This window comes from Planococcus sp. 1R117A (assembly GCF_051417975.1).
Classification (GTDB): Bacteria; Bacillota; Bacilli; order Bacillales_A; family Planococcaceae; genus Planococcus; species Planococcus shenhongbingii.
Genome location: NZ_JBPRLO010000003.1, coordinates 1 through 115,343 on the forward strand (window position 1 = coordinate 1; position 115,343 = coordinate 115,343).

The following is a 115,343-nucleotide window of genomic DNA, read 5'->3' on the forward strand; positions in this document are numbered from 1 at the left end:
AACCATGAACGCATCAAACAAAAATTGGCCGGCATGAGCCCGGTGAACTACCGGATTCATGCCAGCCAATCAGCTGCATAATTGAAACTCTAACTTTAAGGGGTCACTACCATTTGGGGGACTCTTTTTTTAAAGAAAGAATAGTTATGTTCTGCATCGTTAATCATATCAAATTTTGTGCTTGATATTTTCTCTCTTAGAATTTCATAAATGGAGTTATTTGAAGCTACAAATTCTTTGCTAATTAACTCTTCCCCTGAAGCTTCTCTCGTCCCACAATCCAAGTAGAACCCTTCAATCGCTGATAAATCGGATCTTACTATTAACTTCTCTAGTTCCTCCTGGTTACGGTAAAAAGCAGAAGAAATAGCGGCTACTCTCGTGAAAATGTGCGGATAATGGCACGCAGCAAATACGGAAATTAGCCCGCCTAATGAAATTCCTACCATCGCTGTTTGGTCATTTAATGTAAGGTATTTATTGTCTATGTATGGCTTTAGTTCATTCACGATAAAATCTATGTACTCAGTTCCTTTTCCACCTTCAGAGCTTGAATAACCTAATATTTTTTCACTGTATTCTCCTCTCACCCAAGGACAGTATTCGTTTTTTCGTTCTTCGCTATTTTGGTCTATACCGACGACAATAACTTTCATTTCGGTTTTGTCTAAGTAATCCTCGAGTCTTAAAGATTTGCCTCCAATGGCATCTTTATCACGAAACACATTCTGTCCATCGTGCATATACAGTACGGGGTATCTTTTGTTTTCCATGTTGTAATTTTTAAGCAAGTAGACTCGAATCAGTCTTTCTTGTTTAAACGGAGTTATATAGATAGGAAATATTTCTAACAAGATAATTCCACCTTCCACTACTGTTATAAAATTTAATATTCATCAATCTTCATTAGTGAATAGAAAAGCTCTTAATCTATCAAAAAGAATTCTAAAAAATCTCAATACATTCATATTACCAATAATCCCCTTTCATGGGCGGGGCGAGTTGAAACTAAGTTAAATCGATTACATAAAAGCGTTCGTAAAAGTACACGTTTACGAACAAAAAAGAAAAGAAGCTAATTTTCTCCCTTCTTTCCTTCTTGTAAGCCGTCATATGTCATATGTAAACCTAGTTTTATATAGAAGATTCCTTTATGACTTTTCTGTTATCGAACTTACAATTCTAGCTACCGGTAGGGATCCGTCTACAACGAAGTCAGCACTTGGTTTAATCGTATGTAGCATCTCCAGGTAAGCCTGTCTCCCATGCGAGTTATAGTGTTGCATAGCCTCAATGATAGCTTCTGCAGAGCCGTCTTGAAAGTCTCTCGTTATTCGACGCGCCAATGCCATATCCAATGGCGTATCAATAAAGACGGAAAAACTGATGAAAGAATGAGTTTGAGCATGTTGGTAGGAAAACGGAAAATCCAACACGATGTAATCGAGAGATTCGGTCAATAATTCTTCCAAGTCCTTCACAAAAGGAGTAAGATTCCATTCATTATAATCAGCTCCGCGATTCATCCAATCCATTACATCCTCCGGGCCTTCCAAATCGTACTCATCAAAGAAAAGTGCTTTGGAATTCGGGAGTTCTTCATTTAACTTTTCAACAACGGTTGTTTTCCCGCCGCCTGAAATACTGGCAATTGCAATGACAATCGTTTTTTTTATTTCTTCCATCCTCTCAACCTCTGTTTCAAGTTACTTCTGATAATTCGAGATATGTAAACTGTTTGCTCGATTTACATTCGTTGCTCGCTATCTTTCTCAGTTTCCGCCTTGAACCTCTTCCATAGTTCTGCCATCTATGGAATAGACATTGCCAGCTAATGCCTTGTAGGGGTCTTTCGGAAAGGACCAACCGCCAATTACTTCACCTTTATTGAGGTAGACTGTCACTATTGTTGTCTTTTTATCACTGACCTCTTCCAAGGGATGGTTATCGACCTCAAATTCCACAACAGCTATTTCTTTGTCTAGATACGATACAGGGACGAAAGGCTGCACTTTCCAAATCTGTTCATACCCCGGATCCGTCAGATACTGTTTCTGAAGAATAATGGCATCTTCTCTTATCAATGAAACGATATCATATCCCATATTTCCCAGGTAAACATTGGCTGTGGAAGCATTTTTGCTCAATTGTTCGTCCTCTTTACAACCTGTCAAAATAAATAGTAAGCACACAAGCGAAATTAGCATCGTCCTCAAATAATCTCCTCCTTAGAACTTATGAAGATTCTAATTTTTTTAATGATCCTATTAAAAGAAATAGATAACTCCCTATATACCTTATGACACATTTCGTTTTCGATTAGACGGGATAAAACTTTTAATGTTTCATTTCTTAATTATACTTGAACGAACCAGTTTATTTTTTAATTCAGGAAGTTAGTTCGAACTTAAAACCGTTCGTAAAAGTACACTTAAATGAACAAAAAAGGATAGAAGCTGCTTTTATCAGCTTCTATCCTTACCATAATCCCTCATATGTAAACTAACTTTGTTTTAAATTACATATTCAATTCAACTGAAATGCCCAGCTGTTGAAGTAATTCAAAGTAAGTGGGACAGGTCTTTGAAACGCAGCCTGGATCTTGAATGACAATCCCTGGTACTGCTGTCCCAATCAACGCCAAGGACATGGCCACCCGGTGATCGTCATACGAATTCAAGGTTGTGGCTCGCGGAGTTCCCGGATAAACCGTCAGCCCGTCTTGGAATTCTTCGACTTCAATGTCCAACTTTCGAAGCTCCGTGCAAATCGCGCTGATGCGATCGGACTCGTGATGGCGGATATGCTCCACGTCCCGCATCGTAATCGGTCCCGAAGCAAATGCAGCCAACGCAGCCAATGTGAGGGTTTGGTCAGACATCTCTTTCATACTGATATCAAAGCCCCCAATCAAACGATCGGTGCCGGTCAGCTCGATGTAGTCCTCGCCTTTCACGACACAGCAGCCCATCTGCTCGTAGACCTCCAACATATGGATATCGGGTTGATTGGTGTCTGCCGTGAGGTTGGTGATCCGGATGCGCCCATTGGTCAGCGCTGCTAACGCAAAAAAATAGCTGGCTGTTGAGGCATCGGCTTCCAGGGACAGGGCTTGTCCCTGGTATGCCCCTTGCGGCACCACCAGTTGATTCAGGTCTTCTGAAGCTTTAACAGTCACGCCGAACTGCTCCATCAACCCCAACGTAATGCGGACATATTCATGCTGGACGATGGTATCTGGGATGGTAATCGTCACTTCATTCTCCGCGTAAGGGCTGGCTAAAAGCAAGCCGCTGATGAACTGGCTGGATAGTTTGCCGGAGATGCTGACAGCACCCCCCTTAAGCCCCTCGCCTGTTATCCGGATAGGAAAAAACCCTTCCTGTTCCAGATAGTCGATATTCGCCCCCAAATCCGTCAATGCCTGGATCAGCGGTTCGACCGGGCGCTCGCTCATTCGCTTGCTTGCTTCCACCACCCAGTTTCCGTTCTTCGCAACGGCCAACGCCCCGGGAAGGAAACGGGCCGTGGTGCCGGCAGCCCCTATGTATAAATCAGCCTGTGCGTTCGGCCAGTCGGCATCGCAGCCCTGGACGGTGACCACGTCGCCTTCAATTTCCGTTTCGATTCCCAGCTTATTGAGCGAGTCGATGCACCAATAGGAGTCGTCGCTTCGAAGGATACCGGACAGCGTGGAAGTTCCTTTCGCCAACGCTGCCAGGATCAACGCCCGGTTGGTGAAACTCTTACTTCCAGGTATCCGGATGTCTCCATCAATCGGCTGATGCGGTTTGGGGGAAATTTTTACGGACTGGAGTTCGTTTAATTGGGACCACGGGGACCGTGCCTTTAAATCGGGTGTACTCATCGACCATCTTCCTTCCGTTATAAAAAGAATATTTTGAATTGCATTCCTATAAGTTTAGCATGAAAAAACTTCAAAAGACAAAAGCAATTAAATTAGTGCTTTTCATAGAAAAAAGCCTAGATGGTTTTGCTTTAAACCATCTAGGCTTCTCTTCAAATTTACTTCTGTTAACCTCATGATATGTAAATTCGTGTCTGACCAGCATTCGCTTTGTCATTCAGTATTCTTTGACTAGAATTTTTTTACTTCTTCTTTCTATCGTTAAAGAAATAATAAGCGCAGCATCAGGAAAATGCGGATTTGCAACGATAAGGAAATTCCAAATTAAAAAGCCCAGCTTCTCTGCAAATCAACATAGAGAAATGGAGCTTTTCAGTTACTTCATTTAGTTAGTGAATTCATTAACTGGAAGAAGTATTCAGGTTGATGCGTCTTATTTAGGTTATACCATGCATGCAATGCATCGGGTGTAAATATATCTATTTTTTTCAGTACCTCCATTGCAAATTCCAGAGGAGCGATTCCTGATGCCGTAACTAAATTCGCATCAGATACCGCAGGTTCCACCTCATAAAACTCTTCTCCTTTATAGTTAGGACAGACCATTTTAGTATATTCTAAGTTATTGCTTGTATGCTTTCTAGTATCCAAATATCCCCTATTCGCGAGGCCCTCAACTGCACCACAAATTGCGGCAACAACAGTGCCAAGCTTTAAAGCTTGGCCAGTTCTTTCCAAGATCGGTCGTTGAATTTCTTCATTCCAAGTAGTCCCGCCTGGTAAAATTAAAAGATTTTTACTTTCAAAAGTACATTCATCAAGGGAAACATCCGGTTTTATGCTCAGTCCTCCCATCGTCGTAATCATTTCTTCATTCGCTCCTACTGTAATTACTTTTAAAGGGGCTACATCTTTTTTGAAATATCTTCCTGAGTTTAGTTCAGCAATTAAATAGCCATATTCCCAGTCCGACATTGTATTAAATACATAGAGATAAACTTTTTTTGTTTGCATCCCATAACACTCCATTCGCAATTTATATAGTTAGTATAAAATAACTTCCCTGACAGTTAACGTCAGGGAAGTCGTCATACTTCATGAAATTTTATCAAATCCGACAGAACTACAATAAGTCTTTTCTTAAGACTGATTGGCTCAATCACTTTAATGGATTTATTGTATGGTAAAAGTAAATAAGGAACATATGTATGTATTACATCTTTTTCAAGAAGAAAAATTGCTTGATCTGAAGTCTGTTCTTGTAAATAATGTCCTAAAAACCAATGTTGGCAAATATCAGTCAATACATTTTTATCCCCAGTAAGAACCAAAGGAATAATCCCTTCCTTATCTTTTAGAGTGGGAAGAAGATTTTTTATAAAATAGTCACGTGCTGAAAAATTTTCTGGTCGGTTAAACTTACTTTCGGTTAGCTCTAAACTTTCAATTCGATCTACTCTAAAACTGCGGATATCATTCCTAAGTTGACATAGTCCAATCACATACCACTTATTATTCCAATAGATGATTCTGTACGGATCGACCAATCTATCATTTAAATGCTTTTCGCCACTTTTTTGGTAAAGAATTTTTACTGATTTCCCATCAGTTACGGCCTGTTCCAGCTTCTTCAACAAAGGTTCCATAGAGAGTGAACTTAACGGACTTATCACTTCAAGGCTCGTCAAACGTTGGTTTATCTTTGTTTCCTGCTCTTGATTTGAATAGTTACTTAGTTTTGAAATGGCCCTATTTAGTGCTTTACCTCCATAATACCCGGCTTCTTCCGCAAAAACAGCAGCGTGCACTAGGGAAGTTTGCTCTTCAATATCAAAAAAAAGAGGAGCCTCAATAAAATTATTCAATAAAGTGTATCCACCGTTATGTCCAGGTTCTGAAATGATAGGTACACCACTAGTTGAAATTGTATCGATATAACGATACACAGTCCTGATATTCATCTCTAACTTTTCCGAAATTTGTTGTGCAGTAATTTTTTCGCCTGAACGGAGCATCCATAGAATTGCTAACATATTGTCAATTTTCGGCATATCATTTCACCTCTATATGAATTTAGTTACGGGTTTTAAAATTATATAATTTAGTAGAAATTACTGATTATCTAATAATAGGACTATGAAAAACCATGAAAGACTAACATAATTAAATGGGACAATATAAAACACCTCCGAAATGGTACACTTACCACAAAGTACTGAAATCGGAGGTGTTTTTGCATGGGCAGAAACGTATATTCAAGTGAGACGAAATGGGCCGTCGTAAAAGACAAAATGAACGGTCAGCTAACAAATGAAGAGATCATGGAGAAGCACGTAATCAAAAATAAGTCACAGTTCAAGACGTGGATGAAATGGTATCGGTACAATGAAGTTTACCGGTTCGACCAATCGATTGGCAAGCAATATTCATTTGGACATGGGCCGGAATTCGCGAGTGAAGAGGAGAAAAAAGAGCGGCAGAATGCGCATTTGAAAATGGAGAAGGAGATCTTAAAAAAATATTTGGAAATGAAAGAGGAGTTGAAAAATACCGAAAAAAGTACACGGTGACGGCGATTTTGTCTGCGTTGAGTGTGCCGCGTTCCACTTATTACCGGTGGCTCGCCGATGGCGCTAGAAGTGGATTGACGAAAGTGGAAGAAGCAATTATTGCATTGTGCAAGCAGACGAAGTACCGTTTCGGCCACCGGAAAATCAAGAAGCTATTGATGAAGGAGTTCAAGCTGGACCGGCACTGCAATACGGTTCAAGCCATCATGCAAAAGCATCACCTGCAATGCCGGATCAAACCGAAGCGGAAGTGGAAATCACAAGGCAAATCGGTCATCATCGCACTGAATCTTTGAGCGCGCAATTTCACCGCTTCTGCGCCGAACCAGAAATGGGTGACGGATATCTCACCTATATCCAATACGGGAGCTCGACGATGTACCTGTCGACGATCATGGACTTGTTCAACAACGAAATTGTCGCGTACAAGATGTACAATCACCAGCAGACACCGCTGGTCACCGATACGTTGAAGGAAGCGCTGGCGTTGCGGGAGAACCCTGAAGGGGTCATCGTCCATTCTGACCAAGGGGTGTATATACCGCGTACCAGGAATTGGTCAAGAAGAGCCACCTGGTCAGCAGCATGTCGCGGCGCGGCAACTGCTGGGACAATGCGGTCATCGAATCGTTCCATTCCACTATCAAATCGGAGGAATTCCAGTACGTCAAATTCAATTCGATGCACAATATCCAAGTCGTGGAGAAAGTGAATGTATACATGCGTTACTACAACGAAGACCGGATCCTAGAAAAATTAGGCTACCTGACGCCCCAAGAATTTGGGGCGCAAGCAGCCTAAAGAGGTGTTTTATATGTGTCTCAAATCGCTATGTCAGTCTATATGCCAAGCTTTCTTTTTTTAAAACTTTAACTTTAAACACCTTACTGGTTTTCACTTTGAATGTCTAGCCCTGTCGCTTGTCGTGATTCTTCATAGTTGCCTTCCACCCGCTTAATATCCTTGCGGATCAATAAGGAAATCACGAAAGCGATGGTGATTAACACGGTGAACACATAGAAAACCGGAATGTAGCTGTCGGTCCGTTCGCGAATTTGGGACACAATGGCAGGTCCGATAATGCCGCCCATTGACCATGTTGTCAGTAGCAGGCCATGGATGGCACCGAGCTGTTTCGTGCCGAATAAGTCTCCGACAAAAGCCGGCAAATTCGAAAATCCGCCGCCGTAACAGCTGACAATGATTAAAATAAAGGCCTGAAACACCAAGACGTTGGTGATATTCGGCAGCAAGATGAACGCGATCAGTTGCAGGACGAAAAACGTCGTGAATACAGCAGGACGGCCGATGTAATCGGAAATAGCTGCCCAACCGAGGCGGCCTCCGCCATTGAAAATCCCCATGATGCCCACTAAAGTTGCAGCACCTGCCGCTGTTAAGCCGGCCAGTTCTTGGGACATCGGAGAAGCGACTGAAATGATCATGATGCCGGCACTGACATTGATCAGCATCATCGACCAAACCATCCAGAAACGGCGTGTCTTAACGGCTTCTTTTGCCGTCAATTGCGCCAAATCTTTTTTCATGACTTTTTTGCCGGAATCGATAGCTTGCTGCATCCCTTTTGGCATCCAGCCTTCAGGCGGCGGTGCAATATAGGCGGCGCCGAGAATAATCAGGATAAAGTAACTGCCTCCTAAAATATAGAACGTGTTGCTGACGCCGACTGAATTCATCAAGCTGGCTGCCACAGGTGCAGTAATTAATGCGCCTGCGCCAAAGCCCATGACGGCCATGCCTGTTGCCATTCCTCGGCGGTCAGGGAACCACTTGATCAGCGTAGAAATGGGTGCGATGTAACCGACACCCAGACCCATGCCGCTCAACAAACCATATGTTAGAAGAAAAAGGACAAGCGAGTCGATTTGAACTGCGAATCCAGCTCCCGCCTGTCCGAAGCCAAACAGAAGCGCCGCCAGAATCGCGGATTTTCTTGGGCCTTTCTTTTCGACAAATCCACCAAAAAATGCAGCTGACAGACCGCCAAGCGCCATCATGATAGTAAATGCATATGTAATTTCTTTTGGAGACCAGCCCATTTCTTCGCTGATTGGCGTTGTATAAACGCTATAAGCATAAGCAGCTCCGATTGATAATTGAATGGCAATAGCTGCCAGCGCGATCAGCCACCTGTTTTTCGAACCTTTCATATATAGACCTCCTTCTTATATAGTGAATCTGCCTCGCTAAATTTGAAGCGATTCTAAGATAATACACATAATTTAAAGAAAATACAATCTATTATTCCGGATTAATAGTATTACACAATAACTTTAACTTCTCAATCCCTTGCCGCTCTAAGGCTAGTAAGTTAACAAACAAAATTTTACAATTTCATTTTATTTAGTGTCCGAAACAGTTATTTTCGCTTTCATCCTCTTATATTCTGCTTCGCATGTCGAAAATACGGACTCAGTCATTTAATTGATTGTTGACTGGAATTATTATTTCGAAATAAGACCTTAAAGATTTGTCTGAGTAATTTATACAGTTGACTCCTGGAGTCAAAAAATCTTTTTTTATGGTTGCATGGCGTTATGAGGCCGTTATTTAAATTTCGAATCTTTCCTTTACTTCCCTCTTGGCTTCTTTTACAAGGATAAAAGCCTGGGAGAAACTGTTTTTACAGTTCTCCCGGGCTTTTTTTATTTTGCAAATAAATAGAAGGAGGAAAATGAATTGAATTTAACGTGGTTAAGCGTCATTGTTGCGGCAGTTTTTGAAGTTGTTTTGGTCATCGGTTTAAAGCATGCGGACAGCTTGTTGGAATGGACAATCACCGCTGTGGCGATTGTCATCAGTTTTTCCGTCATGATTAGGACGGGACGAAAATTACCGGTCGGAACCGTCTATGCGGTTTTTGTGGGGCTCGGATCTGCTGGGACTGTCCTTTCCGAAATCATCCTGTTCAACGAGCCGTTCAGCATCGAAAAGATTCTATTGGTCGGTGTGCTGTTAGCCGGTGTCATGGGTTTGAAATTAGTCACAAAAGAAACTCCTGCTGAAGGAGGCGAAGTATAATGGCATGGACAGCGTTGGTTTTTGCAGGGATATTTGAAATGTTCGGTGTGGCGATGATCAATAAATTGCACCTAGACCGCAATTGGCAGTCTCTTTTTTTATTGGTAATGGGATTCGGGGCAAGCTTTGTCTTTTTGGCCTACGCCATGAAAACATTGCCCATGGGAACAGCTTATGCGATTTTGACCGGCATCGGTTCTTCTGGCAGCGCCATATTAGGTATATTGTTTTACAATGAATCAAAAGACTGGAAACGGATTATTTTATCGCGATGGTATTAGGGGCGGCCGTCGGGTTAAGCTGGTTTCCTAGTGTTATGAAGAAATTGAAACATTTAAAAAAAGGAAGGACAAAAGTGTCAATATACTTTTGTCCTTCCTTTTGAAATTGTAAAAATCGCTTATTGTTGGAACTGGCTTTCTTGCTGCCATTTGATGTGTCACTTTAAGAGATAACTTGCATCAATTATGAGTTTCATTTTGCTTATAACTTCAAAGAACCCAGCAACCTTTTATCCTAGGATTTCTGGGTTCTTAATATTATATATAAGATTTTATTCTAGCTACCGATAATACGGTCATATGTAAACGGGTTATTGTTTATTTTTGAAGACACGTTTCTTCCCAGCAGCTTCAGTTTGTCAAGTGGATCAACGTACTTTCCAACCGCCTCTTAGAGCTTAGCGTCAGTTTCTTTAAACATCAATTCATTGGAATCAATCCATCGCCTTTTTCCCGCCCTCTAGCATCTCATGAGGAACATCAGTCATTTCATTTCCCCTGTGTCTTCTTAATACAAGGGAAGATATGCGGAATTAATAAGACTTATAATTCCAAAAATAACATGCTATACTGGGAATATGAGGGAACAAAAAGACTGATTTGAAAATAATATTTTTCATCCGACAAAAGCTGTCCGCTCAATCCGGATGGCTTTTACCTTGAAGACAGTATGATTCTGAATGTCAAAACTGAAACATTTCCTAACATCTGCGAAGAAACAACATACGTAACCTGCTTGACTTGAAAGGTTATGTTACTTACCGAGAGGAGACAAGCGATGATGAAACACTTTCCAGAAAAAATCGGGCCAGCTATTTTAGCGTCCACGGCTCTTTTGGATCTGTTACAAGATTTGGTGTTCTTGATGGAAGAAGATCAGGGGACGTTCCGCTATGTCTATGCCAATCCCGCCGCTTTCGCCAACCTGCATCTTCAAGAAACCGTAATCGGAAGCCGAATCGAGGACGTGATGTCTTCAGCACAGGCGCAATTCATCATCGAGAATTACCGCAAAGCCCAAACTAGACGGAAACCGGTGGAATTCATGCAAAGGATTGAAGCGGAAACCGGGGGGCGCACCGGCGAAACCATCCTGACCCCGATAGTGGATGATGACGGCCAATGCCGCTACATATTAGCGGTCGTCCGGGACGTTACCGATCGAGAGCGCAAAAAACGGGACCTGCAGAAGACACAAAAAGAAATAGAAATGGAAATCGAACGGAAACGGCTGAATTCCCTGATCGCAAACAATGGGAATGCGGTATTTGAGTTTGACCAGCACAAAAAATTCCTCAGCCTCAATCCCATGGTCACAACAGTCACCGGGTTCAGCGAACAAGAGCTGCTTGGCCAATCGGTGGTTTCCCTAGTGGCTGACAGCTATGTGGAAGAGACGATAGCGAATTTTGAAAAGGCATTGAAAGGAAAGCCGATTGAATTTGAGACCGCCATCTATACGAAGAAGCATGAGCTCGTCCTTTTTCATGTGAACACGATTCCCATTGCCCTCGAAGAGAAACTCATCGGCATCTACGCCGTTGCACGGGAGATCACCGAACAGAAAAAAACGGAGCGCCTGCTGCGGGAAAGCGAACAGCGGTACAAGTCCTTGTTTGCCAATCATCCCCACGGGATATTCACGTTTGATCAATACGGCAATTTGGAAAGCGGAAATGCCGGAGCCGAAGACATTACGGGTTATTCTATGGAAGAATTGCAAGAGAAATCGTTTATGGCAATAATTGTTCCCCATGACATTGTAAAAGTGAAATCTCACTTTTTCAAAGCTATAAAAAAGAAGCAGCCGGAGCGTTTAGAAATGTCCATCCGCCATAAAAAGGGGCACTTCATTGACCTTCAGGCGATGAATATCCCCATCCTCGTACAGGGACAAGTGGTTGGCATTTACGGAATCGTGATTAATGTCACTGAGATCAACCGGGCACAAAAGGCATTGACCGAAACGAAAAAAGAGCTTGAAGTCTTTTGGGAAAACTCGACGGATCCTATCTTTTACATTGATACAAAAGGCGACATCTTGAAAGCGAATCCGGCTTTTGAGGAAACCTTTGGCTACTCGGAAGAAGAAATGGTCACTGGGAAAGGCACCATCATCCCGCAGCACCTGATAACGGCTCAATTTGATATCATCGACCGAATTTTGAAGGGCGAAGTGGTGAATTCCCATGACACCATCCGCATGACCAAATCAGGAAAGCCGCTGAATATCATCTCCTCCTATTCGCCGGTGCGGAATGCAGGAAAAGAGATCATTGGAGCCACCATCCTCTATAAAAACGTGACGGAGCTCAAGAAAGCCGAACAGGAACTGCAGAAAAGCCAGGAAAAATACAAACGAATTACAGAAAGCTCGTTTGATATCATTACGCTGATCAACCTGTCGGGACAGATTGAATATGTCTCTCCTGCAAACGAAAAGATTTTAGGCTATCCGGACCAAGCATACATTGGAAGCCCTTTCACCATAAATGTGCACCCGGAAGATGCTTTTGAATTAATGGAAAGTGTGACTTCCCTTATTGACGGAGGAAAACCTTCCACTATAGAAGTTCGCTTTTTGCATCAGAAAGGCCATTATATTTGGATGGAAGTTTCCCCTACTCCCGTTTTAGCAAATGGAGAAGTGAAACAATTGTTTACGATTGCCCGGGATATCACGGAGCGCAGACGGCTTCAAGATAAAATCGCAAAAATGGCTTTTTATGACCATTTATCCGGTATACCCAACCGGCGGACGTTTGATGATAAGCTGCAAAAAGCCATCCAGCTAGCCAACCGTTCCGGCAAAAAAGTGGGGGTTCTGATGCTCGACGGCCGAAAGTTCAAGCAGATCAACGATCAGTATGGCCACGATGCCGGAGACGCTGTCATCCAGGAAATGGCCAAGCGGCTCCAGGCTAGCATCCGCCCGGTTGATACGGCAGCGCGTTTGGGCGGGGATGAAATGGGGGTGGTGTTGCCGGAAATCGATTCAATCGAAATGGCTGAAGATACCGCCAAACGAATTCTGCAGTCGTATGAAACGCCGCTTCTCTTCAACGGCTATGAAATCCGGATGGGCGCAGGGATCGGCATTTCCCTTTACCCCGATGACACTCCCAATGTCAAACAGCTGATCAAGTACGCCGATCTGGCGCTGTATGAAGCCAAAAAATCAGATGTGGACGAGTACAGGATTTATAGTAGATTGGAAAGCCTCTAAGCTTTGGACTTCCGTGCTGGCTACTTGGCATGGAGTTGAATAAGAATAAAGAAACAAAATCCTGAGAAAAAACCGTTAACCGTTTTTTCTCAGGATTTTGTATGAAAACTTTAAATAGGATGGAAATTAAAAGGTATACGAACGGGTCCAACCTTATATATGGCAACATTCTTTAAGAATTTCGTACTTCCTGCTTCAGATATTCAACTGTCTTTTATCCGATTAGCTTCTGATAACCTCATGATATGTAAACCTGTCATTTCCCACTCTTGCATTCATGAGAATGATAATGCTTTATCTTTTTAAAAATATACTCCTATGAAAGCTTTTAAGCAGGGCGCTCTGTGATTTTTTTGAACTTTTCTTGTGTAGCTTGTTTAAGGCATAACAGTGCTCCTAATCCAACCGGAATTAACAATGAAATGTAAACGCTATTAGCACCATATGTTGCAATCCAGCCTAAAATCGGTCCGCTAATTACAACCGATCCTTGATTGCATAGCATTCTATAACTTGCCATACGGCCATGATAGGCTTTGTCTGTGGCCATCTGCTGTATCGATTGTATTAAGACCCTAATCCACGTAGTACCTAAACCGATTAAGAAAACACCGATAAAGGCGATGTACGCATTAGCACTGAAACCAACTAAACACAATCCGGCAAATACAACGATCAAGGAATTTGTAGACAAATAATTAAAACTTTTATTCCACCACCACGTTCCTAATATCCCGGCAATTACGCCGCCTAATGAAAGTGTCGCGTCTAAAAATCCATAGACGGTTACCGTTTGACCAAGGTAGTCTTTCGTATAAACGGACAAAAAAGTTATACTTGAATGAAAAACTAGTTGTCCGAGAAACATGGTGCCAAACAAACTAAACAAAAAGGAATTTCTTTTTAAGTAAGTGAAGCCTTCTAGTAGATCCTCTACAACAGATTTTCGTTCACTGTTTTTCTCTTCTTTCTGAAAGAGCTCAGCCTTTGGGATCGAATAAAGAATAACGGTAGCCAATATAAAGGAAACGACTACGATACTCATCGTGAAAAATTCAGAAAATATCCCTATAGCTATACCGCCTAGTGATGCTCCCAGTAACCCTCCCATAATAGCTGCGGATCCGGATTGTGAATAAACTTTCGGCAAGTCATTTGCAGGAAAAATCTCTGCGATAAAAGCTTGTATGGCTGGCCTAAACAATGAACCCATCAATTGGATAATCATTTGGGCTAGAATAATAACCCATGGAGTGAGCACATCAAACCCGATGGCGAATAAAACCAACAGAATGGTCAGGGTACTTATTAGATTTGCAACCACTGATAATGCCTTTCTATCTAACCTGTCTACTATCACTCCGAACCATAAATTCATTAGGAGCTTAGGCAAAAAACCGAGACTCACTAGTAATCCTGTGTAAAATGCATTTTCTGTAAGGCTATATAATATCCAAGTGATTGAAATGAAGTACATGGCTCTTCCAAGCTCTGCTAAAAAGAAGGCACCCCAAATATAATTAAGTTTTCTATTCATCTAATCCTCCCTTTAAACATATTAATGAGAAATAGTAATCCCCTTGTTTCGATCTATATAAGCTAAAAAATCCTCTTTACAAAAAACATTTAAAACACAAGATTGCTTTTCCTTCTTCTCCAATGCCTCGTGTTCTTCCGGAAATACAGATTCTACATGCAAGCGAATGAACGGCAGCTTTTCTTGCGCTTTTTGTGAACGGATGTTTACTACCCTTGCACCAGCAAAGACATAATCCAATCCCAGTTCTTCAAATGCAATCTGTAAAAAAGCAATTTTGGAAGCTTCATTAAATCCTTGTCCCCAATATTCATAGCCAATCCATGTACCTATGTGACAAGATTTCTTTTGATAGTCGATGAACATTAAGTCAGTAAGACCGATCAATTTATCTTCTTCATTTAGAATCACGCGAGGAACCGTTGTTCCTGCCTCCTCTTCTTTCATGACTCTTTGGATAAAGCGTTTTGTATCTTCAACCGTTCCATCTGGTAAACCAAGCGCTTCTTTCACTGGAAGTGCAGAAGAAAGCCTAAAGATTTCTTCACAATATTCTTCTTGATGCTTCACCAACTTAATTCTTTCCATATTAATCCTCCATTCTATTAATTAGTAGTATCCAAATACAAAAAAGCCCTGCTTTAAACAAAGGGACCCTTGGAGGTGGTACCACCCTTATTTAAAGCAAAGCTTTACTCTCTGAATCGATAACGTGATAAACCGCCGTATTTTTCAATACAGTTTATGAAAGGCAGGTTCAATAAACATTCTTTGGATATCTCGCAGCTTTCAATATCCTCTCTGAGAAAGTTGATTCATTTACTAGTCCTTAAAATTTTGAATTTCTTGATATTTACATTTTATACAGATTAAATGAAATTGAAAATTAAGTCAATAATAATCAGTGTGATTGGTCAGTACCTTTGCATTAATACAACTTCTGATAAGTGCTGATATGTAAACTTCGTTCTTCTACTGAGAAGATTTGGTTTAGAAAATAATTAAAAACTTCAAGTTAATTTTTTTAGGAGTTTCACATATTCCCCATATTCATCTTTGCCAAGATATAAAACAGTTGTAAAACCTTTCTTTTCATATAGATGCCTTGCGTTTAAGTTATCTGTATCTACACCGAGTGCTATTTCCTCATATCCCAGTTTTTTGGCATAATCAATTAGATAATCAACCATAATGCCACCTATTCCACGGTTTTGACATTCTTCTTTAACAACCATACGAGACAGATAAATCCGCTTATCTGGGATGGTGTAATCTGGATCGTTGTTTTGAAAAACTAATGAACCTTCTCCTATAAACTTGTTATTCTCTAAATAGATAAAAGTAATTCGGTTTCCATTTACTAATTCGTTATAAAAACCTTCAGTCATCTTCGGATTCTTTTCCATCTCCCAAATATTCCTGCATTTATAGTAATCTTCGATTCGTAGTTTCTTTATTTGATAGGAAGTCATTATTCACCCCGCCCTTGTGATTATTGTTAACCTATTACTTAGAAAATCGGTTGCCCTATTATTGAGTTTTTCAAACAGATTATAAGAGAATATTGTCTATTCTACTGGTACTAAAAAAGATATTATTTTGGGGACTCTTTTTTTAAAGAAAGAATAATTATGTTCCGCATCGTTAATCATATCAAATTTTGTATTTGATATTTTCTCTCTTAGAATTTCATAAATGGAGTTATTTGAAGCCATAAATTCTTTGCTAATTAACTCTTCCCCTAAAGCTTCTCTCGTCCCACAATCTAAGTAGAAACCTTCAATCGCTGATAAATCGGATCTTACTATTAACTTCTCTAGCTCCTCCTGGTTACGGTAAAAAGCAGAAGAAATAGCGGCTACTCTCGTGAAAACGTGCGGATAACGGCACGCAGCAAAAGCAGAAATTAGCCCTCCTAATGAAATTCCCGCCATCGCAGTCCGGTCATTTAATGTAAGGTATTTATTGTCTATGTATGGCTTTAGTTCATTCACGATAAAATCTATGTACTCAGTCCCTTTCCCACCTTCAGAGCTTGAATAACCTAATATTTTTTCACTGTATTCTCCGCTCACCCAAGGACAGTATTCGTTTTTTCGTTCTTCGCTATTTTGGTCTATACCGACGACAATAACTTTCATTTCGGTTTTGTCTAAGTAATCCTCGAGTCTTAAAGATTTGCCCCCAATGGCATCTTTATCACGAAACACATTCTGTCCATCGTGCATATACAATACGGGGTATCTTTTGTTTTCCATGTTGTAATTTTTAGGCAGGTATACTCGAACCAGTCTTTCTTGTTTAAACGGAGTTATATAGACAGGAAATATTTCTAACAAGATAATTCCACCTTCCATTACTGTTATAAAATTTAATATTCATCAATCATCATTAGTGAACAGAGAAGCTCTTACTCTATTAAAAAGAACTAGAAATTACATTACATTAACATTACCAATAATCCCCTTTGTTGGACAGGCCGAGTTGAAACTACGATGAATCATGTACAAAAAAGGGTTCGTAAAAGCACACTTTTTCGCGAACAAAAAGCGTGAAAAGAGATTCTATGGTTAGCCTCTTCTCTCGCTTGTATTCAAGCAGCTTCTGATAAGCCGTCATATGTAACCTGTTTTTTCTTTATGCTTGTTTGCTTTTATAGATGATAAAAAATACCGCCCATAAAAAAAGAGAAGCCACCCTATGAATTCAGCAGCTTCTTCATAAAAAATATTTTATAGGTTTCTTATTTTAACTGATTTTTTAGTCTCCGCTGTTGTTTGTATCATATTGTTCTTTTTCAATCGCGTAAGGTGTAAGACTGCCCAAGCCTACGCTGTTATTTGAGTCATTTTGTTCTTTTTCAATCGCATCTGATGTAAGACTGCCATAATCTTTTGCCATCCATTTTAACCACCCAATAACCATGATAAGCATGATAAATATAATCGGAACACCCGTGATGATGGCGCTGGTTTTGATGGTATTAAGATCTGCCTTAATAAAAATCATTGTTAGTGGAACAACAGCCAGCATAACGCACCAAAATAGTCTATGCATTGGATGCGGGTCTTCGTCTTCTTTTAAGCCGCGAGTTGCGGTTGATGCCATTGTAAATGCTGCCCCATCCAGTGTAGATGCTAGGAAGAGCACTGAAATGAGACAGAACAGCATCATAAAAATCCCACTTAACGGCAGTGTTCGCAGGATTTCCACAATTGCAGGATTATCACTGCCTGCAGCTAGCAACCCCACCATATCTACCAAGCCGTTTACTTGTCTGTCAACTGAGAGACTGGATATGACACCAAAGAAGAAAAAGCAACCAGCACTGCCACTTACTAACGTATTAACAATAACCGATCGAATGGTTCTGCCTTTTGACACTTTCGCAATAAAGATGCCTGTAAATGGAGCATAGGTGATCCAGTATAGCCAATAGAAAATTGTCCATGATTCTGGGAAGCCTGACTTTCCAATAGGATCTGTAAAAAGGCTCATTTGAACAAAATTCTGCAACATTAATCCTAAGGCATTTGTGCTGTTTGATATAATAAAAATAGTAGGACCTAATATGAGTATGCCAATACAAAATATTATGGCAAGTTTTATCGTCCAGTTTGAAAGCGTGGCCATTCCTTTTTTTAATCCGATATAAGAACTAAGGGAATAGATGATGGAAATGAAGAGAATCAAGAATATATTCATCGAGAATGAAGGTGTTATCCCTATAACTTCACTAAGGACATGTGATACCAGAGGAACAGATACACCGAGAGTAATACTTAATCCACCGAAACAGATGAAGATAAACATAACATCGATGATTCTTCCAATTATCCCGTTCTGTTTTAAGCCTGTAATAGAACTAATGACCGCACTTAAACTTAATCCTTTATTTTTTCTAACGTACAGGTGATAGCATACAGGCAAACCAACTAATGCATATAACGTCCACGCGCTAAAGCCCCAGTGGAACATGGTGTATGGCACAGCCATTTCAAATGCGCGCTGTGAATTTGCTTCGATTCCAAGACCGGGAGTGCCAATGTAATACGCCCATTCAATAAATGCCCAATAGACAGTAGCTGAACCTAATCCACATGCGATCATCATGGATACCCATTTGAAGGTCGTGTATTCCGGTGCTGCATTTCCAAGTCTTATCTTACCGAACTTACTAAATGCAACAAATATCAGTAACAAAAAACCTAAGAATGTAAATAATAATGTTCCAGACCCAAACCAATTTGTCATTGTTGAGAATATGTTGTTTGCTATCTCTTGTGATGCTTCCGGTTTAAAATATAGAAAACCAACAACGGTTAGCACGACCGCTAGACTTATAGAAATAAGCAATTTGTCAATCCCTCTATCCATATACCCTACCCCCTAATAGATTCACTCGATCCTGTATTTTTTAATCATTTCTTCGTCTAATTCAATTCCCAGCCCGATACTTTCCGGTACTCGTACATAACCGTTTTCAAAAGGAAGAAGATTTTTCACAAGACCTTTGAACAATGGGCTATTGCTTTGTGAATATTCCATTAGATCTCCGTCTGTCGTTGCGGCTAAGAACTGAACAGTCGCAGCCAGCAAAATGCCTGTACTAAAACCATGAGGCACGAGTTTCGTTCCATTCAATACAGCCAGGTCATATATCTTTCGCATTTCACTAATGCCTCCACACCGAGTAATGTCAGGCTGGATAATATCAGGGGTAGCGTATTGAAGGAAATCATTGAATTCATAATGCGTAGTCAATGACTCCCCTCCCGCAACTTTTGCATTCGTGATTCCGGTTAATTTTTGATAACTCTTCATATTGTCAGCGAGAACAGGCTCTTCAATCCAGTTCAGGTTAAACTCCTGCAACCTATGAAACATATTTGCCGCTCGACCAAAAGTACCCCATTTGGTTGCCAAGTCTATCTGTAATTCAAAGTCATCCCCCAGTTCTTCGCGTACAGCTTTTACAATTTCGTAATCGGTGTCATCATCATCCCCCAAAATTCCACCGCCAAATTTTAAACTTCTAAAGCCCTGATCTTTTAGGTTTTTAGCTATTATCTTATTTTCCCTTGCGCTGTCTGCTGGAATAAACGTTCCGTAAGCCTTAATTTTGTCGCGGTATTTCCCTCCCAGCAGTGTGTAAATGGGAACTTGGTAATGTTGTGAAGCGATATCCCATAAAGCAATATCAATGGCACTTATCGCATGGATTCCCGCCCCGCGCCTTCCTAAGTAATTTGAACCCCAATACATTTTGTCCCATAATCTTTGAATTTCTAATGGGTTCTCCCCAATAAGCAAGCGTTTTAATCCCTGGCTATAAAGATTTGAAGAAGGGGCCTCGATGATTGCTTTTACTACGCTTGGGGAAGAGTCACTTTCTCCGATTCCAACAAGTCCGGTATTTGTCATGACTTTGACAATTACCGCATCTTCCCCCCACTCACATTCCTGATCCATTGGGGGAACTCTCAACGTGATAACTTCAATATCTGTAATTTTCATTTTAAATCGCCCTTTTCAGCATCAGCTATATTTGCTAATTGCGTTTATAGTCCGTATTTTTAAAACCCTCTAACACAAATGAAACAACATAGTTGCTCGTTTTGCTATAATAGGGATAGACAGATTCTCTTAGAAATGTATGGTGGCTGCCGTCATTTTTTTAAGAGGCTCTGTTTTATTTATTTAATGAAGCCTGTAAATCAAATGACATTTTATGCACGGCCGATGTTTCTATCAAATCCCAGTCCATATCAATACCAAGGCCATTCCCTTCAGGTGCATGAACATATCCATGTTTATCTGTTCTTATTGTATTCAATGCGGCGAATTCTAATGGTTCAATTGGAGTCGCCTGCTCAAAATATAAACAATTTGGAAAAGCAAGCATCATGTGTAAATTCGCTGCTTGCGATAACGTATAACCATATGATTGCAGTTCTACAGTCATCGAATTGGCCTCAGCAAGCCCCATGATTTTTCTTGTTTGGGTTATACCGCCGGCGAGAGTGGTATCCACCCTGACTCTTGACCAACACCCTTTTTGGATTCCTTGTTCAATTTGATTTAAATGCAGCAGTGTATTTCCTGCAGGGAGGATGGGAATTTGAACTTTTGTCCGGAGCTCCGCATATCCATCTAAATCTGTGTCGGGTAATGGTGCTTCAAACCAAGCGTAACCAAATTCCTCTAACACTTTTGCAACTTTTAATGCTTCAGTCCTTGTATACGCACTTTCTACATCCAACATAAAGGTAAGGCCAGAATCTTTAAAAACGTCATGGATCGCTTCAACTAAGGCCAAATCCTGTTCAGGCTTGCACCATGTATGAAACTTGATAGCCCGGTAACCTTGATTTATTAGTTCATGAACATGCTGTATATAGTCTTCAATGCTCGGTAAGAACGGAGTGCTGGCATAGGAAAGAATCTTGCTCCGTGCCCCGCCTAGAAATTGATATAAAGGCATATTGGCATATTTCGCCGCAAGATCCCATAAAGCAATGTCTAGGGGGGATTGTGCAAGGGGGGTCAAATGCACACACCGGCTCACCAATAACTTATAAATTTCTTCTCTATGCAAAGCCGACTTTCCCAATAAAAAGGGGACCAGATGCCGAATGGCTTCAGCTAAACTGAGATCAATCCCACCCTCAGTCCATGACATGGCACTGCCGATACCTTCGTACCCGTCTTTCGTTCGGATTCTTATAATAGTATTTGTAATGGTAAGATCACCGAAAAGTGATGAGGTCTTATACAATGCATCAGGCCCACTAACGACGTAAACATCGATGTTCGAAATCTCTAACTTTGACACCTTCTCTCCTCCTCTGTTATTTCTTTTGTTTACCTTTCTGCTTATACACCACCCCTTTCGATTGTCAATCAAGAAATTTTACATCCGGAATGTTTGTTTCATAGATATGTTTTTCCAATTCTTCTACAGCTATTTCCAGCGAATCCTCTTTTAACAAGCTTTCAGCTAACGCTTCATGTTCGACTAACCACTTTTGTAATGAAACTGATTTGCTGTTTTGATACAGAAAATGCAAGCGAATGCGGCGAACTAGGCTTTCCCAAATCCGGATGACATTGTCTAATTCTGAAGCAGTAACAATTAACTCATGAAATTGAATATCCAATTCAATGAAACTTGGCAAATCTTCAAATATGACTGCCTGTTTCATTTTCTTAAGAATATCCTTAAATTGTTCTTTCGTTTTCTCATCCCATAAGTGACGGCCTTTTTTTAATGCATAGGTTTCAATTTTGATTCTCATTGGAATGAGCAGCTCGATCACTTCTTCTTTTGATATTGTTGCTACGCGGGTTTCTTTATATGGGGATGAAATCAATAACCCCTCTAATTCCAGCAGCAGCATAGCTTCTCTTACTGAGGTTCGACTTACACCCAAGTCTTGTGAGATCTGTGACTCTGTAATTTTTTCTCCCTGGGTAAGTTTACCTTCAAATATTAACTTACGTAGTTCTTGTGCAATTCTCTCCTTTAGTGAAGACTTCGCTAAATTATTCATCATTTTTATTCGCCCTCTCATTATCCACATTGTCTAATTGTCGACAATCTAATGTTAATACGATTATAAATAGTGAATTCTGAAATGTAAACCCTTACAGAAAATTTAAATATTGAGACACTTTAAAAATCTACACATCGAATAGCGCCATCCCTCTTTCACTGACAAAGTTTGGCATCTGTTTGTATAATATTTTGCCAGGAATTTTGTTTTATCATATGGAACCTTTTGATTTTCTATTCAATAAACGGCGGTGCACATCATAAAGCATTAAATTATAAATCTAATTCTGTAATCTATGTATCTCGTCCAATTCCTTGTCTCAAGACAAAAGATGTTTCAAATAGAAAAGTAAATAGAAAATGACCGACTTCCTTCTCCTACAAACGGAGCATAAGATAATCTTCTTTCAGCCTTCTGTATAAAGAGGAGTGGTTGAATAATAGAATGTTAAAATAGATAAAGTTTTTTTAAAAAAACCGTTCGTAAAAGTACAGGTTTCCGAACGCTCTAAAAAAGGCTGAAAAACAACAAAAAAACGTTCGTAAAAGTGCCAAAACACTTTACGAACGTTCACTAATTTTCATCGGCATTTACGAACGGTATTAACAATGATTTTTGAGTTGCGGTTTATGTTTTCAACAACATAAACTCTCTAAGCTAGACTTTAAGTTAAACCCTCATTCTTGCTTTGTGCATTTACGGTTTCTTCGATTCTCGTCATTACCGCAGCAACTTCATCTGCCTGAATCGGATCTTCCCTCAACACATGAATCGTTTCGGTTTGTCGCGTTGACTGTACCGCGATTTCTTCAATCCACTGGCTTGGAATCCCAACTTCTTTCAATGAAGCAGGCAGGCCGACTTTTTTATAGAATACTTTCAAGCGCTCCGCTTCATCTGTTTTCCCTTCGAGCAGCAGTTGCACCAATACACCGTAAGCCACTTTGTCGCCGTGCAGCGCCTGATGGGATTCAGGCGCGATGGTCATAGCGTTGTGGATGGCATGGGCACCTGCGACGCGGCCGAATTTTTCACCGAAGCCGCCGACCATGCCCCCAAGCATGATAATGGTTTCGGCCACTTTGATGAAGGCGTCCGATAATTCCCCTTGTTTGGCGTCAGCAATGGCCGCTTCTGCATTCTCGAACATTTCGTCGCCACATAATCTGGCGGTGTAGTGGGCGATTTTCAAGGCAATCGGCGGGTCCTCAAAACGGCTGATTTGAACGTCTGCTTCGTACCATTTGGCAACGGTGTCACCAATTCCGGCGATCAGCATCGGGACCGGCGCGGCGATCAGCACTCTTGGTTCGACCAATAACAAATCGACGCTTCCCGGAAAAATGGTGTAATGGGTCATCGTCCCTTCATCCGTATAAATGACACTAAGCGGTGTCCACGGCGCACAGTTTGATGCCAATGTTGGAATCAGCACCGAAGGGATGCCGTTGTCATTGGCAACAGCTTTTGCGATATCAAGCACTTTGCCGCCGCCGGCTCCGATAATGGCATCGGCTCCCAGAGATTTTGCGATTTCGGCAACACGGGCGATTTCAGGGAGAGAACATTCCCCCCGGTAGATTTCAAAAGCCACTTCGACTTTTTCGAGTTCTGGAAAATAGGGTTTCAGCGCTTTCCAGGATTTGGTGCCGGTCAAAATCAGCGCTTTCCTGATGTTTCTGTCAATCAGTTTATCTTCAAGGCCATTGAGCACCCCGACATTACAGACATATTCAGCCGGGGCTCCTTTTACAACAATATCTTCCACAATAATCTCCCTTTCTTAGCGGTTTGCCATCCATTCCGGCTTGCCGAATCCTTCAAAATCAGAATCGATCAATGCTTCAAATTCCGGTGATTCTACGATTTCCACCAGATCTTTTGAAAGCTGCGTGTCTTTGTTTTCGGTTTTAACTGCTACCAAGTTGCGGTATCGGTCCGGCATGTTTTCAAGAACCAATGCCTCTAGCAAGTCCATATCAGCCGCTAATGCGAAGTTCCCTGGAACAGCTGCCAAGTCTGAGCTTTCAACTGCACGCGGCAATCCACCGGCTTCGATCGGCTGGAACACCAGATTTTTCGTGTTTGTTTCGATGTCTTTTTCTGAAACTGTCAGTTCCTCTGCATCGGGGTTCAAAGTGATCAAGCCGTGATCCTGCAGTATTAAGAATGTCCGGGCAGCGTTGACCGGATCGTTCGGGATGGCGATGGTCGAACCATCTTTAATTTCTTCGATTGAGTCATATTTATTGGAATAAATACCCATTGGAGCCGTCGGCACTGTAATCAATCCGGTCAAATCCATGCCGTTTTCTTTCGAAAAGTTTTCCAGGTAAACCGAGTGCTGGAATAAGTTAGCGTCCAGATCCCCGGTGTCCAAAGCGTTATTCGGCTGGATGTAATCACTGAATTCAACGATTTCTACTGTATAGCCTTTTTCTTCAAGAGCCGGTTTGAATGCTTGGGTCAGCATATCGCTGTATGGGCCGGCTGTGCCGCCAAGTTTGATGGACTTGCTGTCGGCGCTGGATTCTTCGCCGCCGCAAGCAGCGAGCAATGTCAGTAGTACGAGCAGGATAGCTGGCAATAAGAATTTTTTCATGTGAGGTTCTCTCCCTTATTTATCGTTTGTCTACTGCTTTAGAAGTCCAGTCTCCCAATTGCTGAAGGATTTGGACAAGAACAATCAAGATGACGACGGTGACGATCATGATGGTGTTGTCATAGCGGTAATAGCCGAAGCGGATCGCCAAGTCGCCGATGCCGCCGCCTCCGACCACTCCAGCCATCGCAGAGTAAGCGACGAGTGAAATGATGGTGATGGTAATCCCTTGGATGATGCCGGCTTTCGCTTCCGGCAGCAGCACATCTTTGATGATCATCCATGGCGTGGCGCCGACAGCAACCGCTGCTTCGATGACGCCTTTATCGATTTCACGCAGTGACGTCTCGACGATACGGGCGAAAAATGGAATCGCGGCAACCGACAGCGATACGCTCGCTGCTGCTGGGCCGATTGTGGAATCGACCAACAGTTTTGTAAGTGGAATCAAAGCGACAAGCAAGATGATAAACGGAATCGACCGGATCATATTGACGGCAAACCCTAACACGGATTTGATGAAACGGTTTTGCAAAAACAAGCCTTTGTCAGTAACAAACAATACGATGCCGAGCGGCAAGCCGATGACGATCGCAATAGCGAGAGACACGCCGATCATATATAAAGTTTCGCCGAACGCTTTCGAGATGTCCGGCCACAATTCCATCATATGCTGAAAATCAAATCCCATTTGCAATCACCTCCACATTTGCTCCCCGGCCTTCCATATAAGTGATGGCCCGGTGAATGTTATCGGCCCTGCCTTGTATTTCCATCAAGAACAAGCCAAGAGGCTTTTCCTGTATATATTCGATTGAGCCATGGAGAAAATTCCCTTTGACGTCAAAGTTCTGAACCGTATCGGTGATGACGCCTTCTCCGGCGACCGCTCCCTTGAACTGCACTTTGATGACACGTCCCGTACAAGCTGCAAGGATCGGCTGCGGCACATCGAACGATACGACCGATGAGATAAATTCCTTGGTCAGTTCCGCTTTCGGAGCTGAGAACAAATCGTAGACTTCTCCTTCTTCGATGACACGGCCGTCTTGCATCACTGCCATGCGGTCGCAGATTTCTTTCACGACATTCATTTCATGGGTGATTAACACGATGGTGATGTTCAGCTCCCGGTTGATTTTTTTCAGCAGCCGCAAAATCGATAAGGTTGTATTTGGGTCGAGGGCGGATGTGGCTTCATCGCACAGCAGAACGGACGGGTTATTTGCTAATGCCCGGGCAATGCCGACACGCTGCTTTTGGCCGCCGCTCAACTGTGCCGGATAGACGTCTTTCTTATCGGTCAAGCCGACCATGTTGAGCAGTTCGTCGACGCGTTTCGCTATTTGCCCTTTTGGCAACTTGGCCGCTTTCAATGCAAAAGCGATATTTTCAGCCACGGTCTTTTGGCTGATCAAGTAAAAATGCTGAAAGATCATACCGATTTTCAGCCTGGCTTGCCGCAGCTTTTCACCTTTCAGTTTGGCCAAATCCAAGCCGTCAACTTTAATTTCGCCGCTTGTCGGGCGCTCCAGCAAGTTCATGCAGCGAAGCAAGGAGCTTTTCCCAGCCCCTGAGTAGCCGACGATCCCGAACACCTCGCCTTCGTTGATTGTCAGCGTGACGTTATCGACTCCAGTAACCATTCCTTTTTTCGTTTGATAGCCTTTTGAAAGATTCGTGATGCTGATCATGGTGTCCCTCCTTTTTTGCCAATAAAAAATGCCTCTTTCATAAAGAAAGAGGCACCGAATGGATTAGGCTTATCTCTCAGAATGAAATCATTCTGCAGGAATTAGCACCTTCTCAGATCGCTCTGTAGGTTGCTGGACGTCATAGGGCCTGTCCCTCGGTCTCTCTTGATAATGTTCCATATGCAATTGTGTTTAATATGTTTCTAATAGTATTAAAGATTGTGACTACTGTCAAACCTTTATTAATAAAATTCAACCATCGGCTTCAATCTGGCTGCTAGAGGGACAGTTCCTCATCCACTCGGTCGATTACCACGAATGGCGACGAACCGTCAAAATAATACCCGGATTTCTCATCTTCCGCCACTTTTATCGACGCTGGAATTTCCATTTCAGCCATGATTCGCTTCACTTCTGCAACCACTAATGAAAATGTTTTTTCCGGAACGCCTGTGATGACATGCGTAAACAGGAAGTAGTCTTTCAGCGACCATGGAGTTGCCGCTTCACCGCGGCGGGTTTTCACCAATAGATAGCGCAGTACATTGGCTTGGACAGGTGACAGCTGTTCCGAAATGCCATTGTAGGTCAAGAGAGCGCCAAATTTATTGAATTTCAGTGAAATGACATCCTTCATCTGCTGCTCGCCGCTTTCTTCTTCCGAGCAAAGCACAGCACCGAAAGGCGTCACGATTCGGTAAGCGTGGCTCTTCAGCATGCCGTCGTTGTAGCAAAGCTGCGTCGGCAACGATGTATAGCTGGTGGAAATTATGTCGCTCGAAGGCACTTCACCTTGGATGGCGGTATGCAGAGCACTATTCGTCAAATACAGGACGGCGCGGCTGATTTGTTCAGCGTTCAGCAAAAAGCGCTTGTCGGTATAAAAAGTCTGGCTGCTCAGTGCCTGCTGGAGGTACATCACCGCTTCGCTATGGATACCTGAACGGTAAGCCAAAAAGCCGAGGCGATAAGCCGCAATCGGATTTTGGGAATCGTAAGAAAGAACTTTTTTCAGAACCTTTTCCGTATCCTCATAGATGGTTAGATGATCCGTGTACGTGTGCATGCCATAGCGCAATAAGTAGGATACTAACTTTTTCTTGATGTAGCTATAATAAGCGCGATAATCTTCATCGTCTTGCACCAGCGCCTCTAATTGGCTGTGCATGGCATCGTACACTTCTATCTTGGAATAGCTTAAACCGCCGAGCTTGGTTTCGCCAAGGCCCAGCAGTTCTTGCTCTAATTCTTCTAGTTCTTCTAAACTGATTCCCTGAAAGCGCATGGTGTTCCTCCCGAATAAATACTGAACAACTTGAAACTTGATGTATTTCATGTATTTTTGATATATATTTGTTTTGACGAAAAATAAAATAAGATATATTTTACATTTATATTAAACTTGCATCGTTTTTCATGATACCAATGCTTGAAAAGATACACAATAGGGCAAAAGATAATTTTATTGTAAAAGAATTATTAAGATGATCATTTATAGAGGTATATGAACCTATAAAAAGCATATCGTTTTAAAGCCTTATACCCTCCGTTCATTAATCACTGCAACTTTTCCAGTCCGCTGTTCACTGCCCAGACATCCTGCCATAATTTTCTGCTGAAAAGCCTTTTTTGATGTAATTTATTAGGCTCTGGAGAGAAAGTTAGTTCCAGTATACGGATTTACTTTCCTTTCGGGCGAAAATACTTTCCTTTCAATCTCGTTTACTATCTTTCCCTGCTAGAATACTTTCTGTTCCCCTTCTTTTTCTTCAAACCATTTCCGTTTCGCCGCATAAGCAAAAAAATGTGCGCTTCATTACATTTCAGTGAAACTTTCCGCTTGCCCGAAACGTAGTACAAGTTGAAGCATTTTCAAAGAATTGAACTTATATTTAACTGATTTCGTCCATTTGGAATGTAGGGAGATAATTGAAGCTGCTTCAACTATTAAAAGAGGTGAGACAATTGAGAAGTGGAAACCCGAGTTTAAATGATGAGTCGTTCAAAAAATTCGATGGGGCTGTAGCAGGCAAGCAAATGACCATCCAAGGCACTGTGAATAAGACATTAATTCTAATGCTTTTATTGCTGGCTACGTCCGTCTATTCCTGGAATCAGTTCCTCAGCAATCCAAACAGCGCAATGCCGTTAATCCTGGTGGGAGCCATCGGCGGACTGATTGTAGCTTTAATCACGATTTTTGTACCGAAAGTGTCGCCTTTCACAGCGCCGCTTTATGCGTTGTTGGAAGGGTTGTTTCTTGGTGCGGTATCGGCGCAGTACGAAGTCCAATACGGCGGTATCGTCTTCCAGGCGGTCCTTCTGACGATCGGTGTGCTGCTGAGTTTGCTGCTCGCTTATAAGTCGGGCTTTATCAAAGTCACCCAGAATTTCAGGATGGGTGTCGTGGCCGCTACTGGCGCCATCTTCATCGTTTACCTGATTTCGTTTATCGGCAGTTTTTTCGGTTTTCAAATTCCTTACCTGCATGAATCATCGCCTATAGGCATTGCAATTTCTGTTGTCATTGTCATTATCGCCGCTCTCAATCTGGTGCTGGACTTCGACTTTATTGAAAATGCATCCGAAAGACGTGTCCCGAAATATTTTGAATGGTACGGCGCTTTCGGTTTGCTGGTGACATTGGTTTGGTTGTATCTTGAAATTCTCCGGTTATTGTCTAAGCTGCGCAATCGCTGATCAGGAAAACGTCCTTCGGGGCGTTTTTTTGTTGCCTTAAACTTACACTGCAGAAAACCGGATTTATCATATCAGTGACTGTTTGCGTAGTCCGCTTACTTTCCAGATAAAAATACAAAAACCGCAATCCGGAACATTGCGGTTTTTTAAGGCGATATTAAATTCCGGCTCGCACAGCGGCTATTTTCGGCTGTTCACTTTCTTCCATCAATCAATTCATTCACATCGTTTAAGTGAGGAATTGCAGGAATCGCACCTTTTTTAGTCGTTCCCAAAGCCGCAGCCGCGTTAGCAAATAAAATCATTTCTTCAACGTCTTCTGCTTGAACTAAATCCCAAGAGATCTCTTTCTTGATAAATTGATGCAAAAAAGCTCCCAAAAATATGTCTCCTGCTCCCGTGGTATCAATAGTATTTACTTGGAATCCATTTACATGCCCTGTATCTTTGCCAAATCGATAAAAACAGCCTTTCGAACCTAAAGTGATTAAGGCAATTTTCAGACCGAATTTCTCAAACAAAAATTGTGACCCTACTTCAAGATCACGAATGTCCGTAATAAATTCCAATTCTTCTTCAGATATTTTCAGAATATCCGCATACTGCAGGCCTTCAATGATCGTTTCTTTTGCGTGGCTTAAACTTTCCCAAAGCGCCGGGCGCAGATTAGGATCATAAGAAATTAAAACATCTTTCTCTTGTGCCGCTTTTACTGCTTTTAATGTTGCCGTTTTTGCCGGTTCATGTGTCATCGAAAGAGAACCAAAATGAAAGATCTTCGCACTTTGAACCATTACAATATCGACTTCTTGTTCATTCAGCATGATGTCTGCTCCAGGGGAACGGTAAAATTGGAAAGAGCGATCGCCGTCTTCCTTCAGATGAACAAACGCCAATGTCGTATTTACATCTTCTGAATAAACTAAGCCTTGCGTATCGATTTTGCCTTTTTGTAGTGTATGCCCTAAAAAAGAGCCGAATTGGTCAGTCCCCACCTTCCCTATAAATGCAGTCCTCGCATTGAATTTAGCTAGCGTTGCTAGAACATTAGCAGGTGCTCCACCAGGGTTCGTTTCAAACAAGGTATTTCCATTTGCAGATTTTCCGGCTGGTGTAAAATCAATCAAAAGTTCACCAAGTGCGACTACGTCAAACATATGAAATTCCCCCTTTTGTGTAACCTGCCTATACGGTTAGTGGACCAAGTAATCCAAAACTGAAACGAGCTGAAGAAGCCTCTTTAGGCAGACACGGCTTCCACTTTTTCTTCTGGTATTATAAAAAATATGGAGCAAAGCCACCGGCCGAAGTAACTTTGGCCAATAGCTCTGCACCTAGTTTGAAGAACTCGATAATGCAATAGCTTTAATCTTTGCGCCTTTATCTTGGAATGATTCAAAGCTCTTTCGGATTCCGCAAATTCCACTTTTCAAGAGTTACATCCACCTGCCCATCTGCTGTAAGGGAAACATCTACATCATGTGCTTCAGCAAAAAATCGCGCCGTAAACACTTCCTCTCCTCCATTGACAAATAGTTCTATAGAGCTTGTGTCCAGGAAGAAATGAAGGTCCTCAAGTTTGTCCAAGAAGCAGCTTCGGCTTTCGACTTTGCCATCGATGAACCGCTTTCTCTCTAACGTCAAACGCTTCATATGTTGCACATAGATGATTGACAGGTTTTTACGGATCTCGATCTTTACGGTGTCGGCAAGATTTTGGTGGAAATGAATTTTGATTTCACTTACTATCCCCGCCAGTTCTGGCAAAGTCTTTGTTTCATTTTCGATGCTTGCTTGGCATTGGAATCCTTTAGCTTCTCGCAACTTTTGGAGTTCTTGCACCGGCTTTTGAATAATCCGGTTGTTTCTCAGCTCTATTTCCCGAGGAATCGTCAATGCATGCACCCAACCTTTTTCAATTGTTGGTTGATGGGGTTCCTGTTCGTCTGTTATTCCCATCCAGCCAAGCATGATCCTTCTTCCATGATTATCTTGAAATGTTTGTGGGGCATAGAAATCAAACCCCCGATCAAGTTCAATAAATTCACTATGTGGAAACTCGGTTGTTCCGACTTTCCATTTCCCAACAAAATATCCTGACTGAAACTCATTGTGATAAAAGGTTTCTTTTGCTTCCAACCCTTGAGGTGAAACGATCAAGATATCTTTTCCATCAAGTTCAAAGAAATCCGGACACTCCCACATATAGCCAAAATTCACTAATCCATTAAGCCGATTCCCGGCTAATATTCCTTTGAGCTCCCATTCCTTCAAATCTGTTGAAGCAAACAGCACCACGGCACCTTCTTGAAAAAATGTTTGGGCACCCACAACCATGTACCAGACACCATCTCGTTTCCATACTTTCGGGTCTCGGAAATGGGACGTGTATCCTTCTGGCAGTAAAATAACAGGACCCTTTTTCTCGAAATCAAAACCGTTATGGGAAACGGCCATACATTGATAGGTTTCAAGCATGCCGTTTTCGTGTTCAACGTTTCCACTGTAAAATAGCACCATATCTCCATCCACTTCAACAGCACTTCCAGAAAAACAGCCGTCTCTTTCATACCATTCACTCGGAACGAGGGATGGCAGGTGTTCTTGCCAATAGACGAGATCTTGAGATGTACAATGGCCCCAACATTTAGGTCCATGTACGGTCCCAAACGGATGCCATTGAAAGAATACATGATAACTTCCTTTATACCGGATGAGTCCATTTGGGTCGTTCAACAAACCCACCGCGGGCATTAAGTGGAATTGCAGCCGGTGCGGATCAGTGTTGTTGTTTTGTTGATAAGTTTCTAATGTATGAGTTAATCTTTCAAACCAGTCTATAGTATTCATGACAAACTCCCATTTTTTGTGATTTTTCTAACTAGCCTTCCCCTAAGCCATTAAGCGTTAGTTTCCACGGAGTTTACATTCCCAGCTTCTATCTTTGAAATCCCCCATAGCCGTATGGACAAGTAAATGCCACCTCTTCAGTTTTTGAATTTTTTATCTTTTCTTCCTCGTCCATAGGATTTAATCAGTTAAATTTCCACCTTCATAAGCTGCTTCCTGCATACTAATTCCCCCTTAAAATTTATTATTTATCTTTTCTAATAATACGGCAAAATGATGTAAAAGTTTCATGAATATTAAAAAAATATTACATTTTCTTTAGCTTTGTGACTATATAGTTACAATATTTTAGTATTTCTAAATTTTCAGTATAAATCTAAAAATGGCCTGATTGCAAAAACCAAAATCTAAATCCCCTTTACATTCCCCACCCCTTCCGCTACACTAGGCCCATCGGGACAAATCCCGGGCACAAAAAACTGTATACCGTTTTCTGCACTGGGGGTGCCCGATTTTCGGCTGAGATGCAAGCGCAAGCTTCGATCCCTTATGACTCGATCCAGATAATACTGGCGTGAGGAAGTGCGGTGACTATCCGCAATTAGATCTTTCTGAATTTATTTGCATGGAATAGTGGCTGCATCTTCACGGGTGCAGCCTTTTTTTGTGCAAATTTTTAGGAGGAGATTTTAATATGGAACCATTGCAATGCGGCACGAGCCCGATTGTCGGATTTCGCTTTTCTTTGCATCCGATGACAGGGGATTTTATCCAAGTGATTAAAGGGGCGTTGAACGGCACAGATACGTCGAACGTCTGGATGTACACCGATGATGTTTCAACCGTAATCCGCGGCAAACAAAACCATGTCTTCAATGTGGCAAAAGCTCTGACGCTGCATGCCGCGAAAACCGGAGAACATGTCGCGCTGTCCGGCACGTTCTCCATCGGCTGTCCGGGCGATTCTGCTGGCGACGTCTACTTGGACAAAGACGATGTCCTGCTCAATACAGATGACACCAAGCAATATGTCTCTTCTCAGTTTGCCCTTTACCCGATGAACAACCCCGATTATATGGCAGTCATTTACCGGGAAGTAGACCGGGCGAAAGAGCAAGGCGTCTTTAACGAGTCCATGCATTACGCGAGCGGCATTCACGGCGATATCCATGAGGTTTTCGCCTTTTATGAAGAAGCGTTTACGAATGCCCGCTCGGACGAGCACCGCCATCTGGTGATGACTGTATCGATGAGCATTAATAGCCCTTCCCATAGAGGTGCCTCCAATGCTTAAATCGTGGAAGCTGAAAGAAGTAGTACTGATGTCGCTGTTTGCCATTGTTTTTGGCATTGTCTATTTGCTATTTGTCCATATCTCAAATATATGGGCCGGCATCATCGGCCCGCTGGCCTATGAATGGATGTTCGGCATCTGGTTTATCGTCTCGATTATTTGCATGTACATCATTCGCAAGCCCGGAGCGGCAGTGCTGTCGGAATCGATGGCAGCGGCGATTGAAGTGTTGCTCGGCAATGCAGTCGGCCCTCGCCTTCTGTTATCCGGCATTATCCAGGGATTAGGTGCAGAAGCAGCTTTTGCGGTGACCGGCTACAAACATTTCAACTTAGCCGTATTGATGCTTGCCGGCGCCGGTTCTGCCGTATTCAGTTTTGTTTACGGTTATTTCATCTCCGGCTACGCAGCGCTCGATCCGTCTTTTGTGGCATTGATGTTCACGCTTCGCGTGTTGAGCGGCATGATTATTGCAGGCATCGGAGGCAAGTATTTAACGGATGGCCTGCTTGCGACCGGTTCACTGCGCGGCTACGCCATTGCCCGTGCGGATAAAGGTGATGCAGGTGCATGACGACCTATTTTCCTTAGAAAATGTGAGCTTCCGCTTCCCCGATGATGCAAGCAATACCTTAAATGATATTTCCTTTAGCATTAGCCGCGGTGAACGAGTCGTGATTTCCGGTCCGAGCGGCTGCGGGAAAAGCACACTCTTGTATTTGCTGAACCGGTTATACCCACTTAATTGCGACGGCATTGCCAGCGGTGCCATCCACTTATTCGGCAAAAATGCCGAACACTACGCTCCCGGTGAAATCAACCGCCGGGTAGCCACCGTTTTCCAGGATCCGGATTCGCAGTTCTGCATGCCGACGGTCGAAGAAGAATTGGCGTTTACGCTGGAGAATCTGCATGTCCCTTTTGTGGAGATGGATCCGCGCATTGCAGAAGTGCTGCAGTTGACCGGCCTTTCCCATCTGCGCCAGTCGGTGATCCAGTCACTGTCAGGCGGTATGAAACAGTGCGTCGCGACCGCTTGTGCATTGATTATGGAACCGGAAGTGCTGCTGCTCGATGAGCCGATTTCCCATCTCGATCCCTATACGGCGAAACAGTTTATCGAATGGCTGGATGACCTCCAGAAAAGCTTCAATTTGACAATTGTAGCCGTGGAACACCGCCTGGATTTATGGAAATCGTTTTTCAACCGGGAAATCGCTTTGGACTTTGGCGGAAAGATGATCGCCGATGCCTCTTTTGTTCTTCGGCAGCCGGTTTTATTCCCTGGACGGATTTCAGCAGCCGGCTCAGAAACGGCTTTAATGGCAAATGAAATTTCAGTGCGGATGAAAGACGAAGAACTGCTATCACCGCTGTCATTTAATGCAAAACGCGGCGAAGTGGTCGTCATCGCCGGACCGAATGGCAGCGGAAAATCGACATTGATGAAAGCCTTATGCGGAATTTACGCTTTATCTGGCGGAACGGTGAAGTCTGACGGCGCCGGCTATGTGCCGCAGTCACCGGAATACCTGTTTCTCGAGAAAACCGTGGCAGCGGAACTGGCGTTTTCTGGTGTTTCTTCAGCAAACGAGTTGGAAGAATTGATGGAACGTTTGCGCTTAAAGGAAATAAAAGACGCACACCCTTTCTCGGTGAGCCACGGGCAAAAGAGGCGCATCGCCATCGGTGCCATGCTTGCTGACAAGCGGCCGGTCCTGTTGATGGATGAACCGACTTCAGGCCAGGACGCAGCGGCATTATTGGAATTATTCGAGCTGATCACTGAACGGGCGCGTGAAGGGGTGACCACCTTCATCATTACGCATGATATGGAGTTTGCCGCAAGCGTTGCCGATTCCGTCCTTTTAATAAAAGATGGACAATTGACGGGCAAGTATGAAGCAGGTGAAGTCTGGAACGACGAGCAACTGCTGGCTGAACATCATCTTTTGCCGCCGAAAGGAGTCCCGCGCTATGCGAAAACTTTTGCATGATATGAATCCTTCCGCGAAATTCTTAATTGTGGCTGTCTCGATGCTGACGATTGCGTTTTTCTTCAACCCTTGGACACCCTTTTTATTCTGGCTGGCTGTATTGGTTTTGCAAGTTTTGTTCAGCCGCATCAATTGGAAAATTTGGGCGCTGTTCATGCTGCCGTTTTTGCTTGGAGCATTCGGATATCTTTGGACGACGATTGTGTTCGGTGCTGATACCGGCGGCGAAGTGATTTGGTCGGTTGCAAATTTCGATGTGACCGCAGAACAACTGGATACCGCTTTATCACTGGCATTTCGAGTTTTAGCGTTTTCCACTTTATCGCTGATGTTTGCCTTCACCACCGATCCGGTAAAATTTATCATGAGCTTGATGCAACAGCTGAAGCTTTCGCCGAAATTGGCTTACGGCATCATGGTCGGCTATCAGTTTTTGCCGGTGATGAAAGACGAATTCACGCAAATCCAGCAAGCACACCGGCTCCGTGGTTTGGATACGGAAAAACGTTTAGTGCAGCGGCTGTTCAGCATGCGCCGGCTTCTCATACCAATGCTTGCTGGCGCAGTAAGGAAAGCAGAACGGTCGGCGTTCGCCATGGAGGCCCGCGGGTTCACCGGAGAAGCACGGACGGCATATTTTAAGCCAGTGAAGCTGAGCCGGCTCGATGCTTGGATGAGCTGTTTATTTTTGCTTTTGCTTATTGGCAGCTGCACGGGCGGCGTCCTATTGCACGGAAAATAACAATTGCTTGATTAAAGCAAACTGCTAAGACTGGAGAGCTCGCTGTTTGGCAGCTCTCCTTTTTTTATTGGAATTTAGCATCAATGGATGGTTTCTTTATCCTTAACCATCCCTTAAATAAATTTATTTTAGCAAAGCTTTACTCTATTTCCCTTTTTCTTTTTTGCTGATTCGCTCTTTTTTCTTGGTTGCTTATTTTGAATTTTTATCAATTTACCTTATGTAGTTTTTTACATATATTATGCCAATTCACTTTAACGATTCATTTTTGAAAACCAAAAGAAAAAGCATCTGCTTTGTTAGCAGATGCTGGTTTAATGGATGTGCGGGCTTTTGACGACGGCTTTATTGTACATGAGCTGAAAACCATTCCGTTCCATATTCCGGGCCGACGCGGTATCCGGCTGAGTAGTAACCGTGACATGGCTGCAGCCTTTTTCTTTGGCATAGCGCAGCCGTTCTTCAATCAGCAGGTTCTGAAAGCCCCTTCCCCTGAAAGCCTGGACGGTGCTCGTTAAAAACAGCTCTCCAAGCTTTCCGTCTATTGCAATCGTTGCTCCTGCTATGCTTTCTCCATTTGCTTTCAACAAGAATCCAGCTGTATTGGAGACTTCCAAGAAGGTGCGTGTCGACTCCATCAATTCTTCCGTCACGGTATTGTCTCTTGAAATGCCTAAAGCCACGGTCCACGCCCACTCATAAGTTTCTTCCCCTGACACTTCTGCAACCGTCACTGCTTCATCTTTCAAGCGGTTTTCTTTAGGCTGCCAATTTTCAAGTTCAATAATCCAGACAGCCAAAAAATGATCGAATGTATAGTTCCGTTCCTGGAGCAGAGCCAATAACAGCGGATCACAAAAAGGCGCGAGTTCAAATTCGGCATGCGCCACTTCTTTTCTCTTTCGGATAAAGTCTTCAATAACATTCAAATCATTTTCCACAAGTACACCGTCCTGGCCAAAGCCGATGCCGAAACAGACATTGCCGGTGCAGAAAACGTCTCCTTTTCCTTGCAAGGCCAAGTAATCCATATTGGCAGCTGGATTCATTTCTTTGTGTTTTATTATGTATTCCTTTGTTCCGCGGCTTTTGATGGCTTCTATTTTTCTGGCCAGACTTTTATTGTTCACTAAAGTCATATCAATCACGCTCCTAAAAACTTAAAAGGCATTCAAATTGGTTTTCAATTTGAATGCCTTTTTTTTATCTCATGCTAGAAGTTTTCTTCTGATCCATAGGAAATTTCATCTTCATCTTGGACATCTATACCATTCACAATATGGACAATCGTCCGAAGGATCAGTTTTCCTTTTGAATTCTGCAGAAGCCAGCGTTCATCCGGCACAATATCAAATTGGTGCATGGCAGCGTCTTTTGACTTGACAGAACCGATAAATTCCAACGACTGTTTAGCGACGATGTTTTCAATCACATCAAAATCGCTGTCTTCACGATAATTTTCAATTTGCTTTACGACGTTCAGCTCAATGTATTCTATCTCTTGGTCGCTGTTTCCGCCGGTAAAGTAAACCGTCCCGTTCAAAGTTTCACCTTCTTCTAAATGCGGCCTCTCAACGACTGTATTGATTTTTAAAGAACCAATACCAATTGAACTAAGGAATTGTTTGAAATTCATAAAACGGCACCCTCCAGTATTTGCTAATCCTTCTTTACCACAAGAAAAACTACTTTAAACGGTTACAGCAATTCGGTGTAATCGTATTGATTTTCCAGATTGACTTCATGTTTATTATAGCGGCGCTTGAATAATTTGTAAAAATGAGCAACTAGTACTTTAATGATGGCGTAGGCTGGAATGCCAAGAATGACGCCCGCAATGCCGAACAGGGATCCTGCTGTAAGCAACACGAAAATAATCGTGATGGGATGAATAATCATCGTTTTTCCCATAACTTGCGGAGAAATCAGGTTGCTTTCAAAGATCTGCACAATCGTCCAGACAATACCGACCTTCAACAGCATAAATGGCGAGATCACAATCCCGACAATGGCTGCCGGTGCAAAAGCGATCGCCGGTCCAATATAAGGAACGATGCTGGTAACTCCAGCCAGGAAGCCGAACAGCAATGCATAATCAAGTTGGATGATTAAGAACCCGATATACACCATCACACCGATAAAAATCCCGACGATGATCTTTCCTTGGATATAGGCGCCGATTTGGCGGTCCGCTTCATGGAAAACAGATTTTGTGTCTTCACGGAACCGCGGCGGCAAGAGTTTCAGGATAAAAGCAGGAAATTTTTCACCGTCTTTTAGCAAATAAAACAAAATGAAAGGAACGATGATAATGGATAAAACAACGCCTGTAACCGTGCTGATGAATTCCGTCAGCCGGGACAGCATGCTTGTAGCGGTTGCCTGGAAAGTTTCATTGAATGTAGTGGGCAGCGTAGTAAGCAGCTCTTCGATATTCAAACTCGAATTAACATAGTATTCGCCGAGATACGATGTTCTTAAAAATGCATCAACATCTGTCAGCAGCTGCATAAAGTAATCCGGAAACTCCAGAATCAGCCTTTGCGTCTGCTCGCGCAGAAACGGCAGCACCAGTACGATGAGCAAAGTAATCAGCCCGGTTAACGCCACAAAGATGATGACAATCCCCCAAATCCTTGGTATCCGGAAGCCTTCCAGCATCCGAAGGACCGGGCGCAGCAAATAATACAGCACAAGTGCCAGAATAACCGGCAGTAAAATGGTTTTCAGAAATACGAGCAGCGGTTCGAATATGAACGACACTTCCCGGAATATGAAAATAACCAAGCCGATCAGCACTAGCGCGATCAAAGTGAATAATAAGTTGGTTCCTCCGAGAAAACGGATAAAATTTGTTGAGAAGAAAGATTGTTTTTCCGTCTCCATGCCACTCCTACTTTCTATTAATATCGGTATGCATTAATTTTAGCATATTATCTGATATTTTAATTGAGTGGTTGTGATAAAAATTCGGAAAGGGCTTGTTTATTATGTTCTAAATCCATTTCGATGACTGATCCTGCGTGAGAGTAGCTTTGGAAGCTATAACTGTTTTTCACGGGAATTGTCAGGCGTTCCAACTCACCGCCGCCGCTCATCGCCAACTGGACAGCCAGCTTTACTTGGTCAGAAGTGGAAACGTCGGTCTGGATATAGCCTTGGACCGCTCCAGCAAGTTTCGGATATTTCGGAATCGCCGAAACGCTGATCAGTTCATCTTTCAATGCCGCAAGAGCTTGCTGCTGGCGACGGACCCGGCCGAAATCGCCTTCTTCGTCAGCACGGAAACGTGCATACCCAAGAAGTTCCTTGCCATTTAAATGCTGGACGCCTTGCTCTAAAGTAACGCCGATATTTTTAGACATATCTTTTTCGACATCCACTTCCACACCGTTTGGCGCCGCGATATCAACCAATTGTTCGAAATTCGAGAAATCGATTTGGGCGAAATGATGGATTTCCACCCCGAACATGCCACGCAGCGTATCAGCCAGGAGATCCGCACCGCCTAAATAATAAGCGGTGTTCAATTTATACGATTGATAGCCTGGAATGTCGGCGTAAATGTCACGCATGAATGAAGTCAATTTTACTTCATCCGTTTTTTTATCGTGTGATAACAGCATCATCGTATCCGACCGGGATTTTTCTTCTCCCCGTGAGTCGACTCCGACAATCAAAATGTTCTGGAATTCCCCATTCTCTGGATCGCCGTTGAATTCCACTGGTTGTTGTTCTGTATCTTCAGCTATCTTATATCCGCTTTGAAATTGCAAAAAAGCATAAATTCCTGCTGCCGCAACTGCGATGAACAACAGGAGCAAAATGCCCCGAAAACGTAAGCGTTTCTTTTTGCGCCGTTTTCTGGTTGGCTGTAATTCTTCTTCCATAGTTTACACGTTCCTTTCTAGTTGGTGCCTTATATGAGACGACGGTTGGCATGAAGAAGTTTCTGCTCAATCATTATAAACATTTTTATTGTCGTAAAACAGTGGGAATGGTAAGATTTTTTTAATACAAGCGAGAGGAGTCACCACTTATGACAGAAAAAGCGACATTTGCAGGCGGCTGCTTCTGGTGCATGGTAAAACCATTTGATCAGTTTGACGGCATTGAAAGCGTAGTTTCCGGCTATAGCGGAGGCCATATTGAAAATCCCACATATGAACAAGTTAAAACCGGCACTACCGGCCATTTGGAAGCGGTGCAAATCACGTTCCACCCGGATATTTTCACATATGAACAGCTGCTTGACATCTTCTGGCAGCAAATCGATCCAACGGACAATGATGGCCAGTTCCAGGACCGCGGCAGCCAGTACCGCCCGGCCATTTTCGTACATAACGAAAACCAGCGTGAACTAGCCGAGAAATCTAAGCTTGAATTGGACGCGAGCGGCCGCTTCCAAAAGCCGGTCATCACCGAAATCTTAGACGCTGCCCCTTTTTATGCAGCGGAAGATTACCATCAGGACTTCTATAAGAAGAATGCGGAGCATTATAAAAAAGACCGCGCCATTTCTGGCCGCGACGAATTCCTTGAAGCAGCTTGGGAAAAAAGTGAAGTTACGAACTGAAAAGGCATGTACAGAATGGCGTGAAACCTCTATGGGGTTTCACGTCGTTTTTTGTTAGTCGGGCATAAACATGTTGCAGTTGGGCATATCTGAGAAAAGTTGGGCATAAAACGGCATAAGTTGGGCATAAGTAGCCTTGGCTTGGGCATAAACTGAAAAAGGACAGCCCGCTTTCGCGGCCGTCCTTTGATCACATCATTTACTATTTTTTTCGGTTTTATTGCCATTAATGATCTCCGCGAGTTCCAGCAATTCCCGGATTTCATAAGTGGGCCGGATGCCGGTTGTGTTTTTCTTGCCGAACGGGTTGTACCAGCACGTATCGATGCCATAATCAGCACCGCCTTGAATATCCGATGTCAGCGAGTCACCGACTATCAGTACGCCTTCTTTGCTGCTAAGGCCCAGTTTCTCGAATGCATAATCGAAGATTCCTTTATGCGGTTTTTGGAAGCCGGTTTCTTCAGAGATGATCAAGTGCTCGAAACGGCCGTTGAAAGGCGAATTTTGAATGCGCGATTTCTGGACTTCTCCAAAGCCGTTTGTGATAATCGCCAAACGGCAATCATCGAGGCTGCCCAATAATTCCTCCGCTCCCGGCATGATATGCGTTTCCTTCCCCAAATTTTCCAAGTAGAGCTTTGAGAACGTATCAGCGCTGATGTCCAGTTCATGCTCGAGAAACAAGCGTTTGAAGCGCTCAATGCCAAGTTCCCGAATGGCAATTCTGCCTTGTTCCAATTCATGCCAAAGCACTTCGCTTATTTTCCGGTAGCTGGCATGAGTATCAGCAAACCCTGTCGGCATATCGTGCTCCATAAAAGTATTATGTAAAGCTGAATGCTCCGCTTTCTTAAAATCCAGCAGCGTATCATCAATATCAAATAAAATTATTGTGTATTTTTTCATTATTCCACATGCCTTTCCTGAAAATTATTCACTGTCGAACCAGCCTTTCGAATAGAACCAGGCAAACATACCCCCTCCAAGCAGCAGCATGACGGTCAGGATGGCATAATATCCCCCTTGCCATTGCAGTTCCGGCATATAGTTGAAATTCATGCCGTAAATGCCGGCGATGAACGTCAGCGGCATGAAAATGGTTGTGATTACTGTGAGTGTCTTCATGATATTGTTCATGCGGTAAGAGTTCAGTGAAATATAATTATCGCGGATATCGGATGTCAGTTCCCGGTTCGAATCGATCATATGGCTCAGTTTGATCAAGTGGTCATGGATATCCTGGAAATAAGCACGTTTATGTTCTTGCAGGATAAAGCGTTTCGACTCCAGGATGCGGTATACCAAATCTCTTGTGGGAATGACGATCTGGCGCAATTTGAATAAATCCCGACGCACCAGGAATGTCTTTTCCATCACGTTTTTATCGGCTTTTTTCACGCGGTCGGTGTCTTCAATAGCAGCGAGCTGGTCTTCCAGGTCTTCAACCAGCGGGAAAAAGGAATCCACCACTTTATCCATCAATTTATACGTCACTTCCACCGGCTTGAATTGATGGTGCTTGCTCGGATGACTGAAAAAATCCCAAGTGATATTGACTTCTTTCAAATCCTGGAAATGAAAAGAAACGATGAAATTATCGGCAATAAAGACGTCAATTTCTTCCGCTTCCAGCGTCTCCTGGTTGAGAGAATGGAATACCAGGAAATTTACGTCTTCGTAGTACTCCAGTTTAGGACGCTGCAGCGAGTGGATGCAGTCTTCAATTGCCAGCGGGTGGAAATGGAAATGGCTGCTTAACAGACCGATTTCTTCATCTGTCGGATCAATAAAATCCACCCAATACCATTTCATATCTTTCAGCGCCTCTAAAGGCGGATTGATTATCATCTTATCTTTTTGGTTGATTGCTTGTATTCGTATCATTTTGTTCCCCTTAGCTTTTTTTATTCAACAGTAAAGTAAACACTGCGAGTATGGCCAGATAAACCAAAAACAGGATTAATGTAATGTCATGTGTTCCGTAGCGGTCATAAAGGATGCCAATGGCAAACGGCATGGCGCTTGAAATGATATAGCCGCCTGACTGGATCATCGCAGTCCAGCTATTGACGTCATCAGCCCGGGTATTTTCATCGAGCGGCATCAATAACGCTATCGGAAACAAACCGCCAAGCGTAATGCCGAGAAAAACTGCGGCCGGCCAGACGAACGCTGTTCCTCCTGCCATCAGCATAACGATGCCCATAGCACCGGAAAGCAATAACATCATGGTCCAAAACAGGCGGCTCGGGAATTTCTGCAACAGCATCGGAATGGATAAATTGCTGATCAGCTGCACCAAAGACATTACCGTCAAGGCAGCACCGGCTGTTAACACATTCATGCCTTTATCGCTGGCAATCGGTGCAAACCATGTGATGAGCGAGAAAAACAGCGCCGACTGGAAAGCGAAAAACAGCATCATATACCAAGCGCGCTTGTTCTTCCACGGCGAAACGGAAGGCGGCCCTCCAACATCAACCGCTTCATCTGCCGGCTCTTCAATGCGCTGCCATAGAATCAGGGCCACGATTGCCAGCAAGCCCCAGCTTGCCAGAGCCAGAGGCCAGTTTAAAATGGTATAAAACACACCGGTCAGGCCGCTTGCCAAAGTGGCGCCAAGCCCCATGCCAAATGAGTAGACGCCGATTAATGAAGCGGTCCGGGTTGGAAAATTGCGTTTGATCATCGCAGACAATAACGGGCTGATGATGGCGATGGCCAGGCCTATGAAAAATGCGCTTGCGAGCAGCACCGGATAAGACGGCACAATGCCGCGCACCAATGTCAATGTGCCGATGACAATGAGTAAAATCGTAATCGAGCGCTTCATGCCGAATTTTTTGTTGAAGCTGATGGCAAACGGCGCGAATAGCCCCATGCAAAAAACTGGAACGGAAGTCAGCAGGCTGATTTGGCTATTGGATAAAGACAAGTCGGTGCGCATGGTTTCAAGCAATGGACCGATTGAAGATATGGCGGGCCGCAAATTTAATGAAACGAAAAAGATGGCCAGGACCATCAGTCCGAGAGTAGTTTTTTTTGAATGGGCAGTCACTGTGTTATTCCTCCTGTACAATTGATGCAGACAAACTTGTGTTCCCTGGCTCGAGCTATTAAAATGGATGTGAAAGGCGGGCACAAGTATGAAACTCGTAAACTGGAGCTATGCAAAACGATATAATATCAAAGCCATTTTTGATGACTTTCCTCATGTCGTCGTATTGTTCCGCCAAATCGGCGGCTATTATTTCATCTTTTCGATGAAAGGCTTAACAAAAGAACATATCCCGACACGCAAAGATTATGTGCGCATGGAATATTTGCTCAATAAAGACCTTGGCCTATTAGAAGCCTATAAAGAAAGAAAATATAAATAAGCCCATGGTTTCGCTTTAACGAGCAAAGCTCGGCTTTTGCATGCGGGAGATCTACTGGCCGCAAAAGCCCGAATGAAGTTTCCCCTTTATAAGTTTATCCCAGTCTGTTGCTGAATGCTATCGATTTTAGCGGCTTTCGTGGTATACTATTCTTATTGTGAAATTTGGGAGGTACGTATAAATGATAGCAGTAAATGATGTAAGCCTTCGCTTTGGCGACCGCAAACTTTTTGAAGATGTGAATATCCAGTTTAACCCGGGGAATTGCTACGGATTGATTGGGGCCAATGGTGCAGGAAAATCAACGTTCATCAAAATTTTATCCGGTGATTTGGAAGCACAAAGCGGCAACGTATCGATGGGCTCCGGCGAACGTTTGGCTGTCCTGAAACAGGACCACTTCGAATACGAAGAATACCCTGTTCTTGAAACAGTGATCATGGGCCATAAAAAGCTGTACGAAATCATGGCAGAAAAAAACGCCATCTATATGAAGGAAGACTTTTCCGATGAAGACGGCATGCGCGCCGCTGAACTGGAAGGCGAATTTGCTGAACTCAACGGTTGGGAAGCGGAATCCGAAGCCGCGATTCTTCTTCAAGGCCTTGGTATTTCAGAAAACCTCCACGACAAGAAAATGGCTGAATTATCCGGTTCAGACAAAGTGAAAGTATTACTTGCACAAGCCCTATTCGGCAAACCGGATGTTCTTCTTCTGGATGAGCCGACTAACCACTTGGACTTGAAAGCGATCCAATGGCTGGAAGAATTTTTGATCAACTTTGACAACACCGTCATCGTCGTATCGCATGACCGCCACTTTTTAAATAAAGTATGTACGCATATTGCCGACCTTGATTTCGGAAAAATCCAGCTATATGTCGGCAACTACGACTTCTGGTACGAATCAAGCCAGTTAGCGACTCGCTTGGCCGGTGACCAAAACGCGAAAAAAGAAGAAAAGATCAAAGAGCTTCAAGCGTTTATCGCGCGTTTCTCTGCCAATGCTTCCAAATCGAAGCAAGCCACTTCACGGAAGAAAATGCTCGATAAAATCGAATTGGACGATATCCGTCCTTCATCCCGTAAATATCCATTCGTCAACTTTACCATCGGCCGTGAAATCGGCAATGATGTGCTGACAGTGAGAGACCTTAGCCAAACTGTTGATGGCAATCAATTATTGAACAACGTCAGCTTTAATATGAACAAAGACGACAAAATCGTCTTGATCGGCGATCCGCTTGCAAAATCGGCGCTTCTCCGCATTTTGGCTGAAGAAGACGAGCCAGCTGAAGGAATGATCCGCTGGGGTGTCACAACTTCACGCGCTTACTTGCCGATCGATAACTCGGCTTACTTCGAAGGCAGCGAACAATCCCTAGTAGATTGGCTTCGCCAATATTCTCCGGAAGACGAAAGTGAAACTTTCCTTCGCGGCTTCCTCGGCAGAATGCTGTTCTCCGGTGAAGAAGTGAAAAAGAAACCTTCTGTTCTTTCCGGTGGCGAAAAAGTGCGCTGCATGCTGTCGAAAATGATGCTGTCCCACGCCAACGTCTTGCTGTTAGATGAACCAACCAACCACTTGGACTTGGAATCCATCCAAGCTTTGAACAACGGCATGATTGCGTTCAAAGGCGCCATGGTCTTCACTTCACATGACCATCAGTTTATCCAAACGGTTGCCAACCGCGTCATTGAAATCCTGGATGATGGAACAATTCTTGACAAGCAATTGACTTACGATGAGTTCCTCGAATGGAAAGAAGCACAAGGAATCACAAACTGATCCATACTGAAAATCCCGCACGCCGGAAACGGCGTGCGGGATTTTTTTATGGCCAAAAAAAAACCGGGCACAATCGCCCGGCTTTTTTACGTTCTTATTAAACTTTCATGAAACGTTTCACTAAACGGCCTGCCGGCAATTTGGAAACGAATTTATTGCCGGAATTTGAAATTCCACGGACGACAGATAATAGTTCGACGTCTCCCGCCCAATGCTCTTCAATGACTTCAATCGGAAATTTATTCAGTAACGTATTGATGACAAATACCGCTACCACAACGTCATCCAGGAATCCGCCCGGACCGACTAAAATCTCCGGAAGGAAATCCATCGGTGCGATAAAGTAAAGAATACCAGCTCCTACCGCACCTTTGCTTTTGGCGTCAATACGGCTGTCGAGCATAAGTTTCGCCAGTAAATGGAATAAGTCAGGAGCGAACAATACGTATTGTCCGACTTTGCCGACGGCGCCCGGTTTATTATCAAGCCATTTTTGTATTTTGCTCCGCAATTTCTTATAGAAATCCTGTTGTTCTTCTATACTTGGAAGTGGTTTTTTCAAATATTCATTGGTCATAGCAATTCCCCCAGTTCATTTTACTTACTCTATACCTTCACGGCTTGTTCATGAAACCCTTACTTCTTTTAAAAAATCAAAGTCACATTTGTGGCAATCCGTTCTTTTTCCGGAGTTCCTTGTATCGGTATGAATTTCACTTGCTGGCCTTCGTTGAGCATAGGGAATTCGTCGATATTGGAGTGCTCTGTATGGGTATAGAACATTTCACCGTTATCCCCTCGGATATAACCGAACCCTTTTTCTTTATCGAACGAAACCACAATGCCTGTCAAATCTCCTTCTCCGCCGAAATTGCTCATCTAAAAACCTCCTGTATAGTTCTTTTCCCAGATGGTGAATTATACCCTCTTATAGGCAGTGTCTAAACAATTCCTCCTTTATTCAATAAAAGAACCGCCCTTTAAAGAACGGTTCAGCCAATTCCTTCTATTATAGGAGAGACTCTTATTTCAACCCCACTGCAGCAAATGCATCTTTGACGCTTTTCACTTCTTTGCTGTCTGCCCCGTATAGGTCAATTGCTGCTTGGACAGCAGAAGCCTGCAGCTGTCTGAATTTAGTGGTTGGCGTCAAATATTGGGTCAATGTGCGGTAAAAGATTTTACCGGTTTTCTCATTGCCGATTCCTTGAACTTTGATATTATAATGTGTCCCGCCATTTGCCAGTAAATACGCCGCTTTATTGGTGATAGAAGAATTGATGTGGACTCCCCCGAAATCTTCTGTACCCAAATAACGCTTCGTATAATGATCAGGCAATCCATTGGCTGTCGGATCTGCCAATGACCGAAGCGCATCTCCAGCGATGTCTGGCGTAACGATGTCTTCTCCTATTTGCCAATCCGGATTTTTTTGGTATTCATCCTCGACCAGCACTCCGAAAATATCGGACATCGATTCGTTAATGGCGCCCGAATCATTCCAGTAAATCAAGCCCGCTGTCGACTGGGAAACTGCATGCGTCAGTTCATGGGCAATGACATCGAGCGATCCGGATAAAGAAATGAATTTTTTGCCGTCTCCGTCTCCGTAAACCATTTGAGTGCCGCTCCAAAATGCATTATTGTAATTCTTGCCATAATGGACAGTTGAAACGAGCGCCGCTCCTTTGCCATCAAAACTATTGCGCTTATGCACTTTCTTGAAATAATCAAAAGTCATGCCGGCATAAACATGAGCATCTACTGCCGCACCGTCAAATGCTGCATGATAGTTATCATCCCGGTCCAGCCACAACGTACCCGGAACTTCTGTCAAATTAGCAGCGTTATAAGTGAAAATTCCCTTTCCGCGCGTGCGGTCGACCAAATAGGAACCTGTTGAATTCAGCACGGTATTCACTTTCTTTTTATCACCGAGCACTCCAGTCCCGCCTGACACTGAATCGGTGCCTTCCGGAATGCTTAGCGCAACCGCTTTGTGTAGTTGATTGTAATACTCAATCACTTGGCCTGTTTGTGCATCAATAAAATAATGGTAATTACCGGGTTCTGGCGATAAAAATTCAAACTGCAAATGGTAAGCAAGTTTTGCTGCTTTGCCGTCCATAAAAATCATAAGTTCCGGTTTTTTCTCTCCAAGGATTTGGGGAGGCTCGGCAAGCAGTTTCCCCAGGCTGCCGAGCGCAATTGCCGAAGCTTTTGCAGCCGTCAAAACCGCACCGCCTTTCAGCGCCTCTGCTTCCGTTAAATCAGGCACCACTTCACCAGACACCGATGTCAGCACCCCGCTTGCACTGACATGTGCGGAAAGCACCGATCCATAAACCGGGATGCCATTGAACATTTGCTGAAGCTTTACATTCGTCATGCCAAGTTCGTCTTTCAACTCGCTGATTTTCTTGAATTGTTGAGACTCATTTTCTGCAAGGCCATACAGGTTTTCTTTTACTTCCAAATAAGAATAAACAATTTCCGCTGCTCCTTTTTGCGAAGAAGGGGTCAGACTGCCGGCAATGAAGTTTGGCGCCTCGCTTTCAGGATTCACATAGACTTGTTCAATTGTGGCATTATCCGGCGCTGCATAAACAGAACTTGAAGCTACAAAGAGCAAAGCGGCAGATAATCCGATGCTGCATCTATTCCTTTTCCTCATTTTCATCCGCTCCTTTTAGGACTGCCAGAGATTGGTTCATATGTCCATCTTAACCACCTGAATATTCAGAATAAATAGGTTTCAGTATGTGTTTTATCGGTCTTGGTACAGGTGTTTATACCTGTTTCGGAGGATGTGTAAAAGAAGCGGTCTTTTAACTCAGAACGAAAAGAGAAATCTAACTTCTCCACATTATAAAAAGAACCGCTTGCAAGAAGCGGTTCTCTTACTTAATGGTATTCAGTTAACACCCACAGCATTGAATGCCGCTTTAACGCTTGCCACTTCAACACTGCTGGCTCCGTATAAATCCGTTGCTGCTTGAATGGTGGAGACGCGGTAATGGCTGTAATTGGAATTCGGCGTCAAATATTGAGTTAATGTGCGATAGAAGATTTTTTCTGTTTTGGCATTGCCGATTCCGGTTACTTGCACGCCGTAATGGGTACCGCCATTCGCCAGCAAGAACGCGGCTTTATTGCTGATGCCGGAATTAATGTGGACACCGCCGTTGTCACTCGTTCCAACGTAGCGTTTGGAGTAATGGTCCGGATCGCCATTCAACGTCGGATCCGCCATCGACCGCAGAGCATCTCCTTTAACAGCCGGCGTATAAATGTCTTCGCCAATCAGCCAGTCTGGATTATTATTGAAATGATATTCGACCAAGGTTCCGAAAATATCCGAAATCGATTCATTGATTGCACCGGATTCGTTTTGATAGATGAGGTCAGCTGTCGTATCCGTCACCGCATGCGTCAATTCATGGGCGATCACGTCAAGCCCTCCGGAAAGCGGGATAAATGTCGAGCCGTCCCCGTCTCCATAGACCATTTGCGAACCGTTCCAGAATGCATTGTTATAGCTGCGGCCATAATGGACCGTGGAAATCAATTGCGCCCCGTTGCCGTCATAGCTGTTGCGGTTATGGGTGTTCTTGTAATAATCGAATGTCTGTCCAGCATAGACATGGGCGTCTACTGCAGCGCCATCATAAGCTGCATTGTAAGCATTGTCCGCATCCAGCCACAGGGTGCCGGGTGTTCTCGTGCGATTTGCTGCATCATAAGTGAAAATCCCGTTGCCGCGTGTCCGGTCAACCAAATAAGAGCCATTGCTGTTAACCAACGTGTTCAAGGTTTTGGTATCTCCCAGCACCCCTTTGCCAGTTGCAAGGGAATTGGTTCCGGAAGGAGCGGTTACACCGGCCGACGGTTTCGCTTCATGGATCTGGTTATAAGCTTCCAGCACTTCTCCACTTTGTGCATCGATCAAATACTGGTAATTGCCGGGTGATGGCGCTAAAAATTCAAGTTGAATGCTATAAGCGTATTTCGCCGTTCCTTGGTCCAGATAAACAACCAGTTCTGGAGTTTCCTGATGATCTATTTCCGGTGCTTGCCCCAATTTTGTTTTTAAATCGGCAAGGGCGATAGCTGCTGCTTCCGTTTTTTTAAGCTGAGCTCCTTTATTCAATTTCACTTGTTTGGATAATTCCGGAGCCAATTGGCCAGAGACGGACACCAGTACTCCATTTTCATCCACATGCGTTGTAATTACTGAACCGAATACCGGTACACCTTTGTACATTTGCTGGAGCTTCAGGTTGATAAAGCCCAGATCGTCTTTCTTTTCGCTGACGACTTTAAAATTCGCTTTTACATTTTTGCCGATTTTATAAAGTTCATCTTTCTCGGACAAGTAATTATAGACAATTTCCTGGGCAGAGTTTTTCGAAGGCATTGTCAGTTTCCCTACAATAAAATCGGTTGATTTGCTTTGCTGGTTTACGTGCACTTTTTCTGAAACGGCATTATTTGGTGCAGCATAAACAGAAGCGGAAGCAGCGGATAAGGCCAATGCAGCGGCCAAACTTAGAGTCAGTAATTTCTTTGATTTCAATGGTTTTCACTCCTTTAATGTGCCGTCTCTGTCAGACGGTTTATTAAAGGATAACTGTTCCATTATTCTGAAGATATAGGCTACTTTATCTGTTTTTATTTTCCTTTAAATAAGTTAATTTACATCCAATTAAAAGAATTTTCAGCAAGTTCAATGGCGACTTCTATCATTTAGACTGCTCAACGATACTTTTTTGCGGTGTTTTTTGTTATCGTTGCAAATTTTGTTGTCGCGGCACAAAAAAAGACCCGCTCACTGGTGAGCGGGTCTGGAGATTAAATTTTAGTTACATTTGTAGCTTGAGGTCCGCGGTTGCCTTCCTCTACTTCAAACTCTACTTTTTGTCCTTCGTCAAGCGTTTTAAAGCCATCGCCTTGAATCGCTGAGAAGTGAACGAATACGTCATCTCCGCCTTCTACTTCGATAAATCCAAAACCTTTTTCTGAGTTAAACCATTTTACTGTACCTTGTTGCATGTGTAAAAACCTCCTGGGATTAAAAAAATTTTCAATATGGAATTTTTCCATAAAAAAATTCACATATTCAAAAAAGTACCATCACTTGCTGATCACTTTTTTGAATAGGTGAATAGCTGTTTCTGGTGTAATCTTTAGTTCTATAAGTCTATTATAGCAATTATTACTGATAAGTCAAATAAATCTAAAAACTTTTTATAGGCTTTTTGTTATAAATCCATAACAGTCCATGATAAATTTGCATATCTTCTTCACAGTCTTCACAAAATGCCCATTCTTCTCTATTCCAGAAAGCGATTGCTGCTTCCCCTTTCGATTTTTGGCAGGAAAAATCCTGTGCCAAAGTTTGTTTCATTTGATTGAAATAAGTAGTAGCGTCCTCGTAGTTATCAAACTCTTTGCACGACACAATGTCTTTTTCCCAACCATCGAATTGCCACCACGGTTCTTCAAAGCCTCTTAAATAAAAAATTTCATGCATGCTGGCCAGCTCCATTTCTTCCTACTATGCATTTTGCCAAACCTTTGTAAATATGTCTAGCAAAACGGTTGCCTTTTTTCTGACAGTTCCAATGTTTGTATTGACCCCTTATTCCCTGTAAAATAGGAAGGAGACAAGGAATCAACTGAAACTTTTCGCATCTTACATCGTATATATGTAAAGAGCATCAGTGAAGGAGGACAGTTTTATGAAGCCTTTTGAAAAATTCATCCAACGGCAGACCGTCAGCCTGCCTCTTATGACAGTCATGTTTCCTGTACTGTACATGGGCGCCGAAATCGGGCTGATTGCTTCAGGAGCAGTGGCCGCCGGAACTTATATCGCCAGTAATGCGACCATCAAACGTGTACAGCATTCATCAGATTCTAAAAAACTTGGCATGACTCGGAGTGAATACAGAAATGTACGGAACCAAGTTAAAGAAGCCAAATTTAAGATAAAGCAATTGCAAAAGAACTCATATCAAGTTCGATCGATTGCCGCTTTCAAACAATTAATGAATATGGCGAAAGTCGCCAATAAAATTGTTGGCCATGTTCAGCAAAATCCCCGAAAGTTTTATTTGGCGGAACCTTTCTTTTATTCGCATCTTGAATCCGCAGTGGAATTGACCCAGAAATACGCTTTGCTTGTTGGACAACCGGTAAAAGACCGCGAATTGAAAGTTGCCCTTCAAGACACGCGCGAAACACTTCATTTGATGAATGACGTGATGGAACGCGATTTGAAAAAAGTGCTGTCAACCGATGTGGAACAGCTGCGGATGGAACTCGATTATGCCCGCTTGACTGTTGATCAGCATAATAACCAAAAATTGCTGGAACAGCGCCCAATTGATAACGAAGGAGACGTGGAACATGACAGAAAATCGATCGAATCAAAGTGAACTTGATGATCTGCTCGGCAATCCTTTTGGCATGGAGCCGGTAAAGCAGGAAGTTAATCTCGCCAAATCCGACGGACAGCCGGTAGCTTTAATGGAACGGCTTACGAAAGATGAACAGGAAAAAGCGCGGGAACTTGCTAAACAGATTCCAGCAGGTAATTATGAAGCTATTTTAACATATGGAGCGAACGCGCAAAACCAGCTGAGCCAATTTTCGCATAAAATGCTGGACCATGTACAATCCAAGGATATCGGCCCGGTCGGAGATGTCTTAAATGATCTGATGAAAAAATTGCAAGAGCTTAACCCGGAAGAATTGTCGCAAAGCAAACGCTCCGGACTGCGCAAATTATTCGCAAAAGCGAAATATTCCGTTCAGGAAATGATGACAAAATACCAAAAGCTGAGCACCCAAGTGGACCGCATCAGCATTCAGCTGGACCATTCAAAACGCGGACTGCTTGAAGACGTCCAGATGCTTGAACAATTATACGATCAGAACAAAACCTATTTTCAGGCGCTGAATGTCTATATTGCGGCTGCCGAGTTGAAACGGGACGAAATTTTAAATGACACCATTCCAGCGCTTCGCCGCCGGGCTGAACAGTCGAATGACCAAATGGCTTACCAGGAAGTCAATGATATGGCACAGTTTTTGGACCGCCTCGAAAAACGCTTATACGATTTGCAATTATCGCGCCAAATCACCATCCAAAGCGCACCGCAAATCCGCATGATCCAGCAGACCAACCAGACACTGGCCGAAAAAATCCAATCGTCGATCATGACTTCGATTCCTTTATGGAAAAACCAGATCGCGATTGCTTTGACGTTGAACCGCCAAATGAAGGCCGTTGAAGCGCAAAAGCAAGTTACTGCTACAACCAACGAGCTTCTGCTTAAAAACTCCGAGATGCTGAAAGTGAATTCCATTGAAACCGCTAAAGAAAATGAACGCGGCATCGTGGAAATCGAGACGCTGAAACAAACTCAGGAAAACTTATTGAATACGATTGAAGAAACTTTGCGCATCCAAGCAGAAGGACGCAAAAACCGCAAAGCCGCTGAACTTGAAATCGGCCGCATGGAAGAAGATTTGAAACAGCGATTGCTGTCGATCCAAGATGACCGCGAAGGCCGCGCATAATTTATCAAACCCCTGAAGCTCAATAGCTTCAGGGGTTTTTTGTGATTAGTTTGCTGGAAATGGAATTCGATTGGGCGTTTGGACAGTATTTTTGTCTGGGCGGACAGTATTGCGCCGTTCCCGGACAGTATTGCAGCAAAATAGGACAGTAAATTCGTTTTCCGGGAACATCCAGCTTCCCTACTAGCCAAAAGCTTGATCGGAAAAGCCCTTCGCGCAAGCACAGAGGGCTCCTTGGCTGGTTTTCGCGCTGCGAAAGCCAGCCGCTTTGGCAGCGACGGCCCATGAAATGGGCTGTTGCTGTTTCAAATCGTATTTTTTCAGTTATTGGTCGAATTTTCTTCGTAACCGAACGTATTTCAGCAGTTGCTGGTCATATTTTTCCGGCTACTGGGCGTATTTCGAAAACAATCCCGTCTTAGCCGGACTGGATCACTAAATGCAATGTCCGCTTCAAGAGCCGCAGCGTCTGCTCAACAAAATGTTCCAGCGAATCGGCACTGACGGATTTATTGCCATACATCATGCGGTAAAAAGCGGCTTGTTCTTCTGTTGTCGGTTCGCTGCTCAAAAACAAGTGCAGCACTTCGATGCCTTGCTTTTTCGCTTCGGAAACCGCATTTGCGGTATCGATGACGCCGTTTTCTGCGTAGTTATAGGCAGAAGGCTCTCCATCGGAAAAGACCAGCATAAAGCGGTGCTTTTCCGTTCTTTTGTTGACCCGGTCGGTCATCCAGCGAATCGCAAAGCCGTCGCGGTTGTCTTCATGCGCTTCCATCGAGACGATTTCCTGCGCGTGGTCCCGGTTGCCGTCTTCAAGCTTGTGCATCCATTCAAAATAATTCGGCTGTGCCGCGTCACTTGCTTCATAAGCATCCTCATAAAACATCACAATATCATGCGGTATGTTCAAACCGCGCAGCACATCATGGAAAAGCAGCACTGCTTGCTTGGTCTCATCCAGTTTATCAATCATGGAAGCAGAGCCGTCAATCAACAGGCAGAAGACCGCATCCAGTTCTTTGGAAGGTGCGGTTTTGCGGTAAAACGGTTTCGGCCGTTCTTCAATCACTAATGGCAACAGGTTCCGAGACAGCCTTCCGGCATTGAGGTTATAGCGGCCATCCTGCCGGCGCTGAATCATGCGCTTTTTCAATTCACGAAGCAATGCCCGTACATACGGGGCTTGTTTTCGGCGCCAGTCTTCAATATTGTCCCGCTGGTTCTGCTGCACTTGAATTCTTTTTTCGGTGTAGACGACTTGATCATTGGCCGAACCGAATTTGCCGCTGGCTTGTTTTGCGGCTTTTTCCGTTTGGCGGTCTGTGGCATCGTTGTCTTCCTGATGGTCTCCACGCGAATCGCCTTTTGCAGTCTGCTGGATTTCTCCAGTGCCTTCCTCTTCCCTGCCGCCTTCTGCATAACTGGAGTCGCCGCGCTCCAGTTCAAACTCCATCGCCGGTGCTTCGGATATTTCCGTTTCCCGGTGCCACGACTGAAACCATTCTTCAATCGTTTCAATTTCTTCTTCCTGGTCGCGCTGCTCGGATTCTATGCCTTCATGGTAGCGGAAAGGCGGTATACTTTCGACCGCTTCACCGAAAGTGTAATAACTATGGACCATGTCTTCTTCGAGCATATACTCCAAGCGCGGAAGCATGTTTTCCACAACTATGGCGCAGTCGCGAGTGGATTTTGCATCAAAGATTCCTGACCATAGAAAGAACAACGGTTTAAAATCATCGCTGCCTGGAACTTCTTCGCCTCTCAATTGCAGATAAGCTGCATTGAGAAATGCATCCGCCAAAAAACCTTTTTGCTTGTTCTGTTTATAGCGGTCTCTGTGGTAATCGCGGTAAATGCTTTCACGGACAGCAAATGCCTCTGCCGTTCCTGGACGCTCTTTGCTGATTTTTTCAATCAGCCGGAATTCTTCGGCACATAGCAACAGCTGCTCTTTTAAATTCGGCAGTTCAGTTGATGCCTTTTTAAACTTGGCCCACGCCCGCATACTGAAATGCCGCCAGAATCCTGCACCAAGGAGATAAATATCCGACAGATATCCGTTCCGTTCAATCTGCTTTGGGCGATGCCGCCAAAAAACGCTGACTGAAACAGACGATTCCGATGGGCGAAACTCGATTAATTGCCTGGTCGTCACTTTCAAATAAGGCGCATCTGCCAAAGCTCCGGCCAGCATTTCCATTTGATGCAGCATTTTCGTATTGATGGTTTCATTATTAAATTGAATAAAACGATTCACTGAAGCCATTTCCTTCACCTACTTCTTCCAAGTATTGGCCAAGTCCATGAATAAATCCCGTTCACTTTCGTCTTCCAGTTTTTCAGCAATGGCGTATTTCACCGCACGCAATGGGTCCATATGCTGTGCTAATGCGGTAGCATCAAGCAAACTTCGGATAGACGCCGCTTCTTCGGACAACAAGCCATTTTCCACTTGTTTCATCAAGTCCGCTGCAAGGTCCAGCATAAATGATTTTAAGGCAGCATCGACATCCGGGAATTCCCGGTTCCATAACTCTTGAAGCTGTTCTCCTGTTAAGTACGGGATAGGATATGCGATAAAACGGTTTTTCAATGCTTCGTTCATCGGTGCTGTACCGATATAGCCTTCATTGATCGCGGCAATGACGCCGAAGTCCGGATGCGCTTCAATGACTTCCCCCGTAAACGGGTTAGTCATCATCCGCCGGTGGTCCAGCGCACTATGCAAAATCGGCAAAGTTTCAGGTTTTGCCATATTGATTTCATCGATATACAGGAAATGCCCTTGCTTCATAGCGGTTACGACCGGCCCTTCCACAAATTCAATGCGGCTCTCGCCACCACGTTGGACCAGTGTCTTAAAGCCAAGCAATGCTTCAGCATCCAAGTCCACTGAGCAGTTGATGCTTTGCATCGGCTGGGAAAAGGTCGACGAAATGCTTTCAGCCAGCTTGGTTTTTCCTGCTCCTGTCGGCCCTTTCAGCAATACCGGCTTTCGCAGCACGACTGCGGAAAGAATATCTTGCCATAGATTTTCATCGGGAGCGATATAACCGCCTTTGCCAATCAATTTTTCATAATCATCGTGTTTGCGTGTTTTTCTGTTTCGGATATCTTGTTCGATCATTGCCATTCTACTTCCCTCTTTCCAAATAAAAAACCGATGAACGATCATCGGCCTGTTTTGTTATTTTAAAATATAAAGTTGCTTTTTGGTTAATTGAAACGCGCTTCCGCTTTTCTCATTGTCCAGCCGTCGGGGCTGAAAAGCCATTTCCACTTTCTTATTCAAAATAGGTTTTATAAAACCCTCCGACTTTGCCTGTGTTATCTATAACGAAAATGAATTCTTCTGTTTCATTTTTCACTTCGTATGTCTTTCCTTCAGTCAGCACATTCGATACAAGGAACTTTTCCGCATTTGTGTGTTTGCATATTACTGTCCGGATTGTTTCTTTTTCGAGCCATTCGTTGTGAATCACAGTCCTCATCCTTTTCTATATGTCTATTCATTTAGTATAAGGAAAAACGGCGGGGATTTCAATTCTCCTTATTTTTTGGAGGCTTTTGATAAAAACAAATACCGAAGCACAACTGCACCGACAATCAGCACTGTTAAGGCTGTCAAAAAGATTTGGAGGTTTTGCAGGATCGATTCGTAGGCATAGGGGAATGTCCGGCCAAGGTTAAAGTAAATGAACATCCAGACAAAACCGGCAGTGTAAGCATATAGCATATACTGCATGAAGGGATAGCGGTTAGCTCCTACGACATACGGCATCGCCCAACGGACGCCTGGCAAGAAAAAGCTGAAGGAAATCGCCATTTTCCCGTGCTTGTCCATGAATTGCGTAAATCTGTCGATTGTACCTTTTAAACGCGTACGATTTAGCCGATCAAGCAGACGTTTGCCCAGCACACGACCGAGGAAATACGCAAATGTGTTGCTGGTGATTAACCCCAAATAAGCAGAGATAAATGCATAAATCGGATTGAAATAGCTGATTTCTGTCAGGACGCCGGAAAAAGAAGCCGCCACTTCGTTAGGCAGCGGCATGCCAAACAGCAGCAGCCAATTGAAAATGAACATGCTGACATAACCATATTTTTGCACCAATTCCATTAAAAATGTTAAGTCCATTGATTCCGCCTGCCTTTATTTCTACTACTTCTATCATGACAAAAAAAAGATGGCCCTGCAACGCAGGACCATCCGTAGTGAAATATAAAAGTGTAAAATTATGGCTAAGCTGTGTAAGCCGCCTGCGCTTTTGTGTGTCTAGCTTCGGTGCCCAGCCTCTCGAGGTCGCTTCAGTCTGACCAGCAATGGCAAAAAGCGCCATTACCGGCCAGACTTCCAGCGCTTGACGGGGCTATATGGGCACCTGCGCTTTTCTAAATTGTCTAGCTGCAAGAGCCAGCTTCTCGGGTCATAAGCCACTCCGGCTGTGCGGCAAAAAGCGCCGCTTCGCCAGATCGTCTTATGCCTGTCGAAGCTGAACGGCTCTTTCCGCTTTTCAAATTAAGATTCTAGCAATAGGTCTTCTGGGTTTTCAATCAAGTCTTTGATCATTTTCAAGAAACCTACAGAATCGCTTCCATCAATTACGCGGTGGTCATAAGAAAGAGCCACGTACATCATTGGACGGATTTCGATTGAATCGCCGATTGCGACAGGGCGTTTTTGGATTGTGTGCATTCCAAGAATCCCTACTTGTGTACCGTTCAAGATTGGAGTAGACATCAATGAACCGAATACACCGCCGTTAGTGATGGTAAATGAACCACCAGTCATGTCAGCGATCGAAAGTTTTTTGTCGCGTGCTTTCTTCGCAAGATCAGCGATGCTTGCTTCGATTTCAGCGAAGTTTTTCTTATCTGTATCACGGACGATCGGCACCACAAGGCCTTCTTCAGTTGAAACAGCGATGCCCACATCAAAGAACTGCTTTAACAAAACATCTGTGCCGTCAAGTTCAGCGTTCACATATGGATATTTTTTAAGTGCAGCAGTGACTGCTTTAGTGAAGAATGACATGAAGCCTAAGCGTGTTCCATCATGATCCTGTTGGAACTTGTCTTTTTTGCGGCTTCTTAATGCCATAACATTTGTCATATCGATTTCGTTGAAAGTAGTTAACATTGCTGTAGATTGGCGCACTTCCAATAAACGCTTCGCAATTGTCTGGCGGCGGCGTGACATTTTCTCACGGATTACGCGGCCAGATTCTTCGTCTGAAGAAGGTGCAGCAGCTTTGGGAGCTTCTGCTTTTTGAGCAGGTGCACTAGCAGCAGCCGGTTGTGAGCCATGAGCTTCCACGTCTTGTACACGTACGCGGCCCATCGGGTCAACCGGAGAAATTGCAGCAAGGTCGATGCCTTTTTCACGAGCCAGTTTACGGGCTGCCGGGCTTGCGATTGTACGGTCGGTTGAAGACTGTTCTTCAACAGCCGGTGCTTTTTCCACCGCTTCCATTGTTGTGCCAGCTCCAGCTGCTGCCGGTTCTTCTGCTTTTGGTGCTGGTGCAGATGCTTCCGGTGCCGGTGCAGCGCTTCCGCCTGAAGCAGCACCTACGATTGCAATCACTTGCCCAACTTCCACAGTGTCGCCTTCTTGAGCCAAATGCTCTTGAACAACGCCCGCTTCTTCAGAAATAACTTCAACGTTTACTTTGTCAGTTTCCAGTTCAACGATGAATTCCCCTTTTTCAACTGTTTCGCCTGGCTGTTTCAGCCATTGTGCGATCGTTCCTTCTGTAATCGATTCTGCTAATTCTGGTACTTTGATTTCTGCCACAAAAAATTCCTCCTTAGATTATCTCGCTGTGATGGACCGGGAAACTTCTGCCCCAGAGACTTAAAGCCGTCTCTTGGGCATCAGTCTAATTGATCCTTAAGCCTGTGCTAATGCTTCGTCTAAAATGCGTGCTTGTTCAACTTTATGCGACTCTCCGTCGCCTTCTGCTGGGCTTGACCGTTTGATGCGTCCATAATAAGCGACATCTTTTCCATTTGCGATATCCCGCAAGTAAGGCTCTGCAAATGTCCAAGAACCCATGTTTTTCGGCTCTTCTTGAACCCATGCAAGTTCTTTGGCGTTCGGATAGCGTTCCACAATCGCCTGAATTTTTTCGGATGGGAAAGGATACAATTGCTCTACTCGGACGATATGAATTCCATCAAAGTCTTTGCCGTCTTTCACCCGCTCTGCCAAGTCGATGGCCATTTTGCCGCTTGCGAATAAAATGCGCTCCACTTTTTTCGCTTTCGTACCCAGACCCGGCTGTTCCAAAACAGTTTGGAAATGGCCCGCTGTCAAGTCTTCAACCTCTGCCCCGACCAATGGATGGCGCAGCAATGATTTCGGCGTCACGATAATGAGTGGGCGGATTGACTCTTCTTCCAGCATTTTCGCTTGTCGGCGAAGAATGTGGAAATAGTTTGCCGCACTTGAAAGGTTTGCAACGGTCCAGTTATTTTCAGCAGCCATCTGCAAATGTCTTTCTAAGCGGGCGCTTGAATGTTCAGGACCCTGCCCTTCAAAACCATGAGGCAAGAGCATGACCAATCCGGATTTTTGGCCCCATTTTGAACGGCCGGCTGATATAAATTGGTCAAACATCATTTGAGCCATATTGGCGAAGTCGCCGTATTGAGCTTCCCAGATAACGAGCGCTTTGTTGTTTTCAACGTTGTAACCATATTCAAATCCAAGAACTGCTGATTCCGTAAGCGGGCTGTTATAAACCACAAACGAAGCTTTAGCTCCTGAGATATGGTGCAACGGAACCAATTCTTGCCCTGTTTTATCATCGTGCAACACCAGGTGGCGATGTGCAAACGTTCCGCGCTGAGCATCTTGCCCAGTTAAACGGATCGGGTTGCCATCCTGTAAAATCGCACCGAATGCAAGGGTTTCTGCATGCGCCCAGTCGATTTTCCCTTTGCCGTTGAACGGATCTTCACGGCGTTTTAGGATTCGCGCCAATTTGCTGAATGCAGAGAAATCACTCGGCCATGTCAGCAATTCTTCGTTCATTTTTGCTAAAGCATCTTTGTCGACACCAGTCGGCACTTCCGGATAACCGTTTGATACCGCTTCTGGAATAATGATTCCGTGAGAATCATCTGATTTGTTTTCTTTCACTTTATCATAAGCAGCCTGCATTTCTTTTTGCGTATCTGCATCCAGCGCTTTGACTTCTTCTGCGGAAAGGACTTGCTCAGAAGAAAGCTGCTGCCCGTAAAGTTCACGCACTGTCGGATGCTGGTGAATTCCGTGGTACATCAATGGATTCGTAACCAGTGGTTCATCCATTTCATTATGGCCGTAGCGGCGGTAGCCGATCAAGTCGATCAAGATGTCTTTGCCGAATTTTTCACGGTATTCGAAAGCGAAACGCGCAACTGCAACTACCGCTTCCGGATCGTCTCCATTGACATGGATAACTGGAACTTCAAATCCTTTGGCCGGATCAGAAGAATAATGAGTCGATCTGGAATCATATTGTTCCGTTGTAAAACCGATTAGGTTGTTGGCGATGATATGAATCGAACCGCCTGTCTGGAAACCTTTGATGCGGCTGTAGTTCAATGTTTCAGTAACGACGCCTTGCCCTGGGAAAGCCGCATCGCCGTGAATGAGAATGGCATATGCTTTTTTCGAATCGATTGGTGCAACCCCTGTGCTGCTGGTTTCTTCTTGTGCCGCACGTGTCTGACCAGCAACTACTGGGCTGACGATTTCCAGATGCGATGGGTTGTAAGCCAGCTTGATGTTTGTCCCATTAGGTGAAGTATAAGCAGCACCCATATGGTATTTTACATCGCCGAACCAGCCTTTAGTAATTTGCAGAGAATTGTCTTCCGGCAGGAAAGGCTCATCCGGAACATGCGCAAAACCGGCAAACATCATTTCATAAGGTTTATTTAGTATATGTGTAAGCACATTTAAACGACCGCGATGAGCCATCCCGATCATAATCTTTTCAGTGCCTTTCGCTTCTGACAAGCGCACCAGTTCATCGATCAGAACAACTAATGTATCGACACCCTCGATGGAAAACCGTTTTTGGCCAACAAAAGTGCGATGCAGGAATTTCTCGAATCCTTCAACATGAGTCAAAAGATTTAAGATCTCTTTTTTCTTATCAGCATCCAATGATGGTTTAAACTCTCCGGCTTCAATTTTAGATTGAATCCAGCTGCGTTCCTGAGGCTGTACAATATGAGAAAATTCAAAAGCAACTTTGTCGGTATACAGGGATTTCAAATAAGAAATCGCTTCTAAACCGTTCGTAATGCCTTGTGGTGCATCATTAAGCAAGAGCGAAACAGGAACTTCTTTCAAATCCTGTTCATTCAAACCGTAAGTCGAAGGTTCTAAACGTGTCGTGTCTTTTGGCTGATCGTTCAGCGGGTAGATATCTGAAGCCAAATGACCATGGGAACGAATGGCTTCTGCCAGCTGAATTGCAGCCAATACTTTTCCGAATTTGTTCGTCTCAATGCCTGCAGCGGCCGTTTCAGCAGGAGCTGCAGCACGTGGAGTCACGTCGATTGGTGGACCGTATTGTCTGAAAAGGTCCGCGAATTCCGGATCAAGCAGTTCCGGAGATTCTTGATAAAGGTCGTACATTTCCATAATATATCCAAGGTTTGGACCGGTGATGGAATTCCATGGGGATTTTGCATCTGAATATTTGCTAGACATTAAAAAACCTCCAGATATTTGCCTTATGGCAGTCACTTTTGTTATATGTGTATCTCCCTTATCTTAGCACGCCTCCCCTTATACATAAAGGAGAATGCGCTTCCAGCAAGGCGGAGAACGAATTTCCATTTCAATCTTACTACTTCCAGAAAAAAAAACAATGATTTTCCGTGAAAATATTCACATAATAAAATTTGAAGCGCTTTCACGATGATTTCGTATGTCAATTAGTCGGAATTCAAGTCCTAAAGCGGGTTTTCCGTATAAAACATTACCTGGTTTTTGCCATTTCTTTTTGCCTCGTACAAAGCATTATCAGCATAAATGACCAGCTGGTCGAAATCCGTCGCTTGTCTTGGATAAAGTGCAATCCCCATCGAAGCAGTCGGTGCGAAATGGCAATCTTGTATTTCCCATCCCTTTTGCAGATTATTTTTTATGCGTTCGACAATTTGGCAGATTTGAAATTCTGCCTGTTCCGAATCGATTCCGGTTAAAGCAATCAAAAATTCATCGCCGCCTATTCGTGCCACCCTATCTTTTTTACGGATACTTTTTTGAATGGCTTGGCCAAACTGATAAAGAAATTCATCGCCTGTATCGTGGCCATACTGGTCATTGATCAACTTGAAATCATCGCCGTCGATAAATAGCACCGCTATCCATTCTTCAGCAGCGTCAACGTTCTTTTTCATACGGGCAAATTCCTGTACTATCGAAATTCTATTCGGCAATTTGGTTAAGCTGTCATGATAAGCCATAAAACGGAGCTGCTCTTCAAGTTCTTTCCGGTCCGTAATATCAAACAATATGCCGAGAACCTGGAAAATTTGGCCGTCAACATCAATCAACGGTATTAGAGTGGCATCTACCCAAAAACCTTCCCTTGTCTTTTTCAGGCTTTTCAATTCACCGCGCCAGATTGAACCGCTCAAGATTTTCTGCTGTATTTTTTCATATTGCTCTATCGATGAAACTGATGTGCCGATCTCATTGATATCCATCCCGATCAACTCGTGAATTTCATAACCGGTAATTTGCTTGAAATTCTCATTGGCAAATTGAATTATTCCATCTGGCTCCCAAATCGCAACAGATGCTGCATAATTTAACGCGACTTTATAGCTTTCCAGAATATTTACAGTTTTTTTCAATTCTTCTTTCAGCTTCGCTACTTTGGTCAATTCCCTCATAACAATTTGAAATGCCCGGATCTTGCCATTTTCTATAATTGGAGTATAGATGCCGGAAAACTCATGATTTGTTCCATCGCTTTTTTGGTAAGTGAAAACAGCTGAGTGAACAGGCTGGCCAATTTCATACGCATCGAGACGCTGTTTCATTTCTTTAAACATTTTCTTGATGGCAATGGGCAAATCATCAAATGATTTGCCCATCCAGTCTTCCTTGCTGAATCCAAATGCCGTTTCATAAGCAGGATTTATATCAAGAATCGTGTAATCCGACGTAATCATCAGCATAGGGTCAATCGTATTTTGAATCAGTGATTGATAAAATATATAATCTTCTTCTGCTTTTTTCTGGCGCGACACGTTTTTGGAAACCGCCAATACATAGATTTCTCCATTCGCATAAATCGGAGTCAAGTGATTTTCAATGGCTGTTTTTTCTAAACTGAATAAATTATAGTCGCGGTAAGTGTGGCTGGTTTTCTTGGTTATGGCTGTTTCGTACTGTTTTTTAATTTCCGTTGCAAGGTCTTGCGGCAAAATTTCATCTATCGTCAGGCCGACCAGATTTCTTCGGAAAATTTTTTCGCATCTGTCGTTGATATATTCATAGATAAAAGTATCACCTGTTTTCCTTAGAAAAAAGACAATGTCCTCTGAATGTCCGTATAACAGGTTTAATTGCTCTGCTGTAAAAGGGGCCGCCATGCACATCTCTCTTTTCTATTTCACGAACTGTTCTGTTACCGATGAAGTTCGTTCTATGAATTTCTCGTAAAGCGCCTGCTCCTGCAAGGGTTCAGACGACAAGAACCCGCTTTCCGCATCGTCTTCCTGCCACTCAAAACGGTGAGTCGACAAATACGTCGCATTGCCGGTCAATCGCAAGCTGAAGCTGTCCCCTTCTTTTGCGACGGAACATTTGACCATTCCACCCGGATTATAGACATTCACGTCCCCGTATGGAGCAAGGCCAGCAAGGCAGCTGACAAGAGCGGAAGCCGTCATCGCCGTGCCGCATGCATTCGTGAAGCCGACACCGCGTTCAAAAGTTTTAACAAAAATGCCGTCTTCCACTTTTGTGACGTAGCTGACATTGACGCCGTCTGAGAAATACTCATTTGGCCCATTGAAATATTCCGCCCATTTTTGCTGATGCGCCGGATTGGTCTGGTATTCAGCCGGCACAATGCCGATTAAATGGGGATTCGGCACTGCCACTGCTGTATATGAAATCTCTTCGGAAACAAAAGGCAGCGGCTTCAACAGCCATTCCGATTCTCCGTCATATGCCATTGGCAGATCTGCCAGCTGGAATGAAACCGGCGAAATTTCAACCGCATACATCGCAATCCCGTCCTGCTCAGTCTGTTCTTTTTTTACATGGAGCGAGGCTTTCATCGTTTCAATTACCCCTTCTTCCAAACCATCCCGCTCACAGACATAACGGGCGACACAGCGCAGCCCGTTGCCGCACATGGAAGCTTCAGAGCCATCGCGGTTGATGACCCGCATTTTGGCATTAGCCGTTTCGGATGGCAGAACAACCAGCAAGCCGTCCGTTTGGGGGTCGAGTGATGCCAGCTTAAGCGTCAGTTCTTCGTAATCATTGCGTTCAGCACCATCAAGCATATAAAAAGTATTCATCGAACCATGAACTTTATAAAGTGAAAATTCCATTGTGCCCACCTCTTGCGTATGAAGTTTATTTTTTCTTTGTATAAGATGTAACCAACTTAGCCATTTCATAAGCCGTTTTCGGCGGTTCTGCCAGCGTCATGTTTTCAACAAGCAGCTCTTCATGCAGATGCAGCTTTTTCATTTCTTCAAAAAAGCGTTCTGGGCTTAGATCTTCTTCTTCCACCACATGGGCAAACCCTTGCTGCTTAAATAATTGGGCATTCAAAATCTGATCGCCGCGGCTTTGCTGTTTGGATAAAGGAATTAGCAGCATCGGTTTTTTAAGTGCCAAAAATTCAAAAATTGAATTCGAACCGGCACGTGAAACCACAAAGTCCGTCATGTGCAGCAGATGCGGCAATTCGCTGGTTACGTATTCAAATTGGCAATAATTCGGAACGTTTTTCAGGTTGTCGTCCACATTGCCTTTTCCGCATAAATGGATGACATTGTATTCCGCCAAAAGCGCCGTTAAATTTGTGCGGATCGCTTCATTGATCACTGCAGAACCTTGGCTGCCTCCCATGACCAATAAAATCGGATAGTCATTATCAAATTTGCAAAGCTCTTTCCCGATTTCTGCAGAGCCTTGCATTAATTCGCTGCGGATTACCGAGCCGGTGCACGTCGATTTTTCTTTCGGCAAATGCTTTAAGGTTTCTGTGAATACTGTAAAGATATGATCGGCGAATGGCATTGCAATTTTGTTTGCCAAGCCAGGCGTCACATCAGATTCGTGAATGATGACCGGAACTGACATGGCTCTTCCAGCCATCGCGACCGGCACCGAAACAAAACCGCCTTTTGAAAAAATGGCCGCCGGTTTGGTTTTCCGGATGATGTTAAGCGCTTGGAAAAAGCCTGTTCCGACACGGAACGGATCTGTGAAATTTTTCATTGAAAAATAACGGCGCAATTTTCCGCTTGCTATTGGATGGTATGCAACTTCCGGATGTCCATCTTTGATCAATTCACTTTCAATGCCGTCTTTTGAGCCGATGTATTCTACATTAAAATTCATTTTCAACAATTCCGGAATCAATGCCTGGTTCAGCGATACGTGTCCCGCTGTTCCTCCTCCGGTTAATAAGATCGTTCTTTTATTCATTTCTTGGCCTACTCTCTATTGTCTTAAAATTGCACATTCATCTTTTCGGAAGCGTTCTGCCGCCCCGCGTCTTCTATGCTATACTTATTTTTATTTGTTTAAATTGCTAATGGATTACTGGAGGACGGAACATGTTTGAAACGAAGACAAAAGCGGAAAAATTTCGGATGCTGATTAAAATTGTTTTTCCGATTCTAGTTACGCAAGTGGCGATGTACTTAGTCACATTTTTTGATATTTATATGACTGCCCGTTACAGCACTGAAGATCTGGCAGGCGTTTCGATCGGTTCCTCTTTTTGGGTGCCAGTTTATATCGGACTAGCAGGAATCCTCATGTCCATCACTCCAATTGTAGCACAATTAATGGGCGCCAAGAAAAAAGAAGAAGTAAAAGATGCGGTCCAGCAGGGAATTTATCTGGCGGTCATTTTAGCGGTGATTGTTTTCATCTTTTTCTTTTTTAGTATTGAACCTCTTCTCAGCCTGATTAATTTAGAGCCGGCTGTTGCGTCAGTAGCGAAACATTATATTTTCGCCATGAGTTTCGGGCTCATCCCTTTATTTGTTTATAATGCGCTGCGCAGCTATATTGACGCGCTCGGCTCGACACGCATTTCCATGGTCATCTCATTGCTGTCGGCCCCAATCAATGTATTCTTCAATTACCTGCTGATCTATGGCAACTTCGGTTTTCCGGAACTCGGAGGCGTCGGTGCCGGTTATGGCTCAGCCATTACCTATTGGCTCGTGATGTTGATCGCCGTCTGGATCATCCATACGCGAAAACCGTTTAAGTCATTCAATATTTTCCGGGGATGGGCTAAGCTGTCGTTCACCCGGCTCCGCGAAATCAGCCTGATTGGCGTCCCGATCGGCATTGCCATCTTTGCAGAAACCAGTATTTTCTCAGCTGTCACGCTGATGATGAGCACGTATGGCACGATTACGATTGCTGCGCACCAAATTGCCATCAATTTCACTTCACTGCTGTATATGCTGCCGCTCAGCATATCAATGGGAGCGACAATCCTGGTCGGCTTTGAAGTCGGGGCAAAACGATTCAATGATGCCAGGCAATACAGTTGGATCAGCGTGGCAGCCGCTGTCGGATTTAGCTTTGTTTCCGCATTTATCCTGTTTTCAATGCGCCATCAAATTGCCGGGTTATATACATCAGACCCCGCTGTTATCCAGTTAGCTGTACAATTCCTGATTTTCGCCGCGCTGTTCCAATTATCAGATGCCGTACAAGCTCCAGTGCAAGGAGCTCTTCGCGGCTACAAGGATGTCAACATCACTTTTGTCATGGCGCTGATTTCGTATTGGGTCATCGGTTTGCCGGTCGGCTACCTTCTTTCAAGTTTTACCGGCTTCGAAGCATTCGGGTATTGGATCGGCTTAATCGCCGGATTGACTGCCGGGGCCATTACGTTATCGTTCCGGCTTAATGTTATACAAAAAAAGATTGCAGCTCAATGAGCTGCAATCTTTTAGAATGTCGAGAAACTCGTATGTTCTTTTTTCATTTCGCTCCAGGGCGGACGCTTTCCGTGGGGTGTGGCCCTAAGCCTCCTCGCTCGCTGACGCTCCCTGCGGGGTCTCAGGACTCACACTATTCCCACAGGAGTCGCCGCCTTCCGCTACATTCAGTTCGCTTTTATCCCTTTTAGAGACGCTCTAAAAGTGTGACAGTTCAAGAAAACCCTCTCCTGTTTGTTCCTGCTCTCCAGATATGAAGCCAACCGGCGGAGACGCCTGCGGGATAGCGAGACAGCCGAGACCCTGCAGGAGCGTTAGCGACGAAGCGGCTTGGCGCTCGCCCGCGGCAAGCGCAGCTGGTTGGCGGAATATCGGTTAAGGCATGACTACTAATACAAATTTTAACTTTCTCAACAAATAAAAAGATTGCGGCTCACAGAGCCGCAATCTTTTTATATAGCATCGATAAAGCTGTTTTTTCTTCTTCCGTCAAAAAGGATTGTTCGATGCGCGTTAAAGCGATGTCCAATTTTTCCTGCTTTGTTTTCCGGACTCTCGGGTGCGTCAGTTCATCATTCAGTTCAATCAGGATTTTCTGCTCCAGCTGTTCTTGGCTGGTGATTGCATCCACGTCGTTCCGGTTCGGCCATAATTTCTGGTAAGCTTCAATCATGGCAGCTCAATCCCATCGAGGTTTTCTCCAATAACAACAATCTGCGTCCGCATCTTCAAGTATTCCGGCAGCCATTGCGCCATGCCGTATGCATATTGGAAGGCATGCGGGTATTTGTCTCCTTCAAGCGGCACATAGCCTTTAATCCGGAAAACTGAATCCGGCAGTGAACGCAGCCACTCTTCGAAAATTTCACGTTTTACCGGTTGTTGAAAATCGAAAACTTTTGTATTCAGATTTAATTTTGATACAGGCGCTTTTTCTACGGTTCCTGTTTGAGCGGCGGAAATTTTCTGCAGCGCCGAAAAAGGAACTTTAGACTGCACCGTTTGAATAATTTGCGCAGCCGGGTTTAATCCCTGCACTTCAAATGTCACTTTCGCCTGTTCCGCTTCGGTCAATAAATCCATTTTATTGGCTAATATCAAGTCAGCATGCCGGATTTGCTCCAGATACAACGAGCGGATTTGAGGAGACAGTTTATCGCGGTCGAGCCAGCGTTTGCTGTCAGCAACCGTAATAATTCCCTTAAACGTTAAACGCTCGGCAAAAAGCGGTGAAAAGATAGCGTCTAATGCTTCGACCGGATGGGCAGCACCCGTTGTTTCAATCAACAGCACGTCAAAGTCTTCTTCTGCCATCAATGTTTGCAGTTGCGCTTCTGATTTTTCAGACCCGGTACAGCAGATGCAGCCATCCAAAAGCTCTTTCAGCGGCACACCGTCTTCTACTGCGTCTGAATCGAAATTCATTTCGCCCAGTTCGTTCATAAATACTGCCGGTTTGAGTCCCGCATCTTTCGCTTGCTGAATCACTTGCTTTAATAATGTGGTTTTTCCGCTCCCTAAAAACCCGCTAAATAAATAAACGTCAATCATCAAATATCCCTCCATTTATATGCCGTAAGAAAAGGCCCGCAAATTGCGGACCTTTTTTGTTATTCTTTCGGTTCTTCTTCAGATGATTCTTCAGAAGTTCCAGCTTTAATGCCAGCTTCTTCCATTACAAGTTTTTTCGCTGCCAGAAGCTGAGGATCTTCTTTGTCGATTTTTTCGCCCAAAGCTTTCATGATAGCGAATGTCGTATCTTCAGTCACGATGCCGGTTGCTTCAAGTTCCTGGTCTTCCTGGAATTGTTCAACCGCTTCGGTCATATTCTCTTCATAAACGCCGTCCACTTTGCCTACTTTATAGCCAAGCGCCACCAGCATTTGTTCTGCAACTTTGACTTGCTCCGAAATCGTGCCGTCTTTCAATTCAAGTGAGGAATCCAATACTGGCAATGAAGCGTATTCCGGGTACGCCACTTCAACATCCGGCACAATCCCTTTTTCATGAATCCAATTGCCATCAGGCGTCAGCCATTTAGCAGTAGTGAATTTTAAATTAGAACCGTCAGCCAGATCATTCGCTGTCTGTACTGTGCCTTTTCCAAAAGTTTTTTCGCCGACCAGTTTGATATCGGCTGATTCACTCATCGCTCCCGCTAAAATCTCGGAAGCAGAAGCACTGCCGCCGTCAATCAATAACGTCACAGGCACTTTCACTTTTGTGCTCGGAGAAGACATGTAGATTTCCGGTTCTTCGCCTTTGGCTTGGACTTCGAACATTTCTTTTCCTTCCTCAATGAACAAGTTGGAAATATCCAATGCTGTTGTCAGCAAGCCGCCCGGGTTTTGACGGACATCCATCACCATTGCTTTCATGCCTTTTGCTTCCATATCGCTGATCGCTTTCAGCAATTCATCTGAAGTGTTTTCAGAAAAGCTGGTTATTTGGATATGCGCCACTCCGTCGCCAATCATTTCGGCATACACCGTTTCAATCGGAATTTCATCGCGTGTAATTTTGACTTCCAGCGGTTCAGCCATTTCGCCGCGCTGAATCGTCAACGCCACTTCGGTTCCTTTTTCGCCGCGGATCAGCATAACGGCTTCACTAGCACTGAATCCTTGAATGCTTTCTCCATCGACTTTAAGAATTTTGTCGCCTGGTTTTAATCCTGCTTTTTCAGCCGGAGAGTTTTTTATTGGTGACACGATATTGATAAAGCCGTTACGCTCTTGTATTTCTGCACCGATTCCTTGGAAACTGGAGGAAATGCCTTGCGTAAACTGGGCTGCTTCTTCTTCATTCATATAATCAGAATATGGATCTCCCAGAGATTCAACCATACCGTTGATGGCACCATTGATCAGCACATTGGTGTCTACTTCTTCGTAATATTCCTGCTGTACTTGATCGTAGGCTGCATATAACTTTTCGAATTCACGGCGTTCCGGGGAATTAACTTCCACAGCCTTTTCATCTCCGAAAGTTAAAGCAAATATAGTCAATCCTGCTGTACATAATATCAAGGTGAAGACAAGCATGATAAAATAGAATGTTTTCATCCGGATAAAATGGGCAGGCGCTTCTTCAACAGGCGGAATTTGTTCGTGATTTTCGCCTGGACGCTTTTCATCCATTTCTTTCACCACTTTCATAGTCGAGCTTAAAGCTGTATCGATTTTATCAGGCTTTTGAAAAAATTAAAAGAAAAAGACTGTCAAGACAGTCTTTTCGTTTCACCAAACATTAACGGAACCAACAGCTCTGCAGTTAAGCAGAAATCAGCTGTCCGTTAAAAACCATAGGTTCAACTGGCAGCCAAGAGCATTAGAAACGCTTGGCTGAGTTTACTTTTACTCTTGGATAGCTGCTTCTAATGCTACAACGATCATATCGTTAAACGTTGTCTGGCGTTCTTCGGAAGTCGTCACTTCACCAGTCAGCAAGTGGTCGCTCACTGTCAGGATAGACAATGCCTGGCGGCCATATTTGGCAGCCAATGTATAAAGTGCTGCAGATTCCATTTCAAGCCCAAGAATTCCGTACTGAGCCCATTTTTCGTGTTCTGCATAGTCATTGTAGAAAACATCTTCTGTAAAGACATTGCCCACGCGCAGTTTCAAGCCTTTTTCCAAACCTGCATTATAAGCTTTCAACAACAAATCAAAATTGGCCGTTGGCGCATAATCAATGCCGCCGAAAATAAGTTCATTCATTTTTGAATCTGATGAAGCACTTTGTGCAATGATAACGTCACGAACTTTGACATCTTTGTGAATAGAACCGCAAGTGCCGACGCGGATCAATTTTTGCACATCGTATTCGTTCATCAATTCAGTAACATAGATGGAAATCGAAGGTGCTCCCATTCCTGTCCCTTGAACAGAAATCCGTTTCCCTTTGTATGTACCTGTATAGCCGAACATGTTGCGGACTTCGTTATAAAGTACAGCATCCTCTAGGAAGTTTTCCGCAATGTATTTCGCACGGAGCGGATCTCCAGGAAGTAAAATCGTATCGGCGATATCGCCTTTTTTTGCATTAATATGAACGCTCATCATAAAACCTCACTTTAATTTAGTCGTACTTATCATACTGTTTTTTCTTAAGGAGTGCAACGCATTGCCTTAAAGCTTTGTATATTCGTCCCACATCGCATCAAAAGTTGAAGCTTTCATAACGGGATGGGCTTTTTCTTCAATGTATCTGGACAGTTTTTCGAAATCTTCCGAGTTTTTCGGGAAGCTGTGATCCAAAAACATAGCGTCGGCAAAACGCGAAAAATCATCCGCATGAAGCTTCCCGCGATATTTTAACGCAAATTGATAAAATGAACGTCTCATGTTCTTCCTCCCCTCTGTTGTGCCATAAGAAAAACGCCGTTGCTGCAGTTTGGACATAAAAAACCCGGACAGCTGTCCGGGTCTTCAGTTATTCAAACAACTGCTTGTATTCGGAGTAACCTTCCGCATCCAGCTGGTCTTTAGGAACAAAACGCAGCGCCGCGGAGTTGATGCAATAACGCATGCCGCCAAGAGAAGACGGGCCATCCGGGAACAAATGCCCTAAATGGGAATCCGCAGTCGCGCTGCGCACTTCTGTTCTTCTCATGCCATGGCTCGTATCAAAATTCTCTTTAACCTCGCTGCCTTCTAACGGCTTGGCAAAAGCCGGCCAGCCGCAATGTGCATCGTATTTATCTTTTGAACTGAATAATGGTTTTCCGGACACAATGTCTACGTAAATGCCTTCTTCAAAGAACTGATCATATTCTCCTTGGAACGGCGGTTCTGTGCCGTTTTCCTGTGTAACGTGGTATTGCATCGGTGTCAATTTTGCTTTTAAGTCTTCCTTCATGATTGTCCACCCCAATTTCTTTCGATAAATCCTGCTCTGCCAGAACCGACTGAATAACGGTTGTAGTGAGCCGGGTTTTTCTTATAATAGTCCTGATGGTAATCTTCTGCCAAATAAAACGGCTTGGCTTCAATTATTTTCGTTGCAACCGGTTTGGAAAACTTGCCTGAGCTCTCCAGTTCTTGCTTTGATTTTTCAGCTGCTAACCGCTGCTCTTCCGAATGATAGAAAATAGCGGTCTGATAGGACTGCCCGCGGTCGAAAAACTGGCCGCCTGCATCGGTTGGATCGATTTGTGTCCAAAAAACCTCCAGCAATTTTTCATATGGAAAAACATCGGGCTGAAACGTGATCTGAACCGCTTCGTAATGGCCAGTCGTTTCAGAACATACTTGTTCATAAGTCGGATTTGGCACGTGTCCGCCAGTATAGCCGCTGACTACCGATTCAATTCCATCATAGGAATCGAACGGTTTGATCATACACCAAAAACAGCCGCCCGCAAATGTCGCTTTTTCTGTCTTCATCCCATCACTCCGTTCTTATTGCTGAATAGTAACGCGCAACCGAATATCATCTTCTTTTAAATTAAATGAAGTCGCCTGAACCGATATGCCATCGTCCAGCGGAATATCAGTCAGTTTTAATAATACTTGTTCTTCTGTTGGATTAACTTCCATAAATTTAGGAAGATCTACCGAATCCTGTAACAATTTTAACGCAGATTCAGGTGGAATATCCAGCATACCAACTTCCACTGATTTTTGGATCAGCAATAAATTGCCGTCTTCTTGAACAAATGGATCAAACCTCAGCAGGATTGGCAAAGCGACTGAAAACACCTCAAACTCAGTGGACAAGCTGACATCGCCATTTACCGCCAAAGTCAATGGAATTGGCGAGTCGGCCATGGCTTGCTGGATATAGGTGTTCGCTATGCCTTCAAAATCCGCTTTAGTTACATTCAGTACAACTGAATTGCCATCCAATTCTTGTACCGTGTTTGCGCTTGCCAAGGAATGGCCTTTCGCTGGAGTGGTAATAAAGATGAAAAATGCCAAAACGGCGACAAGGTTTAGTCCCAGCAGCACAAAAAATGCCAAGCGCCATATTTTCAAAACAATCACTTCCTATTCCTGAAAACTCAAATCGCATTCTTCCATGCGCTCAAGAATCCGTTCTGTCATTAAGTCATATCCTTTGCTGTTTGGATGAAAAAAATCGGTATGATAAACCAGATTATCATTGCCGATAAACAAATCACTCACCGGCACATAACAAGACAGCGGGTCCGCTTCTGTAATTTCCCTCATTGATTTGTTGTATTCCATGACGATTTTATCGAATTCTTCGACTTCATCCGTAATCAGTGAAAATGGGTTATATATCCCAATCGTAATGATTGGAACGGTCGGGTTAATTGACCTGATGGAAGCAAAAATAGTTTCATAGCGGTTTTCATATAATACCAGTTCATCAGCGAAAGCTTCTAGATTCAACGAAAACAAATCCCGCTTCACAATCCGCATGATATCATTGCCGCCGATAGTCATGATGACATAATCCGCTTCTGATAATGGTCCAGTCAATTGTCCTTTTTGGAACATAGCAAGCAGTTGATCGCTTTTCCGGCCCCTTTTCGCTGTATTTTCCACGATGGCTCCTCTTACTCCTGGCCAATCACTGATTTCACTGGCCAGTCTGCCGACATAGCCGCCTTTGTTTTCTGTGTCTCCCACTCCCTGCGATAAGGAATCCCCAAGCGCTGTAATAATGAGGGCTTGAGGCACAAAGTTTGGGGGCACGCGATAATCAGTAAACGCAATCGGCACACGGGGTTCCGCTTCTTCATTGCCAAAGATGAATGATGAACCGCATCCCGCTAAAAACAATATTGCCAACACCAAAATAAACAGGATGCGTTTCATATTTATCTCCCCTTTTTATTTTTGAGATTGAGATAGCTAATTTCTGCAGTCCCGCATTATCTGGTCAGCCGTTTCGTTTAATCTGTATAGAACATAAAGCCGATGGCGCCAATTCCCGTATGGGTGGAGATGACCGGCGTTGTGAAGTCCATTCGGATATCGGTATAGCCTGCTTCTTCAAGCTGCTTTTTCAATGGATCTGCGATGCTCAATCCATCTGCATGGGCGATGCCAATGCCTTTTACCAGCTTTCCAGCAGTCCGTTTCTTGAAATCGTCCATCAAATACTGGACCACTTGTTTATAGCTTCGGACTTTTGCTACGGGCGTATATTCGCCGCCATCCAGCGAAGCGATCGGCTTGATCTTCAAAAATGAGCCGAGCATAGCCCGCCCTTTGCCGATGCGGCCGCCTTTCACCAGATTATCCAATGTATCTACGACTACATAAAGTTTGCTGTTTTCGCGGATTTCATTGACCCTTGCCACGATTTCTTCCATCGTTTTCCCTTGCTTCGCCATATCAGCGGCTTCAAACACTTGAAAAGCCAGCGCATGCGATATATAGCGGGAATCGATGACGGTTACATCCGTATCCGTCAATTCCGCAGCTGCCCGGGCGGATTCAACGGTGCCGCTCATGCCGCCAGTCATATGGATGGACAGCACCTGATCGCCATTCTGTCCTAAACGGTCGTATAATTCTTTGAATACACCGGGAGCCGGCTGTGAACTTTTCGGCAGCTCAGGTGTATTTTTCATCAAATCCAGAAAAGCTTTTGGCTCCAGATCGACGCGGTCCAGATAAGTTTGTCCGCCGATTTGGATGCTTAACGGAACCACATGAAGATTATATTTCTCGATGACTTCCGGTTTCAAGTCTGCCGTCGAGTCGGTTACGATGTGAATTTTCGACATGAAATCACTCTCCTTCTTCCTTATATTCCTATTATTCAATCGTCTGAAACGTTGTCCCATGTTGGTAAAAAAACAGATCTACTTGAGATCTGTTTTTTCTTGCGCCATCGATTGGACTTCCGTTTCCACCGTTTTTCTGACCAGCTCAATCAGCTGCTTGGCTTCTGTTTTTTCAACGGTCTCAGCCAAAATCGGTTCAAGCACCCGGATGGTGACATGTCCCGGCCGAATTTTGTTGTTGTTTTTCTCCATGATATCGGACGTTCCATGTATCGCAATCGGAACGATCGGCACACCAGCGTCTTTAGCGATCCGGACGAATCCAGTCTTAAAATCGCTTATGCCTTCGCCTTTGCTGCGGGTGCCTTCCGGAAATATCAGAATAGAATGGCCATCTTTCAGCTTTTGGGCCGTATCGGTTATCGATTTATAGGCGCTTCGGCGGTCAGTCCGGTCCAGAAATACGCAATTCATATCTTCCATGTAAACCGGAATCACCGGAAATTTCTTCACTTCTTTTTTTGAAATAAACCCAAATGGTTTGGGGATTTCCGACAGCAGGACCGGAATATCAAAATTGCCTTCATGGTTTGCCACCAGCAGTGCCGGCCCTTCCGGCAAATTCTCCAAACCGCTTGTTTCAATTCGGCTTTTCGTCCGTTTCAGGATGCCTTTTGCCCATTTTTGCGGTTCGGTGTGGATCAAAGCATCGTACTCCTGCTTGCTCAAGGTTTCTTTTTGGGCCTGGAATTTTTTAAGATTCACAGCTGCCATCGGTAAATAACCGAACAAGAATGAAAAAGTCCGGACCGAATTATACATGGCCGCCTGCCGAATTATGCCGTTCAAGAACCTGATAAACAAATGGCGTTTCACCGGAAAGCTGTTCTTCCGATTCCGTTACAATTGTCCATTCTGGTCCATATTCCGGGAAAAATGTATCTCCGTCAAAATCCTGTTTGATCAATGTGATGTACAAGCGGTCAGCAACCGGCAAAATGGAACGGAAAATCTGTTCCCCACCGATCACCATCACTTCTTCGTGCATTTCTTCAGCAAGGCGAACCGCATCCTCCAAAGTATGGACGACATCGACTCCTTCAGCTTGATATTCCGAATTGCGGGTTACCACAATATTGCGGCGTTTGGGCAACGGCCGGCCAATCGATTCAAATGTGTTGCGGCCCATGACAATGCCTTTTCCAACTGTGTGTTTTTTAAAATAAGCCAGATCTTCAGGAATATGCCATGGCAATTGGTTGTCTTTTCCTATAACCCGGTTTGGATCGTGCGCTACCATCAATGAAATCATCTCTATTCCCCCTTAAACTGCAACAGGCGCTTTGATGCGCGGATGCGGATCATAACCTTCAATTGTAATATCCGACAATTCCAGATCGAAAATGGACGTTACTTCCTCATTGATCTTCAATGTCGGCAATTTTTTCGGTTCCCGCGTTAATTGTTCATTCACTTGTTCTAAATGATTCGAATACAAATGGGTATCTCCCGTAGTGTGAACAAAATCGCCCACACCCAAACCACATTCCCGCGCGATTAAATGCGTCAGCAAAGCGTAAGATGCAATATTGAACGGCACGCCTAAAAAGACATCGGCACTCCGCTGGTACAGCTGACACGATAATTTTCCGTCAGCCACGTAAAATTGGAACATGATGTGGCAAGGCGGAAGCGCCATGTCGTCGATAAACTCCGGGTTCCAAGCCGTTACGAGATGACGGCGGGAATCCGGGTTCTTTTTAATCGATTCGATCACATTTTTCAATTGGTCGATGGTGCCGCCGTCCGTTTTTGCCCACGAACGCCATTGTTTGCCGTAAACCGGACCCAGGTCGCCGTATTTTTCTGCGAAACCTTCTTCATTTAAGATTTTTTCCTGAAAAATCGCCATCTGTTCGTTGTAAAGTGCCGCGAAAGCCGCATCTTTCTGTGAACGTCTGCCGAAATCGGTCATGTCCGGGCCAGTATAGTCGTCGCTTTCCACCCATTGGGCAAACGCCCATTCATCCCAAATATGATTATTTTCAGCCAGTAAAGTTTTGACATTCGTATCGCCTTTAATGAACCAAAGCAATTCCGATACAATCAGGCGGAATGCCGTTTTTTTAGTTGTCATCAATGGAAAGCCTTCGTTTAAGTCGAAGCGCATTTGATGGCCGAACACGCTTAACGTGCCAGTTCCTGTCCGGTCTTCCTTTTTCGCGCCACTATGTAAAATATGCTGGCATAACTCCAAATATTGTTTCATTTTATTCGCCTCCATTATTATGTTTATCATAACAAAAACACACAGTTAGTTAAAATTTTAAATTCTGTGCTCCTATTGAAATGAAAAGGCCTTCCAACATTTCAATAAATGTGGAAGGCCTTTAGAATCGCTTATTCAATTTAAAATATCATATTTTCAATAACCGTCGTTTTAAGATAACCATTTCGGCGGCGTGTTCTTGGACCAATAGATGTCTCCGAGTGCTATATGCTGCTGGAAATTATCGTCCGCTACATGGTAATGGAAATTGAAGAAATAGCCTTCGAGCGGTTTTTTCTCGGTTCGGACATGGAAACGGATTGCGTCTTTTGAAGTTTCCGTATCATAAATGTGGAAAATCTTTTCTGCATGGTCACCGGATGGTTTTTCTGAAATAGCCAGTTTGCGTAACGTCTCGCCATCTAATCCTGCTAAATGCATGTCGATCGCCTGCTGGATATTCGGCAAAATGGCCGTCTTGAATTCATCGCTGATCACCGGACCGATTTTAGAACCGAATTTCAGATAAGCCTGTTCTTCGGCGGATTGATGTACAGTCTCCAATATTGACGGTTGGGTACTATAATACAGTTCGCTCGGGTCAATCCAGTCATAGCTATATTGTTTGCCATTGCCAGTTGATGCCTGCGAGTCGCTAGGCGTTTTTTCATCTAATAAAGTTTCCCAAATCAGATGGTTGGGGGATATTACTCCCAAAGTCAAAACGGCAACTGCAATCATCAGTGACTTTTGCCACCACTTCTTCATCCATATCACCTTCAATTTTGAACAATTTAGTAACGCGCTTTCTAAATTATACGAATTTCGCCTGTAAAGGTTTCATCTTCTTGAAATTCATTGTACAATAATATTAATCATATAGCTCTGTTTTTTCGAAAAAGGAGGATTTATTCATGGATGCATCATTGCTAATCGGTATTGGACTATTATTTTTGCTAGGATATTTGACTTCATTGAACTTCACAGACTAAACTCAAACATCCTATATACATGAAATAAAAAACTGCGGCTGATTGCTGCAGTTTTTTATTATGCTAAAATATTGAAAAAAAAGGGTGCGGAATTGATTATTCCGCACCCTTTTCTTGGTCTATTTTATTCGGCAGTCAATGGCACCGTAATGGAATTTAGTATTGGGCCGCACTCTTCTGTTAAAACCGAACGTTTCAAAATCGCTGGACCGGAAATGGGCTTTCAGCACCACGCTTTTGCGTGCTGTCCGGACCGCTTCAGCTACCCATTCAGCGGTCAGCTGCCCGTTGTCAGCTGATGCCCGGATCGGTTTAAAATTGGAGGCTTCTGAAATTTCTTCCGTAAACATCGGATCCATATAAACTACGTCAACCGAATTATCCTCCAAAGTCTTCAGAAAATCGACGGCATTATTGGAAATGACTTCGATTTGCTTCATAGCATCCGTTAAATGCGGCATTGCCTCATAGCTTTGCAATCCTTGCTGGATGACATATGCCATGGCCGGATGGCTTTCACAGCCGATGACTCTCCCCCGGCTGCCTACTCGATATGATGCCACAATCGCATCAGACGCCATACCGAGCGTACAGTCGAGAAAAACATCTCCTTCTTCAAGGCAAGATACATCGATAAGCGGATCCTCTTCGATAGGCCGCTTGGTCCTGAAAGCTGATGAATTCGGATGAAAAAAGAACGGCTCAGTTTTGCCCAATGGGTAAAACTCGAGACGTTCTTTTGCCGCAATCAGCACATCCGCGCATTCTTCCGCATGGATTTTTTCAATCGAACGCTTTCTCCGCAGCACAAACGGTATGGAAAGGTCTTTTGCCGTTTTCACTGCCAGCCGGTCGGTCCGTTCATTCGGCCGGTATGCTGTTGTGACGATTGTCTTCACTGAGCTTTTACCTGTTCCAGCACTTGCGTCAAATGGTCACGGATATGGTCTACATCGTGGTCTTCAATTTGTTCACGTGGAATAAAGTATGCCAGTTCCCCGTCTTTCAGCACCGCAATCGACGGTGAAGAAGGTGGAATCTCATCAAAATAATTGCGCATTTGAGCAGTTGCTTCTTTATCCTGCCCGGCAAAAACCGTCACCAGATGATCCGGCTTCGCATCAGTAGCCTGGATTGCTTCAATCACTGCAGGACGAGCCAAACCGGCCGCACAGCCACAGACAGAGTTGATGACCACTAAACTGGTTCCTTTAGCTTCTGCCATATGCTCGTTGACTTCTTCAGCAGTCAAAAGCTCTTTAAATCCATTGGCAGTCAATTCCTGGCGCATCGGTACAACGATGCCTTTCATGTATTCATCATATGCGTTCATAATTTCCCCTACTTTCACATTTTTCATTTTCGCTTGGTGCAGCGCTTTTCTTCTTTTTCATTCTAACCCAGTTCCCATTCATTTTCATAATTTCCCGTTTTGAATGTGAGCTTTTTAGTAATGTCTTTTTTTCTTTATGAGTAGCTTGCTTAAAAATATAAGAAATTTAGTTTCTTCTATAACGAAAACAGGTACTGTGAAATTTGTTAACCCAGTCCGGAAGTATGGAAAAAAGGATTTGAACAACTGGAATGATGTACTGCATTTTACATATAATATGAATAGATTATTATTCATCGGCGATCGATCATTTAGCTGTCATATTGCCAGATGATTTTGGAAAGTTCATGAACTTTCCTTCAAGCTTAAAATTGAATGACCGTTCACAAATTGAACAAATGTTAAGGGCTAGTCTTATTGTAAACTTTTATTCATTACCACTATAATAGTAGTAGGATTTAATACCTAACCAAAGTTACCTAAGGAGAAATAAAAATGAACACGATTTACGATGTAGAAAGAATTCTTCTGACTAAAAAAGATAATGTAACTGCCAGGCGGTGGATTAAAGAAGCCAGTATAAAACAGCGAATATTAGACCTCCATACTTCCGTTAACGATTATCATCTTACAATTAACCGGCCCGACCTCATTCAATCTTTGGAAGAAAGTATCGATGATTATTTGTTGAACCCTTCCTTTATCAACGTATATTTATATTGATAAAAGCAAAAAGCAGTATGAAATACATAAAAAAAGAAAGAGGCGGGGGTTAACAATGCAGAATTTTAAATGGCGTTATATAAAAATCTATCTTAATACCCTAAACAACGTGGAACTTGGCCTTGTCACGGTTGATTTCCAATAAAAAATTCTCCTGCTGAAGTTAAGTAAAAAAAGAACGCCCACTTGGACGTCCTTCTAGCTCATTTAAATTCTTTGATGAACTGGCTCACGGCTTCATCAATAATTTCTTCATTAATCTCATCAAATGTATAAAAACCCTTATGGTTTTCTCCACTAATCAATTCTGCAACAACTACATACCCTGTATCTCTTTCATGCCAAAATTCTGCAGCAAAAAGCCCTTGATCGTTTCTGACTACAATGCGTTTGCTGGGATAATGCTTGGTCACCATTTTCCCTCCTTCCTATGTCAGGATTATTCGACATTCAACATTGGGTTCCTTCTGAAAACTCTAGGTTTCGCAAGAAGTTGTTCAATATAAAATTTCCTTCTTTTCTCGGAGAACAAGTTATTTAGCCCATACAAATAATGTCATCCACTCTTCTGGGTAAGCAGCTCAAGAACTGGCTGAACCTTCATATATGACCGTTTCTTGAACAGGTGTTTGTCCTTTTTATGACAGTCTGTTCTGCCTATACTGTTCATGGTTGTTTTTCGTCAATTATCATATTATTATAAACAAAACAATGACCGGTGCTATGGTTCATTTCTATAGGAAAACATAATTTATGAACCATTAACTATAGAAAAAAGGAGCTGTGAACGATGGATACAGTTCAAGATGTTGAGATCTATCTTTTAAGCAAAAAATACAATTTAACTGCACGGCGTTGGGCAAAAAATAAGCGCATCAAACAGCGGATTTTGGAAAAACACTTGATGTGGAACGGAGACCATCTAAAGATTAACCGCATTGATATGCTGCTGCCATTGAATATCAATATTGACCATTACTTGGAACATCCATCCTTGATCGATGACCAATTCAAGCCTGGGATTTAAGCCTATGGCTATTTTTTTTGGCTTTTCGAGTTTGTTCACTCTGCTTGCCTGCCTTTGATGCCTCCAAAGGCATTCTGTTTTATTCATATTTGAGTAATAGCGCAAAAGGCTCCTTCAGGATATTCAATTACCGCGTAGCTCCCAGCCCGGCCAAGTTCTTTCGATTCAAAATGGATTTTGCCTCCCATTGTTTTGCACGCTTCGATGCTTGTTTTTAAATCTTTAACGCCAAAATAAACCAGCCAAACAGCCGGAAGCCCTGCATTTTGACCTTCAGGATGGCAAATGCCCGCAACAGGAGTCCCATCATCTGTGGCCATGACATAGTCTTCATAATTCCCCATGCTCAAACCGCTATGTTCCCACCCTATAACTTCTTTGTAAAAATCACGTACTTGATCTGTTGCTTTTACCGTTAAATCAGCGGAAATTATGGTTCCTGGGATTGGATCGTTTTGCTGCCTCTCCATTTCGGCCCTCGCCTTCTACAGAAATTAATCATTTGCTTTAAAGCCATTCAACTTCTGTTGTCCGGATATCTCCTGGATACATTCATCGATTCGCATAGCTTTTTATGAGCTTTTGATCCGATGCCTTCCGGCAAAATTACCGGCTCCGCTTCAATCACAATATTTTCCGCCATATATCTGGCATCTAATTTTTCATAAAAATGATGGATTTCAAGTACATAAAATGCGCTTAAGCCGTCGTCTTCCCGGAAATTCAAGAAATCCCCCGGGATAGGACGGTAAAACGAATCTTCCGATATGGGAATGGTGAATTGCATTTCTCCGCCCCCTGGAGGTACAATATGCACCGCAATCTCCATAACTCAACTCACACCTTTCTGATGTGTTTTCCAAATCATAATGTTAACAACTGTCATTTTTCATATATTTCATTTACATTTCTTTCCTGTAAAATCCACAAATGCATGGGAAATGGTGTTATAGTGGAGTTAATGAATTACATGGATTCTTTTTGACTTTTCTTAGTCGCTTTCCATTTACGGAAAGGAGAATGCAAATGTCATTTGAGAGCATTAGAGAGCTTTTAAAAACTATGCGTTTTTACAACACTGTCAATATTGTTCAGTCGTTTCACAGAGGAGAGAAAGCTTGTCTCACCGTAAAATGCGTAAAAAACACGCGCACTCTGGAAGTGACTTTTATTGACACAGCGAAGGTCGAGTATTTCGACTGTTTTGAAGCGGCAGCTGCTGCCATCCATCAAACCATCAACCTAAACACACAAACCCAAACCACCTGAACCTTCAGGTGGTTTTTTTTGCCTCAAATTCTGCCATTGCATTCTTCCCTGAAGAACTTCATTAATGCGAATGTTTCTGTTCATACTTCCGGTTAATAAATTCCAGCATTTCCTCAAAAAGATTGGCCTCATACCAAACATAAGGAACTACTTGTGAAACGCCATCACTTTTAATCTGCAAATTGGTTGCAGATAACTGCGCAATTTTCGAGTCGTCGACATCTTCTTCGTTTTCATGGATTTCATGGCCTGCAAATTCTTTTTTCACTTTTTCGAAAAACCAGTTCCGCTTGGTTTCACTTTCAAAATCCCAAGATTCATACTTGCCTTGGCACAGCAATTCAATTGAATAAATTTCATTTTCCATTTCAAGATCTTTGCCCATAAATACACCCCTATTCGCAATTAACTGTTGAATAAATATAGTTTCATGCAGTTTACCTCTTTCGGGGCTTCGGAAAACCTTTTAGGCAAAACAAAAAGCCGGCACATCAAAATGTGCCGGCTTTTCCAACTTGTTGAGAAAGATAAAATTTGTATTAGGTATTATCCCTTAAGCGATATTCCACCAACCAGCTGCGAAGACATTGGCCGAGAGTAGTGAGGCCAATGTCTTTGCGACGAAGCTAGCGAAGCGATGCAGGAGCATATGTTTTAAAGCCGCGGACGTCTCCGCTGTTTGGCTTCATATCTAAATAGCAGGAAGCAACAAAAGAGAAATTACTCAAACAGTCACACTTTTAGAGAGTTTCAAAAGGTAACAAAAGGAAGTTGAATGCAGCGGAAGGCGGCGAAGGGCAAAGATGTGCTCCTGCAGCGCCAGGCGCTTCGTCGCAAACGAACCATGCAAAAATACTTTTGCACGATTCGCTTCCTGTGGAAATAATATGAACTGAAGACCCTGGACTGAGCAAAGCGTAGGAAGCGGCTGAAGCCATGTCCGCGGAAAGCGTCCCACCTGGAGCGAAATGAGAAAAGACTGCCGAGAGTTTCTCGACAGCCTAAAAAGCCGGCACATCAAAATGTACCGGCTTTTCCTCTATTCTTCTTTCATAGCTTGTCGCGCTTCGGTCATTTGCTTCCACACCGAACCTTTTGCGTCTTCCCCTTGTTCGATGCGGGCAATCGCCATTTTAATCTGGAGTTTCACTTCAAACTCCGGATCATTTTCCGCTTCTTTCAGCGCTGGCAATGAGGCTTCTGTTCCTGTTTCGTATAAGAACATCGCCGCACGCCAACGAACCAGTTTATTTTTATCTTTTAAGGTTTCCATCATGATTGGCTCGAACTCTTCAAAGCCGAGATCGCTGATCGTATCTCCTGCAGTTCTTCGGACAGCCCAGCTTTTATCTCTCATCGCTTTTTCCAGTAGAGGGACAACCGCTTTATCCCGGATATCGCCTAAATAAATAGCGGCTTGCCGGCGGATGGACATCTTTTCATCTTCCAAAGCTTTTGCCAAGAGCGCCAAATCGCTGAGTTCCCCTTCATTCATCTGTTCGAGCAATTGGAAACGGGTTTCCCAATCCGGCACATCGAATTCTTCCAGTGTCACTTTCCGGCCGCGTTCAATCGGCTCCGGCTCTTCGGAATGGTTTTGTTCGACCATCGCATCCAAACGTTCTTGTGGGTAGGCAGCTGCAAGCTCTTCTACCATGCCTAGGCCGATTTCTTCTTTTTCGCCGTAGCGGACGCCGTAATCCGCCCATTTTCGCTGCAGCAAATAGTTTTCTTCTGTCGGGTCCAGCACTGCCTGCATCGCTGCAACAAAGTTTTCCGGCATCGCAAATCGTTTTTCAGAATGGCTGTCAAAAACTTTCACTTGCAAAGGAATGCCTTTAAATTGCTGAACATGGACATAGATTTCCCCAAAATGTTCATCTATTTCGATTTCTTCATTGGAATGCCCGCTGTCGTCGCCGAAAACCCGGCGCACTTCCGCCAAAATCGTTTCCCAATCGAATTTGGCCAGTCTTTCAACTGCTAAAAAATCGGCTACATGATACACGCCTTTGACTCCGGCAATCGAAAGGATCGCTTGGATTTCTTTTGGGGCGCCTTCCAGATTGTCTTTATGGTAATTATGGCTTTTGCCAAACGGCAATTCCTGGTCAATAATGACTTTCATCGTATTCGGGCTTGGTGTTGGTTCAATCGTTACAATTTTCACGCGTAATCCCTCCTGTGGTTAGTATACGCTGCCTCTCTTTGGCGGCGTGTACTGACTAGCTGTTACAGGCCAATATAATGACTTAACGTGCCGCGGCAGAAAAAATCCTTCATTGTTAAAGTCTTTATGTTTATGATTCCGCCATTTCCTGAAGATGCGTCCATCGCTCGATCAACGCATCGTATCGCGCAGTTAAAGCATCTATGTCTGCTGTCAGCTTATTCAATATTTCAAAATCCGAACCCGCTTTGGCCATTTCAGCTTCACGTTCTTCGATTTGGGATTCGACTTCTGAAATATCATCCAGAATCGTTTTGTACTCCTGCTGTTCTTTAAAGGTCATTTTCTTTTTCGGTTTTTCCACTTTTGCCGGTGCCGGAGCTTCCTGCACCGGGGCAGCTTTCAGCTCTTCAGCAGTAACTGGTTTTTCTTTGATGAAATCGGTATACAGGCCCTGATATTCTAAAATCTCTCCTGTGCCGGTCGTCCACAGCTTGCGGGCAATCCGGTCCAGGAAAAAACGGTCGTGGGAAATTGTGATGACAACGCCCGGGAAGTTTTCCAAAAAGTCCTCTAATACGGACAAGGTCTGAATATCCAAATCATTCGTCGGCTCATCCAATAACAAGATATTCGGCTGCTCCATCAATAATTTCAGCAAGTACAGGCGCTTCCGCTCCCCGCCGGACAATTTGCCGATTTGAGTGCCGTGGCCGTTCGATGGGAACAAGAACCGTTCCAGCATTTGCGTAGCGGACAATCGAACGCCTTTTGCCGCTTCATAATCGCTTGAAATTTCCTGGATGTATTCAATCATCCGCTGAGATTCATTCATTTCAGGCAAATGCTGCGTGAAATGGGCGATTTTAACGGTGCTGCCGTACTCCAATTTGCCTTCAGTCGGCTCATAGTCACCGGCGATCAATTTCATCAGTGTCGATTTTCCTGCGCCATTCGGCCCGACAATTCCGATGCGGTCACCGCCTTGCAACAGGAAATTGAAGTTGCGGAAAATAACGTTGTTGCCAAACGCCATTCCCAAGTTTTCGCCTTCAATGATTTTTTTGCCGAGGCGCTGGCTTTGCATCGACAATTCCAATGAAGTATTGTCATTTTCAGTCTGTACATTTTCTTTGATTTCTTCAAAGCGCTGGATGCGGGCTTTCTGTTTCGTTGAACGGGCTTTCGCACCGCGGCGAATCCATTTCAATTCTGACCGGAAACGGTTTTCCAGTTTTTGCTGGGATGAAGCTGCCATTTCATCACGGATGGCTTTGTTTTCTAAATAATCCCCGTAATTCCCTTTATGCGTATACATCGTCTGGTCTGCCAACTCGAAAATATGAGTGGAAACCGCGTCCAGGAAATACCGGTCATGCGTCACGAAGAGCATGGCACTGTTCATGCGAAGCAGAGTTTCCTGCAACCATTCGGTTGAAGCCGCATCTAAATGGTTGGTCGGCTCATCAAGCAATATCAAATCAGCAGGCTCGATCAATGCTTTCGCCAACGCTACACGTTTCCGCTGGCCTCCTGAAAGCTCACTGATCAATTGATCGAACATGTCTATGCCCAGCTTTGTTAAAGCGGTTTTTGCAAGCGCATTGATATCCCAAGCGTTTTCCTGTTCCATGCCTTCTTGGATTCTCATCAATTCATCTTGAAGTTCCGTAGAACTGGAATCGACCATCATATTTTTCAAGGCTCTTTCATATGAACGGTTTAATGCCAAAATCGGCGAGTCGCCGGAAAACACCGTTTCCAGCACCGTCAGTGACTCATCAAACTCCGGCTCTTGTTTCAAATAAGTGATGGCATATTTTTTCGGATGATCCATGTTGACCGAGTCCGCTTCTATTTCTTCAGCTAAAATTGACATCAATGTAGATTTCCCTGTGCCGTTGACGCCGATCAACCCTGCACGTTCACCTGGATACAAAGAAAATTCCACGTCTTTAAAAAGGGTTTTAGCTCCTACAGTTTTTGTTAAGTTTGTTACGTTTAAGTGGCTCATTTATTCCCATCCGTTTCTTTTATAAGTTGCTTTAAAAAGGATAGCATAAATTGGTGGCGTTCTTCAGCAATTTGCTTTCCTGTCTCGGTATTCATCTGGTCTTTCAACAGCAATAATTTCTCGTAAAAATGAGTTGCGCTGCTTGTCGGTTTTGAACGGTACTCGTCTTCAGTCATCTCGCTTCGCGGCTCTTCTTCCCAGTCATACAACTTCCGGCCTTTAGCGCCGCCGTATGCAAAGGTGCGCGCGATGCCGATGGCGCCGATCGCATCGAGCCGGTCTGCATCTTGTACAATGCGGGCTTCGATAGTAGCGGGAATAGCACCATGGCCTCCTTTGAACGATACGGACTGGATGATTTCTTTGATCTGGCTGTTCTGCTCTTTACTTAACTTCAAGCTTTCCAGAATATCCGTTTCTAAATCTTCATCCGCTTTTTTGTATTTGGGGTCAGACACATCATGCAGCAGCACTGCCAGTTCGACAATGGACGCGTCCGCTTTTTCTTTCTTTATAATAGCTTTGGCATTTTGCCGTACCCGTTCGATATGCTGCCAGTCATGGCTTGCATCAAATGTTTCATAAATCTGTTTTACTGCTGTTTCGCATTGCTGTATGGTTTCAAGCATAAGATTTTCGGCTCCTTTTGTTCTATTATAACCTGTAACCTTGTCCGAATGTCCGATTAGTCCTGTGATATTGACGATTTGAAGTCCTTCGGGTATAGTATAAGCCAACCATTAAAAGGCTTTTTAATGGTTCCACGACAATACTCAATATATAGGGGGAACGTGCATGCACCAAGGTAAGGTAAAATGGTTTAACACGGAAAAAGGCTATGGGTTTATTGAGTATAACGATGGTGATGACGTTTTCGTCCACTTTACAGGAATCCAAGGTGACGGGTTCCGGACCTTGCAAGAAGGAAAAACCGTCTCTTTCGAAATTATTGATGGAAATCGTGGACCGCAAGCTGCAAATGTAATTGAAATCGAAAGTTAACAAACTATTTTTCAGATAATATAAAGAGACCCGGAGAAAATCATCTCCAGGTCCCTTTTTTTGTTTCAGCTCATTCAATCAAATCCATGTATACGTTTTGCCCCAGCTTTCCCGTGACAAACGCTCAATTTCTTCCACATCTGCATCCTCGACCATATACGTATCACCTTGTTCATAAGGGTTGTAATGGAAAGCATACATACGGGCAGTGAATTGATGGAACGGCAGCGATGATTCGCCTTCAAGCTCTCCGTGGCCCTGGACACTGGTTTCAATGCCTTGCCCCCAGTTTTGGCCGCTGTCATTGTTTGGATTGTAGAAATAAACACGGACTTCGCCTTGCTCATCCTGGTCAATCCGCTGAATTGATACAGCATGAAGCCCGAGCAGCCGGCCATGGACATTGGTGATGTAAATCCCCACAGGGTTCGGGTGGATCAATTCATAGCCTTCATTATACTCTGGATGATGGGTGGCATAGAACAGGCGGACAAACGCCTGATAATCCGTTACATAGCCTGTCAGCGGGTCGATAATATTGATAAAGCCTCTCGGGATCCATTCACCGTAGAACTCCGGATTGACCCATTTATGGCCGTCTTCACCGCGCAATAACGTCTTCTTCATCATTTCATTGTAGATTTTATCGAGATGCGGCACTAGTACGACCGAAACAGGATCCAGCTCTTGATGGATTTCTGCCGCCACTCCGCCTTCAATCGTATTAGAGTGAATAACTTCCCCTTCAAACGTAATATCAATATCATTTTCCCGGACAGCCCGGGCGATGTACTCGAGCAATTGGCCAATGCCATGCTGAGCCCAGAGGCTGATGGCCCGGGCGGATTGGCAAGTCGGGTTCAGCCCTTGGCCGATGCCAAGCGGCTGGCCTAAAACGCTGATCACGCCTCCTACGAGAACGCCATTGGCGGTGATGCCGCCTTTGCGATGCTCTCTTCGCAAAAGAACTTTTTTAACGTCCGGATGGACATCGATTTCGAACAGCCTGCGCAGAGCCGGCAGCAATGGATCCTGGGTCAGTACTCCACGGTCCAGCATTCTAGACAAACCGTAAAGCACTTTGCTGGTTTCCGGATGGACGGCAATTTGAATCATGTCCCGGACCAGCTCGGCATTGGCATTGAAGCTGGCGGTGCCTATTTCAGATAAACTTAGGGCTTCCGGAATCAAATCTGAATACTTGCGGTTCAAGTAGCGGATAAAGATGGCATTCGCCGGAGCCACAAGGCCGGTCGTATTCATCGATTCTGCGAAAGCGCGGCTTTCTGAGCGCAGCGTTTCTTCATCCACTTCCATCAGATGCTTGCGGTATTCCCGCAAGTTCGGAAATTTTTCGGTCAAAGGCGTCGGCGTAGTGATGGCTTTTTTAAACGACATTAAGTTTTCTTTCGTGCTTTCTTCGATATTCTCATCAATCATTTGAGTTGCTGTTTCAATCATGTGAATGATGCGGTCCACCATGATCGGACGCTGGACAGTCAACCGGCCGATTTCTTCAACCAGCTTGTTGGCTACTGCTTTATACGATAAACGCCCGCCCAAAAAGCGGAATAAGCGTTCTGCCCGTTCCGTGTGTTCACCGGCTTCCACTCGGGCTGCTTCCGTTTCTGCCGGGAAAAGCAAATCGAGGTTTAAAGCAAGCACTTCGTTCAGGAACGTGGCCGCTTCCTCTGCCGTTACTTCCGTGTGCTGGTATTTCCCTTCAGAAATGGCCAGCATGCGCAGTTCGCTCAGCATTTCCACAACAGAATTGATGCCTCGGATTTTCAGCGAGCCGCCGACAAAAGGCGGTTCCAAATTTTCCGCTTCTGTCCATGGCCCTCCGTGGAATACACCGGCCTTATCAAAATCAGCAGCATAGTCATACAGCATTTCCAACCCTTCGTCTGTCGCCGCCAATTCTGTTGCTAATTGAAAAACTTCCGTCTGATACATGCTTTTTGCAAACGGCTTGGCTTCTTCCAATGAGCGAAGAGCCTGTTCAAATTTATCTTTTACAGACGTCAATTCTGTTGCCATTATAATTCCCCCAGATAATTAAAGATAAAAATCGAATTTCTCGTAATTCTTCAATAGCTCTTTCATCCGGTCACTGTCTTCCCCAAAGAAGAATAAGGTGCCGTAATGGTTCCCAAAGCCGACGCGTTCCGCTACTTTAGAGGTCACTGGAATAAATAAATCGTGTTTTTCAAAATAAGAATCGGCCTTCAATTCATCCGGAACATTAAGTTTTTCAATCAGCCGGACACGCGGATAGACCATCAAACTTCCTGCATAGCCTTTAGCAGAAGTGACTTCTTCAGGGAAAAACGCTTCCAGTTCTTCAGCGGTAGTATCTGGATCGCTGCATAGTATTTGAGCCTGGAAAGCGTTAAAGCCATAGGCTCTTTCGATCAAGTCGAAAATATGCCCTCCCGGTACCCGGGCTGCCACTTCCCCGAAATTCAATGTGCCATCATGTGAAATGAAATATTCCGGATGAATTACACCGTAACTGATTTCAAATGAATCTACCAGTTTTTGGATTTCATTCAAAATTTGCGGACGATAAGCTTCCAGTGCCGGGGAAGCCGGCACGAAATTGGAATGGCCCAGCTTCACATACTCTGTAATATTGAGGAACTTCACTTGCCCATCGTGAATAAAAGCTTCGCATGAAAATTCCTGTCCGTCCAAATGGCTTTCCATTAAATAAGGGAATTCTTCTTCTATTTTTTCAATATCTGCCGCATCGCGGATGACCATATGGCCGACGGTTCCAGCTTTATTGAGCGGCTTAATATGAATCGGATCGTTTAAATCTCCTTCAATTTTGATCAGCGCATCATTTACACGCTTTAAAAAGCGATGGATGTCATCTTTGGAATAAGCTTCTTCAAATACCCCTACTTTAATGCCCGACATTTGGGCTTTCCGTTTCATCAAACCTTTGTCCCGGAGCAAAAGCGAGCGGTTGAAAACTCGAGGGTCATCAAAAAAACGGGCATTCAGCGCTCCTGCCCATTCTACAGTTTCTTCATAAATTGGTACTGCCACTTTAGTATCCATGTCATTCAAAATTTGGTAAAGCTCTTCTGAACCTTCATTGAGGCGGTCAAAATCCCAGCCCACAAAATTGATGTCGTTTTCTTTTGCAAATCCTTCAAAATCAGGTGGGCCCACTACTACGTATGGCCGGTTAAGCTTATCAATCGCTTCAATCGCCGGCAGGCTCCATCCTAAAATTGCTGTTAGTTTTCCTCCATTATTCGTCGCAGACATTGAATCTCTCCCTTTCCCATTTGCACTTGCATTAGCTATTCTACTATATTACCTATTGAAAGAATATTCAAACCTGAAAAAATATTGGTTTAATTCCCTTCGTTTTGGGAACTTTATACAAAAAGAGAGGAGAAGAATGCCGTGGAGCCTTGGTTTCTGAAATTGAGAGAATATTTCCCTGCCAAAGAGATGAAATCAGAACAACATATGAAAACATTATTCGAGAAAAAATCAGACGCCTATAAATTGGATGAAAGCAAAAACCACACGCTGGTTTATTTTGAAAAACCGGATTTTTTATTTATCGATTATATATTGGTTAACAGTACTTCCCGGGGAAGCGGGCTAGGCAGCAAAATAATCGAAAAAGTGAAAACTAAAAACAAGCCCATCGTCCTTGAAGTTGATCCTATTACGCCTGAAGATCCCGAATCCGCCAAACGGGTGCGTTTTTACCAAAAGCAGAATTTCAGGAAAGCTCCATCGATCGAGTATGTACGGAAGCATCCGGTCACCGGCGAAAAAAGCGTCATGGATATTTTTTATTGGACACCTGCAGATACATCCGAAGAGTGGGTTTTGGAAAAGATGATGGAAGCCTATGAGGAAGTCCACGCTTTCGATAACGAAGCATTTTACGGAATCGAACCGCAGCCGGCCACGCAAGTTTTGCAGCTGGCAGAAGCCCGGCACCAACAGCAAGCCAAATAGAAAAGCCTGCATCGATATTCGATGCAGGCTTCAAACTGTAAACAAAGTGTACTATTAATGAATAAGTTTGTATAAATCCCAACCGATCCGGCCACTTCGCTTTCCGTGGGCTCGGCTTCAGCCTCCTCGTCACTGGCGTTCCTGCGGGGTCTTCAGCTCGAGCTGGTCCCACAGGAGTCTCGTGGCCGGACCGGTTGGGGGTGCCGCTTTGCTTCAAGGAATCCCTTACATCCAAGATGCCGCTTTTCAGATAAGTGAGGAGAAGCGCATCCGGTTTTCATCTCACGCCAGGTTCCGTAGTGGAAACCGGCGTCTCCTGCGGGATAGCGAAGTGCCGAAATCCACTCGGGCACCGTCCCGAGTTAGTTCGGCGCGAGCCCGCGGAAAGCGTCCGGTTGAAGCGCAGGAACCGGGGAGAGAACCTTGTTTTTTTATATTTATTCACATATTCTTTTGTCTACAAGCTCAAGCCTGCATCGAAAAAAATTCGATGCAGGCTTTTCTATGCGTTTCATTTATGATTGGTTCCTACTTTGTTTAACTCGTTTCCAAGGAATTGAAGCTGCGACCCAACTGAGCAATTGCTGATGCAAAAACGATGAGCAGCTGTTTTCCCCTGCTCTTTGCGAATTTGTTTCCTAACAAAACATCCTTCACAATATGTTTCCATCATTTCATCAATTTCATTGATAATTGAAAGTTTGTTCAAACTGTCACCCCTTTAAATTGCCATTCGCTTATTTTACTACTTATTTGTCTTTTAATCCAACACTAGTTATACTATCAAAGGACAATTTCATCTGATCAGCGGTTCGTAAACTCCCGCTTTATCAAAACTAAGGAGGAAACTACTTGTTTAACGAGTATTTGGGCCTCGGCTTTGCCGTGGTCAATTTTATTCTGCTGCTTATCATGTATAAATTTTTCGGGAAAACCGGATTGTTTGCCTGGGTAGCACTTTCTACAATTTTAGCGAATATCCAAGTCACGAAGACCATTGAAATTATCGGATTGACGGCTACGCTTGGAAATAGTTTATATGCTTCGACTTTTCTCGCTACCGATATTTTAAATGAGAAATACGGTCAAAAAGAGGCGAAAAAAGCGGTTTGGCTCGGATTCTCATCTCTTTTGATCATGATTGTAGTGATGCAATTCGGCATGAAGTTCATTCCAGCAAAAAGCGACTTTGCCAATGAGTCGCTGCATACGATTTTCGGATTGATTCCACAGCTTGCAGTCGCCAGTATGCTGGCTTATATCACCAGCCAGCATGTGGCCGTATATATATTCGCCGCTATCCGCAAAGTCTTTCCAAAAGACAGCCAGTTCTGGATCCGCAACAATGGCTCGACATTGATCAGCCAGCTGCTCGATACCTTTATCTTTACCAGTATCGCTTTTTACGGTGTTTATCCGTTTGATATTTGGTGGCAGATATTCATCTCGACTTACGTACTGAAATTCATTGTTTCAGTCCTTGATACACCGTTTGGCTATATCGCAAAAGCTTTAAAACCAATTGACGAAAAGTAGGTGGGGATATGCTTGAAGTTTTTGTAGACGCTGCGACTGCTGGATCACCGAAAGTCAGCGCTGTCGGCGTTTTTATCAGAGGCGAAGGCCACTCCATCAAATGGAGCGAATATGTCGGGGAAATGGACAACCATACCGCAGAGTTTACGGCACTGGTCAAAGGACTGGAGCTGGCGCGGGATTTGTCTACTCAAATGGTCTCCATCAAATCAGATTCCCAAGTGGCGGTTGAAGCTTTTGACAGAGGATTCACCAAAAACCCAAAGTTCAAACCGCTGCTGGAAGAAGCTCTCCGCCTGTCTGCTGAATTCGATTACTGTTTTATCAAATGGATTCCGGATTCCCAGAACCGAGCAGCGGACGATCTTGCCCGCACTAAACTGCGTGCCCATAAATAAATCCAGACTGCAGACTTGCTTGTTCAACTACAAGCGTCTGCAGTTTTTTTATCTACTCGTCTCTCTTCTGGATTTCAAAGTCGCTGCAGACTGCGCTTTAAAAGTCTGGTAAACTAGAGACAGTTGAATCTTGGAGGTAAATCATGAAATCAAAACTTGGAACAGTGCTCGATATTTTCATTCTGTTGGTTGGGCCTTGGATTATCTATACGCGGGTGCTCGAAATCATGGAAAACGGTGCTTCAATTTATCCGGTCATTTCAATCATCATCATTACGCTGGCTGTCTTATTCTCGGTTTATAACCTGTATTTGGCAATTTCAGCAAGACAGCAAGGCAATACGAAAAAATAGTTGAAAAGGTGATTCTTTTTGAAATCGGTTTTGTTTTACTTTGTTCCCCTGATTGTTTATGCAATGATCAACAATCTGGTTGAACGCTTGTATTGGCCATATTATGTGGCATTGCTTTTGGCATTCCTGGTCTTCCAGCTGGCGCGTTTGCGTTATCCCAAAGATGCCGTTCCGCCAATTGCGAAAATTACACAAGGCATCTTTTACATACTGACGGTCGCATTCATTTTCCGGGATCAATACTTAAACCCGCTGATGATCAATGTTTTGCTTGGCATTACGCTTGTCATCGTCATAGTTGAAATCATGCAATATAGAAGAAAACCATCGGCACGATAACCGGGTCCGTATCGACTACAAATATTTAAAAAGTATAGTGAAAGGCTATGGATTCGTTGCTGAATTCACAGTCTTTCTTTATTGTCATCCTACCGTGCATCATTGAACCGGCTATTATTGAAACGTCGGCGGAGAATTAAGGAATGGCTGTCAATCCATCAGCGTATTGAGAGCCTAAAAGAATCTCCCTTTCCAAATAAAAATATTGTATGATTGGTAAAAAAAGGAGAGAGCGGCATGAAAAGGGGTTTTGTCGGAATTGGTGTCTTAGCTGCATTGGTTTTGGCAGGATGTACGGAGGAAAAAGCGGAAACGAAACCAGTGGAAATTGATGAAATTGAATTGGCAAAAGAAGATGCAGGTCTCGCTTTGGACATTACGATTCCAGAAGCTACTGGACTGGATGAGTTCAACCAACATGCGGTAAAGCTTGGGAAAGAGCTGGAAGCGGCAGTCAGGAACTCCGAAACAGCCTACCTTGAGGAAAGTGCAGATGGTACTTTGCATGCTGATGGCCATATGGATTTTGCAGTTAAATTTTTGGATGAACAAACCGCCAGTGTATTGATCGAAGCTTATTTATACGAAGCAGGCATGACGCATGGCAGAACCTATTTGGAACCATTAAATTACGATTTGCGTACAGGCGCGGCTATTGAATTAGCCGACCTGTTTGAAGGAGACAACTACGTAGCTGACCTCAGTGAACTGGCGAAAGTGGAAATAGAGACCAGTGAAGTGAAAGATCAGCTGACCAAACCGTTTACGGAAATCAAAGAAAATCAAAAGTTCTATTTGATTCCTAATAACTTGGTATTGGTGTTCGACCCATACGAAATCACGGCAGGAGTTGCAGGTCCACAAAAGATCATTATTGCAAAGAGCGATTTGAAGAACTTGAAAGACTTGTATAAATGAAAATCAAAAATAAAATAGAAACTAAAAAGCCGTCGGCATGACGGCTTTTTTATTTGCAGCTGTATTGGACTGAACTTCTTGTTAAATTACCAGTTCTAGCGATTGCCCAATCTTCCCTGAATCCACTCCCGTGTTTCATTGCTATTTTTCAAAGCTCTTTTCGGTATGATATAGGCGCTCATCGCGCTATTATACAAGTAGAAACGCTCTTCATCTTCTTGCAAACTTAGAATGGCTGGCCAGGATGCTTTCTTTTCTTCAGTGGTAGAGGTCTGGATTATTCCTTCGTCTGATAGAGTCATTGTGTACTTCCCAATAATGCCTCCCGCTTTTCCTTCTCTCAGCATTTTTTTAACGTTCCGCATGACGCTGCTGTAAAAGAATTTCGGATAAAAAATGATCCACACCATACTAATAATTAAAAAAGGAATTAGGAAAAACAAAAAAGGCGTATTGACGATCACCGAAAAAATATACGCCAGGAAAATATAAATTACCGGAACCAGGATTTGCTGCAATCGGAGCGAACGGGTTGCCGTTTTGGAATGCTTTACATGTTGAAGGTTGAAGCTTAGATAATCTTCTTCTGTTAAATTGAATTCTATTTGCATATGGGGTTCCTTTCCACTTCAAAAATGAACGCTTCTGACTGGCAAGCTCTATCTCTGTAATATGGCTGCTAGCTTCATTTCGTAAAATACCAAACCAAGACCAGAACAATGGCGACGATGACCCAAGTAGCAATCCGGATTCTATTTCGCTTTTTGCGGATCTCTGCCTCTTCTTTTACGTCCTTCATTAATGACATGTTTTTCACTCCCTGCTGTTTTGATACCTTTTAGTGGCAAATTCTATTATGATGAAAAAAAGGAGGTTTTATTTGTGAAGAAGTTTTTATGGCCTTTACTATCCCTCGTTGTGCTTGTAGGCTGTAACGATGCACCCGCAAAGCCCAAAGAAGCGACAGTCGCGACTGAAGCGATAGCCAGTGGCCTTGATATTCCCTGGTCCATCAATAAAATCAATGATGAATTTTATATCTCAGAACGTCCCGGAACAGTCGCCCATGTTGCCGCTGACGGGAAAGTGACGCACCAGCCGGTGGAGTTTTCAGATCCTTTATCTTCAGCGGCGGAAGCAGGATTTCTTGGATTTGTACTGGCGCATGATTTTGAGGAGTCCAAACAAGCTTATGGCTATTATGTCTACGAACGCAATGGCCGTTCTTTCAATAAAATTGCCCGGTTCCAGCAGGAAGGCGGCGCTTGGCAGGAAACGGACGTGTTATTGGAAGGCATTCCAACAGGCAATGTCCATCACGGCGGACGGCTCGAACTGGATAAAGACGGTGTCTTGTTCGCAACAGTCGGAGATGCATCCGAGCCTGAATTGGCACAGGATCTGGCTTCAGTAAACGGAAAAATTCTTCGGTTGAATGAATTTGATGAATTTGAAATCTACTCTCATGGCCATCGCAACCCGCAAGGAATCGCCTGGGCGGAAGATACGATGTATGCGTCCGAGCACGGCCAATCTGCGAACGATGAAATAAATATTATCGAAGAAGGTAATAATTATGGCTGGCCGACAATTGAAGGCAACGCCTCAAAAGAAGGCATGGAATCTCCGTATTATACAACGGGCTCGAACGAAACCTGGGCACCAAGCGGCATCGCCATTCATGATGGAATGCTTTATGTAGCGGCACTCCGCGGCACTGCCGTGAAAGTGATCGATCTTGAGACAGGTGACGTAGCCGATTCTTATGAAGGATTTGGGCGTGTCCGCGATGTTTTCTCAGACGGTGAAGATCTTTACTTCGTCACCAACAACACTGACGGCCGCGGGACCCCTAACGAAAACGACGATCAATTGTATCGTTTGAGCAAAGAATAGAAAGACGCCGAAATCGGCGTCTTTTTCTATAGAAATTTAACCATCAAATCTTCGTCGACATAGCCATTATCCGTTTTCATCGACCGGTATTCAGTCCCGTATTTTTCAAAGCCGTATCGTTCATATAATTGAATCGCGCTTTGATTGCTGCTGACGACCGTTAGATACAATTGCTCAATATCACCGCATTCTTTTGCATATTCGACCAGCTCATCCATCAGCTGGCTGGCAATGCCTTTCCCTCTTGCTTTCGGGGTCACATAGACAGCCAGTACATTAGCCCGGTGCTTCAGCTTTTTTCCAGTCTCTCTCAAAAGCGTCATATTGCCGACCAGTTGCCCGTTTAAAAACGCTCCAAACGTCACAGCCGATTCGGCTGCCAAATTGTCTGCTGTTGCCTGGAGCGGCTTTAGTAAGGCATCTTCAAGGGTTGAGCTGAAGGCGTCCGGAGCTTGTGTTAAAGCTTCAATACGAAGTTCCCTGTATATGGCAGCGTCATTCGGATTTAGTTCACGAATATCCATTAGCGTATCTTCCTCTTTACTTGAATTCCATTTCGACTTTCCCTTTGCCGTTTTCAACATCAATTGTTGCATAGGCTCCGTTTACAAAAGTGATTTGTGGCGGAATATGGCCGAGGTCAATGTCGTAGGCAATAGGAACACCTAGTTCATCTGACAAATCCTCATACATTTTCTCTACTGTATATCCGCCGATTTCCTGGTTCGCCGGACTTCTGCCAAAAACAATGCCGGAAATATGGTTAAACCATCCTGCATATTTCATTTGAGTCAATGACCGTTTTAAATCCGCTACGTTCATTTCACAGTTTTCTAAATACCATAAAACCGGTTCGCCTGGAATATGGCGTTCACGGAAACCGTCTACATCTCCATAAGGTGTTCCGATTAAATGGCGGATCACATCGATGCAGCCGCCTAGAAGACGCCCTTTGAATTGTTCCGCTTCCCCTGAAACTGTCTTCCATTCCGTTTCTTCTGTCAGATTAAAAATGACTGGAGTTGGATGATCATGATCCCATTCTTTTTGATACTTCTCGGATGATACTTGTGCGATGGATTCGCCTTGTTTTGTTTGAAGGACATCGAGCCATTTGGCTGTCGTATCATCTGATTCAGGGCCGCGAAGATCAACAAAATTGACTCCATGTGCTGTCGCATATCCTGTGTTCAACGTAACAGCAAGCAATAGCATGCTGATATCCGAGTAGCCTAAAATCCATTTCAATTCAATTTTTGAGAAATCGAGGAATTCCAGGACTTCCACGAGCAATTCCCCGCCCCAAGGAGGCATGACCAAATCAACCGATGGGTCGCTAAACATTTTCATCAATTCTTCTGCACGGACTTCCGCCGGCGCGGATTTAGCTTCCTGCTGCGTCCACGGCGTGTCCCCTACCTGCAGTTTAAAGCCTCGCTCTTCTAAGCGCTCAATTGATTTTTTCAGAACCTCATGCATATCTGGTGCAACCCCGGAAGAAGGTGCGGTTACTCCAATCGTTTCAATCTTGCGGTCTGGATATCTGATCATCGTCATTCTCCTTTAATATTTGGCGTTATGTAAATGATACGAGTGCCAGAATTATTCCGCAAAGAATAACTCCACCCAGTAAAAACAAAAACGTTTGAGTTATAAAGTCCCAAAGCGCATTTGGTTTACGGTCTGATTTCATGTGGTCTAAGTGACCTACTCCAAGGGAAAGTCTTGAAGAATCAGCTTGTCCAGGGTATTCAGCCATCTTTTTTTGATTTCGGGAACGCATTTAATTCCTCCTTACATATGTATAAAATAAAAATGAAGATTAGTTACATTATACTAGAGTGCTTTTATATATAAAGAAAAAACTTCTGAAAATTAAAATTCGATTTATTTTTCATTTCGTCTGCCGCTTAAAGTCGCGCTGTCAGGGTATTTATTTGTAGGATTAAAATGTGAAGGAGATGTGCATATGAAAGTTTTAGTGGTGGGTGCCAATGGACAAGTCGGCCGCCATTTTGTCCAGCTGCTAGCCGATTCGAAAGAACATACCCCAAAAGCAATGATCCGCCATGAAGAACAAATCAGCTATTTCAACGGCCTTGGAGTGGAAACCGTTCTGACAAGCCTGGAAGGCAGTGTTGAAGAAATCGCTGCCGCTATGGAAGGCTGCGATGCCGTCGTCTTTACAGCAGGCAGCGGAGGTGCAACTGGAGCTGATAAAACTTTGCTGGTCGACTTGGACGGTGCAGCCAAAACCATCAAAGCGGCTGAACAAACCGGCACTGAGCGATTTCTCATGGTGAGTGCCATTCATGCCGACCGCCGCGAAATGTGGGGCAAAGATATCGCACCGTATTATGTGGCAAAGCACCATGCCGATAATATTCTGCGGGCAAGCGGTTTGGTTTATACGATCGTCCGGCCGGGCCGGCTGACGAACGATCCTGGGACTGGCCGGATATGGGCAACGGAAAATCTGGATTCCGGTCCAATTCCAAGAGAAGACGTCGCCAAGGTGCTGTTGCATTGCTTGGACAATGAGCATGTCTACAATAAAACCTTTGAAGTCATTTCCGGTGATGATGAAATTGAAGAAGCACTTGACCGTTTATAGGAGGCAGTTCTTTCCAGCTTTGATCTGAACAGCAGAATGATTTTTATGATGAGCTAAAAAGCAATGCGGCATTTGAATATTGATTATCAAATGTAAAAAAGGAACCCGGTTCTTAGCTGGTTCCTTTTTTGGTTAATCCCAATAATTAAAGAGGATCTGTCCTACAGTCTCTGGTTTCCAATAAAAGATTTGTTCCCATTCAGCAGGATTTAATTCATTTTTTTGTGGTTTGTGTTTTATAAGTTCATTTAATTCATTGACAGTTAATACATCATAGAAGGGTTTAAATTCTTGGGAAAGCACAGGTTCATCTTTGAATTCAAGGTTCCCATAATCAACAATTGAAGCAAAGGCAATAAAAGGATAATGTTCATTCAATAAAATATAAAACTGATTGCCACGCATCTCCACATGTGCAGAATAAAAATTTGCCGGGTATCGGGGCGAGTTGAATTCCAATATTCTACCGGCATTATTAATTGCTACGCTGAAACACAATTGCTTAAACTGTTTCCCGTCTGTTTGTGGAGGTTTGTCGGCTTCAGAATTATAGAATCCAGTTACCCCATTTGGCAGTCTCATCCTGTCCCCTCCATTCCTCAGGGTTTTAAATTTTATAGACGCAAAAAAGACGCCGCCAAACCTGAAACGGTGCCGTCTTTTTTAAGCGATAAAAATATAAATGATGTAAAGTCTCAATACAAAAGCATTTATTCCACTTCACGCCTGCTGTTGTGCATTTAAGTTCTTGACCCCCAGCACTGCCTGGAAAACAAACGCGATCGTGCACAATACGATAGCCACATAGCCAAGAGTGTTGATTGGCTGGAGCAAAAACGTCCGCACTACAATCAGCAGCAGCATAGCCGCCAACGAAAAGTTAACGACATACGGCTTGTCGTAAAACTTCTTTAAAGAATACGCCGCAAATACAGCAGCGGCCACAATCAGCAAAGATAAAATAGTCCCCATAACATTCACTCATCCTTTTTGTGCATTTTTTCTAGTTTAGCATTCTTGCTGACGATCCGATACCGGCTTAATCACTCGGGAAGTTTGTCATACGCCATTTTTTTAATGATTTGTTCATGCTGGGGATATTGAGCGAGCAACTCATCTTGAGTGAACAGTTCAAAATCAGCAAAATCAAAGCCCGGTGCCACCATGCAGCCGACCAAAGAAAAAGCCTGTTCTTTTTCTACTGAAGAGCCAAATATGCTGCCGCTTGGCACCAGTACCTGCGGTTTTTCGCCATTTTTGATATCCAGTCCCAGCTTTTCCACACGATAATCGCCGCTTTTATCGATGATATGGACTGACAGCGCACTGCCGGCATGGAAATACCAGAGCTCGTCAGACTTCAAGCGATGCAGATGCGAAATATCATGGGAGCGCAACAAGAAATAAATGCTTGTATAAAGCAGCCTTTCAGCCGGATGCGTCTCTGGAGAAATTAGTTGTTCCGACTCGAAGGACCTTTTGTAGAAGCCGCCTTCCGGATGCGGCTCCATGCCTAAATGTTTGATCATATATTCTGCGTCCATCATTGTTCCCTGCTTTCTTTTCCAATTGTAAATCCATCAAATAGTCTGCCGCCATGCTTATTCAGAACAGCGTCTGTCAATTGGATAACCTCTTCTTTTTCAGCAGTCCGGTAATAGCTGTCAAAGGCTTCGATAAAACGTCCAGCGAATTCATCGTCGTAGCGTCTCAGCGCCCTTACCATCCATTTTGAAGAACCGGTCCATTGTCGGTTAACCCTCAATTCAAACTCACTCAGCTGTTCCGCTAAGGCATTGGCAATAAACAGCTCTTCTGCACGATTGCTGCAGCCTAAGAAGTCTTCCAGCACATCTGTTAGAAAATAACGTTTTTGCTCTGCTTCTTTTGCACTCCATTCCGCCGGGCCTTTTTGCAGCAACAACCGGGCTTCGTGTTTTATAGACTCTATGACTCCATTATCTTTTAGCACCACTCCTTCTGCTACCATATTCGGCAAAGAAGGGCATCCCCTTTGACAGTCGCTATCAAAATATGCTTCATAAGAAGTTAAATTATGAACAAAAATTTCAACAGGCCAGCCATTTTCCATTAACGACTCTCTATAAGACGACATAATATTATTATCGAATACCACTAAATCCAAATCCGACGTCTCGGTCGCTTCTCCCCTTACGATACTGCCTGCCAATAATGCAGCTTCACAATCCGGAAATAACCGGGCAACCAGCTGCTTCGCTGTTGCTAACGCATCATTTTCCATTGCTTCAACTCCTTTGCCTAATTATGTTTTCTGCTTATTGTTGAAACTTTCTCAATACTCATCTCGTATTCATTATATAGCAAATTTAAAACGCCAAGGAGGAGCAAAATGAATAACCACGAAATTGATTTTAAATTACACGGAGATGACATGCAGTTTGTTGAAGTGGAACTGGATCCGAACGAAACGGTCATTGCTGAAGCAGGGGCTTTAATGATGATGGAAGACGGCATTGTGATGGAAACCATTTTTGGGGATGGATCCAAGAGCGGCGGTTCCGGCATCATGGGCAAGTTAATGGGCGCCGGCAAGCGGGTTATTACGGGGGAAAGTTTGTTCATGACGACGTTTACCAACCAAGGAACTGGCAAGCGCCATGTATCTTTCGCATCGCCGTACCCAGGCAAAATCATTCCGATGGACTTGAGCATGCTCGGCGGAAAAGTCATTTGCCAAAAAGATGCTTTCTTGGCAGCCGCTAAAGGCGTATCCATCGGCATTGAATTCCAGCGTAAACTCGGCACCGGCTTTTTCGGAGGCGAAGGATTCATCATGCAAAAGCTGGAAGGCGACGGCTTGGCCTTTGTCCATGCCGGTGGAACGCTTTACCGCAAGAACCTGCAAAAAGGAGAAGTACTGCGTGTCGATACCGGCTGTCTCGTTGCCATGACAGCCGATGTCGAATATAATATCGAAATGGTCTCCGGCGTTAAAACCGCTTTGTTCGGCGGTGAAGGCCTGTTCTTCGCGACACTTCGCGGCCCTGGCAGTGTGTGGATTCAATCATTGCCTTTCAGCCGGCTCGCAAGCCGCGTCTTTGCTGCAGCTCCCCAAAACCCTGCCGGACGGTCCCAAGGCGAAGGCAGTGTTGCAGGCAGATTATTCAATTTGCTTGGCGGAAAATAAGCATAACTAGGCAAACAAAGACCCGAAGCCATTGTCAGGCTCCGGGTCTTTTGACATTTCACTTTTTGCGTTTCTGCATTTCTTCAACCGCTCCAGTGAATTTATCAAAATCAAATTCCAAGCTGTTCGGTTTATAGAAAAACAAGATCGATTCTTTTTCGCCTTGAGCGAGCAGATGATTCACCACGGCTTTCGGGCTCTTCATATTCACCCCTGCCTGATCGGCATCTGCAAGCTTATCTAAAATGTCATTTGGTGTAACCGGCATCCCAGCACCCCCCCTTTTCAGTCGAGACTGCAGCAATTCTGTCTGCCCATCCGCATTATTCAACTTCAGTTCCTCTGATACATGACTTCTCCGGCAACTACCGTCATTTCTACTTGAGCTTCTAAAATCTGCTTCGGCGGCCCTTCGAATAAATCGCGGTCATAAATTGAAAAGTCGGCATCAAAGCCTTCAACAATCCGGCCTCGCTCATGCTCTTTGCAAATGGCCGCAGCGCTTCCACTCGTATAAAGTTGGATCGCTTCAAAACGGCTCAATTTTTCCTGTGGCATATAGCCTTCATGCGTTTCATATGGCTTTCTCCGGGTAACGGCAGCATAAATGCCCAAAAGCGGATTTACTTCCTCAATCGGCGCATCTGATCCCCCCGCACAAATCAGCCCTTTAGCGAGCAAGCTCTTCCATGCGTAAGCCCACTTAATCCGTTCTTCACCGAGCCGTTCAATGACCCAAGGGAAATCGGAAGTGGTAAAACTCGGCTGCACATCCAAAGCCACGTCTATTTTTTGCATCCGTTCAACAAGGTCTTCACGAACGACCATGGCGTGGATTAGCCGGTCACGTTTGCCTTTCGGCACAGGATGCGCTTCGATGGCATCCAGCGCCTTTTCCATCCCCAAATCGCCGATGACATGGATAGCAACGGCTTCACCGTGCCGGCGTGCCATTGCAACCAGCTGCTTTAATTCCTCATCGGAATGGATAGCGACACCGCTTGTTGATGGATCGTCGTTATAAGGTTTGCTGAGCAATGCCGTTTTTCCGCCGATGGAGCCATCAGCAAAAATCTTCATGGCGCCTGGGTCGATAAACGGTTCATCGTATTCAGCACTTTCAATCATTTTTTCAAAGACACTATGGGCGCGCAGCAAATGTGCACGGAATTTGATGTCTCCACCAATGACGTTCTTGAAAGCCTGCAAGGGCCTTGAATAATCGCCGTAATAACCCATATCTTCCGTATGCGCTCCTGTCAGTCCGAGCGACAATAAATCTTCAACTGAAGTTTTCAGTGCATTCGTTAAATAATTGATGCTGACTTCTGGAATTTGGCCGGACACCAAGTCCTGCGCAGCATCCAATAAATATCCAGTCGGTTCGCCGTCATTATCGCGGACAATGACACCTCCTTCCGGATCCGGTGTGTCTTTCGTAATGCCAGCAAGGTCCAAAGCGCTTGAATTGGCCAATACAGCATGGCGGCAAACGCGCTTCAGCATCATCGGTGAGCGGCTTATTTCATCCAGTTCCGTTCGGTGAAAAATTTTGCGGTCCGGAAAATTGTTTTCATTCCAGCCTTCTCCGATAAACCAATCGCCTTCTGCAAGATTGGCAGTTGAACGGATCAATTGATTTTTCATTTCATCTGAAGAATCGATTTTGGACAAGTCGACCCGCAGCAGTTTTTCGCCATGTCCAATCATGTGCATATGGCTATCGACAAATCCAGGATAAATTACTTTTCCTTCCAGATTCACTTCTTGGTCTGCTGAGCCTTTCAGTTCTTCGTATGTACCTATTTTTTCTATTTTTCCGCTGGATACCAAAACCGCTTCCGCCGTTTCGCCTTCCACAGCCATCGTATAAATTACTCCTCCATGCCATAACGTCTTCATGCTGTCACTCCTTTTCTAAATATAATGATAAATCCAAGTTCCGGCTTATACAACTACTATCCATTTCCAAGCCATTAAATTTCATGCCGAAACTTCCTGACGCGAAATAATGAGAATTTATGATATAATTAAGATACATTTTTTGAAAGCAGAGGTGAACCCTCCAAACCGGAGGGACCAATTGGACAGTATACTCATATTGAATTTGTTTTTGGTAGTTTTGTTAATTGCTTTAACCGCTTTGTTTGTCGGATCTGAATTTTCCATTATCCGTGTGCGGACATCCCGCATCGATCAGTTGATTTCAGAAGGCAGTAAAAGTGCAGTGAAGACGAAAAAGATTGCAGATCATCTCGATTACTATTTATCGGCATGCCAGCTTGGCATCACCGTAACAGCTCTAGGACTTGGGTGGCTCGGTGAACCAACTGTAGAGCGCCTGTTGCATCCGGTTTTTGAGAATTTTGGAATTGGAGATCCAACTGCCTCCATCCTTTCGTTTACCATCGCTTTTGTAGCCGTCACTTATTTCCATGTCGTACTGGGTGAATTGGCGCCAAAAACGCTTGCCATTCAGTATGCTGAGAAAATGGCTTTGTTCTTTTCAGGTCCACTGATTCTTTTCGGAAAAATCATGAATCCGTTTATCTGGTTGATGAACGGTTCTGCCCGCCTGCTGTTGCGTGCCTTTGGCATTGAACCGGCAGACCATGAACAGGCCCATTCCGAGGAAGAACTGAAAATCATTATGACTCAAAGCTATCAAAGCGGTGAAATCAATCAAACCGAACTAGCGTATATGCAGAACATCTTTTCATTCGATGAACGCTGTGCAAAAGATATCATGATTCCCCGAACACAGATGGAATCCATTTCACTTGAAATGACCCACGATGATTTGATGGAAATTGTGCGCGAACATGAATATACCCGTTATCCCGTTACAGAAAATGGGGATAAGGACAATATTCAGGGCTTTGTCAATGTAAAAGAAATGCTGACAAACTATACAATTACCGAAGACATGAAAGAAAGTGTTGTTGTCCATGATATCCCTTTCGTTATGGAAGCTGCTCCAATTCAAGACGTTTTAAGAACGATGCAAAAAGAACGTGTCCATATGGCAATCGTCATTGATGAATACGGCGGAACTTCTGGCGTTATTACAATGGAAGACATTCTTGAAGAAATTGTTGGGGAAATCCGTGATGAATTTGATGAAGACGAACCCGATGAGATCAAAGCTGTAGACATAAATAATTACTTAGTAAACGGACGCGTCCTATTGTCTGACCTTGAAGAACGTTTTGGCATTACATTTGAAGACAGTGAAGACATTGATACAATCGGCGGCTGGGTCCAGCTGAAAAACATTGATATCCATGAAGGCGAAAAAGTTGAATTGCCGAATCACTCAATCACCGTAAAAGAAATGGAAAACCACCAAATCATAACGGTATTGCTGAGCCGCAAAGAAACGATCGAGTCTGACAAAGAACCTGTCGAAATAACCGAATAAGTTTGTCTACAAAAAAACACCACCTGCTCATCATTCGAGCAGGTGGTGTTTTGCTGTCTGTCATTGTTTTTTATCGGTCAAGGATTTCTCATATTCAAATTTCTTCATCAGCATTTCCCCTGAAAAACCTTCTTCGATCAAGCGCGCCAATATGTCTTTGGAATCGTCATCTGACGGGTCCGGCTGGTCGTCCCGGTCAATCTCGACGACATTGCTTTCATTGCGGATCCAGTCGGAAAAACTGCCGGTGTACAAGCGAAGCGACTCATGACCTTTTTCTGCGAGTGCAGCATAAAGGCCGGCAGCTGAAACACCGCTGCCGCAATAAATAACAGCAGGCTCATTTTTTTGCAGCACCGATGAAAAATCAGCATCATCCACAAATTGTTTATTTTTGACCAGCTGCTCCAAATCAAAATTCCGGGCACCTGGAACTCTTCCCGCCACCGGATCAATAGGCTCTTCAATTCCCGCATAGCGTTTTGCAGAGCGGGCATCTACTAATACCCCCAGTTCTTCTCCGTTGATGACCTTTTTCACATACTCTTGATCGGCATAGATGGCATCGTTGAAGGTCAAATCAATCTTGCTTGGAGCGTAGCTTGGCGTTTCATTTGAAACTTCAATGCCTTGTTTTTTCAATGCTTCAAATCCGATTTTGCTGATGTAGACTTTTTCAAATCCCGCATACTTCAGCAGCCACCAAGCACGGGGAGCATAAGCTGTCCCGCCTTGGTCATAAATGACAATTGAATCTTCATGGGTCAAACCGCTAGTGCGGATCAATTCGGCCAACTGTTCTTTGGAAGGCATGGGATGGCGGCCGGCATTAGAAGCCATATCCGACAGGTCGTCATTCAAATCCCAAAAAACCGCGCCTTTTACATGTTCTTCGGCATATAATTGCCGTCCACTTTCCGGATTGTGGAGCTCAAATCTCGCGTCAATCCATCTGTAATTCTCGGTGTCCGTCGTTTTAATATAAACTGTCATTGCTTACACCCTTTCCGCTAACAAATTAGAAAACAACTCTTTCCACTTATCCAGTATTTCTTGCTGTTGCAGCAATGTACGCTCTGACTCAATTTGATTGATTGCTTGCCTTAAAGTGTGCTGGCGCAAGCCTTCCGCTTCCTGGTCAATCCAAGCGTCTGCCCATTCCCCGAGCTTCACTTTTTCTCTCTCTAAATATTTTAACGCATCAGGCTCCATTAAAGCCTGCAAAGCGTCACGAAGTTTTTCTTTTTCATTTTTCTCGAAAAAGCTTCGATTGTTTTTATAATACGTTTTTACAGATGAATAATCTTTATTGGCAAATGGCCGGTCTACTTCGACAGTCGCTACTTCTTCCACTTCGTAAGGAGTAAATGAAAAATCCGGGTTCATGTCTTTTAACTTGGCCGTGTCATCTTTGAAGCGGGCTGCAATTTTCTTTTCAATAAACTGGGCCAACCGGAAATTGGTGACACGCAGCTCTTGTTGAAAATCAAATGCGGTCATTTCCGTCATTTCCTGCAATGCCGTATCCAAAGCTTGCTGAGCTGATTTACCTGAAAACACAGAAGGGTTGAACGCTTCTTTGAAAAAATCATTGAAACGGTAGAAAACCCGCTGATTCACGTAATACAAAAGTTCGTTCAATTCCTGCAGCGCTTCTTGCGATAAAATGCGTGCCGGTGAAGCACTGAATAAGATACGCAGTTGCTGTTCGAGCCGTTTCAGCTCTTCAAGCCGCTCATCTTTGCGCATAAGATTTTTTTCGGTTTGAGCAATCAACCCTTGGAACCGGTCAATTGCTTTTTGCTCTTCTTCTGCCAATGACTGGACAGCCATTCCTTTTAACTCGTCTTTCAGAAAATGCTGGAACGCCGTTTCGAATTCCGGCATGCCGGACACTTCACGGTCACGCAAAGCCATTAAACTTGAAACCCCGTAAAGCCGCGGAAAACGAATGCCAAAGCGAAGCAATTCATCCTGGACGTATTGAATGACTTCATTTTTTTCCTGTTCATTATTCGCCAAGTCTATCGCGTTGACGATAAAGAACATCTTGTCCATTTCAAACGCATCTTTAACCCGCCCCAATTGAATCAGGAATTCACGGTCTGCACGGGCAAACGCATGGTTGTAATAAGTGATAAATAGAATGGCATCTGCGTTCCGGATGTATTCAAAAGCGACATTCGTATGGCGCGCATTGATGGAATCCGCTCCCGGAGTATCAACAAGCGTCACGCCGCTGCGCGTCAAATCACAGTCATAATAAAAATCGATTTCATCGACAAAACAGCTTCGCTCTTCTTTGGCTACATACAATCCAAACTCTTCCCGATCTGTTCGGATGGTTTTGCCCAGTTCTCCTTTAAAGCTTGGATAACCTTTGCGGAATGCTGTGATAAAAGATTTATGGACTTGCTGCTCCGTCGCTTCATTTACCGGCAAGTTAGCTGATTTATCGAAAGCCTCTTCCAAGGAACTGACTGCAATGCCGAGAGCCTGGAAGGAATTCTGCACATCTTCCGTCATTTGCGACACTGTTTTCAGCCGGACATCCGCCGTTTCGTGAGGGTGGTCTTTTGAAACCGGGCGGATGCGGTTGATGGTTGCCGTCGTCGGATTCGGCGATACCGGAAGCACGGTTTCTCCCATTAAAGCATTTGAGAAAGACGATTTGCCAGCGCTGAAAGCTCCGAATAACGCAATGGTAAATTCCTGATTTTGGAGTCTTCCTGCTTTTCGTTTCAAGTACTCCGCCGTTTCTGTAAATCCTTTGATCGAGCTGATGGTTTCGGCTGTCCGGCTTGCCCGTTCAACGACTGCCCCTTCATCGAATACTGAAAGAGAATGGCTTTCGGGCTGAGCTGCTTCTTCGTTTGGCAGTATAGTTTCTGTTTCCAGCATGGAAGGATCAAATTTAACCATTTCCTCGATTTTCACTTGGAAGCTTTCTTGCCATTGCTGGACTTTTTCTTCTGCTGCCTGTTTTTGTTTAGGAAGCATGGCTGAAAATGCCCTTTTTACTTTATCGATGCGTTCATCCATTTCTTCTAAAGTTTTGATGGCCAGCACTTTTTGGTTTAATTGTTCGGCTTTCATATCGATTTCCGTGCTCAAATCATCTGACAGCCCATTGAATTGTTCTTCTTGCGCATTTTTCCAAGCTTCCGTTTCCCGGACAAACCATCTCTGCACAGCAGTTGAAATGCTGTTCGCAAAGTTCAGCACAGCGTCTCCTGTGATGGAAGCACCGCGCGGAACTTGCTCTTCGACCAATGAAAACGGCACGTCAAAAACCAGGTCATCAATCGCAAGCGATTCTGAATCTGTTAAATGCCCTGCATCTTTTAATGAGGTTTTCATCAGTTTTTTAAGATGAGAAGTGATTTGCGATGCCACTACTGATGACAATCTGTCTTGGACTTCCAATTTCCGCAATTCACGTTCTTCTTGTGTTTTCTTGGCGCTGAACAGCAGCCCGACTTTGAAGTTCGGCTGCACCGATTCCAAATAATTGGTCAAAGCATTGCGCAGTTCATACGGCATGATGTTCGAGTTTTCCAAAAGCTGTTTGCGGCTTTTCTCGAAATTCAATTTCCAGTCTTCATAATCCATAACGGATAACCGGCGGGAAACCGATTCGCTTTCTTTTTTCAAGTCATCCCGCATCTGCCATTCTTCTTCCGTAAGGACCGAGGAAAAAGCCTGGAGCCGTTCATTTTTTTCATCTTCTAAAAACTGAACATGCTCATCTTTTAATTGCTGCAAAGCAGATTCAGCAGCAATTCCAACATGGCCTTGCCAGCCTTCCATAACAGACGATACCAGAGCTTTTACTTGTTCAAAATCATTTCCAGGATAGGCAAAGTCCTTTAAGGAAGTGAAAAAGATTCCTTTCGGCACAACGCCCCATGCTGCAAATGAGTCATGAACCGATTGGGTGAATTCTGAAAAAGTCAGTTCACTGCTTTGGTGTTTGTCGATTTGATTGACAATCAAGTATAAATCCGTATATTTTTGCAGTTCTTTCGTGAAATTGAAGTTCAACTCGGACTGCACATGGTTGTAGTCCATGACATAAAACACCATATCTGCGACATGAAGCGCCGATTCGGTTGACATCCGGTGGGCATCATCGGTGGAATCGACACCCGGTGTATCCATTACGGTAATGCCTTCAGGCAAGACGGAATCTTCATGTCCGATGTCGATCTGGGTGACTTCCCCGCTTTTGCAGAAGGCTTTCACTGCTTCAAAATCATAGTTCTCAGGAAAGTATACCGGTTTTTCGTTTTTCAGATTGACGATGGCGAAATCGGCGTCGGCTTTGTGCACATTGACGATATTGGCACTGGTTGGAATCGGGCTAGACGGCAACAGCGTCTCTCCGGTCAGCGCATTGATCATCGATGATTTCCCCGATGAGAAATGGCCGGCGAATCCGATGATGAAATTATTTTTTAAGATCTTTTTGGCAAATAATTCGGCTTTTGCCGCGCGCTCTGTGTCTTCATTTTCCTCGAATATATGATACAGTCTTGCCGTCTCGATTAAACCTTCTTTATGCTCTAGCACTGTCATGTTGCAAAACTCCTTCATCAAATACTGCTACTATCATATCATTTTTTGCACGTGAACGAAAAAAATCCTTTTCGTTTAAGAAAAGGATTTAATAACAGTCATGAGATTGATGCCCGGACCTTATGAAAAACCGTGAATGGTCATCCCACCGTCCACAAACAAGGTTTGGCCGGTTATGTAGCTCGCTGCCTCTGAAGCCAGGAATACCACAGGGGTTGCTACTTCAGGCAATTCCCCGACCCGTTTCATTGGTGTCACTGCAAGAATCGAATCCAAATAATCCTGATCGCTTAATAACTTCTCGGTTAACGGCGTTTTAAAATACCAAGGCCCAATCGCGTTGACCCGGATATTTTGTGGACCCCATTCCATAGCCATCACTTTGGTCATTTGAATGATGGCCGCTTTTGAAGCTGCATAAATAACGCCCGTTTTCAGCGCACGCTCCCCGCCTACAGAACTGATGTTGATGATGGAACCGCCGCCTTTCATTTTCTTAACGGCTTCCTGCGAGAACATAAACACGCTATGGGCATTGGTATCCATGATCTTATGCCATTCATCGTCGCTTGCATCTGCCAAGGATGAGCGGATGTTCATGCCTGCATTATTGACGAGGACATCAATGGCGCCGAATTGTTCAATTGTCTTTTCCACGGCGTTTTCAATTTCTTCCCGTACTGTTATATCTGCAACGGTATAAGCAGTCCGGCCGTTGCCGATTTCTTTTTGCACCGCCACGAGATCCGATTCTGTGCGTGCGACCAGCATCAAATTTGCTCCCGCTTCCGCCACCGCTAATGCGATCGCCTTGCCAATTCCTTTACCGGCACCGGTCACGATAGCCGTTTTGCCTTCTAAACTAAATGACTTCAACATGGAAAATCCCCTCCTCTCTTTATTATAATCAAAATTGTTAATAAATTGGCATGAAATTGAATAATGGTTATCCATTTTCCTCGTTTTGAGCCGGTTGGGCATAAACGATGCTGAGTTGGGCATATATTGAGTAAAGTTGGGCATAAAGCAATCACACTTGGGCATAATACTATTGAAGTTGAGCATAACCTTGCCACGCATAAAATTTCTTATAAATAGACAATAAAAAAACGGCTTTAAAAGCATGCCGCTTTTAAAGCCGTTCGATGTTTAATTCAGCTGATAGATTTTCGTGCACTTCTGCTCCAGGTAGCTGGCCAGATGCTCCGCATTCAGGCCTTCTCCGGTTGCATCCTGCAAAATTTCGAGCGGTTTCTTAACAGCTCCGTGCTGGTGGACGTTTTCAGTCAGCCATTCACGGATCGGTGTAACATCACCGCTTTCCAGCAACTCATCATAATCCGGTAAATCCTTTAGCATGGCGTTTTTGAATTGCGCCGCATAAATATAGCCGAGTGCATACGAAGGGAAATAACCGAAACTTGCGCCTGCCCAGTGAACGTCCTGCAAAACGCCTTCCGCGTCATTCGACGGGCGGATCCCCAAATACTCTTCGTATTTATCGTTCCACAGCCGCGGCAGATCTTTAACTTCCACGTTTCCGTTAAACAGCCCTTTTTCCAGCTCATAGCGGATCATGATATGAAGGGCATACGTCAATTCATCCGCTTCGATGCGAATCAGCGATGGCTTGGATTCATTGATGGCGCGCCAGTAATCAGCAACTTCAATGCCCTTGAACTGCTCCGGTGCGTATTGTTTTAAAAGCTCAAAATTTTTATTCCAGAACTTATCGTTGCGTCCGACAAAGTTCTCGAAAAACAGCGATTGAGATTCATGAATGCCCATTGAAGCACCGGTTTCCACCGGCAGCCCAGACAATTCTTCCCCGAGGTTCTGTTCGTATAAAGCATGCCCGCATTCATGGATCGTACCGAATACGGCGGTGCGGAAATCTTTTTCATCGTATTTCGTCGTCACCCGGATATCTTTCCGGTTGATATTGGTCATGAACGGATGAACCGTTTCATCAAGTCGGCCGGCTTCGAAATCATAGCCTAATTGGCCAAGGATTTCATAGCTGAAGTCCCGCTGTGCTTCTTTCGGAAAATGGCCGAAAAGAAAACCGGTTTGGGGCTTGTGTTCGGAATCGGCAATTTTTTGGACAAGCGCAATAATGCGTTCACGCAGTTCACCAAAAACTTTGTCCAGGATTTCCGTCGTCATGCCTGGCTCGTATTGATCAAGCAATGTGTTATAAGCGCTGCCGTTTTTCTCGCCCCAATAACCGATCATTTTTTTCGTGGTCGCAACCAACTTCTCCAAGTAAGGCTCGAACATGGAAAAATCACCGGCAGCTTTTGCATCTTCCCATACAGATTCCGCTTTGGACTGCAAAACAACAAATTCCCTGTATTCTTCAGGCGGAATCTTTTTGCTTAAGTCATACTCTTTTCGTGATTCTTCCACGGAACGGCGCATCACGGGAACTAACCCATCTTTTTCCGCTTCCAATGCAGAAAGCAGTTCGCCGAAAGCGTCTGAAGTCGACAGCGCAAATAATTCAGACGATAAAGTTCCGATTGTCTCTGAACGCAGATCGACGCCTTTTTTCGGTGCGCCGGTGCGAAGATCCCAATACAATAACGCAAGGGCTTCCTGATAAGCACGCATTTTTCCTGCATGTTCCACAAATTGTTGTTCGAGCGTCATCTAAATCCCTCCAAAACAGACTTTAAGCCCATTGTAACACAAGACTTTAGAAGGATTAAAAATTTTCTGCAGGAACCGGCAAAATCTGATTCCACAAATGCTCGACGACCAATTCTTCCTCATTCAACAATAAATGAATTTCTCCATAATCGTTCGAAGTACGGATCAATCGGCCGATGCCTTGCTGAATGCGCAGCTGCATAAACGGCAAATCAATTTCCTCAAGCGGATTGGTGCTGAATTTGCGTTTCGCTTCGAAAACAGGATCCTGCGGCGGGAACGGCAAGTCGACAATGATGACTTTCGTCAACGCTTCGCCAGGTAAATCAAGGCCTTCCCACAGGTGATACGAACACAGCACTTGGAATTTGCCTTCCTGGAATTCTTTCACAACTGTCGATAGTTCCCGGTCACCTTCGAATTCAATGCGGTATTGATGGTCAAGCGGCAATGAACGCTTAAAATTGTCCATATCCATTTTTGATTTGAACAAGACAAGCGTCTGGTCGCCTGTTGAAAATAAATCATAGACGCGGCCGAACTTATCGGTCTGCTTCAAAGGATGTTTGAATACTTTCATGACGTCTTCATAATCAAATGGAGACGGCACTGAAAATGATTGGAAATCATCTATTCCTAAGCTGTCCGCAATATACGTAAAATCTTTTTGAATGGACAATGTTGCGGAAGAAAAAATGATCGGCACTTTGCCATCAAAGAATTTTTCATCCAGAATATCCGTAACGAGACGCGGCATAATGACCAATGTCTCGATTTCATCTTTCACTTCAAGCCAGTTGATGGCATCGCCTTCTTCAATAAACAATTTCATCGAAAACGTATAAAGTTCGAAATATTCTTCCGCCAGCTTTAAATCGTATTCCGGGATGGTATAAAGTTCTCCTTCGAACACAAATTCCTCCAGCAGCTCGTTGATCGTGTCGACCAGCTCACGGCCCAGCCCCAATAATTCGGCGGTCTTTCGGATTCCTTTGCGGTCTTCATGGCTTGTGATGGTATTTTTGCGCAGTTCGCGGAAAAAGTCATTGTGCAAATCAATCGTTTGTTCAATCAATCTCAAGGTTTTTTCTCTTACTCCATCAACCATGACGCGTTCCGTGACATTCAAAAGCGTCATTTCCTGTACTTCATAAGTCAACGCCCGTTGAGCGGCGAATTCCAGCAAATGCCCTTCATCAAGAACTACCAAAGAATAATCCGGCAACAGCGGCGTCTGCCCTTCACGCGTGCGTGTTTCTTTTGTCCAGATATGCTCCATCAGGAAATCGTGCGAGCAGATTACCAGGTCGGTCGCTTGGCGGTAATGGTTGCGGTGGATGGTCTGGCCGCATTTATTGCGGAGTTCGCAAGCCTGGCAATTTTGGATAGGATGGTAATTGACTTGCTGCCATTCTTCATCCGTCACATCGGGGTAACTCGAGCGTTCCCCGTAAGGATAAGTATTCTGCATCGAAAAAGTTTTGTTGACGAATTCAGGAA

The 115,343-nt window shown here is 43.9% G+C and carries 114 protein-coding genes, 2 pseudogenes, 2 riboswitches and 1 other annotated feature (1 of these 119 running past the window's edge); of the genes and pseudogenes, 30 read left to right on the forward strand and 86 right to left on the reverse strand.

Annotation, left to right across the window (positions count from 1 at the left end):
• The coding region (locus tag ACSFXN_RS09755; RefSeq protein ID WP_437150464.1) for an IS3 family transposase at positions 1–81 on the forward strand (81 nt) is incomplete at its 5' end.
• A gap of 14 nt (positions 82–95) precedes the next feature.
• On the opposite strand, the gene ACSFXN_RS09760 is transcribed toward ACSFXN_RS09755, so the two are convergent.
• The 6 genes from ACSFXN_RS09760 to ACSFXN_RS09785 form a co-directional block, all read right to left on the reverse strand.
• On the reverse strand, positions 96–854 hold the full coding sequence (locus tag ACSFXN_RS09760; RefSeq protein WP_437149923.1) for an alpha/beta hydrolase: 759 nt from the start codon (positions 852–854) through the stop codon (positions 96–98).
• Positions 855–1,151: 297 nt separating this feature from the next.
• Positions 1,152–1,685 carry a hypothetical protein gene (locus ACSFXN_RS09765; RefSeq protein ID WP_437149924.1) on the reverse strand — a complete coding sequence of 178 codons (534 nt, stop codon included), beginning with the start codon at positions 1,683–1,685 and terminating at the stop codon, positions 1,152–1,154.
• 87 nt (positions 1,686–1,772) lie between these two features.
• Positions 1,773–2,216, reverse strand: coding sequence for a hypothetical protein (locus ACSFXN_RS09770; RefSeq protein ID WP_437149925.1), 444 nt, complete (start codon positions 2,214–2,216; stop codon positions 1,773–1,775).
• Positions 2,217–2,518: 302 nt separating this feature from the next.
• Positions 2,519–3,868 carry a 3-phosphoshikimate 1-carboxyvinyltransferase gene (gene aroA, locus ACSFXN_RS09775; RefSeq protein WP_437149926.1) on the reverse strand — a complete coding sequence of 450 codons (1,350 nt, stop codon included), beginning with the start codon at positions 3,866–3,868 and terminating at the stop codon, positions 2,519–2,521.
• 381 nt (positions 3,869–4,249) lie between these two features.
• Positions 4,250–4,882, reverse strand: coding sequence for a type 1 glutamine amidotransferase family protein (locus tag ACSFXN_RS09780; RefSeq protein ID WP_437149927.1), 633 nt, complete (start codon positions 4,880–4,882; stop codon positions 4,250–4,252).
• A gap of 74 nt (positions 4,883–4,956) precedes the next feature.
• Positions 4,957–5,919 (reverse strand): helix-turn-helix transcriptional regulator, encoded by a 963-nt coding sequence (locus ACSFXN_RS09785; RefSeq protein ID WP_437149928.1) that lies wholly within the window; start codon positions 5,917–5,919, stop codon positions 4,957–4,959.
• Positions 5,920–6,105: 186 nt separating this feature from the next.
• On the opposite strand from ACSFXN_RS09785, the pseudogene ACSFXN_RS09790 reads away from it, so the two are divergent.
• Positions 6,106–7,239 (forward strand): annotated as a pseudogene (locus ACSFXN_RS09790) (IS3 family transposase).
• Positions 7,240–7,322: 83 nt separating this feature from the next.
• Here ACSFXN_RS09790 and ACSFXN_RS09795 read toward each other — a convergent pair.
• Positions 7,323–8,609, reverse strand: coding sequence for an L-lactate MFS transporter (locus ACSFXN_RS09795; protein ID WP_437149929.1), 1,287 nt, complete (start codon positions 8,607–8,609; stop codon positions 7,323–7,325).
• Positions 8,610–9,138: 529 nt separating this feature from the next.
• Between ACSFXN_RS09795 and ACSFXN_RS09800 the strand changes: the two genes are divergently transcribed.
• From ACSFXN_RS09800 to ACSFXN_RS09810, 3 genes and pseudogenes are all read left to right on the forward strand, one after another.
• Positions 9,139–9,480: a DMT family transporter gene (locus ACSFXN_RS09800; protein WP_437149930.1), complete on the forward strand. Its 342-nt coding sequence runs from the start codon at positions 9,139–9,141 to the stop codon at positions 9,478–9,480.
• Positions 9,480–9,778 (forward strand): annotated as a pseudogene (locus ACSFXN_RS09805) (DMT family transporter); the annotation flags it as partial. The gene ACSFXN_RS09800 and the pseudogene ACSFXN_RS09805, both read left to right, overlap by 1 nt.
• A gap of 761 nt (positions 9,779–10,539) precedes the next feature.
• On the forward strand, positions 10,540–12,987 hold the full coding sequence (locus ACSFXN_RS09810; RefSeq protein WP_437149931.1) for a PAS domain S-box protein: 2,448 nt from the start codon (positions 10,540–10,542) through the stop codon (positions 12,985–12,987).
• A gap of 328 nt (positions 12,988–13,315) precedes the next feature.
• Here ACSFXN_RS09810 and ACSFXN_RS09815 read toward each other — a convergent pair whose 3' ends face one another.
• The 13 genes from ACSFXN_RS09815 to ACSFXN_RS09875 all read right to left on the reverse strand — a co-directional run bounded on the left by ACSFXN_RS09815 (position 13,316) and on the right by ACSFXN_RS09875 (position 27,661).
• Positions 13,316–14,524, reverse strand: coding sequence for an MFS transporter (locus ACSFXN_RS09815; RefSeq protein WP_437149932.1), 1,209 nt, complete (start codon positions 14,522–14,524; stop codon positions 13,316–13,318).
• Positions 14,525–14,545: 21 nt separating this feature from the next.
• Complete coding sequence (locus tag ACSFXN_RS09820; protein WP_437149933.1) at positions 14,546–15,112, reverse strand: GNAT family N-acetyltransferase; 567 nt, start codon at positions 15,110–15,112, stop codon at positions 14,546–14,548.
• A gap of 58 nt (positions 15,113–15,170) precedes the next feature.
• Positions 15,171–15,369: a binding site (T-box leader), on the reverse strand.
• A 165-nt stretch (positions 15,370–15,534) separates the two neighbouring features.
• On the reverse strand, positions 15,535–15,996 hold the full coding sequence (locus ACSFXN_RS09825) for a GNAT family N-acetyltransferase (protein ID WP_437149934.1): 462 nt from the start codon (positions 15,994–15,996) through the stop codon (positions 15,535–15,537).
• Positions 15,997–16,092: 96 nt separating this feature from the next.
• Positions 16,093–16,863: an alpha/beta hydrolase gene (locus tag ACSFXN_RS09830; protein ID WP_437149935.1), complete on the reverse strand. Its 771-nt coding sequence runs from the start codon at positions 16,861–16,863 to the stop codon at positions 16,093–16,095.
• Positions 16,864–17,284: 421 nt separating this feature from the next.
• Positions 17,285–18,901 carry a BCCT family transporter gene (locus ACSFXN_RS09835; RefSeq protein WP_437149936.1) on the reverse strand — a complete coding sequence of 539 codons (1,617 nt, stop codon included), beginning with the start codon at positions 18,899–18,901 and terminating at the stop codon, positions 17,285–17,287.
• 21 nt (positions 18,902–18,922) lie between these two features.
• Complete coding sequence (locus ACSFXN_RS09840; RefSeq protein WP_437149937.1) at positions 18,923–20,041, reverse strand: mandelate racemase/muconate lactonizing enzyme family protein; 1,119 nt, start codon at positions 20,039–20,041, stop codon at positions 18,923–18,925.
• A 175-nt stretch (positions 20,042–20,216) separates the two neighbouring features.
• Entirely contained in the window at positions 20,217–21,359 is a 1,143-nt protein-coding gene (locus tag ACSFXN_RS09845) for a mandelate racemase/muconate lactonizing enzyme family protein (protein ID WP_437149938.1), read from the reverse strand.
• Positions 21,360–21,423: 64 nt separating this feature from the next.
• On the reverse strand, positions 21,424–22,080 hold the full coding sequence (locus ACSFXN_RS09850; protein ID WP_437149939.1) for a GntR family transcriptional regulator: 657 nt from the start codon (positions 22,078–22,080) through the stop codon (positions 21,424–21,426).
• Between the two features lie 664 nt (positions 22,081–22,744).
• On the reverse strand, positions 22,745–23,848 hold the full coding sequence (locus ACSFXN_RS09855; protein ID WP_437149940.1) for an iron-containing alcohol dehydrogenase family protein: 1,104 nt from the start codon (positions 23,846–23,848) through the stop codon (positions 22,745–22,747).
• Between the two features lie 15 nt (positions 23,849–23,863).
• Positions 23,864–24,682 carry a MetQ/NlpA family ABC transporter substrate-binding protein gene (locus ACSFXN_RS09860; protein ID WP_437149941.1) on the reverse strand — a complete coding sequence of 273 codons (819 nt, stop codon included), beginning with the start codon at positions 24,680–24,682 and terminating at the stop codon, positions 23,864–23,866.
• A 19-nt stretch (positions 24,683–24,701) separates the two neighbouring features.
• Positions 24,702–25,373 carry a methionine ABC transporter permease gene (locus tag ACSFXN_RS09865; protein ID WP_300989327.1) on the reverse strand — a complete coding sequence of 224 codons (672 nt, stop codon included), beginning with the start codon at positions 25,371–25,373 and terminating at the stop codon, positions 24,702–24,704.
• Positions 25,363–26,376 carry a methionine ABC transporter ATP-binding protein gene (locus ACSFXN_RS09870; RefSeq protein ID WP_437149942.1) on the reverse strand — a complete coding sequence of 338 codons (1,014 nt, stop codon included), beginning with the start codon at positions 26,374–26,376 and terminating at the stop codon, positions 25,363–25,365. The genes ACSFXN_RS09865 and ACSFXN_RS09870 overlap by 11 nt, the downstream gene beginning before the upstream one ends.
• Before the next feature lie 66 nt (positions 26,377–26,442).
• A riboswitch (SAM riboswitch) is annotated at positions 26,443–26,551 on the reverse strand.
• 102 nt (positions 26,552–26,653) lie between these two features.
• Entirely contained in the window at positions 26,654–27,661 is a 1,008-nt protein-coding gene (locus ACSFXN_RS09875) for a hypothetical protein (protein WP_437149943.1), read from the reverse strand.
• A gap of 680 nt (positions 27,662–28,341) precedes the next feature.
• On the opposite strand from ACSFXN_RS09875, the gene ACSFXN_RS09880 reads away from it, so the two are divergent.
• The gene (locus tag ACSFXN_RS09880; RefSeq protein ID WP_300989330.1) at positions 28,342–29,076 is read left to right on the forward strand and encodes a Bax inhibitor-1/YccA family protein; all 735 of its coding nucleotides are present in this window, start codon (positions 28,342–28,344) and stop codon (positions 29,074–29,076) included.
• Positions 29,077–29,270: 194 nt separating this feature from the next.
• Here the strand turns inward: ACSFXN_RS09880 and ACSFXN_RS09885 are convergent, their stop codons facing one another.
• The gene (locus ACSFXN_RS09885; protein WP_437149944.1) at positions 29,271–30,233 is read right to left on the reverse strand and encodes a PfkB family carbohydrate kinase; all 963 of its coding nucleotides are present in this window, start codon (positions 30,231–30,233) and stop codon (positions 29,271–29,273) included.
• A 238-nt stretch (positions 30,234–30,471) separates the two neighbouring features.
• Positions 30,472–31,926, reverse strand: coding sequence for a glycoside hydrolase family 32 protein (locus ACSFXN_RS09890; RefSeq protein WP_437149945.1), 1,455 nt, complete (start codon positions 31,924–31,926; stop codon positions 30,472–30,474).
• Positions 31,927–32,416: 490 nt separating this feature from the next.
• Positions 32,417–32,524: riboswitch (TPP riboswitch) on the forward strand.
• Between the two features lie 96 nt (positions 32,525–32,620).
• Here ACSFXN_RS09890 and ACSFXN_RS09895 point away from each other — a divergent pair.
• Genes ACSFXN_RS09895 through ACSFXN_RS09910 form a run of 4 tightly spaced genes read left to right on the forward strand, consistent with a single transcriptional unit; the run spans position 32,621 to position 35,959 of the window.
• Positions 32,621–33,220 carry a YkoF family thiamine/hydroxymethylpyrimidine-binding protein gene (locus ACSFXN_RS09895; RefSeq protein ID WP_437149946.1) on the forward strand — a complete coding sequence of 200 codons (600 nt, stop codon included), beginning with the start codon at positions 32,621–32,623 and terminating at the stop codon, positions 33,218–33,220.
• Positions 33,213–33,794 (forward strand): ECF transporter S component, encoded by a 582-nt coding sequence (locus ACSFXN_RS09900; protein WP_437149947.1) that lies wholly within the window; start codon positions 33,213–33,215, stop codon positions 33,792–33,794. Before ACSFXN_RS09895 ends, ACSFXN_RS09900 begins: the two co-directional genes overlap by 8 nt.
• Positions 33,781–35,217 carry an ABC transporter ATP-binding protein gene (locus ACSFXN_RS09905; RefSeq protein WP_437149948.1) on the forward strand — a complete coding sequence of 479 codons (1,437 nt, stop codon included), beginning with the start codon at positions 33,781–33,783 and terminating at the stop codon, positions 35,215–35,217. Before ACSFXN_RS09900 ends, ACSFXN_RS09905 begins: the two co-directional genes overlap by 14 nt.
• Positions 35,198–35,959: an energy-coupling factor transporter transmembrane component T family protein gene (locus tag ACSFXN_RS09910; protein ID WP_437149949.1), complete on the forward strand. Its 762-nt coding sequence runs from the start codon at positions 35,198–35,200 to the stop codon at positions 35,957–35,959. Before ACSFXN_RS09905 ends, ACSFXN_RS09910 begins: the two co-directional genes overlap by 20 nt.
• Before the next feature lie 314 nt (positions 35,960–36,273).
• Here ACSFXN_RS09910 and ACSFXN_RS09915 read toward each other — a convergent pair whose 3' ends face one another.
• The 4 genes from ACSFXN_RS09915 to ACSFXN_RS09930 all read right to left on the reverse strand — a co-directional run bounded on the left by ACSFXN_RS09915 (position 36,274) and on the right by ACSFXN_RS09930 (position 39,849).
• Positions 36,274–37,098, reverse strand: a complete 825-nt coding sequence (locus ACSFXN_RS09915) for a GNAT family N-acetyltransferase (protein ID WP_437149950.1) — start codon at positions 37,096–37,098, stop codon at positions 36,274–36,276.
• Positions 37,099–37,172: 74 nt separating this feature from the next.
• A complete protein-coding gene (locus ACSFXN_RS09920; RefSeq protein ID WP_437149951.1) occupies positions 37,173–37,595 on the reverse strand; it encodes a sporulation protein in 423 nt (140 codons plus the stop codon).
• Positions 37,596–37,657: 62 nt separating this feature from the next.
• A complete protein-coding gene (locus ACSFXN_RS09925) occupies positions 37,658–38,845 on the reverse strand; it encodes an AI-2E family transporter (protein WP_437149952.1) in 1,188 nt (395 codons plus the stop codon).
• A gap of 59 nt (positions 38,846–38,904) precedes the next feature.
• A complete protein-coding gene (locus ACSFXN_RS09930) occupies positions 38,905–39,849 on the reverse strand; it encodes an LCP family protein (protein ID WP_437149953.1) in 945 nt (314 codons plus the stop codon).
• Positions 39,850–39,998: 149 nt separating this feature from the next.
• Between ACSFXN_RS09930 and msrA (ACSFXN_RS09935) the strand changes: the two genes are divergently transcribed.
• Complete coding sequence (gene msrA, locus ACSFXN_RS09935) at positions 39,999–40,535, forward strand: peptide-methionine (S)-S-oxide reductase MsrA (RefSeq protein ID WP_437149954.1); 537 nt, start codon at positions 39,999–40,001, stop codon at positions 40,533–40,535.
• A gap of 195 nt (positions 40,536–40,730) precedes the next feature.
• Here msrA (ACSFXN_RS09935) and ACSFXN_RS09940 read toward each other — a convergent pair whose 3' ends face one another.
• The 3 genes from ACSFXN_RS09940 to ACSFXN_RS09950 are packed head-to-tail and all read right to left on the reverse strand — an operon-like array spanning position 40,731 to position 43,596.
• The gene (locus ACSFXN_RS09940; RefSeq protein WP_437149955.1) at positions 40,731–41,444 is read right to left on the reverse strand and encodes a YjjG family noncanonical pyrimidine nucleotidase; all 714 of its coding nucleotides are present in this window, start codon (positions 41,442–41,444) and stop codon (positions 40,731–40,733) included.
• A gap of 24 nt (positions 41,445–41,468) precedes the next feature.
• Positions 41,469–42,422 carry a magnesium/cobalt transporter CorA gene (gene corA, locus ACSFXN_RS09945; RefSeq protein ID WP_437149956.1) on the reverse strand — a complete coding sequence of 318 codons (954 nt, stop codon included), beginning with the start codon at positions 42,420–42,422 and terminating at the stop codon, positions 41,469–41,471.
• 10 nt (positions 42,423–42,432) lie between these two features.
• The gene (locus tag ACSFXN_RS09950) at positions 42,433–43,596 is read right to left on the reverse strand and encodes an MFS transporter (protein ID WP_437149957.1); all 1,164 of its coding nucleotides are present in this window, start codon (positions 43,594–43,596) and stop codon (positions 42,433–42,435) included.
• Positions 43,597–43,684: 88 nt separating this feature from the next.
• Here ACSFXN_RS09950 and ACSFXN_RS09955 point away from each other — a divergent pair, with 88 nt between their 5' ends.
• The gene (locus ACSFXN_RS09955) at positions 43,685–43,918 is read left to right on the forward strand and encodes a hypothetical protein (RefSeq protein ID WP_437149958.1); all 234 of its coding nucleotides are present in this window, start codon (positions 43,685–43,687) and stop codon (positions 43,916–43,918) included.
• Between the two features lie 181 nt (positions 43,919–44,099).
• Positions 44,100–45,707: an ABC-F family ATP-binding cassette domain-containing protein gene (locus ACSFXN_RS09960; protein ID WP_437149959.1), complete on the forward strand. Its 1,608-nt coding sequence runs from the start codon at positions 44,100–44,102 to the stop codon at positions 45,705–45,707.
• Positions 45,708–45,804: 97 nt separating this feature from the next.
• Here ACSFXN_RS09960 and ACSFXN_RS09965 read toward each other — a convergent pair whose 3' ends face one another.
• The 6 genes from ACSFXN_RS09965 to ACSFXN_RS09990 all read right to left on the reverse strand — a co-directional run bounded on the left by ACSFXN_RS09965 (position 45,805) and on the right by ACSFXN_RS09990 (position 51,240).
• Positions 45,805–46,284: a YkvA family protein gene (locus ACSFXN_RS09965; RefSeq protein WP_437149960.1), complete on the reverse strand. Its 480-nt coding sequence runs from the start codon at positions 46,282–46,284 to the stop codon at positions 45,805–45,807.
• Positions 46,285–46,352: 68 nt separating this feature from the next.
• Entirely contained in the window at positions 46,353–46,586 is a 234-nt protein-coding gene (locus ACSFXN_RS09970; RefSeq protein ID WP_437149961.1) for a cold shock domain-containing protein, read from the reverse strand.
• A gap of 145 nt (positions 46,587–46,731) precedes the next feature.
• A complete protein-coding gene (locus tag ACSFXN_RS09975; protein WP_437149962.1) occupies positions 46,732–48,381 on the reverse strand; it encodes a M4 family metallopeptidase in 1,650 nt (549 codons plus the stop codon).
• A 240-nt stretch (positions 48,382–48,621) separates the two neighbouring features.
• Entirely contained in the window at positions 48,622–50,283 is a 1,662-nt protein-coding gene (locus ACSFXN_RS09980) for a M4 family metallopeptidase (RefSeq protein WP_437149963.1), read from the reverse strand.
• 275 nt (positions 50,284–50,558) lie between these two features.
• Positions 50,559–50,759, reverse strand: a complete 201-nt coding sequence (locus ACSFXN_RS09985; protein WP_106531680.1) for a cold-shock protein — start codon at positions 50,757–50,759, stop codon at positions 50,559–50,561.
• 184 nt (positions 50,760–50,943) lie between these two features.
• Positions 50,944–51,240: a DUF1033 family protein gene (locus ACSFXN_RS09990; RefSeq protein WP_437149964.1), complete on the reverse strand. Its 297-nt coding sequence runs from the start codon at positions 51,238–51,240 to the stop codon at positions 50,944–50,946.
• 208 nt (positions 51,241–51,448) lie between these two features.
• On the opposite strand from ACSFXN_RS09990, the gene ACSFXN_RS09995 reads away from it, so the two are divergent.
• Entirely contained in the window at positions 51,449–52,147 is a 699-nt protein-coding gene (locus ACSFXN_RS09995) for a 5-bromo-4-chloroindolyl phosphate hydrolysis family protein (protein ID WP_437149965.1), read from the forward strand.
• Complete coding sequence (locus ACSFXN_RS10000; RefSeq protein ID WP_437149966.1) at positions 52,119–53,294, forward strand: toxic anion resistance protein; 1,176 nt, start codon at positions 52,119–52,121, stop codon at positions 53,292–53,294. Before ACSFXN_RS09995 ends, ACSFXN_RS10000 begins: the two co-directional genes overlap by 29 nt.
• Positions 53,295–53,712: 418 nt before the next feature.
• On the opposite strand, the gene ACSFXN_RS10005 is transcribed toward ACSFXN_RS10000, so the two are convergent.
• The 9 genes from ACSFXN_RS10005 to ACSFXN_RS10045 form a co-directional block, all read right to left on the reverse strand.
• Positions 53,713–55,566, reverse strand: a complete 1,854-nt coding sequence (locus ACSFXN_RS10005) for a vWA domain-containing protein (protein WP_437149967.1) — start codon at positions 55,564–55,566, stop codon at positions 53,713–53,715.
• Positions 55,567–55,575: 9 nt separating this feature from the next.
• Complete coding sequence (locus ACSFXN_RS10010; protein WP_437149968.1) at positions 55,576–56,433, reverse strand: ATP-binding protein; 858 nt, start codon at positions 56,431–56,433, stop codon at positions 55,576–55,578.
• A gap of 151 nt (positions 56,434–56,584) precedes the next feature.
• Positions 56,585–56,791, reverse strand: coding sequence for a DUF6501 family protein (locus tag ACSFXN_RS10015; RefSeq protein ID WP_437149969.1), 207 nt, complete (start codon positions 56,789–56,791; stop codon positions 56,585–56,587).
• A gap of 59 nt (positions 56,792–56,850) precedes the next feature.
• Entirely contained in the window at positions 56,851–57,441 is a 591-nt protein-coding gene (locus ACSFXN_RS10020) for a DedA family protein (RefSeq protein ID WP_437149970.1), read from the reverse strand.
• A gap of 381 nt (positions 57,442–57,822) precedes the next feature.
• The gene (gene odhB, locus ACSFXN_RS10025; RefSeq protein WP_437149971.1) at positions 57,823–59,097 is read right to left on the reverse strand and encodes a 2-oxoglutarate dehydrogenase complex dihydrolipoyllysine-residue succinyltransferase; all 1,275 of its coding nucleotides are present in this window, start codon (positions 59,095–59,097) and stop codon (positions 57,823–57,825) included.
• 96 nt (positions 59,098–59,193) lie between these two features.
• Positions 59,194–62,013 carry a 2-oxoglutarate dehydrogenase E1 component gene (locus ACSFXN_RS10030; RefSeq protein WP_437149972.1) on the reverse strand — a complete coding sequence of 940 codons (2,820 nt, stop codon included), beginning with the start codon at positions 62,011–62,013 and terminating at the stop codon, positions 59,194–59,196.
• A 245-nt stretch (positions 62,014–62,258) separates the two neighbouring features.
• Positions 62,259–63,911: a diguanylate cyclase domain-containing protein gene (locus ACSFXN_RS10035; protein ID WP_437149973.1), complete on the reverse strand. Its 1,653-nt coding sequence runs from the start codon at positions 63,909–63,911 to the stop codon at positions 62,259–62,261.
• A gap of 15 nt (positions 63,912–63,926) precedes the next feature.
• Complete coding sequence (gene dapF / locus ACSFXN_RS10040) at positions 63,927–64,883, reverse strand: diaminopimelate epimerase (RefSeq protein WP_437149974.1); 957 nt, start codon at positions 64,881–64,883, stop codon at positions 63,927–63,929.
• A 25-nt stretch (positions 64,884–64,908) separates the two neighbouring features.
• Complete coding sequence (locus ACSFXN_RS10045) at positions 64,909–65,991, reverse strand: undecaprenyldiphospho-muramoylpentapeptide beta-N-acetylglucosaminyltransferase (protein ID WP_437149975.1); 1,083 nt, start codon at positions 65,989–65,991, stop codon at positions 64,909–64,911.
• Between the two features lie 131 nt (positions 65,992–66,122).
• Here ACSFXN_RS10045 and ACSFXN_RS10050 point away from each other — a divergent pair, with 131 nt between their 5' ends.
• Positions 66,123–67,472 (forward strand): MATE family efflux transporter, encoded by a 1,350-nt coding sequence (locus tag ACSFXN_RS10050; RefSeq protein WP_437149976.1) that lies wholly within the window; start codon positions 66,123–66,125, stop codon positions 67,470–67,472.
• A 433-nt stretch (positions 67,473–67,905) separates the two neighbouring features.
• Here the strand turns inward: ACSFXN_RS10050 and ACSFXN_RS10055 are convergent, their stop codons facing one another.
• From ACSFXN_RS10055 to ACSFXN_RS10130, 16 genes are all read right to left on the reverse strand, one after another.
• Positions 67,906–68,145, reverse strand: coding sequence for a hypothetical protein (locus tag ACSFXN_RS10055; RefSeq protein WP_437149977.1), 240 nt, complete (start codon positions 68,143–68,145; stop codon positions 67,906–67,908).
• Positions 68,142–69,023, reverse strand: a complete 882-nt coding sequence (locus ACSFXN_RS10060; RefSeq protein ID WP_437149978.1) for a CobW family GTP-binding protein — start codon at positions 69,021–69,023, stop codon at positions 68,142–68,144. Before ACSFXN_RS10060 ends, ACSFXN_RS10055 begins: the two co-directional genes overlap by 4 nt.
• 59 nt (positions 69,024–69,082) lie before the next feature.
• Complete coding sequence (locus ACSFXN_RS10065; RefSeq protein ID WP_437149979.1) at positions 69,083–70,612, reverse strand: S41 family peptidase; 1,530 nt, start codon at positions 70,610–70,612, stop codon at positions 69,083–69,085.
• 216 nt (positions 70,613–70,828) lie between these two features.
• Positions 70,829–71,533, reverse strand: coding sequence for a purine-nucleoside phosphorylase (deoD, locus tag ACSFXN_RS10070; RefSeq protein ID WP_300993421.1), 705 nt, complete (start codon positions 71,531–71,533; stop codon positions 70,829–70,831).
• A gap of 69 nt (positions 71,534–71,602) precedes the next feature.
• Complete coding sequence (locus tag ACSFXN_RS10075) at positions 71,603–71,818, reverse strand: YozE family protein (protein ID WP_437149980.1); 216 nt, start codon at positions 71,816–71,818, stop codon at positions 71,603–71,605.
• An 88-nt stretch (positions 71,819–71,906) separates the two neighbouring features.
• Positions 71,907–72,332 (reverse strand): peptide-methionine (R)-S-oxide reductase MsrB, encoded by a 426-nt coding sequence (msrB, locus tag ACSFXN_RS10080; RefSeq protein WP_437149981.1) that lies wholly within the window; start codon positions 72,330–72,332, stop codon positions 71,907–71,909.
• A complete protein-coding gene (gene msrA / locus ACSFXN_RS10085; RefSeq protein ID WP_301854522.1) occupies positions 72,329–72,859 on the reverse strand; it encodes a peptide-methionine (S)-S-oxide reductase MsrA in 531 nt (176 codons plus the stop codon). The genes msrB and msrA (ACSFXN_RS10085) overlap by 4 nt, the downstream gene beginning before the upstream one ends.
• 15 nt (positions 72,860–72,874) lie before the next feature.
• Entirely contained in the window at positions 72,875–73,450 is a 576-nt protein-coding gene (locus tag ACSFXN_RS10090; protein WP_437149982.1) for a YpmS family protein, read from the reverse strand.
• 12 nt (positions 73,451–73,462) lie between these two features.
• Positions 73,463–74,260 (reverse strand): GDSL-type esterase/lipase family protein, encoded by a 798-nt coding sequence (locus tag ACSFXN_RS10095; protein ID WP_437149983.1) that lies wholly within the window; start codon positions 74,258–74,260, stop codon positions 73,463–73,465.
• A 77-nt stretch (positions 74,261–74,337) separates the two neighbouring features.
• Complete coding sequence (locus ACSFXN_RS10100; protein WP_437149984.1) at positions 74,338–75,177, reverse strand: DegV family protein; 840 nt, start codon at positions 75,175–75,177, stop codon at positions 74,338–74,340.
• 78 nt (positions 75,178–75,255) lie between these two features.
• On the reverse strand, positions 75,256–75,999 hold the full coding sequence (locus ACSFXN_RS10105) for a lysophospholipid acyltransferase family protein (RefSeq protein WP_437149985.1): 744 nt from the start codon (positions 75,997–75,999) through the stop codon (positions 75,256–75,258).
• Entirely contained in the window at positions 75,992–76,489 is a 498-nt protein-coding gene (locus ACSFXN_RS10110; protein ID WP_437149986.1) for a dihydrofolate reductase, read from the reverse strand. The genes ACSFXN_RS10105 and ACSFXN_RS10110 overlap by 8 nt, the downstream gene beginning before the upstream one ends.
• 12 nt (positions 76,490–76,501) lie before the next feature.
• Positions 76,502–77,446: a thymidylate synthase gene (locus tag ACSFXN_RS10115; RefSeq protein WP_437149987.1), complete on the reverse strand. Its 945-nt coding sequence runs from the start codon at positions 77,444–77,446 to the stop codon at positions 76,502–76,504.
• Between the two features lie 171 nt (positions 77,447–77,617).
• On the reverse strand, positions 77,618–78,214 hold the full coding sequence (locus ACSFXN_RS10120; protein WP_437149988.1) for a YpjP family protein: 597 nt from the start codon (positions 78,212–78,214) through the stop codon (positions 77,618–77,620).
• A gap of 343 nt (positions 78,215–78,557) precedes the next feature.
• The gene (locus ACSFXN_RS10125) at positions 78,558–79,337 is read right to left on the reverse strand and encodes a class I SAM-dependent methyltransferase (RefSeq protein WP_437149989.1); all 780 of its coding nucleotides are present in this window, start codon (positions 79,335–79,337) and stop codon (positions 78,558–78,560) included.
• Positions 79,334–79,771, reverse strand: coding sequence for a BrxA/BrxB family bacilliredoxin (locus tag ACSFXN_RS10130; protein WP_300989377.1), 438 nt, complete (start codon positions 79,769–79,771; stop codon positions 79,334–79,336). Before ACSFXN_RS10130 ends, ACSFXN_RS10125 begins: the two co-directional genes overlap by 4 nt.
• Positions 79,772–80,266: 495 nt before the next feature.
• On the opposite strand from ACSFXN_RS10130, the gene ACSFXN_RS10135 reads away from it, so the two are divergent.
• Entirely contained in the window at positions 80,267–80,494 is a 228-nt protein-coding gene (locus ACSFXN_RS10135; protein ID WP_437149990.1) for a hypothetical protein, read from the forward strand.
• 203 nt (positions 80,495–80,697) lie between these two features.
• On the opposite strand, the gene ACSFXN_RS10140 is transcribed toward ACSFXN_RS10135, so the two are convergent.
• Positions 80,698–80,907 (reverse strand): hypothetical protein, encoded by a 210-nt coding sequence (locus ACSFXN_RS10140; protein WP_437149992.1) that lies wholly within the window; start codon positions 80,905–80,907, stop codon positions 80,698–80,700.
• Between the two features lie 377 nt (positions 80,908–81,284).
• Here ACSFXN_RS10140 and ACSFXN_RS10145 point away from each other — a divergent pair, with 377 nt between their 5' ends.
• Positions 81,285–81,521 carry a hypothetical protein gene (locus ACSFXN_RS10145; protein WP_437149993.1) on the forward strand — a complete coding sequence of 79 codons (237 nt, stop codon included), beginning with the start codon at positions 81,285–81,287 and terminating at the stop codon, positions 81,519–81,521.
• An 83-nt stretch (positions 81,522–81,604) separates the two neighbouring features.
• On the opposite strand, the gene ACSFXN_RS10150 is transcribed toward ACSFXN_RS10145, so the two are convergent.
• The gene (locus ACSFXN_RS10150; RefSeq protein ID WP_437149994.1) at positions 81,605–81,991 is read right to left on the reverse strand and encodes a VOC family protein; all 387 of its coding nucleotides are present in this window, start codon (positions 81,989–81,991) and stop codon (positions 81,605–81,607) included.
• 47 nt (positions 81,992–82,038) lie between these two features.
• Positions 82,039–82,308: a hypothetical protein gene (locus ACSFXN_RS10155; protein ID WP_437149995.1), complete on the reverse strand. Its 270-nt coding sequence runs from the start codon at positions 82,306–82,308 to the stop codon at positions 82,039–82,041.
• Positions 82,309–82,547: 239 nt separating this feature from the next.
• On the opposite strand from ACSFXN_RS10155, the gene ACSFXN_RS10160 reads away from it, so the two are divergent.
• Positions 82,548–82,790, forward strand: coding sequence for a hypothetical protein (locus tag ACSFXN_RS10160; RefSeq protein WP_437149996.1), 243 nt, complete (start codon positions 82,548–82,550; stop codon positions 82,788–82,790).
• A 61-nt stretch (positions 82,791–82,851) separates the two neighbouring features.
• On the opposite strand, the gene ACSFXN_RS10165 is transcribed toward ACSFXN_RS10160, so the two are convergent.
• The 4 genes from ACSFXN_RS10165 to ACSFXN_RS10180 form a co-directional block, all read right to left on the reverse strand.
• A complete protein-coding gene (locus tag ACSFXN_RS10165; RefSeq protein WP_437149997.1) occupies positions 82,852–83,175 on the reverse strand; it encodes a hypothetical protein in 324 nt (107 codons plus the stop codon).
• A 654-nt stretch (positions 83,176–83,829) separates the two neighbouring features.
• Entirely contained in the window at positions 83,830–84,960 is a 1,131-nt protein-coding gene (locus ACSFXN_RS10170) for a conserved virulence factor C family protein (RefSeq protein ID WP_437149999.1), read from the reverse strand.
• A 130-nt stretch (positions 84,961–85,090) separates the two neighbouring features.
• Positions 85,091–86,974 (reverse strand): ABC-F family ATP-binding cassette domain-containing protein, encoded by a 1,884-nt coding sequence (locus ACSFXN_RS10175; RefSeq protein WP_437150000.1) that lies wholly within the window; start codon positions 86,972–86,974, stop codon positions 85,091–85,093.
• Positions 86,971–87,603, reverse strand: a complete 633-nt coding sequence (locus ACSFXN_RS10180) for an HD domain-containing protein (RefSeq protein ID WP_437150001.1) — start codon at positions 87,601–87,603, stop codon at positions 86,971–86,973. The genes ACSFXN_RS10175 and ACSFXN_RS10180 overlap by 4 nt, the downstream gene beginning before the upstream one ends.
• Positions 87,604–87,769: 166 nt before the next feature.
• Here ACSFXN_RS10180 and ACSFXN_RS10185 point away from each other — a divergent pair, with 166 nt between their 5' ends.
• The gene (locus tag ACSFXN_RS10185; protein ID WP_301854558.1) at positions 87,770–87,976 is read left to right on the forward strand and encodes a cold-shock protein; all 207 of its coding nucleotides are present in this window, start codon (positions 87,770–87,772) and stop codon (positions 87,974–87,976) included.
• Positions 87,977–88,054: 78 nt separating this feature from the next.
• On the opposite strand, the gene ACSFXN_RS10190 is transcribed toward ACSFXN_RS10185, so the two are convergent.
• Positions 88,055–90,016, reverse strand: coding sequence for a hypothetical protein (locus ACSFXN_RS10190; protein WP_437150002.1), 1,962 nt, complete (start codon positions 90,014–90,016; stop codon positions 88,055–88,057).
• 18 nt (positions 90,017–90,034) lie between these two features.
• Positions 90,035–91,258: an ATP-grasp domain-containing protein gene (locus tag ACSFXN_RS10195; RefSeq protein WP_437150003.1), complete on the reverse strand. Its 1,224-nt coding sequence runs from the start codon at positions 91,256–91,258 to the stop codon at positions 90,035–90,037.
• A 141-nt stretch (positions 91,259–91,399) separates the two neighbouring features.
• Between ACSFXN_RS10195 and ACSFXN_RS10200 the strand changes: the two genes are divergently transcribed.
• On the forward strand, positions 91,400–91,969 hold the full coding sequence (locus ACSFXN_RS10200; RefSeq protein WP_437150004.1) for a GNAT family N-acetyltransferase: 570 nt from the start codon (positions 91,400–91,402) through the stop codon (positions 91,967–91,969).
• A gap of 511 nt (positions 91,970–92,480) precedes the next feature.
• Here ACSFXN_RS10200 and ACSFXN_RS10205 read toward each other — a convergent pair.
• Positions 92,481–92,678, reverse strand: a complete 198-nt coding sequence (locus tag ACSFXN_RS10205; protein WP_437150005.1) for a zinc-finger domain-containing protein — start codon at positions 92,676–92,678, stop codon at positions 92,481–92,483.
• A gap of 143 nt (positions 92,679–92,821) precedes the next feature.
• On the opposite strand from ACSFXN_RS10205, the gene ACSFXN_RS10210 reads away from it, so the two are divergent.
• The 5 genes from ACSFXN_RS10210 (at position 92,822) to ACSFXN_RS10230 (ending at position 95,513) form a co-directional block, all read left to right on the forward strand.
• The gene (locus tag ACSFXN_RS10210) at positions 92,822–93,505 is read left to right on the forward strand and encodes a queuosine precursor transporter (protein ID WP_437150006.1); all 684 of its coding nucleotides are present in this window, start codon (positions 92,822–92,824) and stop codon (positions 93,503–93,505) included.
• A gap of 8 nt (positions 93,506–93,513) precedes the next feature.
• Positions 93,514–93,903 carry a ribonuclease HI family protein gene (locus ACSFXN_RS10215; protein WP_437150007.1) on the forward strand — a complete coding sequence of 130 codons (390 nt, stop codon included), beginning with the start codon at positions 93,514–93,516 and terminating at the stop codon, positions 93,901–93,903.
• A 143-nt stretch (positions 93,904–94,046) separates the two neighbouring features.
• A complete protein-coding gene (locus tag ACSFXN_RS10220; RefSeq protein ID WP_437150008.1) occupies positions 94,047–94,256 on the forward strand; it encodes a hypothetical protein in 210 nt (69 codons plus the stop codon).
• Positions 94,257–94,274: 18 nt separating this feature from the next.
• Positions 94,275–94,595, forward strand: a complete 321-nt coding sequence (locus ACSFXN_RS10225) for a hypothetical protein (protein WP_437150009.1) — start codon at positions 94,275–94,277, stop codon at positions 94,593–94,595.
• A 237-nt stretch (positions 94,596–94,832) separates the two neighbouring features.
• Positions 94,833–95,513 carry an RsiV family protein gene (locus tag ACSFXN_RS10230; protein WP_437150010.1) on the forward strand — a complete coding sequence of 227 codons (681 nt, stop codon included), beginning with the start codon at positions 94,833–94,835 and terminating at the stop codon, positions 95,511–95,513.
• Positions 95,514–95,608: 95 nt separating this feature from the next.
• Here the strand turns inward: ACSFXN_RS10230 and ACSFXN_RS10235 are convergent, their stop codons facing one another.
• Complete coding sequence (locus ACSFXN_RS10235) at positions 95,609–96,124, reverse strand: YcxB family protein (RefSeq protein WP_437150011.1); 516 nt, start codon at positions 96,122–96,124, stop codon at positions 95,609–95,611.
• A 74-nt stretch (positions 96,125–96,198) separates the two neighbouring features.
• Positions 96,199–96,321: a hypothetical protein gene (locus ACSFXN_RS10240; RefSeq protein ID WP_301854575.1), complete on the reverse strand. Its 123-nt coding sequence runs from the start codon at positions 96,319–96,321 to the stop codon at positions 96,199–96,201.
• 74 nt (positions 96,322–96,395) lie between these two features.
• On the opposite strand from ACSFXN_RS10240, the gene ACSFXN_RS10245 reads away from it, so the two are divergent.
• The gene (locus tag ACSFXN_RS10245) at positions 96,396–97,409 is read left to right on the forward strand and encodes a PQQ-dependent sugar dehydrogenase (protein ID WP_437150013.1); all 1,014 of its coding nucleotides are present in this window, start codon (positions 96,396–96,398) and stop codon (positions 97,407–97,409) included.
• A 26-nt stretch (positions 97,410–97,435) separates the two neighbouring features.
• Here the strand turns inward: ACSFXN_RS10245 and ACSFXN_RS10250 are convergent, their stop codons facing one another.
• From ACSFXN_RS10250 to ACSFXN_RS10260, 3 genes are read right to left on the reverse strand one after another with little or no spacing between them, the layout of a single operon-like run.
• Entirely contained in the window at positions 97,436–97,933 is a 498-nt protein-coding gene (locus ACSFXN_RS10250; protein ID WP_437150015.1) for an N-acetyltransferase family protein, read from the reverse strand.
• 16 nt (positions 97,934–97,949) lie between these two features.
• Positions 97,950–98,960 carry a S66 family peptidase gene (locus ACSFXN_RS10255; protein WP_437150017.1) on the reverse strand — a complete coding sequence of 337 codons (1,011 nt, stop codon included), beginning with the start codon at positions 98,958–98,960 and terminating at the stop codon, positions 97,950–97,952.
• A gap of 25 nt (positions 98,961–98,985) precedes the next feature.
• Entirely contained in the window at positions 98,986–99,192 is a 207-nt protein-coding gene (locus ACSFXN_RS10260) for a hypothetical protein (protein ID WP_437150018.1), read from the reverse strand.
• Between the two features lie 186 nt (positions 99,193–99,378).
• On the opposite strand from ACSFXN_RS10260, the gene ACSFXN_RS10265 reads away from it, so the two are divergent.
• On the forward strand, positions 99,379–100,023 hold the full coding sequence (locus ACSFXN_RS10265) for an SDR family oxidoreductase (RefSeq protein WP_437150019.1): 645 nt from the start codon (positions 99,379–99,381) through the stop codon (positions 100,021–100,023).
• Positions 100,024–100,155: 132 nt separating this feature from the next.
• Here the strand turns inward: ACSFXN_RS10265 and ACSFXN_RS10270 are convergent, their stop codons facing one another.
• From ACSFXN_RS10270 to ACSFXN_RS10285, 4 genes are all read right to left on the reverse strand, one after another.
• Positions 100,156–100,605 carry a hypothetical protein gene (locus tag ACSFXN_RS10270; protein WP_437150020.1) on the reverse strand — a complete coding sequence of 150 codons (450 nt, stop codon included), beginning with the start codon at positions 100,603–100,605 and terminating at the stop codon, positions 100,156–100,158.
• A 138-nt stretch (positions 100,606–100,743) separates the two neighbouring features.
• Complete coding sequence (locus ACSFXN_RS10275; RefSeq protein ID WP_437150021.1) at positions 100,744–100,995, reverse strand: hypothetical protein; 252 nt, start codon at positions 100,993–100,995, stop codon at positions 100,744–100,746.
• A 71-nt stretch (positions 100,996–101,066) separates the two neighbouring features.
• Positions 101,067–101,567 (reverse strand): cupin domain-containing protein, encoded by a 501-nt coding sequence (locus ACSFXN_RS10280; protein ID WP_437150023.1) that lies wholly within the window; start codon positions 101,565–101,567, stop codon positions 101,067–101,069.
• Positions 101,567–102,286 (reverse strand): nucleotidyltransferase domain-containing protein, encoded by a 720-nt coding sequence (locus ACSFXN_RS10285; protein WP_437150024.1) that lies wholly within the window; start codon positions 102,284–102,286, stop codon positions 101,567–101,569. The genes ACSFXN_RS10280 and ACSFXN_RS10285 overlap by 1 nt, the downstream gene beginning before the upstream one ends.
• A 108-nt stretch (positions 102,287–102,394) precedes the next feature.
• Here ACSFXN_RS10285 and ACSFXN_RS10290 point away from each other — a divergent pair, with 108 nt between their 5' ends.
• Positions 102,395–103,192 (forward strand): TIGR00266 family protein, encoded by a 798-nt coding sequence (locus ACSFXN_RS10290; RefSeq protein ID WP_437150025.1) that lies wholly within the window; start codon positions 102,395–102,397, stop codon positions 103,190–103,192.
• Positions 103,193–103,250: 58 nt separating this feature from the next.
• Here the strand turns inward: ACSFXN_RS10290 and ACSFXN_RS10295 are convergent, their stop codons facing one another.
• Together ACSFXN_RS10295 and ACSFXN_RS10300 are read right to left on the reverse strand one after the other, a co-directional pair.
• Positions 103,251–103,460: a hypothetical protein gene (locus ACSFXN_RS10295; protein ID WP_437150026.1), complete on the reverse strand. Its 210-nt coding sequence runs from the start codon at positions 103,458–103,460 to the stop codon at positions 103,251–103,253.
• Between the two features lie 65 nt (positions 103,461–103,525).
• On the reverse strand, positions 103,526–105,094 hold the full coding sequence (locus ACSFXN_RS10300; RefSeq protein ID WP_437150027.1) for an amidohydrolase: 1,569 nt from the start codon (positions 105,092–105,094) through the stop codon (positions 103,526–103,528).
• A gap of 181 nt (positions 105,095–105,275) precedes the next feature.
• On the opposite strand from ACSFXN_RS10300, the gene ACSFXN_RS10305 reads away from it, so the two are divergent.
• On the forward strand, positions 105,276–106,613 hold the full coding sequence (locus tag ACSFXN_RS10305; RefSeq protein WP_437150028.1) for a hemolysin family protein: 1,338 nt from the start codon (positions 105,276–105,278) through the stop codon (positions 106,611–106,613).
• Between the two features lie 60 nt (positions 106,614–106,673).
• On the opposite strand, the gene ACSFXN_RS10310 is transcribed toward ACSFXN_RS10305, so the two are convergent.
• From ACSFXN_RS10310 to ACSFXN_RS10330, 5 genes are all read right to left on the reverse strand, one after another.
• Positions 106,674–107,606 carry a sulfurtransferase gene (locus ACSFXN_RS10310; RefSeq protein ID WP_437150030.1) on the reverse strand — a complete coding sequence of 311 codons (933 nt, stop codon included), beginning with the start codon at positions 107,604–107,606 and terminating at the stop codon, positions 106,674–106,676.
• Positions 107,607–107,609: 3 nt separating this feature from the next.
• The gene (locus ACSFXN_RS10315; RefSeq protein WP_437150032.1) at positions 107,610–111,191 is read right to left on the reverse strand and encodes a dynamin family protein; all 3,582 of its coding nucleotides are present in this window, start codon (positions 111,189–111,191) and stop codon (positions 107,610–107,612) included.
• Positions 111,192–111,311: 120 nt separating this feature from the next.
• Positions 111,312–112,070: an SDR family NAD(P)-dependent oxidoreductase gene (locus tag ACSFXN_RS10320; RefSeq protein WP_437150034.1), complete on the reverse strand. Its 759-nt coding sequence runs from the start codon at positions 112,068–112,070 to the stop codon at positions 111,312–111,314.
• A 270-nt stretch (positions 112,071–112,340) separates the two neighbouring features.
• Positions 112,341–113,843 (reverse strand): carboxypeptidase M32, encoded by a 1,503-nt coding sequence (locus ACSFXN_RS10325; RefSeq protein WP_437150035.1) that lies wholly within the window; start codon positions 113,841–113,843, stop codon positions 112,341–112,343.
• Positions 113,844–113,898: 55 nt separating this feature from the next.
• Positions 113,899–115,343: the 3' portion of an ATP-dependent DNA helicase gene (locus ACSFXN_RS10330; RefSeq protein WP_437150036.1), read on the reverse strand. 463 nt of this gene lie beyond the right edge of the window; 1,445 of the gene's 1,908 nt are visible here — the last part of the coding sequence; its start codon lies off the right edge, out of view; it ends in the stop codon at positions 113,899–113,901.

Coding starts and splice junctions, on each gene's coding strand:
- ACSFXN_RS09765 (WP_437149924.1), bottom strand. CDS start 1,685: ATGGAAGAAATAAAAAAAACGATTGTCATTGCAATTGCCAGTATTTCA.
- aroA (WP_437149926.1), bottom strand. CDS start 3,868: ATGAGTACACCCGATTTAAAGGCACGGTCCCCGTGGTCCCAATTAAAC.
- ACSFXN_RS09780 (WP_437149927.1), bottom strand. CDS start 4,882: ATGCAAACAAAAAAAGTTTATCTCTATGTATTTAATACAATGTCGGAC.
- ACSFXN_RS09785 (WP_437149928.1), bottom strand. CDS start 5,919: ATGCCGAAAATTGACAATATGTTAGCAATTCTATGGATGCTCCGTTCA.
- ACSFXN_RS09795 (WP_437149929.1), bottom strand. CDS start 8,609: ATGAAAGGTTCGAAAAACAGGTGGCTGATCGCGCTGGCAGCTATTGCC.
- ACSFXN_RS09810 (WP_437149931.1), top strand. CDS start 10,540: ATGATGAAACACTTTCCAGAAAAAATCGGGCCAGCTATTTTAGCGTCC.
- ACSFXN_RS09815 (WP_437149932.1), bottom strand. CDS start 14,524: ATGAATAGAAAACTTAATTATATTTGGGGTGCCTTCTTTTTAGCAGAG.
- ACSFXN_RS09820 (WP_437149933.1), bottom strand. CDS start 15,112: ATGGAAAGAATTAAGTTGGTGAAGCATCAAGAAGAATATTGTGAAGAA.
- ACSFXN_RS09825 (WP_437149934.1), bottom strand. CDS start 15,996: ATGACTTCCTATCAAATAAAGAAACTACGAATCGAAGATTACTATAAA.
- ACSFXN_RS09835 (WP_437149936.1), bottom strand. CDS start 18,901: ATGGATAGAGGGATTGACAAATTGCTTATTTCTATAAGTCTAGCGGTC.
- ACSFXN_RS09840 (WP_437149937.1), bottom strand. CDS start 20,041: ATGAAAATTACAGATATTGAAGTTATCACGTTGAGAGTTCCCCCAATG.
- ACSFXN_RS09850 (WP_437149939.1), bottom strand. CDS start 22,080: ATGATGAATAATTTAGCGAAGTCTTCACTAAAGGAGAGAATTGCACAA.
- ACSFXN_RS09860 (WP_437149941.1), bottom strand. CDS start 24,682: ATGAAAAAATTCTTATTGCCAGCTATCCTGCTCGTACTACTGACATTG.
- ACSFXN_RS09865 (WP_300989327.1), bottom strand. CDS start 25,373: ATGGGATTTGATTTTCAGCATATGATGGAATTGTGGCCGGACATCTCG.
- ACSFXN_RS09870 (WP_437149942.1), bottom strand. CDS start 26,376: ATGATCAGCATCACGAATCTTTCAAAAGGCTATCAAACGAAAAAAGGA.
- ACSFXN_RS09875 (WP_437149943.1), bottom strand. CDS start 27,661: ATGCGCTTTCAGGGAATCAGTTTAGAAGAACTAGAAGAATTAGAGCAA.
- ACSFXN_RS09885 (WP_437149944.1), bottom strand. CDS start 30,233: ATGTTTGACGTAGTCGCACTTGGTGAACTTTTGATTGATTTTACACCA.
- ACSFXN_RS09890 (WP_437149945.1), bottom strand. CDS start 31,926: ATGAATACTATAGACTGGTTTGAAAGATTAACTCATACATTAGAAACT.
- ACSFXN_RS09895 (WP_437149946.1), top strand. CDS start 32,621: ATGGAACCATTGCAATGCGGCACGAGCCCGATTGTCGGATTTCGCTTT.
- ACSFXN_RS09900 (WP_437149947.1), top strand. CDS start 33,213: ATGCTTAAATCGTGGAAGCTGAAAGAAGTAGTACTGATGTCGCTGTTT.
- ACSFXN_RS09905 (WP_437149948.1), top strand. CDS start 33,781: ATGCAGGTGCATGACGACCTATTTTCCTTAGAAAATGTGAGCTTCCGC.
- ACSFXN_RS09910 (WP_437149949.1), top strand. CDS start 35,198: ATGCGAAAACTTTTGCATGATATGAATCCTTCCGCGAAATTCTTAATT.
- ACSFXN_RS09915 (WP_437149950.1), bottom strand. CDS start 37,098: ATGACTTTAGTGAACAATAAAAGTCTGGCCAGAAAAATAGAAGCCATC.
- ACSFXN_RS09920 (WP_437149951.1), bottom strand. CDS start 37,595: ATGAATTTCAAACAATTCCTTAGTTCAATTGGTATTGGTTCTTTAAAA.
- ACSFXN_RS09925 (WP_437149952.1), bottom strand. CDS start 38,845: ATGGAGACGGAAAAACAATCTTTCTTCTCAACAAATTTTATCCGTTTT.
- ACSFXN_RS09930 (WP_437149953.1), bottom strand. CDS start 39,849: ATGGAAGAAGAATTACAGCCAACCAGAAAACGGCGCAAAAAGAAACGC.
- msrA (WP_437149954.1), top strand. CDS start 39,999: ATGACAGAAAAAGCGACATTTGCAGGCGGCTGCTTCTGGTGCATGGTA.
- ACSFXN_RS09940 (WP_437149955.1), bottom strand. CDS start 41,444: ATGAAAAAATACACAATAATTTTATTTGATATTGATGATACGCTGCTG.
- corA (WP_437149956.1), bottom strand. CDS start 42,422: ATGATACGAATACAAGCAATCAACCAAAAAGATAAGATGATAATCAAT.
- ACSFXN_RS09955 (WP_437149958.1), top strand. CDS start 43,685: ATGAAACTCGTAAACTGGAGCTATGCAAAACGATATAATATCAAAGCC.
- ACSFXN_RS09960 (WP_437149959.1), top strand. CDS start 44,100: ATGATAGCAGTAAATGATGTAAGCCTTCGCTTTGGCGACCGCAAACTT.
- ACSFXN_RS09965 (WP_437149960.1), bottom strand. CDS start 46,284: ATGACCAATGAATATTTGAAAAAACCACTTCCAAGTATAGAAGAACAA.
- ACSFXN_RS09970 (WP_437149961.1), bottom strand. CDS start 46,586: ATGAGCAATTTCGGCGGAGAAGGAGATTTGACAGGCATTGTGGTTTCG.
- ACSFXN_RS09975 (WP_437149962.1), bottom strand. CDS start 48,381: ATGAGGAAAAGGAATAGATGCAGCATCGGATTATCTGCCGCTTTGCTC.
- ACSFXN_RS09985 (WP_106531680.1), bottom strand. CDS start 50,759: ATGCAACAAGGTACAGTAAAATGGTTTAACTCAGAAAAAGGTTTTGGA.
- ACSFXN_RS09990 (WP_437149964.1), bottom strand. CDS start 51,240: ATGCATGAAATTTTTTATTTAAGAGGCTTTGAAGAACCGTGGTGGCAA.
- ACSFXN_RS09995 (WP_437149965.1), top strand. CDS start 51,449: ATGAAGCCTTTTGAAAAATTCATCCAACGGCAGACCGTCAGCCTGCCT.
- ACSFXN_RS10000 (WP_437149966.1), top strand. CDS start 52,119: ATGACAGAAAATCGATCGAATCAAAGTGAACTTGATGATCTGCTCGGC.
- ACSFXN_RS10005 (WP_437149967.1), bottom strand. CDS start 55,566: ATGGCTTCAGTGAATCGTTTTATTCAATTTAATAATGAAACCATCAAT.
- ACSFXN_RS10010 (WP_437149968.1), bottom strand. CDS start 56,433: ATGGCAATGATCGAACAAGATATCCGAAACAGAAAAACACGCAAACAC.
- ACSFXN_RS10015 (WP_437149969.1), bottom strand. CDS start 56,791: ATGAGGACTGTGATTCACAACGAATGGCTCGAAAAAGAAACAATCCGG.
- ACSFXN_RS10020 (WP_437149970.1), bottom strand. CDS start 57,441: ATGGACTTAACATTTTTAATGGAATTGGTGCAAAAATATGGTTATGTC.
- ACSFXN_RS10030 (WP_437149972.1), bottom strand. CDS start 62,013: ATGTCTAGCAAATATTCAGATGCAAAATCCCCATGGAATTCCATCACC.
- ACSFXN_RS10035 (WP_437149973.1), bottom strand. CDS start 63,911: ATGGCGGCCCCTTTTACAGCAGAGCAATTAAACCTGTTATACGGACAT.
- dapF (WP_437149974.1), bottom strand. CDS start 64,883: ATGGAATTTTCACTTTATAAAGTTCATGGTTCGATGAATACTTTTTAT.
- ACSFXN_RS10045 (WP_437149975.1), bottom strand. CDS start 65,991: ATGAATAAAAGAACGATCTTATTAACCGGAGGAGGAACAGCGGGACAC.
- ACSFXN_RS10050 (WP_437149976.1), top strand. CDS start 66,123: ATGTTTGAAACGAAGACAAAAGCGGAAAAATTTCGGATGCTGATTAAA.
- ACSFXN_RS10055 (WP_437149977.1), bottom strand. CDS start 68,145: ATGATTGAAGCTTACCAGAAATTATGGCCGAACCGGAACGACGTGGAT.
- ACSFXN_RS10060 (WP_437149978.1), bottom strand. CDS start 69,023: ATGATTGACGTTTATTTATTTAGCGGGTTTTTAGGGAGCGGAAAAACC.
- ACSFXN_RS10065 (WP_437149979.1), bottom strand. CDS start 70,612: ATGGATGAAAAGCGTCCAGGCGAAAATCACGAACAAATTCCGCCTGTT.
- deoD (WP_300993421.1), bottom strand. CDS start 71,533: ATGAGCGTTCATATTAATGCAAAAAAAGGCGATATCGCCGATACGATT.
- ACSFXN_RS10075 (WP_437149980.1), bottom strand. CDS start 71,818: ATGAGACGTTCATTTTATCAATTTGCGTTAAAATATCGCGGGAAGCTT.
- msrB (WP_437149981.1), bottom strand. CDS start 72,332: ATGAAGGAAGACTTAAAAGCAAAATTGACACCGATGCAATACCACGTT.
- msrA (WP_301854522.1), bottom strand. CDS start 72,859: ATGAAGACAGAAAAAGCGACATTTGCGGGCGGCTGTTTTTGGTGTATG.
- ACSFXN_RS10095 (WP_437149983.1), bottom strand. CDS start 74,260: ATGAAACGCATCCTGTTTATTTTGGTGTTGGCAATATTGTTTTTAGCG.
- ACSFXN_RS10100 (WP_437149984.1), bottom strand. CDS start 75,177: ATGTCGAAAATTCACATCGTAACCGACTCGACGGCAGACTTGAAACCG.
- ACSFXN_RS10105 (WP_437149985.1), bottom strand. CDS start 75,999: ATGTATAATTCGGTCCGGACTTTTTCATTCTTGTTCGGTTATTTACCG.
- ACSFXN_RS10110 (WP_437149986.1), bottom strand. CDS start 76,489: ATGATTTCATTGATGGTAGCGCACGATCCAAACCGGGTTATAGGAAAA.
- ACSFXN_RS10115 (WP_437149987.1), bottom strand. CDS start 77,446: ATGAAACAATATTTGGAGTTATGCCAGCATATTTTACATAGTGGCGCG.
- ACSFXN_RS10120 (WP_437149988.1), bottom strand. CDS start 78,214: ATGAAGAAGTGGTGGCAAAAGTCACTGATGATTGCAGTTGCCGTTTTG.
- ACSFXN_RS10130 (WP_300989377.1), bottom strand. CDS start 79,771: ATGAACGCATATGATGAATACATGAAAGGCATCGTTGTACCGATGCGC.
- ACSFXN_RS10135 (WP_437149990.1), top strand. CDS start 80,267: ATGAACACGATTTACGATGTAGAAAGAATTCTTCTGACTAAAAAAGAT.
- ACSFXN_RS10145 (WP_437149993.1), top strand. CDS start 81,285: ATGGATACAGTTCAAGATGTTGAGATCTATCTTTTAAGCAAAAAATAC.
- ACSFXN_RS10150 (WP_437149994.1), bottom strand. CDS start 81,991: ATGGAGAGGCAGCAAAACGATCCAATCCCAGGAACCATAATTTCCGCT.
- ACSFXN_RS10155 (WP_437149995.1), bottom strand. CDS start 82,308: ATGCAATTCACCATTCCCATATCGGAAGATTCGTTTTACCGTCCTATC.
- ACSFXN_RS10160 (WP_437149996.1), top strand. CDS start 82,548: ATGTCATTTGAGAGCATTAGAGAGCTTTTAAAAACTATGCGTTTTTAC.
- ACSFXN_RS10165 (WP_437149997.1), bottom strand. CDS start 83,175: ATGGGCAAAGATCTTGAAATGGAAAATGAAATTTATTCAATTGAATTG.
- ACSFXN_RS10175 (WP_437150000.1), bottom strand. CDS start 86,974: ATGAGCCACTTAAACGTAACAAACTTAACAAAAACTGTAGGAGCTAAA.
- ACSFXN_RS10180 (WP_437150001.1), bottom strand. CDS start 87,603: ATGCTTGAAACCATACAGCAATGCGAAACAGCAGTAAAACAGATTTAT.
- ACSFXN_RS10185 (WP_301854558.1), top strand. CDS start 87,770: ATGCACCAAGGTAAGGTAAAATGGTTTAACACGGAAAAAGGCTATGGG.
- ACSFXN_RS10190 (WP_437150002.1), bottom strand. CDS start 90,016: ATGGCAACAGAATTGACGTCTGTAAAAGATAAATTTGAACAGGCTCTT.
- ACSFXN_RS10195 (WP_437150003.1), bottom strand. CDS start 91,258: ATGTCTGCGACGAATAATGGAGGAAAACTAACAGCAATTTTAGGATGG.
- ACSFXN_RS10215 (WP_437150007.1), top strand. CDS start 93,514: ATGCTTGAAGTTTTTGTAGACGCTGCGACTGCTGGATCACCGAAAGTC.
- ACSFXN_RS10220 (WP_437150008.1), top strand. CDS start 94,047: ATGAAATCAAAACTTGGAACAGTGCTCGATATTTTCATTCTGTTGGTT.
- ACSFXN_RS10230 (WP_437150010.1), top strand. CDS start 94,833: ATGAAAAGGGGTTTTGTCGGAATTGGTGTCTTAGCTGCATTGGTTTTG.
- ACSFXN_RS10235 (WP_437150011.1), bottom strand. CDS start 96,124: ATGCAAATAGAATTCAATTTAACAGAAGAAGATTATCTAAGCTTCAAC.
- ACSFXN_RS10240 (WP_301854575.1), bottom strand. CDS start 96,321: ATGTCATTAATGAAGGACGTAAAAGAAGAGGCAGAGATCCGCAAAAAG.
- ACSFXN_RS10250 (WP_437150015.1), bottom strand. CDS start 97,933: ATGGATATTCGTGAACTAAATCCGAATGACGCTGCCATATACAGGGAA.
- ACSFXN_RS10255 (WP_437150017.1), bottom strand. CDS start 98,960: ATGATCAGATATCCAGACCGCAAGATTGAAACGATTGGAGTAACCGCA.
- ACSFXN_RS10260 (WP_437150018.1), bottom strand. CDS start 99,192: ATGCGTTCCCGAAATCAAAAAAAGATGGCTGAATACCCTGGACAAGCT.
- ACSFXN_RS10265 (WP_437150019.1), top strand. CDS start 99,379: ATGAAAGTTTTAGTGGTGGGTGCCAATGGACAAGTCGGCCGCCATTTT.
- ACSFXN_RS10270 (WP_437150020.1), bottom strand. CDS start 100,605: ATGAGACTGCCAAATGGGGTAACTGGATTCTATAATTCTGAAGCCGAC.
- ACSFXN_RS10275 (WP_437150021.1), bottom strand. CDS start 100,995: ATGGGGACTATTTTATCTTTGCTGATTGTGGCCGCTGCTGTATTTGCG.
- ACSFXN_RS10280 (WP_437150023.1), bottom strand. CDS start 101,567: ATGGACGCAGAATATATGATCAAACATTTAGGCATGGAGCCGCATCCG.
- ACSFXN_RS10285 (WP_437150024.1), bottom strand. CDS start 102,286: ATGGAAAATGATGCGTTAGCAACAGCGAAGCAGCTGGTTGCCCGGTTA.
- ACSFXN_RS10290 (WP_437150025.1), top strand. CDS start 102,395: ATGAATAACCACGAAATTGATTTTAAATTACACGGAGATGACATGCAG.
- ACSFXN_RS10295 (WP_437150026.1), bottom strand. CDS start 103,460: ATGCCGGTTACACCAAATGACATTTTAGATAAGCTTGCAGATGCCGAT.
- ACSFXN_RS10300 (WP_437150027.1), bottom strand. CDS start 105,094: ATGAAGACGTTATGGCATGGAGGAGTAATTTATACGATGGCTGTGGAA.
- ACSFXN_RS10310 (WP_437150030.1), bottom strand. CDS start 107,606: ATGACAGTTTATATTAAAACGACGGACACCGAGAATTACAGATGGATT.
- ACSFXN_RS10315 (WP_437150032.1), bottom strand. CDS start 111,191: ATGACAGTGCTAGAGCATAAAGAAGGTTTAATCGAGACGGCAAGACTG.
- ACSFXN_RS10320 (WP_437150034.1), bottom strand. CDS start 112,070: ATGTTGAAGTCATTTAGTTTAGAAGGCAAAACGGCTATCGTGACCGGT.
- ACSFXN_RS10325 (WP_437150035.1), bottom strand. CDS start 113,843: ATGACGCTCGAACAACAATTTGTGGAACATGCAGGAAAAATGCGTGCT.